The sequence below is a fragment of the Rhizobium sp. NLR10b genome (assembly GCF_019685435.1).
Lineage (GTDB): Bacteria > Pseudomonadota > Alphaproteobacteria > Rhizobiales > Rhizobiaceae > Rhizobium.
Genome location: NZ_JABDWV010000017.1, coordinates 55,420 through 170,762 on the forward strand (window position 1 = coordinate 55,420; position 115,343 = coordinate 170,762).

Here is a 115,343-nt window from a genome sequence, read left to right on the forward strand (position 1 = left end):
GCCGTCCGCGCCTTCGTCGCCTTCACGACATAGGCGATGTTCGCATCGTGGACTGGCTTGTTGACGATCTGGCCGTCGGTCTTGCTGAAAGGGATGCCGTCCCAATCCGTCTTGGCGACTGCAGGGCAATTGTCCTTGGCTGCGGCTTCCACACCGGCATCGACGAAAGGCGTGCGCGGGGTCCAGACCTCGAGAAGGCCGGAGAGAAGATGGACGGCAGCATTGGTGTCCACCGTCGAGAAGCATGCGTCACCGCGCTTATTGGTGTTTCCTGTTTCAGCATAAGGCGCTTTCGCGGCCGTGGTCTGCTCGGCGGCGGCAAGCGACGGCACGATCGAAAGGAGGCAGACAAGAGCGGTGCTCAGGCGGCAAAGTTTTGAAACAGACATGGCTGCACCCGAAATGGTTGAACGAACGGCAGGAGGGTTAGAGCGCTTATGTGACAGCGCCGTTTCAAAAATATTACTGTTCTGCGAATCCGCCAGTGCTCAGCCTCTTGCCTTTCCCGTCCATCCCGCCAAAACTGCAGTGGAAACGATGAGCCCAACGAGAGTGCCGGAAAGAGGGCATGACAGCGCGCCAACGCATCATTCCGGTGAGACGCGAATATAATCGCTGGGTCGCCAACCAGACGCTGGAAGATTACGCGCTGCGCTTCACCGCAAAGAGCGCCCGGCATTTTTCCTCCGAGCGCATCTCGCAGACGGCCATCGGTGCAATTTCCTTCCTGGCGCTCGAAGCGATCGGCGCCGCGATCACCCTCTCCTACGGCACCACCAATGCCTTTTATGCGATCATCGTCGCCTCGGTCGCCATGCTGGCGATCGGTCTGCCGATCAGCCGATACGCCATCCGGCACGGCGTCGACATTGATCTTCTGACCCGCGGCGCCGGCTTCGGCTACATCGGCTCGACCATCACCTCGCTGATCTATGCGGGCTTCACCTTCATGCTGTTTGCGATCGAGGCCTCGATCATGTCCGGGGCGCTGGAGCTCACCCTCGGCATCCCGCTCTGGATCGGCTATATCATCAGCGCCGTCATGGTGATCCCGCTGGTGACGCACGGCGTGCGGCTGATCAGCAAGTTCCAGCTGATGACCCAGCCCTTCTGGATCGTGCTGAATATCCTGCCCTTCATCTTCATCGCCTTCATGGACTGGGAAAAGTTCGATCTCTGGCGCGCCTTCGCCGGCATCCATCATGCTTCGGGTCCGGCTGGCACCGTTGCCGAATTCGATCTGGTCGAATTCGGCGCGGCCTCCGCCGTCATCCTGGCGCTGATGTCGCAGATCGGCGAACAGGCCGACTTCCTGCGCTTCCTGCCGCCGGTCTCGCAGCGCAAGTGGCGCCATCGTCTCGCCGTCTTCCTCGCCGGTCCCGGCTGGGTCATCATCGGCGCACCGAAGCTGCTTGCCGGCTCGTTCCTCGTCGTGCTGACCCTCGCCTCGGGCGTGCCTCTCGACCGTGCCGCCGATCCGGCGCAGATGTATCTGACCGCCTTCGGCTACATGGTTCCCTGGCATAACGCCACACTGCTGCTGATGGCCGCCTTCGTCGTCGTTTCGCAGCTCAAGATCAACGTGATGAACGCCTATGCCGGCTCGCTCGCCTGGTCGAACTTCTTCTCGCGGCTGACCCACAGCCATCCCGGCCGCGTCATCTGGCTTGTCTTCAACGTCGCAATCGCCCTGCTCCTGATGGAACTCGGCATCTACCGGCTGCTGGAAGAGACGCTCGGCATCTTCTCGATCATCGCCATGGCCTGGCTCTGCACGATCTCGGCCGATCTCTTCATCAACAAGCCGCTGGGACTTGCCCCTCCTGGCATCGAGTTCAAGCGCGCCCATCTCTACGACATCAACCCGGTCGGCCTCGGCGCCATGACGCTGTCGGCGACGATATCGCTGGTCGCCCATTTCGGCGCCTTCGGCGAGACAGCCGCTTCACTCGCCCCCTATATCACCCTCGTCATCGCCCTCATCGCCACGCCGGCGCTCGCCTGGGCGACAAAGGGAAAATTCTACCTCGCGCGCAAGCCGCGCCAGAGTTGGAAGAACCAGACGAATATCACCTGTTCCGTCTGCGAGCATCCATTCGAGCCAGAGGATATGGCCTGGTGTCCGGCCTACGTCGCACCGATCTGCTCGCTCTGCTGTTCGCTCGACAGCCGCTGCCACGACATGTGCAAGCCAGCCGCTCGCTTCAATGCCCAGGTCGGCACGGTCGCGAGAACGCTGCTGCCCGAGAGCATTCTGGGCAAGCTGACGACGCGCCTCGGCCGCTACGCCATCGCCGTTGCGCTGGCGCTGACCGCCATCGGCGCGATCCTGGCGATGATCGCCCATCAGGTTGCCTCCGCTTCGCCGGAAACGGCAGACGTGGTCAATCGCACGATCCTCATCGTCTTCTTCGTGTTTTCGGTGATTTCAGGCGTTGTCTGCTGGTTCTATGTGCTCGCCCATGACAGCCGTGTCGTTGCCGAGGAGGAATCCTCCCGTCAGAACACGCTGCTGCTCAAGGAAATCGCCGCCCACAAGAAAACCGATGCCGCGCTGCAGAACGCCAAGGAGACGGCCGAGGCTGCCAACCGCGCCAAGAGCCGCTATGTCGTCGGCCTCAGCCACGAGCTGCGCACGCCTTTGAACGCCGTGCTCGGTTATGCGCAGATCCTCGAACGCGACGAAACGATCCCGGCGCCGCGCCAATCCTCGATCAAGGTCATCCGCCGCAGCGCCGAACATCTCTCCGGGCTGATCGACGGCCTGCTCGATATCTCCAAGATCGAGGCCGGCCGCCTGCAGGTCTATTCCAACGAGATCAACATCCAGGATTTCCTCGACCAGATCATCGAGCTGTTTCGGCCGCAGGCGCAGGCAAAGGGGCTCGCCTTCATCCATGATCGCTCGCCCGCCTTGCCGCAATTCGTCCGCACCGACGAAAAGCGCCTGCGCCAGATTCTCGTCAACCTGCTCTCCAATGCCATCAAGTTCACCGACGAAGGCAGCGTCACCTTCGATGTCGCCTATCGCAGCCAGGTCGCGACCTTCACCGTCACCGATACCGGCCGCGGCATCGCCGAGAAGGACCTGATGCGGATCTACGAACCTTTCCAGCGGGGCGAGGCAGACAGCGTGCGGCCGATGCCGGGCCTCGGTCTCGGGCTTACCATCACCCGGCTTCTGACCAACACGCTTGGTGGCGAGATTGCGGTATCGAGCGTCAAGGACGAAGGCTCGACATTCCGTGTGCGGCTGATGCTGTCCGCCGTCATGCGCGCCGCCGCGCCGCCGCAGGAAAAACGCATCGCCGGTTACGACGGTCCGCGCCGCACCATCGTCGTCGTCGACGACAATGAGGATCACCGCGAGATGATGCGCGAAATCCTGGCGCCGCTCGATTTCATCGTGCTGACGGCCGCAGGCGGCGCCGAATGCCTGACGCTGATCGACGGCATCCTGCCCGATCTGTTCCTCGTCGATATCCTGATGCCCGGCATGAGCGGCTGGCAGCTCGTCTCGCGTCTGCGCGAGGCCGGCCAGACAGCACCGGTTGTGATGCTTTCGGCCAATATCGGTGATGCGACGGTTCTAAGTGACAGCGACGACAGCCACAATGATGCGATCGGCAAGCCCGTCGACATCCGCCGGCTGCGCGACAAGCTCGCCTTGCATCTTGGCCTGAACTGGGTCTATGCCGATGACGCCCCCGCCGCTCCTGCAAAGATCGCAGCGCCGATGCTGGGCCCGGGTGCAGCCCATGTGCAGGAATTGCTGCGGCTCGGCGAGATCGGTTACATCAGGGGCATCGAAGCCAAGCTTTCGGACCTTGCCAAGGTGGAGGCAAATCGGCCATTCACCGAGGCTCTTCGACCCTATGTGGCCGCCTTCGATCTGGCCGGCTTCATGACCTTCCTGCACGACTTCGACGAAAAGGTGGAATCCATTGGCTGAGCCGGCCCTCCCTCGCGACATCGTTCTGCTGGTCGACGACTCGCCCGAAGCGCTCGGTTTCCTCACAGACGCGCTCGAACAATCCGGCTTCTCCGTGCTGATCGCCACCTCGGGCACGGCAGCGCTTGGCATCGTCGAGCGGATCACGCCTGATCTCATCCTGCTCGACGCCGTCATGCCCGTAATGGACGGCTTCGAGACCTGCCGAAGGCTGAAAGCGAATGCCACTGTAGCGCAGGTGCCCGTCATCTTCATGACCGGTCTGACGGAGACCGAGCATGTCGTGCACGCGCTGGAATCCGGCGGCGTCGATTACCTCACCAAGCCGATCAACATCGACGAACTGCGCGCCCGCATCCGCGTCCATCTGCGCAATGCCCGCTCGGCCCAGAGCGCCCGCGTTGCACTGGACGCTGCCGGCCGTCACCTGCTGGCGGTCAAGGGCGACGGCGCGATCCACTGGTCGACGCCGCAGGCGACCCGGCTGGTCAATGCCGCCATGGGCAGTGACGATGGCATGGAGATCGTCGTCCGCCATATCGCCGGCTGGATGCGTGACCGCGGGGCAGCAGTGCGCGACGGCATCATCTCAATCACCCATGCCGGCCAGGCGGCGCTGCAGCTCGCCTTCCTAGGCGCAATTGGCCCGGATGAATATCTCTTCCGCCTCACTGCCGCCAGCCAGCGCAGCGACGACGAGATGCTGCGCCAGCGTTTTTCGCTCACCCAACGAGAATCCGAAGTGCTGCTCTGGATCGCCAAGGGCAAGGCCAACCGTGACATTGGCGAAATACTGGGTTTGTCGGCGCGCACCGTGAATAAGCACCTCGAACAGATCTACGTGAAACTCGGCGTCGAAAACCGGGCGTCGGCGGCCGTGAAGGCGACGCATGTTCTGCATGAAATGTGAGGGATATTGAAACGGAGCGCCACCCGGCGCGATGTCGGTTGCAAGCTTTCGAACGGCTCGATCCGGCACGTCCCTCGCCTCGAAAGGGCGCACCACGATTGAGATGTCCCTAAAAAGAAAGAAGCCCGGCCGAACCGGGCTTCGATCAGATCATGTTATCGACAGGCAAGCGAAGCTTACATGCCCTGCGGGACGTAGGTGTACTTGCCGTCCGCGCCCTTCTTCCATTCGTACATGATGTAGCCAGGAATCTTCGGGTCGCCCTTTTCGTCGAACGAAATGTCGCCGAGAACGGTCGGGAACGGACCCTTTTCCTTCATGGCCGTGGCAACGGCTTCAGGATCCACCGAACCGGCAGCCTTGGCTGCGCCGGCGATCGCCTGCATCGCTGCGTAGGAGTAGAGCGTATAGGCTTCTGGGTTGAAACCGGCGGCCTTGAACTTTTCGACGAGCTCCTTGTTGGCCGGGTTCAGCGTCGGATCGGGGCCGAAGGTGTTCAGAGTACCGGCGACAGCGTCACCAGCGATCGAAGCCAGTTCATTCGAAACGATGCCGTCACCGGAAACCAGCGTTGCCTTCAGGCCCTGGTCTGCGGCCTGACGGATGATGAGACCGGCTTCGGTGTGCAGACCGCCCCAATAGATGATCGAGACGCCGGCTTCCTTCATCTTGGCGATGAGCGCCGAGAAGTCCTTGTCGCCGACGTTGATGCCTTCGTACATGACTTCCGTCAGGCCGGCGGCATTCATCGCCTTCTTGGTTTCGTCTGCAAGGCCCTGACCGTAGGGGGTCTTGTCGTGAACGACGGCGATCTTGGCGTCCTTGAAGTGGTCGGCGAGATACTTGCCGGCGATGGCGCCCTGCTGGTCGTCACGGCCGCAGGTGCGGAACGTGTTCCAGAGGCCCCGTTCCGTGAACTTCGGGTTCGTGGCGGCCGGGGTGATTTCGAGGATGCCGTTTTCGGCATAGACTTCCGAAGCCGGAATCGAAACGCCCGAGTTGAAGTGGCCGATGACGAACTTGACGCCGTCGGCAACGAATTTATTGGCGACCGAAATGCCCTGCTTCGGGTCGGAAACGTCGTCACCGAGTTCGATCTTGATCTGCTCGCCGTTGATGCCGCCAGCAGCGTTGATGTCGGCGGCTGCCTGCTCGGCACCCTTCTGAAGCTGAGCGCCGAAAGCGGCGTTCGGGCCGGTCAGCGGACCAGCGACAGCGATGAGGACGTCGGCCCAAGCGTTGCCGCTGAAGGCGACCATCGCCGTCAGAGCCACTGCCGACAGAAGAGACTTCTTCATATTGTTACTCCCAATTTTTGGGCGGGTTCTGGTCCAAGGCCCGGCGCATTACCCACCATCGACTGCGCCAGGAAAGCTGTTCCACTCTGAAGGCAATTCATGCCTAGTTTCAACGGACTGTCAATGTTTGTCCTTCCACGAAAACGCGGAAGTTTTTTCGTACAGCCAGTAATAGTTGTTGACCATCTGATTGGTACGGCGAAAGCGGTAGCCGGCCGTCGAGAAGACCAGCAAGGTCACGAAGTCGATGCCATAGAAGAGACCGCTGAGCATCGGCCCATTGAACAGGGCGTGGTGCAGAAACTGCATCGCCCAGGCAAGGAGGAAAGTGTAGACGACGGCGAGCGGATAATTGTTCCAGCCGTCAGCCACCGCCTTGCCGGCTCGCCAAGCCGTCCAGAAGCCGATCAGTACGACGAGGGCGCGAATGACAACCCGGACGCCGTCGTCGCTTTCGAAGAAAAGTCCCTGCATGTCAAACTCTCCCTTCGACTAATGTCTTCCGCCTTCGAGATAGGCGGCGCGGACTTCCGGATTGGCGAGCAGTTCCTTGCCGGAGCCGCTCATGGTCACCTTGCCGTTCACCATCACGTAAGCGCGGTGCGAGAGTCTCAGCGCCGCGAATGCATTCTGCTCGACAAGGAACACGGTGAGGCCTTCCTGCTCATTGAGCTTCCGGATTGCTTCGAAAATCCCCTTGACGATCAGCGGCGCCAGGCCGAGCGAAGGTTCGTCGAGCAGCAGCAGCTTCGGGCGCGCCATCAGCGCGCGGCCGATCGACAGCATCTGCTGCTCGCCGCCCGAAAGCGTGCCGCCGCGCTGGGCGTGACGTTCCTTGAGACGCGGGAAGAGCGTGAAGATCTTCTCGACGTCTTCGGCGAAATATTTGAGATTGTCGAGACCCGCCCCCATCTGGAGGTTTTCCATGACCGTCATGCGCGGGAAGATGCGACGCCCTTCCGGCGACTGCGCGATGCGCAGGCGTGCGATTTCATGGGTCGGCATACGGGTGATCTCGCGACCCTCGAAGACGACGGAGCCCTTACGGGCCTGGGGGCTGCCGCAGATCGTCATCATCAGCGTCGACTTGCCGGCGCCATTGGCGCCGATCAGACTGACGATCTCGCCCTTGTTGACCTCGACATCGATGCCGGCCAGCGCGCGGATATTGCCGTAGTAGGTTTCGACGCCATTCACCTGAAGAAGCGGTTGACCCGTCATGACTGCATCGCCCATCAGTTTGCGCCTCCTTCGAGCTGCTCGACGGTTGCGATCACCTCTTCCACTTCTTCATCCTCGACGCCGAGATAGGCCGCAATGACCTTCGGGTCGTGCTTCACATGGTCGGGCGTGCCATCGGAAATCTTCTGGCCATATTCAAGCACGACGACGTGATCGGAGATTTCCATAACCACAGACATGTCATGCTCGATAAGGAGAATGGAGGTTCCGGTATCGGCTCGAATGCCCTGCAGAAGCTCGTTGAGCTTAGCAGATTCGCGTGGGTTGAGGCCTGCGGCCGGTTCGTCCAGGCAAAGCAATTCTGGGCCCGTGCACATTGCACGCGCGATCTCGAGACGCCGCTGGGCGCCGTAAGGCAGGTCGCCTGCCGGATCATCGGCACGGTCGATCAGATCGGCCTTCTCGAGCCAATGGCGCGCCAGCTCGATCGATGCGGCCGCTTCTCGCTTGTAGGGACCGATGCCGATGAGGCCGAGAATGGTATAACCCGACGCCTGCATCAGCTTGTTGTGCTGGGCGACGAGCAGATTTTCCAGAACCGTCAGGCCGGAAAACAGCCGGATGTTTTGGAACGTTCGCGCCACCTTGGCTTCCTTGGTGATGCGAAAGTCCGGGAGACGCTCCAGCAGGTACTGCTTGCCGCTTCTCTGATTAAGCGTGATCATCCCCATCGTCGGCTTATAGAAGCCGGTGATGCAGTTGAAGACGGTGGTCTTGCCGGCGCCGTTCGGACCGATCAACGCGGTGATGTCGCCGCGCTTGGCCTCGAAGGAAAAGTCGTTGATGGCCATCAGGCCGCCGAACTTCATCGACAGGTGCTCGACCTTGAGAAGCGTGTCGCTCGACATCGTATTGGTGACGGGGCTCATCAACCGTGGCCCTCCTTGGTGAAGCTTCCAGATACGGCCTTGCGTGTCTTGAGGAAGGCGGTTGGTTCACGCGATCCGACGAAACCGCGCGGTTTGAACAGCATGACGACCACCATGGCGAGACCGAAGAGCAGCATGCGGTAGAGTTCCGGCGTGAAGTCGGGCCCAAAGACTGCTTTCAGGAAATCCATTTCGCGCAGCGCTTCGGTACCGCCCACCATGACGATCGCGGCGATCGCAATGCCGGTCAGCGAGCCCATGCCGCCGAGAACGACGATGGCGAGAACGACGGCCGATTCCAGGAAGATGAAGGATTCCGGCGAGACGAATCCCTGGCGAGCGGCGAAGAACGAGCCCGCGAAGCCACCGAACATGGCTCCCGTCGCGAACGCCGTCAGCTTGGTCGTCACCGTGTTGATGCCGAGCGAACGGCAAGCGATCTCGTCTTCACGCAGCGCTTCCCAGGCACGCCCGATCGGCATGCGCCGCAGGCGGATGGTGACGTAGGCCGTCAGCATGCACAGCGCCAGGATCAGGTAGAAGAGGAAAATCTTGTAGTACGCGGAAGACATCGGCAGGTGAAAGAGCTTGGCAAAGCCGCCGGCCGTCGCATCGAAAGGAATGCCGAAGAGCGTCGCCTTGGGAATGCTCGAGATACCAAAGGTTCCCTTGGTCACGTCGGTCCAGTTGATCAGGACGAGGCGGATGATTTCACCGAAGGCGAGCGTGACGATGGCGAGATAGTCGCCGCGCAGGCGCAGCACCGGGAAGCCGAGAATGACGCCCCAGAGCGCTGCGAGAATGCCGGAAAGCGGCAGCAGCAACCAGAAGGACAGGCCGAAATAGCTCGACAGCAGGGCGTAGGAATAGGCGCCGACCGCATAGAAGGCGACATAGCCGAGATCGAGAAGGCCCGCGAGGCCGACGACGATGTTCAGTCCCCACGCGAGCATCACGTAGATCAGGATCTGGATGCCGAAATTGTCGACCCATTTCAACGAGCCCTGAGCGCCGACGAGCGCCACGATCACCATGGGATAAAGCAGTAGCGCGAGCAGCGCGATCTTCAGGAAATGCCGATGGAAGAAACTCTTCTCGGTCGAAATGTCGAGATCGCCTTCCCGCGCCTTGCGGAGTTTTCGGCGGTCGATATTCGGCTTGATGAAAACGACCATCGCGAAACGGCCGATCGCGGCGATAGCGACAAAAATCGCCAGCAGTCCCCAACGCTGGACGATGATCAGCTCGTTGTTGATGTTCTGATCGGTTTTCAGGCCGACATAGAGAACGAACATGCCGAGGGAGAGAACGGCGGCGAAAAGGGCTTCGATAAGACCTTTGCGGACAAGTCCGGCATCGGGCTTGCCTGCAGAATTCTCGATATTTGCCATGACGTTATACCTTCTCGACTTCCGGCCGTCCGAGGATGCCCGTCGGTTTGAAGATCAGCACGAAAGCGAGGATGGCGAAGGTCGCCACATCCTTATACGCGATGGTGAAATAGGCTGACCACAGCGATTCGATCAGGCCAATCATCAGCCCACCAAGAACGGCGCCCGGCAACGAGCCGATGCCGCCGAGAACGGCTGCGGTAAATGCCTTCACACCCGGCGTGAAACCATCGGCGAACGAAGCGACGCCATAATACATCAGATACATCGTCCCGGCGACGGCAGCCAGCGCCGCCCCCATGACGAAAGTGATCGAGATCGTCTGGTCGACATTGACGCCGAGCAGCGCCGCCATCTTGCGATCCTGCTCGGTGGCGCGCTGGGCGCGGCCGAGGGCCGTGTGATTGACGATATACCAGAAGACGGTCAGCAGCACCGCCGTGATCAGGATGATGATGATCTGCTTCAGCGACACCGAGATGTTGCCGAACTGGTAAACCGAGCTCACCATCGGCGGGATCGGCTTGTTGCGCGGCCCCTGCGTCACCTGGATGAAGTTGGACAGCACAATCGACATGCCGATCGCGGTGATCAACGGTGCAAGGCGGAAGGATCCGCGCAGCGGACGGTAGGCGACACGCTCGATCGTCCAATTCCACAGACTCGTCATCAGCATCGCGACGACAAGCATCGCCAGCAGCAAAATTGCCACCGGGAGACCTGCGAAGATGGATGTGAGGACGAGAAAGACGATAAGAGCGGCGAAACCACCGAGCATGAAGATGTCGCCATGGGCGAAATTGATCATGCCGATAATGCCATAAACCATCGTATAGCCGATAGCCACGAGGCCATAGATGGATCCGAGCGTCAGCCCATTGAAGAGCTGCTGGACGAAATACTCCATATGTCGTTTTCCCCTGGATGCGAGCCGAAGATGCTGCATCTCTTTTTGGTTATTCGGCTCCTCGTTCAAGGAACCTCATAGGCCGCATGCATAGCGGTTTCGGTGAAAATGTGAAGACAAAAAGGATTTACGCCAGCAGATTCTTATTCGAACAGGCCTAAATGGCGCATTTTGAACCAGAATCCACAGAAAATCGGCAAAGACCGACCCATTTTTAGCCAAAACCTGCTGCCGGCTTAACCATCCGGCAAGCGCGCCGTCGATTTCCTGCGCCGCTTCCCGCGTAAGCTATTCCATAAGGCTGGAAGAAAGCGCAAATTCAACCCTTGAGCCTGCAGTTTTTGCGAATGGTATTTCACAGGTAAATGCCGCCATCCTCGCCTGACAGCTGCGGGAACTTATGGTAGCATCTTCAATCTGCGTTATCGGGGGTGCGGGGCGCGGCGAGAACCACCATATCGATATCTGGTGCGACAGGGATGGTTGACGACGAGCGACAGCGGGCGCTCGCGGCGCGGCGAACGGCAAAAGGACAATGCTGACGACATTTGAAAAGGCGGCGCTCGAAGCCGGTAAGGCCATCATCGCGATCTTGCGCGAAGGCTTTCCCATCACCATGAAGGCGGACGCGAGCCCGGTTACGGTTGCCGACGAGGAGGCCGAACGCATCATCCTCGCCCATCTGTCCAGGGATTATCCCGATATACCCGTCGTGGCGGAAGAGTCGGTTGCCGCTGGAAGCGTGCCCGACATCAGCGGCCGCGGCTTCTTCCTGGTCGACCCGCTCGACGGCACCCGTGAATTCGTCGACGGACGGCAGGAATTCACCGTCAACATCGCTTATATCGAGAACGGCGCCCCGGTCGCCGGGATCGTCTACGCGCCGGCGCTCGGGCTCGCCTTCTTAGGAGAGCGCGGCCGTGCCGAAAGGCTTGATGTCACCGAGGACTTCACCATCGGGGCGCGCACCGCAATTGCCGTGCGCGAGCAGCCGGACGACCGGCTTGCACTTGCAAGCCTTCGTCACAACAGCCCGGAGACGGGAACCTTCCTCGCCGATCACGCGATCTCCAAATGCACCAATATCGGCTCCTCGCTGAAATTCTGCCTGCTGGCGGAAGGCAAGGCCGACGTCTATCCACGCTTCACCCGCACGATGGAGTGGGACACCGCGGCCGGCGATGCGGTGCTGCGCGCTGCCGGGGGATCGACGGTGACGCTCGACGGAGCGCTGCTGACCTATGGCAAGACGGGGACAGCGGCCGATTTCGACTTCGCCAACCCGAACTTCATTTCCTGGGGCGGCAGGAAACGCGTCCTCGAACCGGCGTGACCGTCCGCGGGCATTCGCAAATGCCATGATACGCGGTCCCGCTCATGATATGTTCTGCGCCTGCCGCCCGCTCCACGAACGCCTTGGCGCGTGGCGACCACTGCGGCCCCTGCTCTTAATCGTTCAAATATCGTCCTGCCGCGTTCGAGCCGCACCGCAGACACTCGTAGAAATCGGAAAGTGATTTGGCCGATGCGGCGCGCGTGATTCCCGGTGGGCTTAACGTCCATCTTCACCGGTTCGAACCCCTGCCGATTCGGCCTTGATTTTGTCATATTTTGACACAGATTGAGAACGGCCGAACATATCCGGCAAAAAAATTCACGTCGGAATTCGTTAAAAATGCCGTCGGCCAACCGTCGGTCGCGTGTCGAAACAACACGAGGACAGACCTGTGGAAGCCCTCGCCAAGAGCCTAGAAACCTTGACGAAATTCCAATTATTAACGAAATATCATGAGGTTGCCTCAACTTAACGCAAGTGCGAAAGATTTGTTGCGATGCGATATTTCTCTGGACACCATTACACAATTGTCGCATTTTTCCGTTTTAGTAGGGTTACCAACACCTGAGTGCAGCCCTGGTCACAGGGCAAACCATTGATCGCCTATTGCCGCCGCGCCCCTCGAAGACAACAGAGTACGATCCTTGAGCATCACGGAATTAAACAACACCATTTCGACTGATTCCTTCCGGCCGAGCCGCCGCCAGCAGCCGAGCCTGAAGATTCAAACCCCTGTCATCCATAGCGATGCCTCCCAGGCGCCGTGGGTGGATCTCGCCCTGAAGCGGGCGTTCGACATAGTTTCGTCGTTGAGCGCCCTCCTCGTCCTCGCCCCTTTCCTTCTCCTCGTCGCCCTGCTGATCAAGCTCGACAGCCCGGGACCGGTGCTGTTCAAGCAGACCCGCTGGGGTAAGAACTGCAAGGCCATCAAGGTCTACAAGTTCCGTTCCATGCGTACCGATCTCTGCGATGTCTCGGGCGTCGCCCAGACGGTGAAGAACGACCCCCGTATCACCCGCATCGGCGCCATTCTGCGCCGCACGAATATCGACGAGTTGCCACAGCTGTTGAACGTGCTGTTGGGCGATATGTCGGTCGTCGGTCCTCGCTGCCATGCAATCGGCATGCGCGCCGGCGGCATGCTCTATGAAGAGCTCGTGCCGGAATATCATCAGCGCCACGCCATGCGCCCCGGCATGACCGGTCTTGCCCAGATGCGTGGCCTGCGCGGTCCGACCGATCGTCCCGCCAAGGCGCGCGCCCGCATCGCTTGTGATCTTTATTATGTCGGGAATTTCTCGATCTTGATGGACATGCGCATCATCGTCGGGACCGTTGTGTCAGAAGTGACCGGCGGAAAAGGCTTTTAACAGCGGTTCAGCTTTCCACGGAAGCGCAGAACCGCTCTAACCTTTTGTATTGTGCAATTCCCGGCAAAAGCACTTTACGCTTTGCCTGGAATTGCTCTCGCCTTTTTGTGAGAAAGGACCGGCTGCCTCAGGGCGGCCGGTGCCGTTCTGGCGACCGCCTGCGTGCGGTTGACCCTGTCTGGCTTTTACATCGCGCTCTTCAGATAACCGTCGACAGCGTGCGACGAGAGATCGAGAATGATCGCGATCTCATCGCTGCTCTTGCGATTCGCCGACAGCGCAGCTCTCCGATCTGGGGCCGGCTAGACGTTGCCGGCGAGCCATCTTCAGGATTGCTGTTGCCTGAGAGCTGCTCCAGAAGCTCCCGCAGCTAAAGCGCACTGCCATAGAATGCATGGCTGCCCGAGTAGCGAAAATGTATTGTTTCAGGTCAATGCTGGCAATGCGAAGGCGCAGCCGTTTTTCAGGCCGGGCACCTGGAAGAGCGCGCAGCGGCGGCAATTTTCCTGATCGGCCGCACTTCCCGCAATCGATCCCTCCTCACGGAAGATCGGCGGAACCGTCCGCTTCATCGGCGTCACCGGTCCGATGCCGTAGAAGAGATCGACGTGCTCGTGAGAGCCGGCGGGATTTTGCTTCGCTCGTTCACCGGCCACTCCGGGCATCTAAATTTGTTATCAAAGTCTTACGTTGGGCTTAGGCAATTTTTAAATGTGGCAGGCTAGAGTGGCGCTCGTGGTCTTGCGTTGTGTAGAGAGTCCAATGACCGAAATGATACGTCCCCGAGTGAAATATGTCATCGGCCCCGATGGCAGCCCCCTGACCATCGCGGACCTTCCGCCGCCCAATACGCGGCGCTGGGTGATCCGCCGCAAGGCAGAGGTTGTCGCGGCTGTTCGCGGTGGCCTGTTGAGCTTGGAAGAGGCCTGCGAGCGTTACACACTCACGGTCGAAGAGTTCCTTTCCTGGCAGTCGTCGATCAACAGCCATGGCCTCGCCGGCCTGCGCACCACGCGCATCCAGCAATATCGCCACTGATCGCGCGCCATCGTCGACATTTATTTCGGGCCGGACGCATCTCCCATCAGGGAATGAAGAAGGCCCGAAATTATTGACGAGGCGGCGTAGCACCAGAGGCCGGGCTGCGTGAAGGCATCCGCCAACCCCGTTGTCTTCGCCGCAGCAATGACGATCGCGACCAGCAGCACGTCCATCATTGACCACTTGGACAGATGCGGCACGACGCGCCGATAGAACTGCCTCCCGGCCCCGCTGCCGGCAGCCGTCGCTTCCGCCGCAATCCCGATCATCTTCAGAAACGGAAGCACGATCGAGACCAGCGCGACGACCGCCGCCAGCAGCCCATCGCCGCCTTGCCAGAGCGAGACGACGATTTCGATGAGCGAAGGGGTCTGATCGAAGAAATACAGCGTCTCGAAACGGACCAGCGGTAAGATCAGGCCGAGCGCCAGGAGGAACGGCGCGGCCACGAGAAGAGCGGGGCGGATGATCGAAAGCGCGCTCATTGCCCCAGAGCCTCGCGTCGATCCGACATTTTTCATGAACACTGCGTCTCCCTGAGGAACTGTTCTACCGCCTTGGCACGACCGCGCCGCCGTGTCACCGTCGGCTGCGATTAATATCTGTGCACGAGGAAAGACGATGGATATCCGAAATGAGGAAGACGTATCCGGTGGCCGTTATGCCGTGGACGTCGAGGGGCACGAGGCGGAGATGACCTATTCGCGAACCTCGCCGAAGCTCGTCATCATCGATCACACGGCGGTTCCCGATGCCCTGCGCGGCAAGGGTGTCGGCCAGGCATTGGCTCTGCACGCGGTGGAAGCGGCCCGCGCTGGCGGTTGGAAGATCATCCCGCTCTGCCCGTTCTTCAAGGGGCAGGCGCAACGTCATCCGGAATGGCAGGATGTCGTGAATTGATTCGCGACGCCTGAAGCGGTCGCCGCGGGGAGCGGCGGCGTGCGGACGCAAAAGGCGGGAAACACCAAAAGCCATGTATGACGGACAGCGCGCCCATCATACATGGCCTCTCTCAGGCGATCGTCAGGCGCCGACGCCGGCGCCCGCATTTTCTCTCAGGCCCTGGCGGCGCGGACGCCGCTGTCACGTTCTTCCAGCGCCGTCGCCCTTGCATATTCCGCCTGCATTTCCTCAAGCGCCAGTTCCAGCGCCTCTTCCTGCATCTTCAGTTCCTTGATCGAAACCTGCAGGTTGTCGGCCCGCTGACGCGCGGCCTTGGCGAAGGTCGGATAAGCAAAGTGATTCGGGTCGGATATACCGGACTTCTTTTCCTCGACGACGATCTGGCTCTCCAGATCCTTCGTCATCCGTTCGAATTCGGACATCATCATCTGCAATTGCTGCAATTGACGTCGTTTTTCGTTCACCTGAAACTCTTTCAGGCGAACGAGACTTTCTCGCGACTTCATACGCATTACTCCCGTGATGCGAGACCCCGGCTCAACTTGAAACCGCCCTGCGCGCCGCTTTGACACGGTTTGCTAAAAAATTTCCTGCGATATTAACAAAAACCTACCGCTGGTAACCTTTCGTTTACGGGCATCGTTAATGATAGGCCCGATGATTTAAGGGTCGGTAAATGCCACGGCACGAAGTTCGAACCTTTTCATTGGCGAGTCGGATGAATCAGTTAGCGCTGTTTCCTAATGTTAACGTTGAGGAACGCCTTTTTGAGATTCCTATTGGAAAACAGAGAAATGGAAAAATTATTTAATAAATTCGATACTCCTTGCCAGAGTGAATTAGAATTTGTTAACCATTTCGTGGCAGCTTCCAAATCACGTAGCTTGTTCGGGTAGCGTGTAGGGGGCCAGACCACCTTTCGGCGGCGGTAAAGGGGATAATTATGCGGGTACTTCTCATCGAGGACGACAGCGCTACGGCGCAGAGCATCGAATTGATGCTCAAATCAGAGAGTTTTAATGTTTACACCACCGATCTCGGTGAAGAAGGCGTCGATCTGGGCAAGCTGTATGATTACGACATCATCCTTCTCGATCTGAACCTGCCCGACATGTCCGGATATGAAGTGCTCCGCACTCTCCGGCTGTCCAAGGTCAAGACACCGATCCTCATTCTGTCGGGCATGGCAGGCATCGAGGACAAGGTTCGCGGCCTCGGCTTCGGCGCCGACGACTACATGACCAAGCCCTTCCACAAGGACGAGCTCGTCGCCCGCATCCACGCTATCGTTCGCCGCTCCAAGGGTCACGCCCAGTCGGTCATCATGACCGGCGAGTTGATCGTCAATCTCGACGCCAAGACCGTCGAAGTCGGCGGCCAGCGCGTCCATCTGACGGGCAAGGAATATCAGATGCTGGAGCTGCTTTCGCTCCGCAAGGGCACCACTCTCACCAAGGAAATGTTCCTGAACCACCTTTACGGCGGCATGGACGAACCGGAGCTGAAGATCATCGACGTCTTCATCTGCAAGCTGCGCAAGAAGCTCGCCAACGCCGCCGGCGGCGCCAATTACATCGAAACCGTCTGGGGCCGTGGTTACGTTCTTCGCGAGCCGGATGGCACCGAATATGCGGAAACCGCTTGATCTTCCGATCCCCCTTATCGGATGACGAAATCCCGCCCTTTCGGCGGGATTTTTCGTTTGCACCGCCGGCGCTGCCGCCCCGTTAGAGGGATTCCGCCTGATCTGGCCGAACAGGTTAACATTCCGGTCAAGGAAAAGCGCAGCGTCAGCCGGAGCCCGGCGGCGCTTGCGGCACTATGCTCAGGGACGGCCGATGCGGCCGGGAAGAAAGCTGATGTCAGGCAGCAATCGCGCGGTTTCCGAAAACGGCGGTTAGGATCTTACGATCGAACGGCTTCAGCAGGAAATCGGTGGCGCCGGCTCGTTTACCCGCCATCAGCTTCTTCAGATCCGCCTCGATGACGCAGTAATAGATCTTGACCTCTTTGCCGCCGTCCATGGCGCGGATCGCCGCGATGAGGTCGAGCGCACCTTCCATGCCGGAATCGACGATGAGGTATTCCGGCAACTCTGCCTGGCAGCGCTGCAGCGCCTCGGCGGCATCGGAGGCCTCGCTGACGAGAAAGTCGAGTTCGGAGAGAATGCGCTTGCCGACCTTACGGACAATGTCCGAATTATCGGTGATCATGAACCTTTGCATGACTACTCCTTTCCCCGCATTCGTCGCAACGAGGGGTCTTCCACAACCTAAGAGAATAGGTCCATCAGGCTAAGGAATCGTTACCGGACGGGCGAGAGCATGCTGCTGCACGCCGAAAAATCAGACCGCAGCAACCGTCGCCGTGAACACCAGTTCGTCCGGACTTGCGCTGTGGTCGAGCGTCATTCCGCACTCCTCGGCCAGAAGCACGGCGTAGTACGGCTGGATCGAATGGGCGTCGATCGCTTCCTCGATCGTCCCCGTCGATATCTCGACGAATTTCGGCGGCAGACGCATCAGCTTGCCTTTCACCGAGAGGGTGAACTTGGCCTCGAATTCAGGATTTTCGAGCGTGACCTCGAGCACGCCGCCGCGCGGAATCGCCGAATAGGCGACGAGGAAGAGGTTGAGCAACAGCTTGACGCGGTTCTTGGCCACGATGGCACGCGGTCCGTTCCAGATCACCTCGGTCTTCTTCTCGGCGAGGGCAAAATCCTTGGCGGCCCGCTCGGCCTCGCCGGTATCGATCGAGGCGCCGACTGAACCCGATGCGCCGAAGGCGAGGCGCGCGAATTTCAGGCGGACGGAAGCGTTGAGCGCACTGGTGCGGATCAGATCCATTGCATCGGAATCAGCGCCGCCTTCATCCAGAAGCTCCAGGCCGTTGTTGATCGCGCCGACGGGTGAGATGACATCGTGGCAAACGCGGCTGCAGAGAAGCGCGGCCAGATCCGGGCCGGACAGGGTGAGGTTCGGGTTCTTGGACATCATCGTCTCCTGAAGGGCGGCAATCTCATCGCGCCCGCAAATATGCTTCATCAAAATTGCGCGAAGTTTGCGATCGTATTCAGTGCCATAATGACACCATATTTGGTAAACCGATTGTTAAGATCATCGGCGCAAAATGCAGCAATCGACGCGAGCGGGTGCCCGCTCCAGCCAAACGACGAACGGATGACATCATGCGCCCTCGATTTCCGCACCGATTCATTGGCTTCTGCAGGTTGCTTTCGGCCCTCGTCTTCTCCTCGCTGATAATTGCCGGGCCGGCCGCGGCCCAGAACAACGGTCAGTATACGATGCAGGAAATCATCGATGCCGGCCACTCCTTCTTCGGCTCCGCCAGCGGCGGCCTTGCCAAGGTGGTCGAGAGCGCCTTCCAGAAATACGGCCTGCCGAACGGTTATATTCTTGGGCAGGAAGGCGGCGGCGCCTTCATCGCCGGTCTCACCTACGGCGAAGGCCAACTCAACACCAAGAACGCCGGCGAGCATCCGCTCTACTGGCAGGGCCCGTCTCTCGGCATCGATTACGGCGGCCAGGGTTCGCGCGTCATGATGCTGGTCTACGACCTGCCCTCCATCGACGGCATCTATGCCCGCTTCGGCGGCGTCAGTGGCTCGGCCTATGTGATCGCCGGCTTCGGCATGACGGTGCTGAAAAACAATGACGTGCTGGTTGTGCCGATCCGCACTGGCGTCGGCGCCCGCCTCGGGGTCAATGTCGGTTATCTCAAGATCACCCAGGCGCCGACCTGGAACCCCTTCTGAGGTGGTAAAGCGGCAGGAATCGGCTGCCGCCGGCATCGGCGGCCTTGCCATGCGTGCCATGCCTGCTTAATCATCGCGGCTGACCCCGTATTAACTGTCGAATCGATGGCCGCGCCGTGATCGAATACGCTCTCTTGTTCGGATTGGGCTTCCTGACCGCGGCCTTCCTCGTCTTTCTGGTCTCGCCGGCCGTTCACCGCCGCATTGTCTGGTATACCGAAAACCGTCTCAAGGCGACGATGCCGCTGAGCCCGCAGGAGGTTCGCGCCCAGAAGGATATGGTGCGCGCGCTTCATGCCGCCGAGAATGCCCGCACCACCCAGGACCTTCTGCGTGAGCGCGAGAAATCCCTGTCGCTCCAGCTGCGCCACGATGCGCTCGCCGTCGATGCCGGCAGGCTCGCCGCCGAGATCGGCGAATTGCAGGCCCAGATCGGCGAGATGCATGTCGAGGCGGCCGAGCAGCGCTCGCACCTGCGCAAGGATGAGAACTACATCAGCCAGTTGAAAACCAATCTGCATATTGCCGAACAATCCGCCGCCGACAAGGAGAGCGAACTGGCGGCAATGCGAACGCGGCTGAGCAAACTCATCGAACAGGCCGACGGGCTGAGAATCGATCTCGCCGCGCGTGAGACCGAAGCGGAAAGCCTGAAATTCCGCGCCAACGCGCTGCGCGACGAACGCGACACATTGCGCCAGGACGTCAACCTGCTCCAGAAGCGGGCTAGGGATGCCGAACAGAAACTGACGCAGCAGCAGCATATGGTGATCCGCCTGGAGGACAAGGCTGCACGCGAAAGCGCTTCCGCCGCCGAGAAGGAAACGCAGCTCGCCCGCCGTCAGCAGGAGATCGCCAAGTTGAAGGAGCAGTTGAAAGCCGCCAATGCCGAGATCCGCAAGATCAACCGGGTGCTGCGCGATGCCGGCCTGGCCAAGATAGCGGCGGAACTACCGGCGGAACTGACGGCTGAAGACACGACCGCATCCGTGCTCGACACGGCCGCTGTGACGGCTGAGATGGGCGAGGATGTCCGCAAGCGCAGCGCCGCCCTTGCCGAGCGCCTGCTGAAGGCAAAGTCCGTCACCGGACGCGATGGCGCGATCCGCGAGGAGATCGCCTCGATCGCCGCCAATATGGTCGCGCTGACCGCACTCAACGAGGGCCCTTCCTCAGCGATCCACGCGCTGCTGCCGGATGCCGGCAACAAGAACCCGAACGATCGCCTCAGCCTTGCCGACAGGGCGGCGGCCGTCATCGCCAATCCGGTGCGTTAGCCCATCGATCCGACGCGCGTCGTTCCAAACGTCAGATCCGCCCCATGGCGGAGGCCATGGAAAACAATGCGATCCCCGTCGCAGTCGCCGCGTTGAGACTGTCGAGCTCCTCCGATTGCGGGATACGGGCGCTCTGAAAGTGCGCCAGCAGTGCCTCCGGCAAGCCCTCCCCCTCCGTGCCGATGACGAGCGCCATGCGTGCCCCGGCCGGAATGGCGCGGATGTCGGTCTTCCCATGCGGCGACAGCGTCCAGATCGCAAACCCACGTTGGGCAAGCGCCAGAAGCAGGTCCAGCGCCTTGCCGCCGCGCCGGTGCGGAACGCTCAACACCGAGCCGACCGACACGCGCAATGCCTTGCGATAGAGCGGATCGCAGCAGGTTTCGTCGAGCAGCACGGCATCCGCCCGGAAGGCGGCGGCATTGCGAAACATCGAGCCGGCATTGTCGTGGTTGGAAATGCCGCAGCCGACCAGCACCAGCGCCCGTTCCGGCAATGCGTCGAGAAGTGCTGCCTCGCCGCGGTCCTCTCGCTTGCCGAGGGCGAGAACGCCGCGATGCAGATGAAAGCCGACGACACCATCGAGCACTTCAGCCTCGGCGACATAAACCGGCACGCTAGCCGGAAACCGTTCGAGGATGGATTGCAGACCGTCGACGCGATTGCGCAGCAGCAGGATTTTCTCGGCCGAGAAGCCGCGACGTGCCGCATGCGCCTCGGCGAGCATGCGCAGCACGACAGTGCCTTCGGCGATAAAGCGGTTTTCCCGGCCCGTCAGGTCACGCTCTCTTATATCGCGAAACTCGGCAATGCGTGGGTCGTCGGCGCTGTCGATGACGATCGGGGCCATCTCGCCTCAATTCCCGGCGACGGTGACGTCGGCGACGGTGCGGCCGGTCCTCAGATCGAATACCAGCGCCTTCCTCGTGCCTTCAACCGTTTCTCCATAGAACAGGATCTGTCCCGCCGAAAACGAGGTTGACTGCACCTTGAACCCGAGCGGCAGGGAAAGGGTCGCAGCAAGCGGTGCATCCGAAGGCACACCGGAAGCTGCGGCAGTGGACGCGGTCTCCTTGGGCTCGCGCATCGTCTTGTAGACAACAGCGCCGAAGACCGCCATAAGGCTGACGAACATGATGGCGCCGGATACAATCTGCAGGCGGACCATCTTGCGCCGGACACTTTCCATCGCCGGATCAAGGGGCTTCTCTTCCTGGTCGTCTGGCTCGATTGCTGTCATCTTTGCGTTCCGTTCTAAAAATACGTCGGAGAAGAAGCGTCTTGAGCGACCCCTTTAAACAAGCAGCCGGCGTTAGAAAAGTCCTGACCGCCGATGAAACCGCCGAAGGCCGGCTCGACGCATGGCTGACCGCGCAGGTCGGTAAGGATTTTTCCCGCAGCCGCATCAAGGCGCTGATCAAGGAGGGGCTGGTTTCTTTGCGAGGCGAGCAGGTTACCGATCCGCAGCGCAAGGTGCGCGTCGGCGACAGCTTCGAAATCACCCTGCCCGAACCTGAAGACCCGACCCCAAAGGGCGAAGATATCCCGCTCGACATCCTTTATGAGGACGATGACCTTATCGTCATATCGAAACCGGCAGGTCTGGTCGTCCATCCAGGCTCCGGTAACTGGACAGGAACTCTGGTCAACGCGCTGATCCATCATTGCGGCGATACGCTCTCCGGCATCGGCGGCGTGCGCCGTCCTGGCATTGTCCATCGTCTCGACAAGGACACGACAGGCGTCATGGTCGTCGCCAAGAACGACGTCGCCCATCGCCACCTCTCGCTTCAATTTGCCGACCACGGCCGCACCATGCCGCTGGAGCGGGCTTACCGGGCAGTCGTCTGGGGCCGTCCCCGCACTCTGTCGGGAACAATCGATGCGCCTCTCGGCCGCGCCACCGGCGACCGCACCCGCCGGGCCGTCAAGCGCACCGACAGCCAGGATGCCGACGCGGCGATCACCCACTACGAAGTGATCGAGCGCTTCCAGGAGAACCCTGACGCGACCGCGCTCGCGTCGCTGGTCGAGTGCCACTTGGAAACCGGCCGCACCCATCAGATTCGCGTGCACATGGCCCATATCGGTCATCCGCTCGTTGGCGACATCGTTTACGGCGCCGGCTTCAGGACCAAGGCCAATCTGCTGCCCGAAGAGATCCGCAAGGTTGTCAATGGTTTCGGCCGTCAGGCACTGCATGCCTTCATGCTGCAATTCGAGCATCCCCGCACCGGCGAACTCAAGCATTTCGAAATACCGCTGCCGGACGATATGGTGAAACTGGTCGAGGCATTGCGACGATAAAGCGGCTTCGGGACACCGCTCTCGCCGCCTCACACCTGCGTGAGCGGCACCTTGAACCGCCGTTTCGCCATACTTATCTGTATATGGACTTAGTGCGGGCTTGGAACAAAAGCCGCACGTCCCGGTTCGCCTTTTAACGCGGGGGCGCGTTTCCATCGGGAGCCGGAATTCACTTTAGGAGGGTGCACTATGGCCCGAAATACCTTGCCGTCCATTACCGCCGGCGAAGCCGGTCTCAACCGTTATCTCGACGAAATCCGCAAATTCCCGATGCTGGAGCCGCAGCAGGAATATATGTTGGCCAAGCGTTATGCCGAGCATGGCGACCGCGACGCTGCCCATAAACTCGTCACCAGCCATCTCCGCCTCGTCGCGAAGATCGCGATGGGTTATCGCGGCTACGGCCTGCCGATCGGCGAAGTCGTCTCTGAAGGCAATGTCGGTCTGATGCAGGCCGTCAAGAAATTCGATCCCGAACGCGGCTTCCGCCTCGCCACCTACGCCATGTGGTGGATCAAGGCCTCGATCCAGGAATATATCCTACGGTCGTGGTCGCTGGTGAAAATGGGCACGACCGCAAACCAGAAGCGCCTGTTCTTCAATCTGCGCCGGCTGAAGGGCCGCATCCAGGCGATCGACGACGGCGACCTGAAGCCGGAGCACGTCTCGGAAATCGCCACCAAGCTGAACGTCTCGGAGGAGGAGGTCATCTCGATGAACCGCCGTCTCTCCGGCGACGCCTCGCTGAACGCGCCGATCAAGGCGGCCGAAGGCGACAGCGGTCAATGGCAGGATTGGCTTGTGGACGACCATGAGAGCCAGGAAGACGTGCTGATCGAACAGGATGAGCTCGAAACCCGCCGGCGCATGCTGGCCAAAGCAATGAGTGTTCTGAACGAACGCGAGCGCCGCATCTTCGAGGCCCGCCGCCTTGCCGAGGATCCGGTGACGCTGGAAGATCTCTCGGCCGAGTTCGACATCAGCCGCGAACGCGTCCGTCAGATCGAAGTCCGCGCCTTTGAAAAGGTGCAGGATGCTGTTCGCAAGGAAGCCCTGGAACGCGCCAAGGCCATTCGCGTCGTCGAAGCCACGGCCTGATCGGCTGAGCTCGAGAATTGCAAACGCCACCTCCTAGACGGGAGGTGGCGTTTTTGTTTTGTAGCGGGCGACGCCTGCGGGAAGGACGTCAAAGGGGTGCCGTGCAGCCGCCCTCATCCGACCCTTCGGGCCACCGTCTGCTGGGGAGAAGAGGAGGAGCAAGCTGCTCGCCCTCATTTCCAAAAAGAATGCTTTATGAAAGACAGGAGCTTGCCACGATTCTCTTCTCCCCAGCGGGGGTCCGAAGGACGGGTCGAGACCTGTGGCTCGACGCCAGCGGGAGCCAGCCGGCGAATGAGGAGGCCGGTGGCACAAGGCATCGAGAACCCACTCACTGGCTCGTGGAGACATCCCCGAGTGCAGTCCACTCCTTGATGGCTGTATTGAAGGCGTTCGTTCCCGTGCCCCCCTTCTCCATTGTCAGCAGCGCACGGCGGCCGTTGCGGTAGGTGATCGGAATATCGATCCAGTTGCGGGTCGACAACAGATCGAGATTGGCCTTGCGCGCATCGGGATAGTCGTTGAGCGCAATCATGTGGAAATCATCGGTGATCTTGGCCGGAACCGCGATCAGCGCGTCGCCGCGATCCTGTTCCGTGCGCTTCATCGAAATGCGCTGGACGCTCTCGATGCTGCCGCCTTCGAAATTCGGCGGCACCGAGAAGACGATCTCGACGAGATGACTTGCCGGCAGGGACGGATCGGAGTTGCGCTTGAAGGTAACGAGAGCGGAGAGGTTGCGCTCGGGAACGCTGACGTTGCCCTGCACCGTCGCCTCCTGCCGGCCGTCCTGGCCGGCCTCGTGCTGGACGCTCCAGACGACCGTTCCCTCGATGGCCGTCGGCGAGCTCTGGCCGATACGCTCCTCATAGAGGAACATTTTTTCCGACGAACCGACCGGCGCAGCCTGCTGCGGCGATGCCGTGGGACCGTTCGGCGTCAGCGTTTCGGGCGGGGCCGCATCGCCTTGCGCGCTGGCGGGCGGCGTATCCGCTGCCGCAACATTCTGTTCGGCCACCGATTTTCCTTCGGCAGTCGGCGTTCCCGGCACCGTCGCCGGACCGCTATCGACTTCAGTTCCGTCGGAAAGCAGTCGTTGCGTAAATTTGGAATTGGCCGCCGCGCCGTCATTGTTCAATGACGCCACTTGCTGGTTCGGCTGTGCCGCGGCCGGCGGCGGATTCTGCGCTTCCGGCGCAACTGGCTGGGCTGGAGTCGGCGTGGCCTGAGTCGACGTCTCGGACCCCGCCGGCGTCATTGCCGCCTCGTTTCTCGTAGCCTGCGATGGCGCCGAGCTGACAAGCCCATCGACCATCGCCACCAGCGCTTCTCTGTTCATCCAGCCGGCATAGGCGCCGCCACCGATCAGGATAAGCGCGAAGAGGAGAGTGATTATCGTGCCGATGCCGAAGCGGCGGCGCTTCGGTTCCATGCGGAAATTCTTGCCCTGCAGCTTCGAGGCGACGATCTGATCGATATCCATCGCCGGATTGGCGTCGTCATCGTCGGCGGCGATCGGACCGCGGCGGTCATAGCCACGCAGGGCCTTCGCTTCGCGCCACTCCTCGCTCGGCGCGCCGGCGGGGGGTGTAGGCTTGCCGTCGTGCACCTCCGCGAAGATATCAACGTCGTCGAAATGCGATGAAACGGGCGTCTTCTTGTCGGTGCCTGCCTCGATCGGCGGCAGGTCGTCAAAGGCAGCCTTCTCCCAGGAGAAAGCTTCCTTGGCGGCCGGCATGACAGCGGCGGGCGCCATTTTCTCGAGACTCGATATCACGTCTTCGAAGGCACGCGCCGAAGCGTCGCCGGTGACCGGCGCCGTTTCCGAATATTGCCGGAGCTCCTCTTCGGCCCATTCGGTCTCAGCATCCTTGGGCGCCGGAGCCGGCGTCTCGACGGCAGGCTCGGCCCAGACAGGATCGAAATGTCCCGCAGCATCCGCCTTCAGCGGCTCCTCGCGGCTATGTTCGACGAATTCCGCCCGATCGAAATCGGCGACCGGCTCCACGAGCCGGTTGGATGCATGCTCCATGCCGCGTGTGATCGGCTGAAACGACTCGATGGGCTCGTAAGCTGCCTCGGCCTTCGGCTCATGGCTTTCCGCCATCGCCGGTTCGGCCGCGATCTCCTGGGGATGCTGCTCATCGGCACGATGCTCGTCGGCTTCCTCGTAGGAATGATCGGCAGATGGCGTTTCGAAGCCGTGATGTTCCGGCTGCATTTCTTCGGCGGCGACGTCACGCGCCTCGCCGGCATGCCATTCCTCGGCCGGCGCCTCCTCCTCATGCGAGGGATGCCAATAGGCCTCGACGGGTGCAGCTGTCTCAGCGGAAACAGGTGCTTGTTCGGGCTCAGGTTCCGCGGAAAGGGGCTCCTCAGCCGCGACCTCTTCCTCAGTTTCCTGCCGTGCGTCGGCTTCCAGGTGATCCGGCTCGTGGGCTGCGTCGGTTGTCGGCGATCCCGCATCGGCTTCACCGGCCGGCTCGTCGACAGCCGTCTGGGGCGCAGGCGGCGACGTGCTTTCGTCAGGAACCGCTTGTTCTTCCAAGATTTCCGGCGCGGCGCCGGCGCCAGCCGCCTCATCGAGGGGCAGCGCTTCGGAGTGTTCAGCCTCCACTTCGCGGATGGCGGCCTCGAGCTTTTCGAGCTGGCGTTGCAGCATGGCTTCCGGCGGACGCGGCTTCATATTCTCGAGCTGCCGCTGCACTGCGCCGCGAGCACGCTCGTAGACTTTCACCCGCATCTCGGGGGTATTTTCAGCCAGGCCATCGACGGCCCGCCGAATAACTGCAATAAAATCCGCCATTCTTACTTTCTCAAGAAGTCCGGCCTTCTGCCGAACTGTCCTCCACAGTGGGCCGTGACCTTAATCCTCAAACGGATCGGTCACAAGTATCGTGTCGTCCCGTTCCGGACTGGTGGAAAGGAGCGCGACCGGCGCTCCGATCAGTTCTTCGACCTGGCGAACATACTTGATCGCCTGCGCCGGAAGATCCGCCCAACTGCGGGCGCCGACGGTCGATTCTTTCCATCCCTCCAGCGTGACATAGATCGGTTCGACCCGAGCTTGCGCTCCCTGGCTTGCGGGAAGATGATCAATCTGTTCGCCGTCGAGCATATAACCGACGCAGATCTTCAATTCCTCGAGACCGTCGAGCACGTCGAGCTTGGTGAGCGCGATGCCGGTGATGCCGTTGGTGGCGACCGACTGGCGCACCAATGCTGCGTCGAACCAGCCGCAGCGACGCTTGCGCCCCGTCACGGTACCGAACTCATGCCCCTTCTCACCCAGGAACTGGCCGATTTCGTCGGTTAGCTCCGTCGGGAACGGACCTTCGCCGACGCGTGTCGTATAGGCCTTGGTGATGCCGAGGATATAGCCGAGTGAGCCAGGTCCCATGCCGGAACCGGCCGCCGCCTGGCCGGCCACGGTGTTGGAGGAGGTTACGAAAGGATAGGTGCCGTGATCGATGTCGAGCAAACTGCCCTGCGCGCCTTCGAACAGGATGCGGGCGCCCTTGCGACGCTCCTTATCAAGCAACAGCCAGACCGTGTCGCGGAACGGCAGCACCCGATCGGCGATCGAGGTCAGTTCGTCCATGATCGCCTGGTGGCTGACCTCGGCGACGCCGAGGCCGCGGCGAAGCGCATTGTGATGCGTCAGGATGCGGTCGACCTTGCCGGAAAGGCTGTCGAGATCGGCAAGATCCATGACCCGGATGGCGCGGCGGCCGACCTTGTCCTCATAGGCCGGGCCGATGCCGCGGCGCGTCGTGCCGATCTTCGTGCCGCTGTTGGACGCCGCATCCTCGCGCATCGCGTCGAGCTCGCGGTGCAGCGACAGGATGAGCGTCGCATTGTCGGCGATCCGCAGATTATCAGGCGTCACCTTCACGCCCTGCGCCTCCAGCCGGCCGATCTCGGCGATCAGGGCATGCGGATCGACGACGACGCCGTTGCCGATCACAGCCATCTTGCCGGGACGCACGACGCCGGAAGGCAACAGCGAGAGCTTATAGCTCGTGCCGTCGATGACGAGCGTATGGCCGGCATTGTGGCCGCCCTGATAGCGCACGACAATATCCGCACGTTCCGAAAGCCAATCGACAATTTTGCCTTTGCCTTCGTCACCCCATTGCGAACCGACCACGACTACGTTCGTCATCCAACTCTTCCTGTTACCGGCGGAGAACCGCGCACCTGCTCAAACCCGCGCATCTATAAAGCTTTGTTTTTGGGAAAGCGACCCTGTTGTCACAGCCGATTGGGCTTTTTACGTGACAAATCAGCAGCCGGCAGTCTATTTCCCCTGGGAAAAAGCCGATTATCTCTAGCAAAGTGACGAGGAAGCACGCTCTTGCAAGCCACAGCCTATATCTGCCTCGTCATCGCCACCCTCTGCTGGGGCGGCAACTCCGTCGCCGGCAAACTTGCGGTCGGTCATATCAGCCCGATGATGCTGACCTTTCTGCGTTGGTTCCTCGCCGTCGCGCTCATCGCCTTGATATCCGTGCCGCAACTGAAGAAGGATTGGCCCGTGGCGAGGAAAAACCTGCCACTGCTCCTTTGCTACGGCGCCATCGGCTATACACTCTTCAACGCCATGCTCTACTCGGCGGTAAAATATACGACGGCGATCAACGTCGCCATCGAGCAAGCCGGCATTCCGATGCTGATCTTCCTGTTGAATTTCTTCTTTTTCCGCACTGGTATCTCGCTGGCGCAATGTTTCGGCTTCGGCATGACGCTGCTGGGCGTGGCGCTGACGGCTTCCCATGGCGACCTCGCCACGCTGCTGCAATTGCAGCTCAACCGGGGCGACGGGCTGATGCTGATCGCGATTGCCGCCTATGCGCTCTACACCATCTTCCTGCGCTGGAAACCGGCGGTGGATTGGCGCACGCTGATGGCCTTCCCCGCCCTCGCCGCCATGCTGACCTCGCTGCCGCTGCTTCTTTGGGAGATCGCCCGCGGCGTTGCGCAGTGGCCGGACCAGGCCGGTTGGAGCATCACCTTCTATACGGCGATCTTCCCCTCATTGCTGGCGCAGATCCTATATATCAAGGGTGTCGAGGCTATCGGCGCCAACCGCGCCGGTCTCTTCATCAATCTCGTGCCGGTGTTCGGAACACTGCTCTCAGTCGTTCTGATTGGAGAACGGCTTCAGTCCTTCCATATGATAGCGCTGATGCTGACGCTCGGCGGCATCGCGATCGCCGAAAAGGGCCGACCGAAAGCGTCCGCTCCCACCGTGCCCGCCTCGCCCGTGGACTAGCTAACCAAGCTCCAGCGTCGTCACTCCGAAGACATGCTTCAACGGGATGGCTGGCGCTGGTCCCCGATACATCCGCATGGTCTCGAACACCGGCTGGAGGCCTATGCTTTCGGCAAGCGCGATAGCCTCGCGGTTTTCGACGGGGATGTCGATGAAGATCTGAGCGCCCTTTGCTTCGGGGATTAATTCGACAAGCAGCGCCGCGGCGCTGTCTGCATCGTTGGCGAAAAGCGGGCCGATCTTGTAGCCTTCATAGCAGCGGCGGATCGTGCCGTAGCCGCGGATCTTGTGGCTTTTGCGGACCACAGCCGTACGCCGCCCCTTACGGCTGCTGCACCACGTGGCGAGGAAGGCATCCCGCGGCTGCGGAAAGATCGCCGCATCATAACGCTGCAGCCCTTCCAGGCGTGAATCCAGCGCCGGCTGCGCGACAAGCGTCGAGCCCGGCAAAGAGGAGGCAACGCCGCCGTAACGAATGGTGGAATAGGCGGGCTCAAAGCCAGCCTTGCGATAATTCCCCTGCTGCGCGGCAACGGCGTCGAGACCGATCGTCCGACCTTCCGCCGTGGCGATCCCCGCTTCCCAAATCGCCTTGCCATAGCCCTTGCCGCGGAAATCCGGGTGAACGATGTAGAGGCCGAGAAAGGCGAAGCTGTCGCCATATTTGACGACTGAGAGCGAGCCGACGGGGACTTCACCGACGGAGCCGACGAAAAATCCCGACGGATCGGCTTCGAGGAATGCAAACGAATCGTCGAGACCCGGGTTCCACCCCTCCTGACGCGCCCATTCGAGCACGAGTTCCAATTCGCCGGGCCGCATCGAACGAACGGCAAATTCCGAATTCATGCGCCCTTCCCAGATTGAATGTCCCGCAAGTCCATCCCGCCAACGGCAAAGCAATTGTCAGGTCACCGCCACCGCACCTGCGAATGATGGAGAAGCAGCGCCGATGGTCTTGACCACGCCTATAGTCGTTTTCAGTAAGCTTCGTTTCCGCATTACCATGAAACAATGCCGTTGCAAGCTCAAGAAAATTACTTGGCGCCCAATAATCGTCCTGCCGGCGCGAATAAATGTCGCGCCGAAACCTCTCGCTTACTCAACCCCGAAGACCAAGAAGCATTTCAGCGGAAATCAGCCACCTATCGCTGCCCTTTGCTTTTCCACTCCGCCCGCGAGCGAAGGGAACAGCCGGTCTGTCTGGGCTGCCGGCGCGGGATAGCCGAACGCATAACCCTGCAGACCGTCGCAACCCAACTGCGCCAGCACCGCGGCGTGTGCCTCGGTCTCTATGCCCTCGGCGATCACCTCGACATCGAGCGCCTTGGCGATCTCGACGATTGATCCTACGACGCGCCGCTGCTCGTCCGAGCTGACGACCTCAGCAACGAGTTGCCGGTCGATCTTCAGCCGCTTCGGCCGCAGCTTGACGAGACCGATGAGCGAGGCATGGCCCGATCCGAAATCGTCGATTTCGATGTCGATGCCCAGCTGTTTGATGTCATCGATATGATCGAGCAGCTTTTCGTCGCTGTCGTCCAGGAAAATCGTCTCGACCAGCTCGAACACGACTGCGCCCGGCGGAATATCGAGCTTCTTCAATTTGCCGAGCAGCGCCGGATCGGCAAGGCGCGACGCCGAAATGTTGACGGCGATGCGCGGAACCGCAACGCCCCGCAACTGCCAGGACAACCGGTCTTCGAGAACGCTCTTCAAAATCGCGGCGTCGATCTCGGCCGCAAGCCCGTGCTCGTCGGCGACCTTGAGGAACACCCCCGGCGCAAGCACGCCCTTCTCGGGATGTTTCCAGCGGGCCAGCGCCTCGAAGCCGATCACCTCGCGCGTTTGGGCGTCGAGCTGCACCTGATAATAGGGAACAATCTCGCCGCGATCCAGACCGAGCTTGAGCTCTTCAGCCAGGCGGCGTTTCGATCGCAGATCTTCCTGCAGTTGCCTCGTAAAGAATTCGATGCGGTTGCGCCCAAGCTTCTTGGCTTGATAGAGCGCCAGGTCGGATTCGGCCAGGAGGTTGCGTGCCCGCCGATCGCCGCTCCATGAAACGCCGATCGATGCACCGGATTGCAGCATCTCTTGACCGAAACGGATCTTCTTCCGCAGCCGCCGCTGAACATCCTCTGTGATCAATCTCAATTCCGCGAGATCGGCGAAATTGACGAGCACGATAACGAACTCGTCGCCGCCAACGCGGGCAACCATACCGTTCGCGGGAATGGCAGCGGTGATGCGAAGGGCCGCGGCCCGCAGCACCGCATCGCCGGCCGCATGGCCGTGGCTGTCGTTGATCTGCTTGAACTGGTCGAGATCGAGATGCAGGACGCCAAGCGTCGTGACGCTCCGGTCCGCCGGCAGCTCTGCGAGCCGTTTGTCGAGCAGGCGGCGGTTCGGCAGACCGGTAAGGTAATCATGATCGGCAACATGCTCGATGCGCGCATTGCTTTCCTCAAGCGCCAGCGCTCTCGCCTCGGCCACCATCTTCTGTCGCTCGAGTTCCGCGTTGAGCTGCACGTCGGCCGTCACATCCCATTCGGCGCCGATGAAGGAGGGCGCCCCCTCCGCATCCACATAGAAATGCGCCCGCGAGCGAAGGTGGCGGATCTCGCCGCTCGGCAGCACGATCCGGAATTGCGAGTCGTATGCGCCTCGCGCCGTGATCGCCTGTTCGAAATCGCGTTCGGCCCGCTCGCGGTCATCAGGGTGGATCGCATTCGACCAGAACCATGCCGGCACATGTCGGCATGTCTCGCCGGTTTCGTAGAGCCGGTGCATCTGCGCATCCCACAAGATCCCGCCCTTGGCGATGCTGTACTCCCAGACTCCGATCCGGGATGCATCGAGGGCGAGTTCGAGCCGGCGCAGAAGATCCTGGAACTCTTGTTCGGATCGTGTGGCTTTGTTTTCTGACAACGCGGTCTCAGCCTTGGAAGCTTCCTTAATTGCAATATGGTCTCAAGCCGGCATTAAAGAAGCCTTGTGCGGACGCCCGAACTGGTCACTAGGTGAACTGTTCGTTACGACGTTCCTTTTTGGATCATGAGATTGCAATCTGCGTTCAAACCACATCAATGGTTGTGCCGTGGCGTGTTTTTCGCGATCTGGCGGAACTCCGAAGCCCCCTCTAAAACCGCGCCGTCAGACAGTTGCGTGACCGAGCGGCGGTAGATCCGCTGCCACGGCGTCGCATCCGCCGGCACCGCCGGAATGCCGTCGGCCTTGCGCCGCTCGATCTCGGCGTCATCCACCAGCATGTCGCAGCGCCCCACATTGAAATCGATGCGGATGACATCGCCGGTCCGAAGCCAGGCGAGGCCGCCACCGGCTGCACTTTCCGGCGAGGCGTTGAGAATCGATGGACTGTCGGCGGTGCCCGACTGACGGCCGTCGCCGATCGTCGGCAGACTCCGGATGCCGCGTTTCAGGAGATGATCCGGCGGCTGCATGTTGACGACCTCAGCCGATCCAGGCCAGCCGAGCGGCCCCGCTCCGCGGATGACGAGGATGGTATCCTCGTCGACGCCGAGTTCAGGGTCGTTGATGCGCCTGTGATAATCCTCGGAACCATCGAAAACCACCGCCCTGCCCTCGAAAACACCTTCCCGCCCGGGCTCCAGAAGATAGCGCTGGCGGAAATCTTCCGAGACTACGCTCATCTTCATGATCGCGAAATCGAAGAGATTGCCCTTGAGGACGAGGAAGCCCGCCCGCTCCTTCAGCGGTTCGTCGAAAGGCCGGATGACCTCGCGGTCGCTGGCCTGGTGGCCTTTCAGGTTCTCGGCCATCGTCCTCCCCGTCACCGTGCGACAGTCGCCGTCGAGCTTTCCGGCCTGCAGCAGCTCCCACATGATCGCCGGCGTGCCGCCCGCGCGGTGATAGCGCTCGCCGAGATAGGCGCCCGCCGGCTGGACATTGGCCAGAAGCGGGATATCGAAGCCGTGCACCTGCCAGTCATCGGGATAAAGTTCGACGCCGGCGTGCTTGGCCATGGCAGCCAGATGCGGCTGCGCATTGGTCGAGCCGCCGATCGCCGAATTGGTGCGGATCGCATTGAGGAACGCGGCCCGCGTCAGGATATCCGATGGCTTCAGATCCTCGAACACGATCTCGACGGCGCGCCGTCCGGTGCGGTAGGCCATCTGCCCCCGCTCCCGGTAGGCGGCCGGAATGGCGCCGCAGCCGGTGAGCGATAGGCCGAGTGCTTCCGCCAGCGCATTCATCGTCGAGGCGGTGCCCATCGTATTGCAGTGACCGACGGATGGAGCCGAATCGAGCGCCGCCTGCAGAAACTCCTCCCGATCGATTTCACCGGCCGCATATTTCCGCCGCATCCGCCAGATGACGGTGCCGGAGCCGGCCAGTTCCCCCTCGTGCCAGCCATCGAGCATCGGCCCGCCGGAGAGCACGATGGCCGGAATATCGACTGTCGAAGCAGCCATGATTGCCGAAGGCGTGGTCTTGTCGCAGCCGGTGGTCAACACGACCCCGTCGAGCGGATAGCCGTAGAGGATCTCGACAAGGCCGAGATAGGCTAGATTGCGGTCGAGGGCGGCGGTCGGACGCTTGCAGTTCTCGAAGATCGGATGCGTCGGAAATTCGATGGGGATGCCGCCAGCGTCGCGAATACCGTCACGCACGCGCTTGGCGAGCTCGACATGCACCCTGTTGCAGGGCGTCAGATCGCTACCGCTCTGGGCAATTCCGATGATCGGCCTGCCGGACCGCAGTTCTTCCGGCGTGATGCCGTAATTCATGAAACGCTCGAGATAGAGCGCCGCCATGTCAATATGATCGGGATTGTCGAACCAATCCTGCGAACGCAGGCGGCGCTTCTTCGGTTGGCTGTCCGTCATCATCATCCTCCCGATCGGCTATTCTTCTCTTTGAAGTCGAGAAGCGAAGCACTGCATTCCGTCACCATTTCCGCAACCGCGCCGGCTTGCCCGCATCGACTACCCGGATGGTGGAGATGGAGCCGCGCCGATCCTCCCATCTGCTATCCGTCTTTGATAGTCCCCTCGTCCACGGTTGCAACCGTTTTGATGAACGTAACGCATTTTCGTCGGGTGTCGGAAATCGATACGGGCGAGAACCGAAGTTCCCGCCCGATTTACTCGACAAAGGAAGATTGAATTCCGTTTATTCCGCTGCGAGCCGGATGACCTCGGCCTCTTCCTCCTTGTGCTCGTCCGGCTTGTGCTGGATGAGCGGACGGTTGCCCGTCAGCCGTCGCAGCAGCACGTAGAACACCGGCGTCATGAAGATGCCGAAGAAGGTCACGCCGATCATGCCGGAGAACACCGCGACACCCATGGCGGCACGCATTTCCGCGCCGGCGCCCGTGGAGGCGACCAGCGGCACGACGCCCATGATGAAGGCCATGGAGGTCATGAGGATCGGGCGAAGGCGAAGGCGACTGGCCTCGACCGCCGCCTCCCGCGGCGTCCTGCCCTCGAACTCCAGTTCGCGGGCGAATTCCACGATCAGGATCGCGTTCTTCGCCGAGAGGCCGACTAGCACCACGAGACCGATCTGGGTGAAGATATTATTGTCTCCACCGGTGAGCCAGACACCCGTCAGCGCGGCCAGCACGCCCATCGGCACGATCATGATGATCGCCAGCGGCAGGGTCAGGCTCTCGTACTGGGCAGCCAGCACCAGGAAGACCAGCAGCAGCGCCAGCGGGAAAACGACGACGCTCGAATTACCGGCCAGAATCTGCTGATAGGTCAGATCCGTCCATTCGAAGTCGATGCCGGCAGGCAGTGTCTCGCGAAGGATCTTCTCGATTGCCGCCTGCGCCTGGCCGGACGAAAAGCCCGGTGCCGGACCGCCGTTGATATCGGCGGCGAGGAAGCCGTTGTAACGGTTGGCGCGTTCGGGACCGGTGCTCGGCTCCACCTTCAGCAGCGCCGAAAGCGGGATCATCTCGCCCGATGCCGAACGGACCTTCAGCTGCCCGATATCTTCCGGCTGGGCGCGGAATTTCGCATCGGCCTGCACCCGGACGCTGTAGGTGCGGCCGAACGCATTGAAATCGTTCACATAGAGCGAGCCGAGATAGATCTGCAGCGTCTGGAAGACGTCGGTGACGGAAACCCCGAGCTGCTCGGCCTTGGCGCGATCGAGATCGGCATAGAGCTGCGGCACGTTGATCTGGAAGCTGGAGAACAGCCCGGCAAGTTCAGGCGTCTGGTAGGCCTTGGCAAGCACTGCCTTGGTCGCCTCATCGAGCGCCTGGTTGCCCAAGCCTGCGCGATCCTCGATCTGCAGCTTGAAACCGCCGGTCGTGCCGAGACCGTTGACCGGCGGCGGCGGGAACATGGCGATGAAGGCATCCTGGATGGCACCGAATTTCTGGTTCAACGCCATGGCGATGGCGCCGCCAGAAAGATCCGGCGTCTTACGCTCCTCGAAATCCTTCAGCGTCACGAAGACGATGCCGGCATTCGAAGAGTTGGTGAAGCCGTTGATCGACAGGCCGGGGAAGGCGATTGCATTGGCGACGCCGGGCTGCGCGAGCGCGATATCGGTCATGCGCTTGATGACGTCTTCCGTGCGGTCGAGGCTTGCGGCATCCGGCAGCTGAGCGAAGCCGATCAGATACTGCTTGTCCTGCGACGGCACGAAGCCACCGGGAACCGTGGTGAACATGCTGTAGGTCGCGCCGACCAGCGCCAGGTAGACCACCATGACGATGCTCTTGCGCGACACCAGGCCGCCAACACCTTTGCCATAGGCATTCGAGCCTGCGCCGAAGAGGCGGTTGAAGCCACGGAAGAACCAACCGAAGATCGCGTCCATGAACCGCGTCAGCCAGTCCTTGGGCGCGTCGTGGCCCTTCAGCAGAAGGGCGGCGAGGGCCGGCGACAGGGTCAGTGAGTTGAAGGCCGAGATGACGGTCGAGATCGCGATCGTCAGCGCGAACTGACGATAGAACTGACCCGACAGGCCGGAGATGAAGGCGAGCGGCACGAATACCGCGACGAGCACCAGCGCGATCGCGATGATCGGACCGGACACTTCCTTCATCGCCTTATAGGTGGCCGCGCGCGGCGACAGGCCATGCTCGATATTGCGCTCGACGTTTTCGACGACGACGATCGCGTCGTCCACCACGATACCGATGGCAAGCACCAATCCGAACAGACTGAGCGCGTTGATCGAGAAGCCGAAGACATACATGACCGCGAAAGTGCCGATGATGGAGACCGGAACCGCGATCAGCGGAATGATCGAAGCGCGCCACGTCTGCAGGAAGACGATGACGACGAGGACGACGAGCGCGATGGCTTCAAGCAGCGTGTCGATGACCTTCTCGATCGAGGAGCGGACGAATTTCGTCGTATCGTAGACGATCTCGTATTTGACGCCCTCAGGCATGGCCAATTGCAGTTGATCCATGGTTGCGCGCACGTTGTCGGCGATTTCGATCGCATTCGACCCGGGCGCCTGAAGGGCGGCCACGGCGACGGCCGGCTTGCCGTCGAGCAGCGACCGCAACGTATAGTCGGCGGCGCCAAGCTCGATGCGGGCGACGTCGCGAAGGCGGGTGATCTCGCCATTGGCGCCCGTCTTGACGATGATGTTGCCGAACTCCTCGGGCGTACGCAGGCGGCCCTGGGCATTCACGTTGAGCTGCAGGTCGACGCCCGGCTGGCTCGGCGAGGCGCCGATAATGCCGGCGGCCGCCTGGACGTTCTGCGAGCTGATCGCGTTGCTGATGTCGCTGGCGGCGAGTTCATGCTCGGCGGCCTTCTGCGGGTCGATCCATACACGCATCGAATAATCGCCGGCGCCGAACACCTGCACCTGGCCGACGCCGGGGATGCGGGCAAGCCGATCCTTGATGTTCAAGGTCGCGTAGTTGCGAAGATAGGTGATGTCGTGGCTGTTCCCGTCGGAGACGAGGTTGACGACCATGATGAAGTCGGGCGAGCTCTTGACTGTCGTGATCCCGAGGGCGCGCACCTCCGCCGGCAGGCGCGGTTCGGCCTGCGAAACGCGGTTCTGCACGAGCTGCTGTGCCTTGTCAGGGTCGGTGCCGAGCTTGAAGGTGACGGTGACATTGAGCACGCCATCCGACGTCGCCTGGCTCGACATGTAGAGCATGTCCTCGACGCCGTTGATCTGCTCTTCGAGCGGTGTCGCCACGGTTTCGGCAATGACGCTCGGATTTGCGCCGGGATAGGTGGCGCGCACGACGACCGACGGCGGCACGACGTTGGGATACTCGGAAATCGGCAGCGCCCGCAGGCCGATCAGGCCGGCAACGACGATGAGGACCGAAAGAACGCCGGCAAAGACCGGCCGGTCGACAAAGAATCTGGAGATGTTCATTTCAAAGCCCTCTCCGGGGTGAACATGGATGCAAAGTCCCTCTCCGGCGGGTGAGGCGCCGCCGGCGGGTCATATTATTTCGGGTATCGGCCTTCCCCCGCAGGAGAAGGCGGGATCTTACTGAGCGGTCGCGACCTTCTCTTCCATCTGCGGAACGACGACGGCACCGGGACGGATGCGCTGCAGGCCGTTGACGACGATCTTCTCGCCGGCCTTCAGGCCACTTTCGACCACCCGCTGCCCCTCAGTCAAAGCGCCGAGCTGCACCTGCCGGTAGGCGACCCTGTTCTCACCGTCGACGACGAAGACGAATTTCTTGTCCTGGTCGGTGCCGACGGCGCGGTCGCTGATGACGATCTTGTTCTCGGCCTTCGGCTGGCCCATGCGCACGCGCACGAACTGGCCGGGGATGAGACGTCCGCCCGGATTATCGAAGACGGCGCGCACACCGATGGTGCCGCTCGATGCGTCGACCTCGTTGTCGATCAACTGCAGCTTGCCCTTGATCGGCGTGCCTTCGTCGGCGAGCGTGCCGACCTCGACCGGAATCTCTTCGACGGGCGGCAGGGCGCCGTCCGTCTGCGGCAGCTGGGCGAGAGCGCGGGTCACCATCTCTTCGCTGGCGTTGAAGCTCGCATAGATCGGATCGACCGAAACGAGCGTCGTCAGCGCAGGCGAGGCCGATCCGGCCGCAACCAGGTTGCCTGTCGTCACCTCGATCTTGCCGACGCGGCCGGCAACCGGCGCCCGTACCTGAGTATAATCGAGATTGAGCTGGGCAGACTGCAACGCGGCTTGTGCCGAACGCAAGCCTGCCTGCGCCTCGGCCAGCGCGCTCTGGCGCTGATCGAGATCGCTCTGGGAGATGGTGCGGTTATCGGAAAGCCTGCGGCCGCGGTCAAGCTCGGTCTGCGCCAGACTGACCTTGGCTTCGGCCGAAGCCACCTGGCCTTGGGCCTGCGCCACGCTCGCCTGGTAGGGAGCCGGATCGATGGTGAAGAGCAGGTCGCCCTGCTTCACCAGCGCGCCCTCACGGAAAGCCACCGAAAGGATCGCGCCTTCGACACGGGGACGGACCTGGACACGATCGACCGCTTCGAGACGGCCGGAGAAGGTCTCCCAGGCCGTCACGTCGCGGGCTTCGACCACGGCCACCGTCACCGGTACGGCGGGAGGCTGCGCGGGAGCGGAAGCTGCCGTAGCCGTCGTGCTCATCGGCAGCTCGAAAAACAATGCAGCGCCTGAAACGGACGCAATAAGTCCTATGCCGGCGCCCACGAGGGCCCAGCGCTTGCTTCTGGACGTCATCAGTACTCTCCTTGCGGCCCCAGGCCGCCAAAATATCAGATCTTCTTCAATGCAATTGCGGTTGGACGCTTACGTCCTGTAGGAAACGTCCGAAATGGCGGCTGACGTGTTCCTGCCAGTCGGGTGCCTCCCCAGATTTCCCACCATAAATCGAGGGCCAGCCCGTCCCGGCGGGAAGGACATGCTGGCGCACACCGACGCCGGCCTTTTTCAGGCGGGCACCGTAACCGAGTGTTTCGTCGTGCAGAGGATCGTCCTCTGCGGTGAATATCAGCGCTGGCGCGACGCCTGAAAGACGCGAACAGAGACAGGGGGCCGCGTAGGGGTGGCAGCCGCCACCGCTCAGATAATGGCTCCAGCCGTCCGCCCAGCGCTGTCGCATGCCGATCGCTTCGGCCTTGCGGATCGACGACGTGCCCATGAAGGGATCGAGCAGCGGTGAAATCAGTACCTGGCCGTCGAGCGCATCCGGCATCTCATCGCGCGCCTTGAGCGCCACTCCGGCAGCGACGTTGCCGCCCGCCTCCTCGCCGGCGACGAATAGCAGCGACTTGCGGTCGCCGAGACCAGCGGCGCGCTTGTTGGCGAGATAGGTGAAAACGGAGAAGGAGACTTCCAACGCCTTCGGAAAGAGGTTGCCGGACAGTGTGCTGTAGTCGACGGCGGCGACGATGGCGCCGGCTTTGGCGAGACTGACGGCAACCGGCCGGTCGACATTCGTTTCGCTGTCGAGAAATGCCCCCCCATGCAGGTAAAGCACGATCGGCGGACCCTTGCCGTAATCGGCGCCTTGGTAGACACGCGCGGAAACGGGGCCGATGGCCACCTTATCCAGCATCATGTCCTTCCATTCTACCGTCATCGATCCTGTCTCTTTTGCACGCAACCGCCGGGCACACAGCACCTGCCGCTTGCATTTCGTATAAAAAAGATATTGTTATTCAGAACAGGGAATAAGAAGCAATATCGCGATAACACTGTTCCGATTCTCGAATAATGGTGCAACGCAAACTGCGGACTTGAAACCGATGGATCAACTTTCGGCAATGCGCGTCTTCATCCGCGTCGTGGAGACGGGCAATTTCACCCGCGCCGCCGACATGCTCGCAATGCCCAAGGCGACGGTGACCAATCTCATCCAGGGCCTGGAAGCGCATCTGCGCACCAAGCTTCTGAACCGCACCACGCGACGGGTCATGGTGACCACGGACGGCGCGCTTTATTACGAACGCGCCGCCCAGATCATCTCCGAGCTAGAGGAACTCGACGGCAGCCTCTCCAACTCGCAAAGCTTGCCGAGCGGGCGGCTGCGCATCGAGATGAGCGGCGCCTTTGCTGACGCCATCGTCGTTCCGGCACTTTGCGATTTCTACCAACGCTATCCCGACATCCGTCTGGATCTGGGGGTCAGCGACCGCACGGTGGATTACCTGGTCGAAAACGTCGATTGCGCGCTGCGGGCGGGCACGCCCACCGATCAGTCGCTGATAGCCCGGCGCGTTTCGGAGATGGAGCTCGTCACCTGCGCTTCGCCGAGCTACATTCAGAAATTCGGCATGCCCGAACGGCCGGAGGATTTGGAGGCCACGCACTACTCCGTCAGTTATTTCCGCGCCCAGAACAACCGGACCCTGCCCTTCGAATTTCGCAGGGGCAACGAAATGGTCGAGACTACCCCGCGCTGCATCGCCTCGGTCAATGACAGCCGCACCTATCTGACCGCGGCCCTGACGGGCCTCGGCGTCGCGCAGGTGCCGACCTTCATGGCGCGTGAACCGATGCGGCGGGGCGAACTCGTCCGCGTGCTGCCGGACTGGCGCCGCGATCCGGTGCCGCTTTATGTGGTGTATCCACCGAACCGCCACCTCAGCAACAAGGTCCGCGTCTTCGTCGATTGGCTGGTCAAGCTCCTGGTCGAGGCCAAGCTGAACGATTTCTAGAGCATGTCGCGCGGCGGCAAAACAGAGACGGCCCGGAAGGCAAGAGAAACCTTCGACGGGCCGCAAATTTTGAACATCGGACCTGTCGCGCCGCAGACTGGGCGCGGCAGGCTCTGGAGGTTCGGGAGAGAGCGTCAGGGAACTCCACTCTCTCGCGATAAAGTAACTATAGCCACTCCCGACAAGATTGTAAGGGGGAAGACCTACAATCTTCGTTCACATGATTGCGATGACGGCGCCTTCGTCAGATCACGCCGCCATTGGCGCGCAGCGTCTGGCCATTGATCCAGCCGCCGTCCGGGCCGGCGAGAAAGGCGACCACGCAGGCAATGTCCTCAGGCGAGCCGAGCCGCTCCAGCGGGTTCATCTTCGCCATGCGGGCAATGAGTTCCTCCGTTTTGCAGTTGAGGAAAAGATCAGTAGCCACCGGCCCGGGCGCGATGGCATTGACCGTGATGTTACGGCCGCGCATCTCCTTGGCCATGATCGCCGTCAGCGTTTCGACGGCGGCCTTGGTGGCGGCGTAAACCCCGTAGGTTTCGAGCTTCAGCCCGACGACCGAAGTCGAAAAGTTGATGACCCTGCCGCCATCGCGCAGGCGCCGGGCCGCTTCCCTGAGCGTATTGAAAGTGCCCTTGAGATTGACGCCGATCTGGCGATCGAAGTTTTCGTCGTCAGCCTCGGCAAGCGACGACAGCATCATGATGCCGGCATTGTTGACGAGCACATCGACGCCGCCAAAGGCGTCTTCCGCAGCGTCGAACATCCGCCGGACGGCTTCAGCATCGCTGACATCCGCCTTGGCCGCCAGCGCCCTGCCGCCAGCCTGCTCGATCTCTCGGGCGAGGTCTTCGGCCGCGGCCGCACTGCCGGAATAGTTGACGACGACGGTGAAACCGTCTCTGGCGAGGCGTCTGGCAACGGCCGCGCCGATACCACGGGAAGCGCCGGTGACCAGTGCGATCTTGCTGTCTTTGTTGGAAGCCATTGTTCTTCTCCTTCTGCGCCGCAGCGCGTTTTCGATGAGAAGAAGATGAGCCTTTTCCTGCGGCGGATAATCGTGCATTCTCCGCCATCACTATCCGGGAAATACGAACAAAGAAGATGGACAGGTTCGATGCCATGCGTGTGTTCTGCCGCGTTGTAGAGCGCCGCAGCTTCACCCTCGCTGCGGGAGACACCGGCCTGCCGCGCTCGACCGTTACTGACGCTGTCAAGCAGCTCGAGGCCCGCCTCGGCGTGCGCCTGCTCCAGCGCACGACGCGCCATGTCAGCCCGACGCTCGACGGCGAGGCCTATTATCAGAGCTGCCTGTCGATCCTCGCCGACATCGAGAACGCGGAAGGGGCCTTTGCCGGCGCCAGACCGAAAGGCCTGCTGCGCGTCGATGTGCACGGCACGCTCGCGCGCTATTTCGTGCTGCCGAGCTTGCCGTCCTTTCTGGAGAGCTATCCCGAGATCGAGTTCTATATGAGCGAAGGCGATCGGCTGGTCGATCTGGTGCACGAAGGCATCGATTGCGTGCTGCGCGTCGGTACGCCTGCGGACAGCGACATGATCATCAGGCGTGTCGCCATGCTTGATGAGGTCACGCTCGCCTCTCCCGCCTATGTCGCCGCGCGCGGCCTGCCGCAGCATCCGGACCGGCTTGCCGGCCATCGCATGGTCGGCTTCCGCTCCAGCAGCGCGGACGGTCTGCTGCCGCTCGAATTCATCGTCGATGGCACGGTACACAAGCTAAGTATTCCCGCGGCCGTCACCGTCAACGCCGCCGAAAGCTATGTTGCTGCAGCGAGGATGGGCCTCGGCCTGATCCAGATCCCGCGCTACCACGCCGAAAAAGACCTGTCCGACGGCACGCTGGTCCACGTGCTCCCGGATTTTCCGCTGACCCCGACGCCGGTCTCCCTGCTCTATCCCCGCAACCGCCAGCTTTCGCCGCGCGTGCGCGTCTTCGTCGATTGGCTGGTGAAGGTCTTCGCTCGACAAAATTCCAAAAACACGCTTTGCTAATATGAGCGCTTGCGGGGAAGGGCCATGGCACTCAGCGATATCACCGTCTATCAGACGGAAGACGGTTTCGTCGTCGAATTCGGCGGTGAAGGCGAAGACAGCATTGCCGTAACGCTGCGAAGCGCAGCCCAACTGACTTCGGAAAATGCGGTCGCGCGCGCCAGGGCCCTGCTTGCGGCAGCAACCGAACCAGCCCATGGCGACGGCGCACGCAGCAAGGATCCGGCCTTGCTCGAAGAGGAGCTGGAGGAAGGTCTGGAAGATTCCTTCCCTGCCAGTGATCCGGTCTCGGTTACATCATCCTCGATCCCGATGCGTGATCCGAATGCCGGCCGCTGACGCGGCCGGCCTCATCAAATGGTTTTGGGATGACGGCGGCGGCAGCGAATGTTATCTGCCTCGGTTATGACCGATGGTGGAATGACAAAGAGCTCGATCGGCGCCGGCGCGCTTGCCGGCGAAGGCCTCAGGGCGTTTTTCGAGCGCGACGCGATCACTGTGGCCCGCGACCTGCTCGGCTGCCATCTCACAGTTCATGGCGCCGGCGGCCGCATCACCGAGACCGAAGCCTATTTCCCCGATGACGAAGCCTCGCACAGTTTTCGCGGCCCGACCAGGCGCAACGGCGCCATGTTCGGCCGGCCCGGCAATGTCTACATCTACCGCATCTACGGCATGTACTGGTGCCTGAACTTCGTCTGTCATCCGGGCTCGGCCGTGCTGATCCGGGCGCTCGAGCCGGAAACGGGAATTGCCGCCATGACGGAGCGGCGCGGCACCGATATGCTGACGGCGCTCTGCAGCGGCCCGGGCAAGCTCTGCCAGGCGCTCGGCATCGATATCGAAATCAACGACAGGCCGCTCGACCGCCCGCCCTATGCGCTGACACCGTCTGCGCCGGTGCCTGTCGTCTCGGGAAAACGCATCGGCATCACTAGAAATGCCGAAGCACCGTGGCGCTTCGGCATTCAGGGATCGCGATATCTCAGCAAACCGTTTCGCTAAGCAATTCCAGCAAAAGTGTGAAGCGGTTTTGCCAGGAAAAACCGGAAGCCGGCTTTCCCAGGGATTGCGTAAACGCTTGAAGTCTATTCCATGACCGCGCTGTGGTCGACGGCGGGCGCCGCCTTCGGCTTGCGCAGCAGCAGCGCCAGCGGGATGACCGCGAGCGACATCAGCATCAAGAGCTTGAAATCGTCCATATAGGCGATGATCGTCGATTGCAGGGTGATGATCTCGTTGAGCGAAGCACGGCCAGTGGCCGTCAGGGGGCTCAACCCTTGCGCCGCCATGGCGTTGAAGGCGTGGTTGAAAGGCGTCACATAGGCCGCGATCGACTCGTGATTGCTCTGCGTGTTCTCGACGATCAGTGCCGAGACGATCGAGATGCCGACCGCCGAACCGATGTTTCGCGACAGATTGTAGAGGCCGGTGCCGTCGCCACGCATTTGGGCGGGCAGCGTCGCGAAGGCAATCGTCGTCAGCGGCACGAAGAGAAAGCCGAGGCCGGCGCCCTGGATGAAGCCGACCGAGACGATCGTCCATTGCGAAACATCGGGCGTCCAGCCCGTCATGTCGTACATCGCCCAGGCGGTCAAGCCGAGGCCGAGCACCAGCAGCAAGCGCGTATCGACCTTGCCGATCAGCCGTCCGACAATGAACATGCAGAGCATGGTGCCGAGCCCGCGCGGACCCATGACGATGCCGGCGGTGATGACGGGATAGCCCATAAGCGTCTGCAGATAGGGGGTCATCAGCGCCAACGAGGCGAGATAGGTGACGCCAACAACGAAGATGAAGATCATGCTGACCGTGAAGTTCTGGTCGAGAAACAGCTTCGGATTAACGAAGGATTTCTCTGCCGTCAGCGTGTGCACCAGAAGCAGATAGAATGCCGCGGCGCAGACAATCGCTTCGACCATGATCTCGCCCGAGGAGAACCAGTCGAGCTGTTCGCCGCGATCGAGGAAGAGCTGCAGCGCGGCGATGAACAGGCTCATCATTCCGAAACCGAACCAGTCCAGCTTGGCGAGCAGATCCCGCTTGGTCTCGGTGACGAAGACGACGATGCCCATGAAGGCGAGCGCGCCGATCGGCACGTTGATGTAGAACACCCAACGCCAGCTGATATTGTCGGTCAGCCAGCCGCCGATGACCGGGCCGAGCACCGGCCCGACCATGACCGAGACGCCGAAAAGCGCCATGGCCGAACCGCGTTCCTCGACAGAATAGATGTCGAGAAGGATGCCCTGGGAAAGCGGCACCAGCGATGCGCCGAACAGGCCCTGCAACAGGCGGAAGGCGACGATCTGGTTCAGCGATTGCGCAAGGCCGCAGAGAACGGAGGCGGCCACGAAGCCGGCGATGGCGACGAGCAGCACGCGCTTGCGGCCGAATTTCGCGGCGAGGAAACCGGAGGGCGGCGTCATGATCGCCGCCGCGACGATATAGGAAGTGAGCACCCAATTGATCTGGTCGGCGGAGGCAGACACGCTGCCCTGGATATAGGGCAGCGCCACGTTGGCGATCGTCGTGTCCAGCGCCTGCATGATGACGGCGAGGATGACGCAGGCCGTGATCGCGCCGCGATTGGCGACCGAGGTCGCCGGAGATGCCAGAGCCTCACTCATGGTCCTCGCCCTGAGGCCGGCCCAGAAGCGTGTTGACGAAGTCGGGCAGGCCTCTGATATGGCCGGTATCGATGTCGACGACCGTGCTCATGCCGACGCGCAGCGGCGGCTTGCCTGCGGCATCCTCGATGCTGACGCGCATCGGAATGCGCTGCACGACCTTCACCCAGTTGCCGGTGGTGTTCTGCGCCGGCAGCAGCGAGAAGCTGGAGCCGGAGGCCGGGCTGATGCTCTCGACCTTACCCTTCCACGTCACGCCGGGATAGGTGTCGACGTAGATCTCGGCGGTCTGACCTGCTTTGACATAGGTCAGCTCGGTTTCCTTCGGGCTGGCGGCGATCCACACATGATCGGTGGCGACAAGCGAGAAGGCCTGCTGCGAGGCCTGCAGGTAGGAGCCGACCTGAAGCGCGTTGACATTGGTGACGATGCCGTCGAACGGCGCCTTGACAACACTGTGGTCGAGTTCGCGCTGGGCGTTGTCGACCTGCGATTTGGCCTGCAGATAGAGCGGGTTTTCCTCGACCGGCTGGTCGGCGCTGCCGCCGAGCTGGGCGAGCGTCGTTGCTGCTTCCGCCTTGGCGACGGCAACCTTCTGCTGAGCGGCCTCCAGATTGTGCTTGGCCTCGTCGTAGGCCGACTGCGTCGCGCTGCCGTTGTTGACGAGGGCCTGCTGCCGGTCGAACTGATCCTGGTAATAGGGCAGATCGGCCTGCGCCTGGGTGATCTCGGCGAGAGACTGCTGATAGCTCGCCTTGAGGTTCATGATCTGGTTGCGCTGCGCGCCGAGCTGCGCCTTGGCGCCGTCGAGCGCGATTTTGAAGGAATCGGCCCTCAGGCTGAACAGCACCTGCCCCGCCTTGACCGCCTCGTTCTCATGCACGTCGATCTGATCGACGATGCCGGAGACATCGGTGGTGACCCCGACCATGTCGGCCTGGATGTAGGCGTTGTCGGTCGACATCACCTGGCCGCCATTGACGTAATAATAGCCGCCGACGACGAGCGCCACCGGCAGGAGCGCGAACAGGATCGGCCGCGTGAGACTGCGCCGGCGGCGGACCTTGCTACCGCCAGGCGCAGCCACGGCAGCAGCCGGCGCTGAATTGGATGAAGGCGCTTCGGCTACCGTTTCCTGCTGTTTCGCTTCATTTTCTTCAACAGGTGACTTGGCATTGGCATCGGCAACGACGCGGAGGGGAGATTGATCAGCCATCGTTCATCTCATTCTCGTCAACCGGGGTCCTGCATGCCTGGACCAGGTTGGTCTTCATTACGGACAGGATGTGGAAAAGCTGCTCGCGCTGCTCGGCTGAGACCCCGTCCAGTGCCTCTGCGCGGGTGACATCGCCAAGTTCGCGCATTTCGGCGAGCAGGGGATGCGCCTCGTCGCGCATGTAGAGCAGCCAGATCCGCCGGTCGGTCGGATGCTGGCGGCGTTCGATGAGCCCACGTTCGGCGAGCTTGTCGAGAATGCGCACCAGCGTGATCGGCTCGACTTCGAGAATCTCGGCAAGGCCGCTCTGGTGGATGCCCTCGTTGTTCGAGAGATAGGCGAGCGTCTGCCATTGCGACCGCGTCAGGCCGAGGCATTTCGCGCGTTGCTCGAACCGCTTGCGCAGCAGCCGTGCGACGTCGTGCAGAAGGAAACCGAGTGTGGGCGTGGCGTTCATGGAAACCTATGCCGGATATTTATAAGCATACTTATGATATGGCCACATATATTGAGCACAGATGCCTGCACAAGAGCGCAAGCCGGCGATTCCGCAACCCCGGCCAAAATGCCGCAGGCCGCGGCCGGGCGCTTGCCGTCCCTCACAGCTTTAGGCTCGAACGGTAGCCGTGGCATCGCCCGGCCCTAGTTTCAGGCAAAGAACCACCCGCTGAAATGGCCTGGAGGGCCCATGGCGTTCTTCGAAAGCATGCTGACGCTGCTCTTGGTGGCGATCATCTTCCTGCAATTCTCCAGGAAGTTCCGTGTTCCTTATCCGACCATGCTGGCGATCGCCGGCATCATTGTCGCTGCCTTCCCATGGGCTCCGGAGGTGGCGATCGATCCCAGGCTGGCGCTGGCGCTTTTCATCGCACCCGTACTTTTCGATGCCGCGTACGATTTGCCGCCGAGGACGTTGAGGCGCAACTGGCTGCCACTCTTTTCGCTCGCCGCAATCGCCGTCATTTTGACGGCCGCGGCCGTCACAGCCGTCGGCGTCGCAATGGCCGGCCTGCCGCTTGCCGTGGCCGTCGCACTCGGCGCTATCGTCGCCCCACCGGACGCGGTTGCGGCGACCGTCATGCTCGACCGTTTCAATCTGCCGCGCCAGACCTATGTAATCCTCAAGGGCGAGAGCCTGCTCAATGACGCAGTCGCCCTCCTCATCTTCAGCGCCGCAGTGGCGGCCGCCACCAATCCCGCCTTCTTCACCGGCATTCTGGCAGAATTGACGCTGGCAGCGCCGGGCGGTCTCATCCTCGGCTATCTTCTCGGCCGTCTCTACATGATCGTTGGTCTGAAGCTCGCCGGCACGCTCGGCGGCACGCTGCTCGAGTTCGTCGCCACCTTCGGCACGTGGATCATTGCCGAGCGACTGCACCTTTCGGCGATCCTGGCGATCGTCGCATATGCCATGGTGATCGCCCGCTACATGCCGGAGCGGCAGACGGCCCGGCATCGCATTCATTCCTATTCGGTTTGGGAAGCCGCGGTTTTCCTGCTTAACGTGCTCGCCTTCCTACTGATGGGCTTGCAGGTCCGCCAGATCGTCCTCGATCTCGATCCCGGCCGCCTGAATTTTGCCATGACCTTGGCAGCCGCGGTCTTCGTCACTGTCATTGTCGTGCGCCTGGCCTGGGTGCTCGTCTATAACCGCGCCATCACCTTTCTTGCCGAGCGCGGTCTCACGACACAAGCCGCTCCCACGTTTGCCGCGAGCCTACTTGCCGGCTGGTGCGGCATGCGCGGTCTCGTAACATTGGCAACTGCGCTCGCCCTGCCGATCGACTTCCATGATCGCGATATCATCCTGCTCAGCGCGCTGGCCGTCGTTCTCGGCACGCTCATCGTCCAGGGATTGACGCTCGGGCCGCTGATCCGCTTCCTGAAATTCGATCCGGACACATCCCTGAACCGCGACATCACCAAAGCCCGCGTGGCATTGATCGACGCGGCGCTTGCCGAGCTTGAAGGTCAAGACAAATCGACCCGCATTCTGCGTGACGTCTATACCTCCGAGCGCGAGATCGCCGCCGACGGCAAACACCCGCGCGAGGTCAGCAGGCTCGACAAACAGCGCCGCAATGTCATCGGTGCGAAACGCCGCAAACTGGCCGCGATGCGCCGCGCCGGCGAGATCGACGACGACGTCTTTCATATGCTGGAACAGGAGCTTGATTGGGCTGAGCTTGCCGTTCTGCCGCCCGGTCGAGATGAGATCGTCGAAAGCTGATGCCGTTCCATGAAGTTCACGGATTCCGGAAAAGCGAATAATTGGCATTTGCTATTTTTTGTCGCTGCCGCTTATATCCCGTTCCATAGCGTTTCGATTTTCCATTGTGCATCGCATACCGGCTTTCCCTTCCAACGATTGAACGCCGGGGAAATCACGGGAGCCCGAGGCTTTCGTTCAAAGCAACAAGACATGAATAGCATCACTTCATCTTAAGTTCGGTGGCAGTCGATCGGCCGCCGCGATTGGAGGGACCGATATGACTTTCGCGCTTCGACGGAAATTGTTGCTCGCCTGCATCGCCACGTTCATGCCTATGGTCGCGATGGCGCAGGGCGCACCGTCCGCCCCTCCCCCTGTCACGGTCGCGAAGCCGGTGGTGCGCGATGTCATCGACAATGACGAATTCATCGGCCGTTTCCAGCCGGTCGACGAAGTCTCCGTGCGTTCGCGCGTCGGCGGCTACCTGCAGGAAGTTCATTTCGAAGATGGCGCCCTGGTCAAGCAGGGCGACCTGCTCTTCGTCATCGACCAGCGGCCGTTCGTCACCGCGCTCAGCCAAGCGAAGGCCGCGCTCGAAGCGTCGCAGTCCACCCTTGTTTTCGCCGACGCTCAGTACAAGCGCGCCCAGTCGCTCGCTTCGAGTGGCAGCCAATCCGCACAGACGCTGGACGATCGCCGCCGTGAATTCGATTCCGCCCAGGCCAATGTCCGCGGCGCTCAGGCCGCCGCCGACCGCGCGGCGCTCGACCTCGAATATACCGAGATCAGGGCGCCACTGAGCGGCCGCATCGACCGCCGCCTGCTCTCGACCGGCAATCTCGTGCAGGCCGACCAGACGGTGCTCACCACGATCGTCTCGCTCGACCCGATCGACTTCTATTTCGACGTCGACGAGCGCCGCCTGCTGAATTTCGCCGACACCGCACGCAAGCAGGGCAAGGATCTGCAGCTCGGCGGCGGCGGCGTCGATGTATCCGTCACGATCTCCGACCCCACCGCCAAACCTTTCATGGGAAAGCTCGATTTCGCCGAGAACCGGGTCGACAATGAGAGCGGCACCATCCGCATCCGCGCCCGCCTTGCAAATCCCGACCTCGTCCTGCAGCCGGGCCTGTTCGGCCGTGTGCAGGTCGCAGCCTCCAATACCTACAAGGCCATTCTCGTTCCCGATGAGGCGATCGGCTCGGACCAGAACGAACGCGTCGTCTATGTCGTCGACGCGCAAGGCAAGGTTTCGACCAAGCCGGTGCGGCCCGGACCTCGGCTCTACGGCTATCGCGTCATCCGCGAAGGTCTCGACGGCACCGAGACGATCATCGTCAACGGCCTGATGCGGGCGCGGCCGGGTTCGACCATCACGCCGCAGATGAGCGAACTGCCGCAGGAGCGGCAGGACACGCCCCCCGAATCCGCAAACGCGGAGAGCGGACAATGAGATTCGCCCATTTCTTCGTGGACCGGCCGATTTTTGCGGCCGTCATCTCGATCCTCTTTCTCGTCGTCGGCGGCATCGCCTATACGCAGCTGCCGGTCTCTCAATATCCGGAGATCGCGCCGCCGACCATCGTCGTGCGCACCTCCTATCCTGGTGCCGACCCGCAGACCATCGCCGATACCGTTTCGACCCCGCTCGAACAGCAGATCAACGGCGTCGAAGACATGCTGTACATGTCGTCCTATTCCAGCGCCGACGGCGCCATGTCGCTGACGATCACCTTCAAGCTCGGCACCGATCTCGACAAGGTGCAGGTGCTGGTCCAGAACCGCGTTTCCATCGCGCTGCCCCGTCTTCCCGAGGAGGTTCAGCGGCTCGGCGTGACCACCGACAAGAGCTCGCCCGACCTGATGATGGTGGTGCACCTCCTGTCGCCGTCGCATCGTTATGACCAGCTTTACGTCTCGAACTATGCCCGCAACCGCATCCGTGACGTGCTCGTGCGCCTCGACGGCGTCGGCGATGTGCAGATCTTCGGCGAACGGCAGTATTCGATGCGCATCTGGCTGGATCCGGAAAAACTCTCCGCCTATGGCATGACCTCGGATGACGTCGTCTCCGCCCTGAGGGACCAGAACGTACAGGTCTCCGGCGGCAAGATCGGCGCGCCGCCGGTGACCGGCAGGAACGCCTTCGAATATACGGTGCGAACGGATGGGCGTTTCTCCGATGTGCGCGAGTTCCGCTATGTCATCGTCAAATCGACGGGGGCGGGCCGGCTCGTACAGTTGCAGGATGTCGCCCGCATCGAACTCGGCGCGCAGGACTACGTCACCAACAGCTACCTCAACAACGACCCTGCGGTCGCTCTCGGCATTTTCGCCCGGCCGGGAACCAACGCTCTCGATACGGCCCACCAGGTCCAGACGCTGATGAAGGATATCTCCCAGAGTTTCCCGGAGGGCCTGGAATATCGCATCGTCTACGACACGACCGAATTCATCTCGGATTCGATCGATGAGGTCTACAGAACCATCGCCGAAGCGGCCATCCTGGTGGCGATCGTCGTTCTCGTCTTCCTGCAATCCTGGCGGACCGCGATCATCCCGATCGTCGCCATCCCAGTGTCGCTGATCGGCACCTTCGCTATCCTGCTCGCCTTCGGTTTCTCGCTCAATATGCTGACGCTGTTCGGCCTGGTGCTCGCCATCGGCATCGTCGTCGACGACGCGATCGTGGTGGTGGAAAACGTCGAGCGCAATCTGGCGCGCGGCATGACGCCGAAGCAGGCGTCACACGTGACGATGGACGAAGTCGGCACCGCTGTGGTGGCGATCTCGCTGGTGCTGATCGCGGTCTTCGTGCCGACGGCCTTCATTCCGGGCATATCAGGTCAGTTCTACAGGCAGTTCGCCGTGACGATCTCGGTCACCACTGCGATATCGGCCTTGAACTCCCTGACGCTTTCGCCCGCCCTTGCCGGCATATTGCTGAAAGCCCACGATCACGAGACGAAGCGCAAAAGCATTGCCTCACGCCTGGGCACCGGTCTTGCAAACGGCTTCAATCGCGGCTTCGACCGGATGAGCTCCGGCTATTCGTGGACCGTCCGGCACCTGGTCGGCAGCTGGATAGGCTTGACCTGCTCGATGCTCGCCTTCGCCGGCCTGCTCGGCGCGACCTGGTACATGACCACCCGGGTGCCCTCGGGTTTCATCCCGACCATGGACCAGGGTTACGCGATCGTTGTGGTGCAGCTTCCGGACGGCGCCTCACTGGCGCGGACTGATGCCGTCGTCAAACAGGTGGGCGACATCGCCCGAACCGTGCCCGGCGTCGGCAATGCCGTGCAGTTTGCCGGTTTCAGCGGAGCGACCTTCACCAATGCCTCGAATGCGGGGGTCGTCTTCGTTCCGTTCAAATCCTTCGCCGAACGCGAGGAAGGCGGAGAAAACGCCAACAAGATCATCGGCGAGCTCTTCGGCAAGCTGCAGAGCATCCAGGAAGCCTTCATCATCGCAATCCCGCCGCCATCCGTGCGCGGCGTCGGAAACTCCGGCGGCTTCAAGATGCAGATTTCCGATCTCGAAAATCCCGACATGACGCGCGTGCTGGGCCTTGCCCGCCAGATGATGGGGGCGGCGGCAACGACCGAAGGGCTGACCGGCGTCTTTACGACCTTCTCCGATGCCAGCCCGCAATATTTCCTGTCGATCGACCGCGACAAGGCGCGCTTCCTGAACGTGCCGATCCCCAATATCTTCAACGCGCTTTCGATCAACCTCGGCGTCGCCTACGTGAACGATTTCAACGCGTTCGGCCGCGTCTACCAGGTTCGCGCCCAGGCCGACCGGCAATACCGCATGGACAGGGAGGATATTCTCGCCCTGAAAGTACGCTCGGCGACTGGCGCACTGGTTCCTCTCGGAACCCTGATGGACATTCAGGATTCCAGCGGCCCGGCGCTCGTCCAGCGCTACAACATGTATGTCTCGGTGCCGCTTCAGGGCAATCCGACGCCCGGCACCTCGACGGGCGACGCGCTGAAGAAGATGGAGGAGCTGGCGGCCAAGATCCTTCCGCCGGGGACGACCTTCGAATGGACGGAACTCGCCTATCAGGAAACACATACCGGCAACACCGCCGTCTACATCTTCGCCCTCTCCGTCATTTTCGTCTTCCTGGCGCTGGCGGCCCAATATGAAAGCTGGGTTCTGCCACTCGCGATCATTCTCATCGTCCCGCTTGCCGTGCTCGCCGCACTGATCGGGGTCTCGCTGAGAGGAATGGACAACAACGTCCTGACGCAGATCGGCCTGATCGTCCTGATCGGCCTTGCGGCCAAGAACGCCATTCTGATCGTCGAGTTCGCCAGGCAGGCGGAAGAGGAAGGAAAAACGCCAGTGGAGGCCGCCATCGAGGCGAGCCACCTTCGCCTGCGCCCAATCCTGATGACGGCATTCGCCTTCATCTTCGGCGTTCTGCCGCTCGCCATCGCCACCGGCCCCGGCGCCGAGATGCGCCAGTCGCTCGGCACCGCCGTCTTTTCGGGCATGCTCGGGGTGACGCTCTTCGGCCTGTTCCTGACGCCGGTCTTCTATGTCGTTCTGCGCGGCTGGCGCCGCAGCCGGCCGGCTGAAAGGCCGGTCGAAGCCGCCCCGGCCCAAAGCGAGACGGTCTGATCACGGTGTCATACAGCCTCCCGGTGGGATGATGTCAGGTGGAAAACAGATGCACCCGGCCCTGCCAGAACCGGGCAACGGTCAGCCTACCGCTGCGAAAGGCGCGCGTATCGAGATTGAGCCGCCTCGGGCGAATGTCGGGCTCGTCGCTGGGCGTGTGGCCGTGGACGACGAGTTTCGGCAAGGGAACCCTGCTTTCAAGAAAGCGGTGGCGGATGAGGACCAGGTCCTCATCCGTCTGTGCGGAGAGCGGCAGCATCGGGTCGATGCCGGCGTGCACGAACACCACGCTCGGTGTGTCCAGCATGATGGGCAGCGCTCGCATGAAATCGAGATGCGTATGCGGCAGAGACTGCCGCAGAAAGGCGTCGAGCTGCACGCCGGAGGGAAAGACGAGCGGCAGATGCTCCGGATCGAGGCCATAGGATTTAAGCGATTCCGCTGACCCCATCCGCATCCAGTCGTCATAAGGGAGCCAGCCGTCGACATAGTCGAGCATGGCGATCTCGTGATTGCCGGCAAGGCATATGCGGTCGAAACCATCAGGCGGCGGCTCGATGAGGTGAGCGATGACCTGCGCCGATTCCAGACCCCGGTCGATATAGTCACCCAGTGTCACGATCAGCTTTTGCCCGGGCAATCGCGCGCCATCTTGCAGGATCGCCTCCTCAGCTTTTAAAAGCAGATCGTAGCGGCCGTGAATGTCGCCGATCGCATAAGTTGGAATCTCGGCGATATCCAGCGTCAGACGCGGTCTCGGCTGGCGCCCCATTTTCCAAACCTCGCTATGGCGAGCAAGTGCTTCACCCATCATGTTCCTCAATTGGATAGCCCCGGTTAACCATAAGTAGAGTGGAGGGCGAGGCGATCAAGTTGGTGAGAAAATTCGAAGCGTCCGGTTTTTCTGGAAAAACCGTTCTTATCATTCGAAGGAAAATCCCTCAATCCTGTCATCCTTCGACGAAAGAGTGAGCGATGGGAACGTTATCGCAGTTTCAAGACCGTCTGAGGCCGCCGGCCCGCCGCATCGAAAACGAAGAGGAGGCCGTATCCACGGCTCGCAACCTCGCCGACACATTCCGTCATCAGGCAAACGAGCGCGATATCAACCGCATCCTGCCTTTTGCCGAGCTCGACGCGCTGTCGATATCGGGACTGACGGCAATCTCTGTTCCGCCCGAACATGAAGGGCTCGACGTGTCGAACGCCCTGCTTGCCGAAATCATCGCGATCATTGCCGAGGCCGACGCCTCGATTGGCGAGACACTGGAAAATCACTTTTCCGTACTGGAAACCCTCCGTACCCAGGCGGCCGAGGATCTGAAAGCATCGCTGTTTGCCCGTGTGCTGCTCGGCGACCGCTTCGCCGGCGCAACCGTCGCCGACGGCAGCGAGCTGTCGGTCGACGGACCGGGGTACCGTTTGAGCGGGCGGATGCGGCCGGCGCCCGGTATTCTCTATGCCGATTGGATTGCCGCTGCCCTCACACTTCCGCCCGGCCGCCCTGTGACGCTCTACCTCAGCCGCAACAGCGGGGACGTGCAAGTGGTCGATGATTGGGACGGTTTCGGCCAGCGCACCAATGGATCGGCAACGACGCTCGCCGGCGCAGTGCATGTCGATGCCGGCACGATCGCGCCGGCCCCGTCGTCCGGTTCGACGGGCGTTTCGCTCGGCCTGCTGCTCAAGGCTGGAGTGGCCCTCGGCATCGCGCGGGCCGCCTGGGCCGACCTGATGACAGCCATTGGCGATCATACCGTCTCCCGCTCCCGGCTCGGCGAACACGCCGTCGGCATCGAAATCACAGCGGCAGCTCTGGAGCGAGCGGGCCGCAAACTCGATATCGCCCAGGTCAATCCTGTAGAGGCTGCGATGGCGGATGCCTATTTTTCCGCCTCGGCGGCCGCGATCACTGCCGGAGAGACGGCCCTCAACGCCGCAAACGCACTGTTTGAGCTCGCGGGCGAAGCGTCAACCGGCATAGGCCTTAATCTCGACCGCCATTGGCGCAATGCACGCATCCACGCGCTGTCGCTGCCTCGCGATCGATTGCTGGACCGCGCCGGCGACCATATGTCGAGATGAGCCCTGAACGACACAGCATGGCGCTTTAGACCGTATGAAATCGAAACGTCTCAGCTGGCGGCGGAGATCGGCAATTCGTCCCCGGTGTCTTCAATGCGGCCGCCGGCTGCGACGAATTGGTCGAGGGTCATATTGTCCAGAATGGCGGCGATCGCATCCCGAACATCGGTCATCGAACGCCGCACCTGACAGGTTTCCGGGTCGGCGCAGTCGTCGCAGGCCTCGTAAGCCGTCCGGCTGGCGCAGCGGATCGGCGCCAGCGGCCCATCGAGCGTGCGGATGACATGGCCGATGCGGATCTCGGAAGCCGGCCGCGAGAGAGAATACCCGCCGCCAGGCCCCTTTTTTGAACGCAGGATACCGACATTGCGCAGCTCGAGCAGGATCGTGTCGAGAAACTTCTTCGGAATATTGTTGCGCGCCGCGACGTCATTGATGAAGGCAGTCTCGCCCGGCGCCAGGCGCGCCAGATCGACCAGTGCCTTCAGGCCGTATTTTCCCTTCTTCGTCAGCATTGTCGTCGCCTTTTGAAAACCGCAATATTTGCCCGTCAATAGCAGGCAAATAACGTCGAAAGCGTGAAGATACAACAAAATAGCTAATTTTTATAGCTTGTATCGGCAACGTCCACGGCCGGCTGGCAGTCATGCGAAGAACAGGCTTGCCGTGCTGCTCATTGCGCCAGCTTCGATCAAATCGTCTTCAGCATGCCGCCATCGACGAAATAGGTCGATCCGATGCAGTAACTCGCCCTCTCCGAACTCAGAAAGACGAAGACGTTCGCCAGTTCCTCCGGCGTGCCGAAGCGTTTGGAGGCAGCATGCTCATTGGCAACGCTTTGCAGGTACCCTTCCCAGTTTCCGCCGCTTTCGGCCGTCAGCTGCTTGGCGGTCTTGATCCAGTCGGGCGTCAGGATCAGGCCGGCATTGATGCAGTTGACGCGGATATTGTCCTGGATGAGCTCGGTCGAGAGCGTCTTTGAAAACATCATCAGCGCCGATTTGCTGACATTGTAGATCGGTTCGTACCAGAGCGGCTGGACGGCGCAGATCGAGGCATTGTGCAGGATCACCCCGCCGCCTCGCTTCTTCATCTGCGGTGCGATGCCGCGCGCAAGCCTCACGGCGGCCATCACGTGCAGGTCCCAATAGGCCTGCCATTTCTCATCAGGCGCCTCCATGACGGTCTCGTTCGATCCGGTGCCGGCATTATTGATGAGGATATCGGCGCCACCCTTTTCGGCAGCCGCGGCAATGATCGCCTCCGTTCCCGCAGCCGTCGCGACGTCGGCGGCGACGGCGGTGGCGCTGACGCCGAATTTCTCGGCAATGCGGGCGCCCTCCGCCTCCAGCCGTTCGCCGCCACGCGCAGCCAGCACGAGGTCCACGCCCTCAGCCGCCAGCCCTTCGGCGATCGCCAGTCCGATGCCGACCGACGCACCCGTTATGACGGCGATCTTACCCTTCAATCCCAGATCCATGTCTTCCTCCGAAGCGCCGGCGATCCCGGCTCGTGGAAGCAAGTGTTCCGCCAATGAATCCGGGCGTCAAGCACCCAAACGCCTCTTGCGGCGGTCTCTGTTCTGTCGCAGCCTGCATCCGCACCGGGAGGAGTTTTCATGCGACGTTATTCAGCCTGTATAGAGTGGCTGTTTGCCGAGGACGGCGACAGCTTTCCCGACCGCATCCGTCGCGCCCATGCTGGCGGCCTGACGGCGGTCGAATTCTGGCGCTGGACCGACAAGGATCTGGACGCGATCGAGGCGGCGTTGAAGGAAACCCGGCCTTGCCGTCACCAGCCTCGTCGCCGAGCCGATGATCGCGCTGACCGATGCCGCCAACCGGAAGGCCTGGCTGAAAGGCCTTGCCGATTCCGTCACAGTCGCCAAACGCCTCGGCGCGCCGGTGCTGATCGCCCAGGCAGGCGACGATCTCGCCGGCTTCAGCCGTGAAGAACAGCGCCGGGCCCTCAGCGAAACCTTGAAACCAGGTGCCGATATCCTGAAAGGCAGCGGCGTGCGGCTCGGCGTAGAACCTCTCAACATCCGTATCGATCATATCGGCTACTTCCTCGATTCAACCCGCGAAGGCCTCGACGTCGTCGATGACGTCGCCCGCCCCGAGATCGGCATCGTCTACGACATCTACCATTCCGCCGTGATGGGCGAACGCACCGAAGACGTGCTGGACGGCCGCCTGCACCGTGTTTTCCACGTCCATGTCGCCGATCATCCCGGCCGCAACGAACCGGGTTCCGGCGGGATAGACCTCGCTCATCGCCTCGACTGGATCTTCGCCAACGGCTATGCCGGCGCCGTCGGTCTGGAATACCGGCCGACCAAGCCCGGCGCGGACGCAGTCAAGGCTGCCATTGCTGCGCTCGGTGGTTAAACCCCGGGGACATCGACGCTCGCCGCCGCCTTGCAAGGTCCGGCCGAGCGGCGCTCGATAATGCGCGAGGCGATCATGATGCGCCTCGCCGGCATGCCCGGCAGGCGTGGATTCTCGATCCGTTCAAGCAATAGCCGCAGCCCCACGGCCCCGCATTCCTGCCCCTCCATCCTCACCGTCGTCAGCGCCGGCGAGATCAGTGACGCCGGCGAGTAGTCGCCGAAACCGACAACCGAAATATCGTCCGGAATGCGGTACCCCTGCCCAAGCAGTTCGGAGACCACGGTCAGCGCTAACCCGTCATGGGCGCAGAAAAAAGCCGTCGGGCGAATGCCTTTGTCCACGAGCGCCCGGAACGCCGTGCCGAAGCCATTCTCTTCGTCGAATTGCATAACATGGAGCGCAACATCAGGATAACGTTCGGCGATTTCGCGAGCGCCGTAATGGCGCTCCTGACGTCCCCGCAGGCCCGGCATGCCATAGACGTACACGATGGACCGGTGGCCGAGTCCGACTAGATACTCCACCACCGCCTGCCCTGCCTCATGGTCGGTGCCGCCGACATGGTCGACCTGCTCGAGCGCATCGACCCAGCCGAAACGCACGATCGGAACGCCGGTGGCGCTCGCCGCTGCCACGGCCTCACGGGCATGCGGACCAACGAGCATCAGGCCATCACAGCTGCGCGCCAACTCTTCCAACTGGCCGACATCATGGGTCCAGCGCACGCGCAGCGTCATGCCAAGCCGATGAGCCTCTCGCTGCACACCGTTCTGCACCTGCATATAGAGCTCGCTGTTGACGGCATCGAGATCGTGAAAGACCACCGCAACCTCGCCGGCAGCACCATGCCCGGCGGGCTTGGTGTAGCCTAGGCGCTGCGCCGTGTCGCGGATCAGCGCGCGCGTTTCCTCGCTGACACCGCTCTTGCCGGCGAGCGACCGCGAGACCGCAAATTTCGACAGCCCGACCTCTCGCGCGATCGTCTGCAAAGTAACCCGGCCCCTGCTTCCCACGTGGCACCTCGCCCTTCGATTGATAGGCGCTGGTTATACCAACTGCGCCTGTATGCCAAATTTTCTCACTAACGTGAACATAACGCTTTACCTAACAATATCCAAATGTAATCTTTCCCTCATCCCGGCCCCACAGCAAAAATAATGATAATGGCACGGGTTTTTGGAGGAGATCCCTATGATCAAGCTGAAACGACGTGCGTTTCTGGCCGGGACGTCGGCCGCCCTGATAATGCCGGCCCTGCCGGTTTTCGCCGCTGACTTCAAGGAAGCGGATGTCCTGAAAGCGAAAGTGTCGAGCGGCGCCCTGCCGGGTCTCCAGGAGAGGCTTCCCGAAAATCCGCTCGTCGTCAAACCGGTTGAAAGCATCGGCAAATACGGCGGCGACTGGAACATGGCGCTAGTCGGCGGCGGGTCGCTGTCGATGCTGTTCCGCTACCAGGCCTATGAGCCGCTGCTACGCTATACGCGCGATTGGTCTGGCGTGACGCTGAATGTCGCCGAGTCCTTTGAGGGCGATGCCGACTCCAAGGTCTATACGATCCGCCTGCGCAAGGGCATGAAATGGTCGGATGGCCATCCCTACACCACCGCCGACATCAAGTTCTGGTACGATACTGTTTTCACCGACAAGCGCGTCGCCTTTGTCGGTCAGGATCATTGGAAATCCGGCGGTAAGCCGGCCAAGCTGGAGATCGTGGACGAGCAGACCTTCAAGGTCATCTTCGACAAGCCGAACGGCCTGTTCCCGCTGCAGGTCGCCTGGGCAAACAACGATCAGACGACGCGCACGCCGAAGCATTATCTCGAGCAATTCCACATCGATTACAATCCGAAGGCCGATGAACTCGCCAAGCAACGCGGCTTCGAAAGTTGGATCGCGTCGTTCCAGGCGGCCGCCGGCTTCCAGGACGACAACGCCTTCTTCCTCAACTCCTCGAAGAAGCCCTGCGTGCATGCCTGGGTGTTCACGATCGCGCCAGGCGAAAACACCGAACGGGCTGTTGCCGAGCGCAATCCATACTATTGGAAGGTTGATAGCGAGGGCAACCAGCTGCCCTATATGGACCGCATCGTTTACCAGATGGTCGCCGACCCGCAGGTTCTGCTGCTGAAGGCCATGCAGGGCGAGGTCGACCTGATGGACCAGTACATTGCCACGCCGAACAACAAATCGGTTCTCTACGATGCGCGTGAGCAGGGCGGCTATGATTTCTACACGCTGACTTCGACCGAAGCCAATGTCATGAATTTCATCTTCAACCTGAACCACAATGACGAGACCAAGCGGAAGCTCTTCCGGAACAAGGATTTCCGTGCCGCACTCTCGACCGCACTCGACCGGCAGTCGCTGATCGATGCGGTGCTCGTCGGCCAGGGGGCGCCTGCCCAGCCGTCGATCAAGAAGGAAGATCCGCTTTACAACGAGCAACTCGCCACGCAGTTCACGGCCTATGACGTCGACAAGGCGAATGCCATGCTCGATCAGATCGTGCCGAAGCGCGACGACCAGAACTTCCGCCTCGACGAAAAGGGCCGCCGCCTGACGATCATCTTCGAGATCGACCAGGCGCGCGCCGTCTTCCTCGATCTCTTCCAGCTGGTGATCCCGATGTTCCAGGCGGTCGGCATCGATGCGCAGATGCGCACGATGGACCGTTCGCTCTGGGAGACGCGCGTCCGCCAGGGCCGTGATTTCGATGCGACCGCCCATCAGTTCGGCGCAAATGGCGGCGTCGCCGCCATGCTCGACCCGCGCTACTACGTGCCGACCGATGCCAACGCCATGTACGCCCCGGCCTGGCAACTCTGGTATCGCGACCGCACCAATGCCAATGCCGAGGAACCGCCGGAAAGCACGAAGAACCAGCTTGCGCTCTACGACAAGCTGAAGACGACTTCCGACCCATCGGGCCAGCGCGAGGTCATGAAGCAGATCCTTCAAGGCGCCGCCGACAATTTCTATGTCTTCGGCATCTCGCTGCCGCCCGACGGCTACGGCATCGTCAAAAACAACATGAAGAACATCACGAAAACCATGCCGAACTCCTTCGGCTGGCCGACGCCCGCTCCGACCATGCCGGAGCAGTTCTACAAGGTCTAGAGCAGTTCCAGGAAAATGCGAAGCGGTTTTCCTGGAACTGCGTTAAGACAAAAACTCAGAGCGATTACACGACTGGTAAGATTGAACCGCTCTGATGACCTTTTTCCATGATGCCTTCTCAGGCGCCGGCCCCTCCGGTTGGCGCTGAGGCGCTCTCTTTTGCCAATGATTGGATGAAGACGATGCTCGACGCCAGGAGACAGAACACCCACACGCTGAGGACGCCGGACTGGTTTAAGACCGCGACCCGCTGGACCCAGCTGACCTTCGTGGAAGACGACCCGGAGAAATACGACCCGGCCTTCTGGATCGATGTCTTCAAACGCACGAAATCGAACGCGGTCTGCCTCAGTGCCGGCGGCTATATCGCCTATTATCCGAGCGAAGTGCCTTACCACTATGTCAGCAAATATCTCGGCGACAAGGATATCTTCGGCGCGCTCGTCGATGCCGCCCGCAAGCTCGACATGCACGTCATGGCCCGCGTCGACCCGCATGCGGTCCATGACGATGCCGCCAAAGCCAATCCGGAATGGGTGATGATCAATGCCGACGGCACGCCGCGCCGCCACTGGGCCTATCCCGATGTCTGGGTCACCAATGCTTATGGCGACTACAACACCGTCTTCATGCCTGAGGTGGTCAAGGAGATCGTCCGCAAATACGATATCGACGCGGTCTTCGCCAATCGCTGGCAGGGCCACGGCGTCGATTACAGCGAAGACAGCGCCCGCCGCTTCAAGGACATGTTCGGCTATGCCCTTCCTGCAAGACCCGATGCCGAGGATCCCGCCTGGCAGGCCTGGGTGCAGTGGCGCCGCCGCGTGCTCACCGACATGATCGCGCAGTGGGACGATGCCGTCAAAGCGATCCGCCCGCATGCGAGCTTCATTCCGAACATGGGTGGCGCTTCGCTGATGGAATTCGATCTCTCGGTCATCGCCAAACACTGCCCCTTCCTCGTCGTCGACCATCAGGGCCGCAAGGGCCTTGAGCTCGGCTGGTCGGCAGGCCGCAATGGCAAGCGCATCCGAGCCACCTTCCCCGACCGCCCGGTCGTGCTGATCACCTCGATCGGCCCCGAGGAGGAATATCGCTGGAAGGATGCCGTCACCTCGGGCGAGGAGATGCAGCTCTGGATCAATGACGGCACCGCCCACGGCCTCTACGCCTGGTTCACCAAGTTCAACGGCGTCGTGCCTGACAAACGCTGGGTCGAGCCGGTGGCCGACGCATTCGCCCTGCAGGCAGCCATCGAGCCGGTGCTGGAAAGCATGAAGCCGACCGCCGAAATCGCCGTCATCGATCCCTCGACGACGCTGCGCCACTGGGCGCCGGAAGAACGGCATTCCGCCGAGAAGCACGACCTCGGTTTCTACCATGCCCTCGTCGAGGCCCGCCTGCCCTTCGAGCTGCTTTCGGACCAGGTGTTGACCGACGAGAGCCTCGATCGGTTCAAGCTCATCATCCTTGCCAACGCTTCCTGCCTTTCGGATGCGCAGAACGCGGCGATCCGCGCCTATGTCGATCGCGGTGGCAGCATGATTGCCTCTTACGAGACGTCGCTGCGCGACGAATTCGGCAAGAAGCGCCCCGACTTCGGCCTCGCCGACGTGCTGGGTGCCAGCTACGTCTCCGGCCCGCGCGGCATCGTCAAGAACACCTATGTCGCACTTTCCGGCGATCACGCGATCAACCGGGGCTTCGACGGTGCCGAGCGCATCATGGGCGGCACTCGCCTGATCCACGCCGTACCGTCGGCCGATGCGAAGGCGCCCTTCCTCTACGTTCCCGACTTTCCCGATCTGCCGATGGAAGAGGTCTATCCGCGAGAAGAACCAAAAGGTGCTGCCGTCATCGCCCGCGAGACTGGCAAGGGTGGCCGCACAGTCTATATTCCCTGGAATATCGGTGAGATCTTCTGGGAGGTCTATGCCGTCGATCATGCGCGGCTCCTCGCCAACGCCGTCCATTGGGCACTCGGCAAGACACCACGCGTCACCATCGAGGGCAAGGGCGTCATCGATCTGGCGCTACGCGAAAACGGTGAGGGCATGGCAGTCAGCCTCTTCAACCTCACCAACCCGATGATGATGAAAGGCCCGATCCGCGACAATTACCCTCTGGCAGCGCAGACCATTTCGGTGGAGATTCCGGAGGGCCGATCGGTGGCGAAGGCATGGCTCGTCGTTGCCGACCGCGCCGCAAGCTTCAGCCTTGCGAACGGCCGTGCGCAGGTGGAGGTGCCCGGTATCGACCGGCTGGAAGTCCTGCATCTCACCTGGAAATGAAGTGACAGGCGACGGAGGAGCGCTTTCGGCCTGAAGGGCCGACGGCGCGTGAAGATCCGGGGGAGGCGCGTCACAGCGTTCCCGACGGGAGGAGAAACGTTTCGATGCTTGGCTATATCTTCAAGCGCGTACTCTACATGATCCCGACCTTGTTCGGCATGTCGCTGATCTCGTTCCTGATCATCCAGCTGCCGCCAGGTGATTACCTGACCTCGATGATCGCCACCATGAGCGACAGCGGCCAAACCGTCGATCCCGCTCAGATCGAGCGGCTGAAGGAAATCTACGGCTTCGATGACCCCTTCTATGTCCAATACCTCAAATGGATCTGGGGCATCGTCAGCCGCGGCGACTTCGGCTACTCCTTCGAGTGGGGTCAGCCAGTCTCCGGGCTGATCTGGGCGCGTATGGGCTCGACGCTGGTTATCTCGCTCTTGAGCCTGCTCTTCGTCTGGATCGTGGCTTTGCCGATCGGCGTCTATTCCGCCGTCCGCCGCCACTCCGTCGGCGACCATGTCTTCACCTTTCTCGGCTTCATCGGCCTTGCGGTGCCGAACTTCATCCTGGCGCTGACGTTGATGTACATCGCCTATAAATTTCTTGGCCAGAGCGTCGGCGGGCTGGTCTCGCCGGCATATGCCGAAGCGCCCTGGAGCTTTGCCAAGGTCGGCGATTTCCTCGCCCATCTCTGGATCCCGATCATCATCATTGGCGCGTCTGGAACGGCAGCGATGATCCGGATCCTGCGCGCCAACCTGACCGACGAACTGCACAAGCCCTATGTCGTTACGGCCCGCGCCAAGGGACTGCCGGAATACAAGGTGATCCTCAAGTATCCGGTCAGAATCGCGCTCAATCCCTTCGTCTCGGCGATCGGCTGGGTGCTGCCGCATCTCGTTTCGGGCGTGACGATCACTGCCATCGTGCTGAACCTGCCGACCGCTGGTCCCCTGCTTTTCCGCGCGCTGATCTCGCAGGACATGTACCTCGCCGGCAGCTTCATTCTGCTTTTGAGCGCGCTGACCCTTGTCGGCATGCTGCTGTCGGATCTGCTGCTGGCCCTGCTCGATCCACGCATCCGGTTCAATTGAGGGCGAACGCGATGAGCACGCACGAGACCTTCGGAAATCATGCTGGTCCGCTTCACACTGTTGCCGATGGCCCCTCGATCAGCCCATTGAAACAGGGCAAGACCGTCTCGACCGCAGCGATCGGTCCCTGGCGGCTGGTCGCTGGCAAGCTGATCCGCCAGAAGGTGGCGATGGTGGCCGGCGTCATTATCCTCTGCCTCTATCTGGTCGGTCTGTTCGCCGAATTCCTGGCGCCCGCTTTGCCGATGACCTCGCGGCCGCAATACACCTATGCCCCGCCGCAGGGCTTCAGCTTCTTCGTCGAAAAGCCGGACGGCAGCTCTGAGTTCAATATCCATGTGAAGGGCTACAAGGTCGAGATCGACAAGGTGGCGCTACGCCGCACCTTCGTCGTCGACGACACCAAGGTCGTCCCGATCGGCTTCTTCGTCAAAGGCGCGGCCTACGATCTCTGGGGCGTGATCCCGATGAACCGGCACCTGATCGGCCCGCTCAACCAAAACGACCCGATGTACCTGCTCGGCGCCGACCGGCTCGGCCGCGATGTCTTCTCTCGGCTCGTCTACGGCACCCGCGTATCCATGTCGATCGGCCTCGTCGGCGTCGCCATGTCGCTGATCCTCGGCGTCGTGCTCGGCTCGATCTCCGGTTTCTACGGCGGCTGGGTCGATACGCTGATCCAGCGCGTCATCGAGGTCGTCAGTGCAATGCCGACCATCCCGCTGTGGCTCGGCCTGGCGGCGGCGATCCCGCTGACATGGTCGCCGGTCAATGTCTATTTCGTCATAACGATCATCGTCTCGCTGCTCGGCTGGACCAGCCTGGCGCGTGAAGTGCGCGGCCGGTTCCTGGCGCTGCGCAGTGAGGATTTCGTCGTTGCCGCCAGGCTCGACGGATCCAGCGAGACCAGGCTGATCTTTCGGCATATCCTGCCGTCACTGACAAGCCATATCCTTGCGGTCGTCACACTGGCCGTACCGACCATGATCGTCGCCGAGACCTCTCTTTCCTTCCTCGGCATCGGCCTTAAGCCGCCGGTCGTCAGTTGGGGCGTGCTGCTGCAGGACGCCCAGAACATCCGCACCGTCGCCACCGCGCCGTGGCTCTTGATCTGGCCGTCGCTCGCAGTCGTCATCGCCGTCCTGTCCTTCAATTTCTTCGGCGACGGCCTGCGCGATGCCGCCGACCCCTACGACAATTGAGGAGGAAACCATGGCCGACCTTTCAAAAGACGTCGTTCTCTCCGTCGAAAACCTCTCGATCGATTTCAGGCTGCGCACCCACATCCTGCACGCCGTCGAAAATGTCAGTTTCGAGCTGAAACGCGGGCAAACGCTGTGCCTCGTCGGTGAAAGCGGCTCCGGCAAGAGCGTCACCGCCCGTTCGCTGCTGCAGATCGTCGACAGCCCCGGCAGTATTGTTTCCGGCCGCATCCTGCTCAGGGACGGCGACGGGGCCACCGGAAGTCACGGCATCACCGATATTGCCGTCTTGAAGCCGTCCGATCGGGCGATGCGGGCCATCCGCGGTCGCCGCATCGGCCTGATCTTCCAGGAGCCGATGAGTTCGCTGTCGCCGGTTCACACCATCGGTTCGCAGATCATTGAGGCGGTGCGCCTGCACAGTGATCTCGATCATCGCGCCGCCCGCGAAAGGACCGTCGAACTGCTGCGACAGGTCGAGATCCCGAACCCGGACAAGATGGCTGACCGCTACACCTTCGAATTCTCCGGCGGCATGCGCCAACGCGCCATGATCGCCATGGCGCTTGCCGGCAATCCCGACATTCTCATCGCCGACGAGCCGACGACAGCCCTCGACGTCACCACCCAGGCCGAAATCCTCGATCTGATCAAGCGCCTGCAGGTCGAACGCGGCATGGCCATGCTGCTCATCACCCATGACATGGGGATCGTCGCCGAAGTGGCCGACGATGTCGCCGTCATGCGCTTCGGCCGCATCGTCGAGCGCGGACCCGTCGATGCAATCTACCATGCCGCCGAACATCCCTATACCCGCCAACTGCTTGCCTCGACAGTCAAGCTCACGCATCATGTCGATGGCAAGCTGCCCGCCATAGCACTGTCGCCGGCGGCACCGCAGCCGATCCTGTCCGTCCGCCACCTCAGCAAGATCTATGGTTGGCACGGCAAGGCCAACACGTTGCGCGCCGTCGACGACGCCAGCTTCGATCTCTATCCCGGCGAAAACCTCGGTATTGTCGGCGAAAGCGGCTCCGGCAAGACGACACTCGGTCGGCTCATCCTGCGCACCGTCGAGCCGACCTCGGGCAGCATCAGCTATTGCGGCAAGGACGGCGGCGAGATCGACGTCACCAAACTCACCAAGCGCGAACTCCGCACATTCCATCGCGAAGTCCGCTTGGTTTTTCAGGATCCCTTCGCCTCGCTCAATCCGCGCATGACTGTCAAGGAGGTGATCGGCGATCCGCTTGTTGTCAACGGGCTGGCAAGGGGCAAGGCGCTGGCGGACCGTGTCGCCGAACTGATGCGCCTTGTCGGCCTCGACCCGATGGGGATGGAGCGTTATCCACATGCCTTCTCCGGCGGCCAGCGCCAGCGCATCGGCATCGCTCGCGCGCTTGCGCTAGACCCACGCATCATCATCGCCGATGAGGCGACGTCCGCTCTCGATGTCTCGATCCGCAGCCAGATTCTCGACCTGCTGCTCGATATCCGTCAACGGCTGAACCTAAGCTTCATCTTCATTTCGCACGACATTTCGGTGGTGCGTTATTTCTGCGATCGTGTCGCCGTCATGCATCGCGGCAAGATCGTCGAACTCGGCGAGGCCGAACAAATCTGCACCGCTCCTGAGGGGGCCTATACGAAGAGCCTCATCTCCGCCGTTCCCAATCCCGACCCTCGCGACAAGCGCATGCTGCACCGGCATCGTTTCGTCGCGTCTGCCGATATCTAAGGACGATCCCGTGCCGAAATTTTCCGCCAACCTTTCCTTCCTCTACCAAGACCTGCCCTTTCTCGACCGCTTCGCCGCTGCTGCAAAGGACGGCTTCGGTGCCCTCGAATATCTGGGCCCCTATGCCGAACCCAGGGAGAAGGTTGCCGAGGCGCTGAAGGCAAGCGGCCTGAAACAGGCGCTCTTCAACGTGCCGTCCGGCGACTGGGCCGGCGGCGAGCGCGGCATCGCCTGCCTGCCGGAGCGTGCAGAGGAGTTCCGCGATGGACTCGAGCAGGCGCTCGACTATGCCGCAGCGCTTGATTGCCGGCAGGTGAATGTCATCTCCGGCCTGGTGCCAAAAGGTGCGGACCTTCAAACGCTGGAAACGGTGCTGGTCGGCAATCTGAAATATGCTGCGAAACGTTGTGCCGACGCCGGCGTCACCCTGCTGATCGAGCCGATCAACCTGCGGGATATTCCGGGTTTCTTTCTGTCGACCACCACCCATGCGGAGCGCATCCTCGACAGGGTCGGTTCCGACAACCTCTATATCCAGTATGATTTCTACCACATGCAGGTCATGCAGGGCGATCTGATCCCCACCTTCACCCGACTTAAGGAGAAAATCGCCCATGTGCAGATCGCCGACCATCCTGGGCGCAACGAGCCCGGCACCGGCGAGATCAACTACAATTTCATCCTCTCCGAACTCGACCGCCTCGGCTACGACGGCTGGGTCGGCTGCGAGTACAAGCCGAAATCCGGCACCAAGGATGGCCTCGGCTGGATGAGATCCTATCTGAAGTCAGCGAGGGCAGCATGAGCATCGGATTTATCGGACTGGGCGTCATGGGCCGCCCGATGGCGGAGCATCTGATCGATGCCGGCCACACGCTGCATCTGAACCGGGTGAAAGAGACCTCGCAGCATCTTGTCGACAAGGGCGCCATAGCCGCCGCGAGCGCCAGGGTGGTGGCGCATGCTTCGGACATCGTCATCCTGATGCTGCCGGATACATCAGATGTCGAGGCGGTCCTCTTCGGCGAACACGGCGTTGCCTCCGGCCTTTCTCAGAGCAAGCTCGTTATCGACATGAGCTCGATCTCCCCGGTCGCCACCAAAACTTTCGCCAAACGCATCGAGGCCCTCGGCTGCGATTATCTCGATGCTCCCGTTTCCGGCGGAGAGGTGGGTGCCAAGGCTGCCTCTTTGACGATTATGGTCGGTGGCAAGGAGCAAGCATTCGAACGTGCCCGGTCGATTTTCGAAAAGTTGGGCAAGAACATCACCCATGTCGGAGGTAACGGCGACGGGCAGACGGCCAAGGTCGCCAACCAGATCATCGTCGGCCTGACGATAGAGGCAGTTGCCGAAGCGCTGCTCTTTGCCAGGAAGGCCGGCGCCGACCCGGCCAAGGTGCGCTCGGCGCTGATGGGTGGCTTTGCCGCTTCCCGCATCCTCGAAATGCATGGGGAGCGCATGATCAATCAGACCTTCGAGCCCGGCTTCCGTATCCGCCTGCACCGCAAGGACATGACGCTTGCCGTCGATGCCGCCCGCGCACTCGATCTGTCGCTGCCGAACACTGCCGCCACGCAACAACTGATGAACGCCGCGGTCGCCAATGGCGACGGCGAACGCGATCATTCCGCCCTCATCCGCACCCTGGAACTCCTCGCCGGAGGACCGCGCTAGATCAACGCTTTTTAGTATAGCCGGCCATCTTCGACTGCCTACTGCCGGAGCCTTCTTTCCGGACGGCGAAGCCATGTCCGGACATCGATAGAGAAGGACAGGACAATGCTGAACAAAGATATCCAACTGCCCTACGGCGCCGTCTACTTCCGCAAATCCAATCCGCCCCGTGAAGATTGGGAGCGCGACTACGCCACGGCCGGGCAAGACGGCCTCAACATCTTCCGCCACTGGTTCATGTGGAGCGCAATCGAAACCGCCCCCGGCGTCTACGACTGGGAAGAATATGACCGTCAGATGGACCTTGCGGCGGCACACGGCATCAAGACCGTTATCGCCGAGTTGATTCATGCCGTGCCCGACTGGGCGGTGCGCAAATACGCTCATGCATTGCAGGTCAATGCCGACGGCACCAAACTCGGTTCCTATATGGGTGTGTCGTCGGCGACCGGCGGCTTCTCCAACAATGGTGGCGGCGCCGGCGCCCTGACGCTGAACTGCCCGGAAGTGAGGGAAGCAGCGGGCAGATTCCTGACCGCGCTCGCCACCCGCTACAAGGATCATCCGGCGATCTATGGTTACGACGTCTGGAACGAGTGCAACTATTCCGCGGACGTCGATTACAGCCCCTATGCAAAGGCTGTTTTTCGCAAATGGCTCGAAAAGAAATACGGCAGCCTGAAGGTCCTGGCCAAGGCCTGGTACCGCTACAGCTATGCCGAATGGGATGACATCGAGCCGCCGGCGCACATGGCACCCTATCCTGAATGTATCGACTGGCTGCAGTTCAAACGCGACAACTTCTACGATCAGATGCAATGGCGCATCGACACGATCCGCGCCGTCGACCAGAAGAACACCGTCCTTGCCCACGGCATATCCGGCGCAATTCCCAACATGGCTGCCAACGGCTGCGACGACTGGCTTGCAGCCTCCAAGGTCGAGGTCTACGGCTTTACCTGGATCCAGGCGCGCAAGGGGTCGGAAGCCTGGAAGAACTGGTACGGCGTCGACATCAACCGCGCCGCCGCGCGCGGCAAACCCTTTTGGCACGCCGAGCGCCAGGGCGGCCCGCTCTGGCTGCAGCCGCAGGTGATCGGCCGTGACAAGGAGGATGGCCGCGTCGCCGAGCCCGAGGATATTCGCCTCTGGAGCATGACCTCACTTGCCGGCGGCGCCCGCGGCGTGATCAATCTGCGCTGGCGCCCGCTGCTCGACGGTCCGCTCTTCGGCGCTTTCGGCTCCTACGGCATGGACGGCTCGCGCACGCCGCGCTCCGACATGGCAAGCGCCATGGCGAGATGGGCCAATGACAAGGCGCAGGCTCCCCTCTGGGAGGCAAAGCCCGTGCGCGGAGAGGTCGGCATCCTCGTCGTGCGCGAAACGCAGGAGTTCGATTACCTCCTGAACCACGACCGCACGGAAAAGCCCTATCCCGAAGCGATGTGGGGCGCTTATCGCGCCTTCCTCGAAACCGGTACGCAACCGGATTGGGTGCATATCGACGACCTCGCGGACTATGATTTCCTCTATTTCCCTTATCCGATCATGTTCACTTCAGAGCAGGCGAAACGCCTGAAAGCTTGGGTCGAAAACGGCGGCACACTGATTGCCGAGGCATGCCCCGGCTATTTCGGCGATCGCGGCCATGTCGGCACCGTGCAACCGAACATGGGCCTCGACGAGGTCTTCGGCGCACGCGAGGAGGAGGTCGAATTCATGCCCGATATCGGAGACCGCACCCATTTTGATCTCGACGGCGCGGCGGTCCACGGTGGCGGCTTCCTACAGTCTTATCGGCTGACCGACGGAACGGGACGTGGCCACTTCACCGACGGTCGTCTTGCCGTCGTGGAAAATGCTTATGGCAAGGGTCGCACGCTGCTGATCGGCACCAATCCTTCCGTTGCCTATTACCGCACACAGGGGAAGGCGAACGGCGCTTTCTTCGCTGAGCTATTGAGATGGAGTGGGAAGAAGCGCCACGTGACGCTGTCGAATGCCGCACTCTTCGCCCGTATCCACGAGGGTGAAAAAGGCAGCTTCCTCTGGCTCGTCAATCCGACGAGAACCACGCAGAAGACGGAGTTGACGCTCGCCCGAGGGACCCTTGCGCAAGGCCGGGCCGTCTGGCCCGTCGGCCATATCGGCCACGGTGGCATCGATGTGCCGGCACGCGATGTGCTGATCCTTCCGCTCGATGGTTAGAACCGGACCATTTTAGGCACGCTCGGCCTACAAACCTCAATCCTGTTCTAAATTAATAGTCAGAGCGTGATGTCGTCGGAAACCGCTTACCCTTTTCGGCATCATTCTCTGAGATTTCAGGATGCGGATGAACTGGCTCCCTCGGCAAAGGCTTCAAGCTCGGGGTCCAAGTCGACCTCGACGATATTGTTGAAGACGGCGGTGGCCAGCATGATGCCGGCAAAGGCGACGAGATCGACGAGCACCTTGGTCTCGTAGCGCAATTTCAGCTTCGCCCAAAGTTCGGTCGGAACGGCATTGGAATCGGTGACAATCGCCTTGCCGAAATCGTCGAGGAGTGCCTCTTCGTCGGAAAACTCCAGCGCGTCGGGGTTGAAGCCCTTGTTGATCAGTGCCCTGCGGAAGAAGGTGACGGCAATCTTCGATCTGGCTGCCTTCGAGATCGCATGCGAGAAAATCCAGATCGCCCGGTCGCTGATCGCAGGATCGAGTTCGGCGCGCAGCGTGAACCACTCGGCATAGATGCGATGAGCCGCTGGCGAATGCAGCAGCGTCCGCTTCATGTTGGTCATGCGCCCGCGCAGCCTGACTTCCTCGTCATGCGCCGCACGAACCTCTGGTGAAGCGGTGTCGTAGTCGATCTGCGGGAGGTGGCTCATCGGGTCCGTTCTTTCCTTGTGCACAGAAGCTACAGAGTGCAGAAGATATCTGCGGCGGTACCGCGGCGATCCACTTGGCCGCCGCCGGGCTCCCGCCTAGACTGGCGAAATCGAAAGTGGAGGCAAGGCGTGAGCGACGACCACGAGCATCATCATGTCAACTGGCGCGAACACGGCGTCAAGGTCATTCCCGGCAATTCGCTCGACCCGAACACCGCGCAGACGCCGGGCATGAACCGTGCGACCGCAATCAACCATGCGCGCGCCGGCGCCGAGAAGATCTGGGCGGGCACGGTGACAATCCATGCCAATGCCAAGACCGGCGCCCACCATCACGGCGATCTCGAAAGCATCATTTACGTCGTCAAGGGCAAGGCCCGCATGCGCTGGGGCGAGCATCTCGAATACACCGCCGAGGCCGGCCCGGGCGACTTTATCTATGTCCCGCCCTATGTGCCGCACCAGGAGATCAACGCCAGCCGCGACGAGACGCTGGAATGCGTGCTCGTCCGCTCAGGCCAGGAACCGGTCGTCGTCAATCTGGATATCGAACCGGTCGAGAGACCGGAAGACGTTCGCTGGATTGATCCCATTCACCGCTGACGCCGGTCAGGCGTGAACGGCGCCGGCGCTGTTCATGGCAGGGTTCTCGATAATCCGGCCGGTATCGGCGGCATAGAGATGGATCGCATTGTGGTCGATCGCGATGCCGATCGGATCACCCGATTTCACCGTCACGGCCTCGGTCAGCGCCACAGCAAAGGGCAGCCCGTCGAAATCGGCATGAACGACGCGGCTTGCGCCGAGCTCTTCGATGAAATCGGCCGTTGCCACCAATGCGCCGGGCGCATCCGGGGCTACCAACCGGGCCGCCTCGGCGCGCATGCCGAGCACGACGCGCTTGCCTTTCAGCAGCGCGGCCCGTTCGCGTGGCAGCGCGATTCTGCGGCTCTGTTCGTAGACGAAGACGCTATCATCGTTGATCGTGCCTTCGAGCAGGTTCATCGCCGGCGTGCCGACAAAACCGGCGACGAAGCGCGACACCGGATGATGATAGACCTCTTCCGGCGTGCCGACCTGCTCCACCCTGCCGCCGTTCATCACCACCAGCCGGTCAGCCAGCGTCATCGCCTCGGTCTGGTCGTGCGTGACGAAGATCGAGGTGGCACCGAGGCGCCGGTGCAGGCGGCGGATTTCGGCACGCATGGCGATGCGCAGCTTGGCGTCGAGGTTCGACAAGGGTTCGTCGAAGAGGAACACCTTCGGCTCGCGGATCATCGCACGGCCCATGGCGACGCGCTGGCGCTGGCCGCCGGAAAGGGCGGCAGGGCGGCGGTCGAGGAAGGGTTCGAGGCTGAGCGCCTTGGCGACCTCGGCAATGCGACGGCTGCGCTCCGCCTTCGCAACACCGGCCACCTTCAAGGCGTAGCCGATGTTCTCGGCGACCGTCATGTGCGGATAGAGCGCATAGTTCTGGAACACCATGGCGCAGCCGCGCTCGCGCGGCTCCAGCTGGTTGACGACGCGGCCGTCGATGGCGATTTCGCCGCCGCTGATTTCCTCAAGCCCGGCGATCATGCGCAAGAGCGTGGACTTGCCGCAGCCGGAGGGGCCGAGAATGACGATGAATTCGCCGGACTGGATCTCCAGATCGACGCCATGAACGACGGGATGCTTGCCGTAGCTCTTCTTCACATCACGGATTGAGATCGGTGCCACAGGACTGTTCCTTCACTTCTCGGTGGAGATGAGGCCACGCACGAACCAGCGCTGCATCAGGATGACGAGCACCAGCGGCGGCGACATGATGATAAGTGTGCCTGCCATGGCGACGTTCCAGTCGGGCAGGCCGAATTCGGACGGGATGAGGGTCTTGAGCTGCGTCACCGCAATGCCGAAATTCGGATCGGTGGTGACAAGCAGCGGCCAGAGATACTGGTTCCAGGCCCAGACGAACATGATGGTGAACAGCGCTATCATGTTCGACCGCGACAGCGGCAGCAGTATGTCGACGAAAAAGCGGACGGCACCGGCGCCGTCCATCTTCGTGGCCTCGGCGAGCTCGTCGGGGACGGTCAGATAGAACTGGCGATAGAGGAAGGTGCCGGTCGCGGTGGCCACCAGCGGCGCCACCAGTCCCGTATAGGAATTCAGCAGGCCCCATTCGAGCTTGATCTGGATGCCAGACACCCAGGCGACGAGCCCGGTAATTCCCGTGATGTCGAGGATCGCCTGGAACGGCGCCAATGCATTCGCCGCAATCGAATAGGTCGGCACGATGCGGACTTCGAGCGGCAGCATCAGCGTGATGAAGATGATCCAGAAAATCAGATACCGGCCACGGAAACGGAAATAGACGATCGAAAAGGCAGCCAGCGCGGAAAGGATGACCTTGCCGGCGGCGACCGACGTGGCGAAGATGATGCTGTGAAGCAGCTTGTTGCCGAGATCGGCGCGCACCCAGGCTTCGTGCGCGTTTTCCCAGAAATGCGAGCTCGGCATCAGCGGCAACGGCACATGATTGACCGTCTCCAGATCGAGTGTCGATGCGATGATGACGATGGCGAAAGGCAGAAGCGCGATCACCATGCCGAGCGCCAGAACCGTGTAGCAGACGAAGTTGAATATCGGCGTGCGTTCGATCATGTCAGCGACCTCACTTGTAGTGCACGCGCCGCTCGATGAAGCGGAACTGGAAAATGGTGAGAAGGACGACGAGCGCCATGAGGATGATCGACTGGGCGGCGGCCCCCGAATAATCGAGCCCCCTGAAGCCGTCGAAATAGATCTTGTAGACCATCAGTTCCGTCGCCCGCGCCGGACCGCCCTGAGTCATGACGTCGACGATACCGAAGGAATCCTGGAAGCTTTCGGTGATGTTGATGACGAGCAGGAAAAACAGGGTCGGCGTGAGCAGCGGCAGCTGGAGATCCCACATGCGGCGCAGCGGCCCGGAGCCATCCATGGCCGCGGCCTCGATCAGCGAACGCGGAATGCCCTGAAGCGCCGAAAGGAAGAAGATGAAATTATAGCCGATATATTTCCACGAAAAGGCGACGATGACGGCGATCATCGCGTCTTTGCCGTCGAGCGCCGGGTTCCAGAGACCGGGCCACACTTGGTTGATAACAGACAGGAGGCCTGCCTCCGGCGCCAGAATGAAGCGGAAGGCGAGCCCGAGAGCGGGAGCAGCGATCGCATAAGGCCAGATGAAGACCGACCGATAGATTTTGTGGCCGCGCAGTTCACGATCCGTCAAAAGCGCCAGGATGAGCGCAAACCCCATTGCAATGATCGTCGAGCTAAAGGCGAAAACCATGCTGCGGCTGATCGATTCCCAGTAGATCGGGTCGCTGAGCAATTGCTTGAAATTGTCGAAACCGACCCAGGCATTGCCGCCGCCCCATGGCTGCTCGAGCGTGAACGCCCAATAAAGCGCCTGCGCGCTCGGCCAATAGAAGAAGACGAAGATCAGCAGCAGCATCGGAAACGCGAAGAGCAGTCCGATCGTCGTCGAGGAGAAGGTGACGCGCTTTTCCATGGGGTGGTCGTTTTCGGCCTGGTTTGGTTTAGGCGCGGGCGGCGACTTCGCCTCCGCAGCCGGTATGAATGTATAAGGACGCCCCCAGTCCGCAAGTGGACCGGGGGCGGCTCATATCGGTTGATCAGGGAAGCTGAACGTTCTTGTAGGTCTGCTGGAAGCGGCGCAGCAGTTGATTCCCGCGATCGGCAGCGCCGTCGAGCGAAGCCTGGATATCGGCGTTGTTGACGAAGATTGCCTGCAGACCGTTGGCGATCTCGGTGCGGACCTGCAGCAGGCCGCCGAGGCGGATGCCATGCGGAACCGTATCGTCAGCAGGCGATGCGGTCAGGCTCTGAATGGCGAGCTCGCGGCCGGCATAAGGAGCCTTGTCGTAGAAACCCTGCTTCTTCAGATATTCAAAGCCGGAGTTACGAACCGGAATATAACCGGTGACGGTCGACCAGGTCAGCGCTTCTTCCGGCTTGGCGATGAAGTTGAAGAAGGCAGCGGCAGCCTTGTATTCGGCATCGGTATGCCCCTTCAAGACCCAGAGCGAAGCGCCGCCGACGAAGGAACTGTGACGGGTTGCATTGCCGTAGGTCGGGAGCATTGCCACGCCCCAGTTCATGCCCTGCTTGGCGGTACGGCCGATATTGCCATGGTCACCGACGGAGGTCAGGATGACTTGGCAGTCGCCGGCAGCAAAGGCTTCGACGAAGGTCTGGCCGACGGCCTTGTTCTTGATGACAGCGAGCTTGTTGTCGTACCAGGACTTGAGGTCCTTGACGTAGCTGACGAGAAGCGGGTTCTTGTTGAACACCAGCTCGGCGTCGAGACCTTCGAAGCCGTTCTTCTTCGTCGCGATCGCTTCGCCGTTGACGGCTTCAAATTGCTCGATGTACTGCCAGACTTCGTTGTTGGAGATGTCAAAACCGAGAGGGCAGGCATAACCTGCGTCCTTCAGAGCTTTGAAGTCTTCACCGGCTTCCTGCCAGGTGGTCGGAGCATGGTCCTTGCCGATCTTGGCGAAGGCGTCCTTGTTCCAGTAGAGCAGAGCAGTCGATGAGTTGAAGGGGAAGGAATACATCTCGCCCTTCGACGTCGCATAATAGTTGGCGATCCCGGAGAAGTAGTCTTTCCAGTCGACCGTGTAGCCCATGTCGGTCATCAGCTGGTTTGCCGGGTAGAAGGCGCCGGAAAGCATGATGTCGAGCGTGCCGGCGTCGGAAACCTGGGCGATTGTCGGCTGCTTGCCGGCGCGGAAAGCGGCAATCGTGTTCTGCAGGGAAGCGTCGTAGCTGCCCTGGCTGGTGCAGACGACTTCATAATCGGTCTGCGACTGGTTGAAGCGATCGCACTGTTCCTGGACACGCTTTGCGATATCACCGGAATTGCCGAACCAGAAATCAATCTTGGTCTTTTCGGCGGCGGCAGCGGGCCCAGCAAGAACCGCTGTGGCGAGAAGGGCGCGAACGGCGCCGAGAAGCTTGGCTTGCATGAGAACCTCCAACGTAGAAAGGGGCGCGCTTTAAGCGCACGCCCATTTAGCTGGTTCAAATTGCCGCCGCCAATGAATATTACATGACATGAAATGTTAAAAATCTAGTCGTCACAAAAGTGACATGCAATCGTTATTCACAGCTCCAAGAGAAATATTTCGAGAATATTTGGAAAGACATTAAATATATTTCAAGCTTTCCGCATCTGCTTTCGAAGAGTTGTAATTTTTCAACGCCTTCAATATCTATCTGTATTGCGAAAGAGCACCCCTATTCCAGCAGCCTTTGATAACGAAACTTGCGAAAAACATGGGCATTTTTGCCGTTGCACTGCTGTGCAACGCCCGGTTTTGGCCCAAAATCACAGGGAATCCTTCAAGATTGCAGCAAACTGCGGATCGAATGCACGGCTGATGGGTCCGGCTGCCGCCCCGAGCGCCACCGACCAGGGATCTGCCATGCCGGGCTGCAGCCGTGGCAGCATCCGGCCGCGCCTCTCGGCGATCGAAGGCAGCAGCGGGCCGATCGCCGCGATCAGCCTGTTCACCAGCGCTTCCGGTGCGCTGCCGCAGAGGATCACCGTCTGCGGATCGAAGACCGTTTCGATGAGATGGATGCTCCAGCGCAGGTCCGCCGCCGCCGCCTCGATCCAGCCTTCGATGCTTGGATCCCCGCTGGAGGCGAGTTCATTGATGCGCCCATGGAGATCGGGATCGGCGGGATCGGCCGAGAGATGCTGGTAGAGCGAGGCGAGCGAGGCACGGTGTTCGAGCGGTGTCGTTTTACCGTCGGCAAAGAGCAGCGCCATGCCGATCTCGCCGGCATTGCCGTTGGCGCCGCGATAGAGCTCGCCGTTTAGGATCAAACCGGCGCCGATGCCGTAGCCGACGAACAGGCAGACGGCATGGTCGATGCCGTGGGCGGCTCCCACCATGCGCTCGGCGGTCGCAGCCGCTGCCGCATCGTTCTGAAGACCGACATCGAGGCCAGTGCCGTCGCTCAGCGTTTCAAGGAGCGGAAACTTCTGCCAAGCCTCCATCATCCAGGGATCGTCGCCGCTGCCTTCCATGCCGAACGGGCCAGGCATTGCGGCGCCGAGCCCGACCAGCCGTTTTTCCGACTGCTGGACGATACCGGCAAGCCTGGAACGCACGCCGGCGACGAGATCGAGAATGACCTTCGTTCCCGTCGACGGACCTCCGGGCGGCAGCCCGGCTTCTGCGCGTACGAGAACGCTGCCGACGAGGTCGACGGCGACCGCCCGCGTCACGTGCCGGTCGATCTGGAGGCCGATCGCGAAAGCACCTTCGGGCACCAGGCCATAAGGCGTCGAGGGCTGGCCCCTGCCCTTGCGCACAGCCTCCTGCGAACTGACGAGGCCATCGCGCGCGAGTTCCTCGATGATATTCGACACCGTCTGCTTGGTCAGCCGCGTCGCCCGCGCCAGATCGGCGCGCGAGAGCGCACCGTTGATCCTCAAGGCATCGATCATCACGCGCCGGTTATGAGCGCTGGTGCCTTCGTGATTGGTGCCGCTCTTGGCTCGGATCGGCCTGATGTCGTTCATGTGTCAATTGCCTCTTGACTCCAGTAGAATGTTGGCGAAGTAATAAGTCAAGACATTTGACTTAATAAGGGACCGGAGAGTTCCAGGGAACGCAGGAGGCCGCGAAGGGCCTCCACCGACGCTCCGAGATGATGACCAGGCGCGCTTTTTTTCACGCGTGCCCTCTCGAAAACCGATGGCGGCGAAACCGCCCTCGGCCATGCGTAAATTTCAAAAACTGGAGGCTGCAATGCTGAAATCTCTCAACAAGACGCTTCTGGGTGCGGCCTTGATCGGCGCATCCTTTGCTCCGCATGCTTTCGCCGAAACGACGCTGAACGCGCTCTTCATGGCGCAGGCCGCTTACAGTGAGGCCGACGTGCGCGCCATGACCGATGCCTTCGGCAAGGCGAACCCCGATATCAAGGTCAATCTCGAATTCGTCCCCTATGAGGGCCTGCACGATAAGACGGTGCTGGCCCAAGGTTCCGGCGGCGGATACGACGTCGTCCTCTTCGACGTCATCTGGCCTGCCGAATACGCCACCAACAAGGTGCTGGTCGACGTCTCATCCCGTATCACCGACGAGATGAAGAAAGGCGTGCTGCCGGGCGCCTGGACCACCGTGCAGTATGACGGCAAATATTACGGTATGCCGTGGATTCTCGACACCAAATACCTCTTCTACAACAAGGAAATCCTGGAGAAGGCGGGCATCAAGGCGCCACCGAAGACTTGGGACGAACTGGCCGAGCAGGCAAAGACCATCAAGGGCAAGGGTCTGCTCGCCACGCCGATCGCCTGGAGCTGGTCGCAGGCCGAGGCCGCCATCTGCGACTACACCACGCTCGTCAGCGCCTATGGCGGCGATTTTCTGAAGGACGGCAAGCCAGCCTTCCAGAGCGGCGGCGGTCTCGATGCGCTGAAATACATGGTCGCGAGCTATACATCGGGCCTGACCAACCCGAACTCCAAGGAATTTCTGGAAGAAGACGTCCGTAAGGTCTTCCAGAACGGCGACGCCGCCTTCGCGCTGAACTGGACCTACATGTACAACATGGCCAACGATCCGAAGGACAGCAAGGTCGCGGGCAAGGTCGGCGTCGTGCCGGCTCCGGGCGTGGCCGGCAAGAGCGAGGCTTCGGCCGTCAACGGCTCGATGGGCCTCGGCATCACCTCCGCCAGCAAACACCCCGACGAAGCCTGGAAATACATTACCTTCATGACCTCGCAGGCGACGCAAAACGCCTATGCCAAGCTCAGCCTGCCGATCTGGGCCTCTTCCTATGAGGACCCTGCAGTCACCAAGGGCCAGGAAGAGCTGATTTCCGCCGCCAAGGTCGGCCTCGCAGCCATGTATCCGCGCCCGACGACGCCGAAATATCAGGAGCTGTCGACCGCGCTGCAGCAGGCGATCCAGGAATCCCTGCTCGGCCAGTCCTCTCCCGAGGATGCGCTGAAATCGGCGGCCGAAAACAGCGGCCTCTGAGCCCGGCATGACCCGGGCGGCGCCCGCCGTCGCCCGGTCTCCAGAACCTGTGAATGAAAAGGGTTGCCTCGATGTCGGGCACTTGGCTGACAACCCGCGCGTGGCTTTTGATGCTGCCGCTTCTCGTGGTAATGATCTCGGTGATCGGCTGGCCTCTGGTCGATACCGTCAGCCTCTCCTTCACCGATGCCAAACTGGTCGGCACCGAGGGCAGCTTCGTCGGCATCGACAATTACGCCAAGATGCTCTCCGGCTCGAATTTCCAGCGCACACTCATCACCACAGCCTGGTTCGCGATTGTCTCGGTCGCAGCCGAAATGGTGATTGGCGTCCTTGCGGCCCTGCTGCTGAACCAGCAGTTTCGCGGCCGCACCGCGCTGCGCGCCCTGATGATCCTGCCCTGGGCGCTGCCGACCGTCGTCAACGCCACGCTCTGGCGGCTGATTTACAATCCTGAATATGGCGCGCTGAACGCCGCGCTGACCCAGCTCGGCCTGCTCGACGCCTACCGCTCCTGGCTCGGCGAACCCGGCACGGCGCTCGCTGCCCTCATCGCCGCCGACTGCTGGAAGAACTTCCCCCTGGTGGCGCTGATCGCGCTCGCCGCACTCCAGGCCGTGCCGCGCGACATCACCGCCGCCTCGCTCGTCGACGGCGCCGGCCCCTTCGCCCGCTTCCGCTTCGTCATCCTGCCCTATCTCGCCGGCCCGCTGATGGTGGCGCTGGTGCTGCGCACGATCGAAGCCTTCAAGGTGTTCGATATCATCTGGGTCATGACCCGCGGCGGACCGGCCAACAGCACCCGCACGCTGTCGATCCTGGTCTATCAGGAAGCTTTCTCCTTCCAGCGCGCGGGCTCGGGCGCTTCGCTCGCCCTGATCGTCACGCTGCTGGTGACGCTGCTCGCTGCCGGCTACGCGGCCCTGGTGCGCAAGACCGCCGGGAGTGCCAGCTGATGGAACGCCAAAGCCCGCTCTTCTCAGTCTTCATTCATCTCTCAGCGCTGCTGCTTGCCGCCGTCATCCTGGCGCCGATCCTATGGCTGTTCATCATGAGCATCTCGCCGGCCGCCGACCTTGCGGCAAAGCCGCTGCGCTGGTGGCCGCAAGCCGTCGATTTCTCGCGATACCAAGTGCTGCTGTCGACGCTCGAAAACAGCGCCGGCGCCGCCTTCACCTCGTCGCTGCGCAACAGCGTCGAGGTGGCCGGCATGGCGACGATCGCCGCCATCGCGCTCGCCATTCCGGCCGGCTGGGCCGTGTCACGTACGCCTTCCGTCGGCTGGTCGCTGTCGATGGTAATCGCCACCTACATGCTGCCGCCGGTAGCGCTCGCAGTTCCCCTCTATATGGGCCTCTCCCATCTCGGCATGCTGAACAACGTCTTCGGCCTCGCCCTCGTCTATCTCACCATTCTCGCGCCCTTCACCACCTGGCTGATGAAGTCGGGCTTCGATTCCATTCCGCGCGAGATCGAATCCGCCGCGATGATCGACGGTGCCGGCCTGTTCCAGACGCTCCGGATCATCACCTTGCCGCTCGCCGCCCCCGTGGTCGCGACCTCGAGCCTTTTTGCATTCCTGCTTGCCTGGGATGAATTCTTCTATGCGCTGCTCTTCACCTCGGACCAGCGCGCCAAGACGCTGACCGTCGCCATTGCCGATCTCGCCGGCGGCCGCGTTTCCGATTACGGGCTGATCGCGACGGCAGGCGTGCTCGCCGCCCTGCCCCCGGTGCTGATCGGTCTCGTCATGCAACGCGCCCTGATTTCGGGGCTCACCAGCGGCGGCGTCAAGGGATGAAGATGACAACAAAAAGAAACCGGCCCGCCGGGCTTGCGGCGATCGACCGCGAAATGGCCCACCAGCACGCCGATGCGATCGCCTCCTATGAAACGGCCGGGCCGATGGCAGCAAAGGCCGCCGCCTCGCTTGAGAAAACCGGCCGGCTGCTCCTGATCGGCATGGGCGGCTCACATGCCGTCAATCGCGCCGTCGAGCCGCTCTATCGTGGTCTTGGCATCGATGCCGTTGCCCTGCCACTGTCCGAGCAGCTCGGCCAACCGCTTCCGATCGCCGGCAGAACGATCTTCGTCACCTCGCAATCGGGCGAAAGCGCTGAGATTGTGCGTTGGTTCAGCGAGACCGGAGGCACGTTGGAAACTTTCGGCCTGACGCTGGAAGCCGGCTCGTTCCTGGCAAGAACCGCCCCGTCGCTCCTTGGCAGCGGCGGCACCGAGCTTGCCTTCGCAGCCACCCGCAGTCTGACGGTGACTTTTGCTCTGCATCTGGCAATCCTTTCCGCGCTCGGCGAAGATCCCGCAGCCGCGCTTGCTGTCCTTGAAGCGCCTGAAGACCACGAGATCGCCGCCGCCCTCGCCGCACTCGAAAACGTCGCGACCATCGTCACCTCGGGCCGCCGCCTGCAAGGTGTTGCCGAAGCATTGGCGCTCGGATTGACCGAGCTGTCGCGCCGTCCGTGCTTTTCTTTGGAGGGCGGTCAGCTCCGCCACGGTCCGATGGAGATGCTCGGGCCGGAGATCGGCGTTGTGCTGTTCCGCGGTCAGGATGAAACCGCCGGCCTGGTTACAGCAATGGCACAGTCCGCCGTCGAGACCGGCGCCCCCGTCATCCTGTTCGATGCCTCCACAGAAGCTGCGGTCACCGGAGCAGTGACGATCCGCTTTGCTCCAGCAACAGGTCTTGCCGCGATCTTGGCCATGCTGCCGACGGCCCAGCGACTGATGATCGGCTTTGCCGAAACCCGCGTTGAGAATGCCGGAACACCGATCCGTTCAACCAAGATTACCCGGAGCGAATGAATGCGGCCGCTTGCAGTCATCGGCAACGTCAATGTCGACCTGATCCTCGGGCCGGCTGCCCCTTGGCCGAAAGCCGGGACGGAGATCATCGTCGACCATGACGAGCTCAGGGTCGGCGGCTCCGCCGGCAACAGTGCGCTCGCCTGGCAGGCGCTCGGCATCGAATTCGAGATCGCCGCCAATATCGGTAGTGATCAGTTCGGCCGCTGGCTGGCCGAAGCCTTCGGCCACCGTTCCGAGAAGTGGCCGGTGCGCCCTGAACAAACGACCCTCTCCGTCGGCATCACCCATCCTGGCGGCGAGCGCACCTTCTTCACGACGCGGGGCCACCTGCCGCGCTTCACCCTGGCCGATGTCTTCGCCGTCATCGACGGCGCAAGGCTTCGCGGCGGCTACGCACTTCTCTGCGGCGGCTTCCTGACCGACGATCTGACGCGCCAATATGACGCCTTCTTCGACTGGGCCGAGAGCCATGACATCGCCGTCGCCCTCGACACCGGCTGGCCGCTCGACGGCTGGACCGAGCAGAATTGCGCTGCGACACGCGTTTGGCTGTCCCGCAGCCGCATCGCGCTGCTCAATGAGGTCGAGACGACGACGCTTGCCGGCATCGCCGATCCGATCGAAGCCGCACGGCACATTAGCTCGCATATGCCGCAAGGTGCGATCGTCGTCGTCAAACGCGGCCCCGATGGCGCAATCGCGATCGGGTCTGACGGCCAACTGGTTTCGGTGACTGCGCCTATTGTGACGGTGGTCGATACCATCGGCGCCGGCGATGTCTTCAACGCCGCCTTTCTCGCAGCACTGGCAAAGGACGAGCCTTTGATATCTTGCCTGAGGGCGGGAACCGAGGTCGCCTCGCGCGCCGTCTCCACCCTTCCCCGCAGCTATGGCGACACGAACTCTCGTCAGGAGCCACAGTCATGAGCGCCCTCGATATCGAAAATATCTGCAAGACCTATGGCGACGTCGAGACGCTGAAAGGCATCGATATTTCCCTGGAAAGCGGCGAATTCCTCGTGCTGCTCGGTTCCTCCGGCTGCGGCAAGTCAACGCTCTTGAACATCATCGCCGGCCTGGCCGAGGCGACGAGCGGTGATGTCAGGATCGGCGGCCGCTCGGTGCTCCGCGTGCATCCGAAGGACCGCGACATCGCCATGGTCTTTCAGTCCTATGCGCTCTATCCCAATCTGACGGTGCATAGGAACATCGGCTTCGGCCTGGAAATGCGTAAAGTTCCGGCGCCGGAGCGCGACAGGGCCGTGCGCGATGCGGCATCGCTCCTGCAGATCGAAAATCTGCTCGATCGCAAGCCGAGCCAGCTCTCCGGCGGCCAGCGGCAACGCGTCGCGATCGGCCGTGCCCTGGTGCGCAAGCCGGAGGTGTTCCTCTTCGACGAGCCGCTCTCCAATCTCGACGCCAAGCTGCGCATGGAAATGCGCACCGAGATCAAGCGCCTTCACCAGATGCTGAAGACGACAGTGGTCTATGTCACCCATGACCAGATCGAGGCGATGACGCTAGCGAGCCGCATTGCCGTCATGCGCGACGGCCGCATCGAACAACTCGGCACGCCTGAAGAGATCTACAACAGTCCGGCGACGCTCTATGTCGCCACCTTCGTCGGCGCGCCGCCGATGAACCTGCTCAAGACAACCGTCCGGGATGGTCGACTGGTGCTCTCTGGTTCCGGTACCAGCCTGCCTTTGCCCGTCCGCTTCGGTAAGGCGGCGGCCGATGGCCGCGACCTGATCCTCGGCATCCGCCCCGAGTCCCTTCGCACGGCTGGATCCGGGGCTTCGCTCGAGGCAACTGTGGAGGTTGCGGAGTTAACCGGCCCGGAGCTCGTCGTCACCGCCCTGGCGGAGAACCAACGGCTGATGGCCTGCCTGCCGCCGCGCACGCTGGTCCCCGGCGACGAAAAACTCACCCTCTTCGTCGACGAGGAGGCGATGCATCTCTTCGATGCACAAACCGGTCTCAGTTGCCTCCGCGAGCAATAGAGGGGTCAAACGGTCGTTCGCTCAATTCGCCGCGTCGGCCGGCTTGCGCTTGTAGACGTGGATATAGTCGACGAGCAGGATGGAAGGGTTCGGCGTTTCATCGATCGGCCAACCCGAGCCGAGCGCCAGGTTCACCAGCGGGTAGAACGGCATGTGGAACTCCTTCGGCGTATCGAAGCTCCAGAGGTATTGGCGATCGAGATAAAAGGTCGTCTTGTCGGCCTGGATATCGACGCCGTAGGTATGATACTCGCTGTTCAAAATTCCGTCCTGGACGGTCTTCCAATAGCCGCCATTGGAATTCTCACCGCCATGGGCCTGGCGCCAGATATGAAAACCCATGCTGAACTCGTAGGGCGCGCGTCCATAATATTCCAGCACGTCGATCTCGGCGGTGTATTTTGACCGGTCGAGCCCGATGAGCCAGAAGGCCGGCCACACACCCTTGCCCGGCGGCAGCTTCATCCGCGCTTCGAAATAGCCGAATTGCTGCGAGAAGCCTTCGCCTTTCGGGTTGACCGCCGAGAGCAGGCCCGACCGCCAAGTTCCATCCTCCCCCTTGCGCGCTTCGATCTTCAGGATTCCCTGATCGTTCGCAAACGGGAAATCGGGCGCCGGATCCGTGAAGCGGGCGTCGCCGAAGTCGCCGTTCCAGGGCGTGTGAGCGATCCAGCGGGAGCTTCTCTCTCCCCACGCCGAGACATCGAGGCCGTCGAAATTCTCCTCGAAGGTCAGCTGATAGGCGTCCATGTTGATCGGCTCCTGGGCGACACTAGGCCGGCTCGGCAACGCCCCCAGTCCGAGAACAACGAGCAACCCAAAACTCTTAGAAGATATGCCGTAACGCATTGCGCTCCTCCGAAACCACTAAAACAATCGTTGGGCTGCACGGGTCTTTTTCATGAAATGACAACTCTGCTCCGTCGCAGCACGAGCCTGTGAACGACGATGGTCTCGATGCCGTCGGGCCTTCCCAGAACCTGCCAGAGCAATAGCGCGAAGACCCAGAAGATTGTCGCCGCCGCCGCGCCGCAAAGCGCCAGGCTGACGATCAGGCTGAAGCCGGTTGGCATGGCGGCGAGATTCGGCTCCATCCAGAGCAGGAAAGCGATCATCGGCAGGCTCGCGGCCAGAGGCCTGCAAAAGGAATTCAGCTGCGCAGCAAAACTCGCCCCGATCAACCGCCGAGTGATGATGAGCGTCACGGCATAAGCGACGAGAACCGCCACAACACGCGCGCCAAGCGCACCCGCCACCTGAAAATAAACGATACCCAGGATGGTGACCGGGACTCTGACTGCGAACTCGGCAAACATCCGCAAGGCGAGGGAACGGGTCTTGTCCATGACCATCGCCAATGCCGGCACTATGTTCGTCGGAAGACCGAGCAGGCTCAGCAGGCACAGCCATTGCAGAATTGGTGCGGCGGATGCCCATTTCTCGCCGACGAGGATACGCACCGTCGGCTCGGCCAGAAAGGCAAGTGCAATGAGAATGGGCGCCGCGACGAAGGTGATTGCACCCGTTGCCTTCAAATAGGCGGCAACCAGGTTGCGACGGTCCTCGACAGTGGAGAACGCCGCCATCAGCGGACGCAGCAACGGGCCGACAAAGGTCTGATAGGGAATGCCGGCGATATTGTCGGCGACGCTGAAGGCGCCAAATGTCGACAGCCCGGCAAAACGCGGCAAAAGCAGTCGGTCGAGCTGCCAATTAATCGCGCTCAGCACCTGCGACACGGTATTCCAGCTGATCATGTCCTGGAAACGCTTCCACTCCGACAGGCTGAACTTCGGCCGCATCGGCGCAAAGACATAGGAGGTGATCATCGCCGCCGTCGGGCCGGCGACCGCCCCGGCCGCGAGCCCCCAATAGCTGCCCGTCGCCACCGCCACCCCTGCCCCGAACAGCAGCGTCGATCCCTTGGTGATGAGGTCGAGCGCGAATTCGCGTTTGAAATCGAAACGCTGCATGAAAAGGACCATGCGCGGACTGATCATGCTGCGCATGGCCGGCGCGATCGAAAGCACCGCGACAAGCGCAAAAAGTCGGGAATCGTCGTAGATCACGGCCATCGGCCAGGAAATGATCATCATCAGCAGGGTGATGGCCAACCCTCTCAGCAGGCTCAACGTGAAAGCCGTCGCAAACATCTCGTCGGAAGGGGACGGCTGACGCATCAGGGCCTGCGTCAACGGCAGATCCAGGATCGCCTCGATGATGACCAGAACCGATGTCGCAATGGCGACCAATCCGAAATCCGCGGGACTCAACAACCTTGCAAGGACGAGAAGACTGACGAAATCCAGCAGTCGCGCGAGGAATTTTCCGCTGATCGTCCAGATGCTCGCCGTCGCCGTCCTCTGAGATAGGCTTGACATGATCTGTCTATTCCTCGTCGGCAGATTGAGACGGTTTCGATCGCGGCAGCAAGATAGGCAGCTCCAGTCTTGTCCTCAAACCGGTCGTCTATTGAAGACGTCGACCGATCGGTCGGCATGGGTGGAGAGCTGTTGCTCGATGAGCCCGGCCATCCGATCGCGGAAAACCGCCGAGGAAAACTTCAGCGAATGCGCGCGGATCGCTTGCGGATCGATATCGTCCTCCACCTCTTCGAACGCCGCGATGGTTTCCAGCAGGGCTTCAGTGGTTTGCTGAGCGAAGCGAAAACCGACCTGCGGCGAAGATACCGTTTCCCTTGCGCCGCCGGCGTCGAAAGCAAGCACCGGCCGGCCCGATGCCATGGCTTCTACCGGCAGGATGCCGAAATCCTCCGTGCCTGGAAACAACAGGGCACGGCATCGCGAGAGGTGATCACGCAGAACATTGAACGGCTGGTGGCCGAGGAATTGGACAGTCGGGCCGGCGATCGATTTCAGATGAGGCAACTGTTCTCCCTCTCCGATCACGATGAGCTTACGCCCGGTCTCGGTACAGGCGCGAACGGCGATATCCGGCCGCTTATAGGCCGTCAGCTGGCCGGCATAGAGATAGAATTCGCCCTTCCCCTTCCCGACCGAAAAATCATCGGTGGCAACCGGGGGGTGGATGACGATGGAATCCCGATCGTAGAAGCGGCGAATGCGGTTTGCGACATAGTCGGAATTGGCGACGAACACGTCGACGCGAGAAGACGTCGTCACGTCCCAGGCACGCAGCATCGGCGCGGTGACCGACATCAAGGCCCGTCCCATCCACGGCAGGCCATGGCGGTAGACGTGGAACTGATCCCAGATGTAGCGCATCGGCGAATGGCAGTAACAGACATGGAGAGCGTCGGCGCGTGTAATGATGCCCTTGGCGGGCCCTGATTCGCTCGACAGTACGAGATCGTAGTCTTGCAGATCGAATTGCTCGAGCGCGAAGGGCATCAGCGGCAGCATTTTGGTGTAGTGCCGCTGCGCCCCGGGTATCTTCTGCAGAAAGGACGTGTGGATGTTCCGCGTCTTGAGAGAATCGCTGATGCGATCCCGGTTGCAGACGAGGGTGAAAATATCAGCCTGCGGAAACATGCGGCACAATTCTTCAACAACCTTTTCGCCGCCGCGCATTGAGACGAGCCAGTAATGCACGATGGCGACGCGCAGTTGCCTGGTTTCCTTGACGCTTCCCGCCTCGGCCACGCGTCTTTTCGCCATCACGGGCGCGTCGCCGAGAAATGCCCTTGCGTCGGAAAGAGAGGTTGTTGCTTTAAAGGTCAACGGAATACTCCTTGTGTCGCCACACCATCTGTCAGTTCGCGAACTGCATTCGTCGAAAGCAGGCTGCAATATTCGGCAAGGAGAGCGTCGCGCCATTCCTCATGCGTCGAGGCGAGATCTGGCGACATCAGGAAGGCCCGCTCGCTCATGGCGCGGATTTCGTGCCTCGGCATTTGGCTAAATCGCGTCAATGTGTCGGCAAAGGCAGCTTCATCAGCCGTGTCGCAGGCAAACGCCATACCGGCTCGTTCCATTTCCTCGGCGAGAAAGGCGCTGCGCGACATGATGACCGGCAGACCGCTCCTGGCCGCTTCGATCGCCACCAGGCCGAAAGGCTCGGGATAACGCGATGGCATCAACAGGGCGCGCGCCTTGCGGATGGTGGTGCCGATCTCCGCATGCGATTGCCAGCCGACGGCCCTGACGTGATCGCCGGAAGCGGCGACCAACGGCATCAGCGGGCCGTCCCCGATCACGCAGAGCCTGGCGCCGGCTCTGCGTGTGGCGGCCACGGCATCCTCCACGCCCTTTTCCGCGTCGAGCCGCCCGATGAAGACAAATTCGTCGTTCGCCTCCGCCTCGACACGCTCTATCGACAAGGGGGCGACGGGATTGCGGATCGTCGTCAACCGCTCGGGCCGATAGCCGGCGCCGACGAGAAACCCAGCCATCTTCTCATGCAGCAAGATGATCCGGCCGAAATCGGCCTCAGCCCTCAGCAGCCGGAGGATATTCGAGCCGCGGGCGAGCCGCCACAATTTGTGCGAATAACTTCTCTTGTCGCAAGCCGTCGCAATGCAGCCGGCACCGAGCGGACGCCGAAGGCAGATCTCTTGCGCCTGGTAATCGAAAAAGGCGCCATTGGGACAGGCAGTGAAGAAGTCATGCGCGTGAATCACGCATCGTCCTGCGACCGGAGCCAGTGCCCTGAAAAGCGCGGGGGACAGGATCTGATGCCAGCCATGGACGTGATAGACGGTATTCGCCGTATCCTTCGCGGCAATCCAGTTCGCGACCATGCGGGCAGCCGCACCATTGTGAATGCCGGTCACGAAAGCCTTCGCACGCTCGGCGCTAAGCAGGTCGCGGCTGTTCAATCCGACCATGGCGACCCCGAGAGCAGCAAGTTCCGCATTGGCGGCGTCATCCCCACAAATATAAGTCACGGGAATATCCAGGCCGCGAAAAAGCTTGGCCGAGAGCACCGCCAGCCCCGTCGCGCCGCCCCTGGCCACCGAGTAGTCGTCGATGACGACCACGCGATCAATCCTCGTCGTGCCGCGGCCGGCAAAGCGGCTGACATTTGCGGCGGATCGGAGGGCCCCAGGAAACGACAGGCTCATCACTTCGCCGAAAACGCGCCATTCGCACAGGCCTCGAGCGCCTTGCGGTTAAGTATTCGGATCTTGCCCTGCCCTCCGTCGACAATCTTGCATTCCCGCAGGCGCCGCAGGCATTGATTGACCTTCTCGCGGGACGCCGGCAGCGTTGCGGCCAGATCGTTTTGCGAGATGATCACTTCGTTGCCACTGTTTGCGGCATCTTTTCCGTAAACAGCCGAGAGCCGCAGCAACGTGCTCGCCAGTCTTGCCTGAAGGGTCGACGCCGCGTTGGCGATGATCCTATCTTCAAGCTCCGAGACACGCGCCAAGGCCCTTGAGAAGACTTTTTCGCGGAAGCACGAATCGCTAGCATACATGTCGCGCAGCAGCCGGCCTTCGAAGAAATGCAGCTCGCAATTGGAACTGGCTCGGTATTCGAGGTTCAGTGTCTGCCGGCGCAAGACTTCAAGCTCGCCGATCAGACCTGTTTTCGGAATGATTTCGACGATGAATTCCCTGCCGTCGGGCAGCATCGTACTTGCACTGACCAACCCCGAATGCACGCGCGCGAACATATCGACAAGGACCCCGGCCCCGGCAATGATCTCGCCACGACGGAAACGCCGTACGCTCGAGCGGCAGGAGAGGAATTCGTCATCGATGACGATGCGACTGTTGAGGTGAATTCCGCCGCTGGCCGAGATCGCGCCTTTGCTGATGCCGATCCTGCGATCTGATGCATGTGTGATCCCGTCCATGCAATTCACTCCTGATACTAGAATGGTCTCTCACTAATGCTGCACTGCATCAATTATATTGGATTATTACGTTAGTCAAATAACATCCGCGCAAATCTAACGTAAAATTTAAGTCTACTTCAGAAAAAATCATAATAGCCACCGGTATAAAATCAAACTTTCTAAAATACACGAGTACCATTGGCCACATCGAACAAAACTGCATATAAAAAGGACTTATTGAATTAAAAACAAGCAGATATTGAAGTACCGATATAAAAATAATGATTGAATTCACACAGAACGACCGACAAAAGCAGATTATAGAACAAATTAAAAGAATTGATGACACGGATCTGTACTCTGAAATCTGTCTGAGATTTCCTAGCATGAAGAATTAATTAAGGATTATGACCTTGGTAACAGACAATCTGGGTGCGGCGCAGCAAGCTTTCAACGGTTGTTGACGGGCAATGTTTTGGAGACCGCGATGGCATGGGAAGCACATAGTTTTGAGGCTTGGTCACGCGTCGAACGGGCCGCGAAGGGTGACGATTCCCCCGATTCCCGGCCTCGTGCAGCGAGCAGGTCGTCGAAGCGTGCGATAGATATTCTTGTCGCGATCACCGCTCTGATCCTGCTCTCTCCGCTTCTGCTGATCGTCGCGATGATCGTGAAACTCTCCGACCGCGGCCCTGTCTTCTATTCCCATACGCGCATTGGCTTCGGCGGAGCGCCGTTCGGATGCCTCAAATTTCGCACGATGAAGCCCGATGCGAGCGCTCAGCTCGCGGAATTGCTGCAAAACAACCCGGCCGCCCGCAGCGAATGGGAAGCGACGCGCAAGTTGAAGAACGATCCGAGGATCACCGCCGTCGGCGATATTCTCAGGCGCTCGAGCATCGACGAGCTTCCCCAGCTGATCAATATCGTGCGTGGCGAAATGAGCCTCGTCGGACCCCGCCCGGTCACAGCCGAGGAACTGCCGCGCTACGGCGAACACATGTGGGCCTATATGGCAGTCCGTCCGGGACTGACCGGTCAATGGCAAACCAGCGGGCGCAACGACGTCAGTTACGAGTACAGGGTTTCTCTCGATGTCCACTATCTCAACAACTGGTCGCTCGCTCGAGACTTCTTGATCATCGCCAAGACCATTCCTGCGCTGTTTTCGCAGCGCGGATCGTACTGAGCCTTCAAAGGGGAGACAGCCAACCGTGCCGGGATCGGAAAATGCGCCGCTCCCACGTCCCCTCCAAGCTACCATCACCTGGTTATTCCTTGATTTCCCATTCCGGATTAGGACGACATGACCTCCAGCACGATCTTCAGCGGTGTCTCTCCCATATCCCTGGCAGCAGCAGCCACAGGCGGCGGGAATTCACCGCTGACCATACGGGATATGCTCTTCTTTTTGAGAATGCGCTGGCACTGGATCGTCGTGACCACCATCGCTTTCCTGGCGATCGCCGGAAGCTACATGCTGACCGCCGAACCGACTTTCGTTGCCAGCACGCAGCTTGTGATCTTCCCCCAGGTGAGCGGCTCTGAAGCACAGAGGGCTTTCGCCGAAGATGCCTTCATCGAAGGACAGCTGGAGATCGCCAGATCGAGCGATGTCGTCGGCGGAACCGTGGCGGCGCTTGATCTCGTTCATGATCCGGAGTTTGTCGATCAGACGCCTTCGCTGCAGGACAGAGCGAAGAATTGGCTGATGGGGTTTTCTTCACAACCGGACACGCCATCGCAGGATACGGCGGGCAAGGGAGCGAGCGAAGCGCGGCCGCAGGCGGAGGAGGAGCGGCTCCACGACTGGGCAACCGCCAAACTGCTGAACATGATGGACATCCGCCGGATCGGAAGCTCGACGATCATCGAGATATCGGCTGCGGCATCGACCCCTCAGAAGGCCGTCGATATCGCCGACACGCTCGCCGGACAATATATCCAGAAGAATATCGCGATGAAGGCCAACGCCGCCCGCCAATACAGCGACTGGCTGGCGAAATTCATAGCCGAGCAACAGCGAGGGCTGGCGGAAGCCGCCAGCGCCTTGGCCAGTTTCACGAGCAATCCGCGCGACCAGTTCAAGCTTGCGGAGTTGCAGAGCGCAACGGACGCGCGCCGCTCTCTCTATGAAAACACCTTGAACCAGCTAACCGAAGCAAAGCAGCGCATTACCTATCCGATGTCCGATGCCACGATCGTCTCGCGAGCCACACTGCCTCTTTCGAAGGCGAGACCGCGCAGCACGCTCATCGCCGCCTTTGCGGCGGCCATCGGCCTTGGCGCCGGTTTCGCACTCGCGATGATAAGACATGCCAGCGACCGCCGGCTCGTCCGCCCGCATCAGATCGCCGAAACCTGTGGCCTGCCCTTCGTCACTGTGCTGGCGACATCAAAGAGGACACGCAACGGCCAGCCGGCATCTTTTCTCGCCACCGGCACGGGCAGCAGTTCACCCGCCTATTCGGTTATTCCAGGCATGACGGAATTGAGCGCAACAGTCGTCGGGCTTCGGCGCAAGCGCCGGATCGTCATCGGAGTGGTCGCCGTCGATCCCGGCAACGGCGCATCGACCATCGCAAGCGAACTTGCCGTGCTGTCGTCGGTATCTGGAGCGAAGACGCTTCTGATTGATGCGGCCGCGCAGAAATCATCGCTCAGCAGGGCGATCGCGCCTCATAGTGCCAGCGGCCTCGTCGACGTCCTCGACAACGGCGACCTCATCCAGACGGCGGCCCTGCCGCTCACCCCGACGCTGAAGTTCCTGCCGCTCGGCAAGGTGGATGCGGTAACACCGGCCATTCGCCTGAGTTCCCGCCGCACGCAATTGAGCTTTGCCGAGCTGAAAAAAGAGTTCGACACCATATTCGTCGACATTTCCGCATTCTCCGCGTCACCGGATGCCAACGCCATCGCGCCGGAGCTGGACGGCGTTCTCGTGGTCGCCTCGCACGGACGCACATCGATCGACGACGCCATGCGCGTCATCGAGACGATGCGGAACGTCGGCGCGGAGATCCTCGGCGCGATTATCAATCACGCTCCGAGGAGCATGCAGCCATGATCGCGCATTCGGCAAAAACGACCAGGCAGGACAGCTTGAGTTCGGCGCCTGTTTCTTGCGACACCGAAGCGACGGCGCGGCGCGCGAGCCGGCCATTGCGGATCGCCGTCGGAATTGCTTCGGCGGGCCGCCCTTCGATCCTGCTGGAAACGGTTGATTATCTCGCCGGCCTGCCCGACCAGCCGCCGCGATTGATCGTCTGCGTACCAGGGATCGACGATGCCGCCGGGCTCGCCGACCGTCTCGACGTGGAAGTCATTATCGGCAGCCGTGGCCTCACCTCCCAGCGCAACAGCATTATCCGGGCGGCCGCGGCCGATACCGATGTTCTGATCTTCCTGGACGACGATTTCATTCCGGCCCCAACCTTCCTGGCACGGATGACAGCCGTCTTTGCAGCCAATCCTGCCATCGCGATTGCCACCGGTGAGGTCCTGGCCGACGGCGTCCTCATTGGGGGGCTCGACATGTCGAAGGCGCTGCAGGTTCTTCACACTGCCGGCGAAGTGTCCGAGCGGGTGACGGATGTCTATAATGCATATGGGTGCAATATGGCAGTTCGCCTCGCCCCCGTCCTCAAACACGCACTGACGTTTGACGAGCAACTGCCGCTCTATGGCTGGCTTGAGGATGTCGATTTCAGCAGGTCCATCGCCCGCTACGGCAGATCCGTGCGCGTTGAAGGCGCCCGTGGAGTACATCTCGGCGTCAGATCCGGGCGACAGCCTGGCCGCAGACTCGGATATTCGCAGGTTGCCAATCCTGTCTACCTGATCCGCAAGGGCACGATCTCGAAAGGCCGGGCGATAGCGCAGATCGGCCGCAACATTCTGGCCAACGCATCGGGCATAGTGTTCAACGACCGCTTGATCGACCGATGGGGACGTTTGAGCGGCAATTTGCTGGCGCTCACCGATCTCCTTGCCGGCCGCGCCGCACCGTCCCGCATTCTCGAATTCGGCAATCCGCCGTCCCGCGCAATGCCCTCGCCGTCGATCGAAACGAAACGGAGATAGATCAATGCAGCGCACATTCTTGCCCGATCGCGTCATCTCCGCGGCCCTCGCCCTGCTGGTTTTCTGCTGCCTCGCCGGCTGGAGCGTCGCCCACGCGCAAACATTCACCCTCGTGCCGGAAGACAAGGTAAGACTGCGCGTCGTTGAATGGCGTTCAGCGGATTCCCGCTATGCCAGCTGGGAAGCTCTCGATGGTGTCTACACCATCGACGATACCGGCGACTTGTCGATCCCGATCGCTGGCCATGTACAGGCGGCCGGAAGAACAACCGAAGAACTCGCCGCTGCCATCGCCAGCGCGCTCGCGGAAAAGGCGGCACTTCCTGGCAAGCCATACATCGCCCTGGAGGTTGCCGAGCATGCGCCGATTTTTGTGACCGGCACCGTTCAAACCCCGGGACGCTATCCTTTTGAACCGCGGATGACGGTCATGAAGGCCATCAGCATCGCTGGCGGCTTTCTGCGGGAACGCGAAGACAATACTTTCGAGCGCGACCGGATTCAGGCAGCCGGGGCCTATCGAACCGCCGTCCTCAACCGGCGCGACCTCCTGATGCGGCAGGCGCGGCTGCGGGCGGAAATCGCCGGTGAGCAGAGTTTCGAGGTTCCCGCCGAACTCGTCGGAACGCCCGATATGGACAAGCTGAAGGCACAGGAATTGAACCTGATGCGGCTGCGCCGCGTCGATATCGATAGCCAGATCGAAGCGGCGAATGACCTCACCCGCCTCTATGGCCAGCAGGTCGAGTCACTCGAGGCCAAGATCAGCTCGCAAAAGCGGCAGATTGACCTTGCCCAGAAGGAACTGGACAACGTCAACAGCCTGGTAAGCAAGGGATTGGTCAGCAATTCCCGCCAGGTGTCTGTCGACCGCTGGGTTGCGGATGCACAGGGTACCCTGATCGATCTCGAAGTTGCCCTGACCACGGCTCGCCAGGGCCTCAGTGAGGCCGACCGTTCCAAGATCAATATCGTCAACAGGCAGAATAGCGAAAACCAGGAGCTGCTCAACCAGGTCAATCTGGCGATCGGCAGGGCGGCAATCGATATCCAGGTAGCCCAGCTTCTGGGCGAACAGGCCGGCTACGACGCTCAGCTTGCTCAGATGAACGCGGACGCGCCGGGACTTGGCAGAACGCAGAAGAACTACAGGATTGTGCGCCGCAATAACGACGGAACCTCCAGCAACATCGTGGCCGACGAGCAAACCGCATTGCTGCCGCATGATCTCATCGAGGTCGGTTTGGACACCAACCTTCAGGCGTCAACGTCGCCGCTGCAGCCCTCACCCCGGACGCAGAGCTCGACACTCTCGTCATCTGATGTGGCCAGGGATAATCCAACGGGCCGCAGCTGGATATCCCAGACGGGATCGAATTAGGAGGCGATGATGATCAGCGACGACAGCTGGCGGCCTTCGGCTCGTCCATCATATCGGCTTGTCGATGCCGCATTCGGCCAAAGCGCTATTTCAGCTGTTTGCCCGGTTCAGGATTAGAAGCATGTCAATAGAGCCGCTCGGTTTCATCGTTCTCCTGCTTGGCCTGATCACCACAGTCAAAGGAGCGCGCTTTGCCGTGACAACCCTCTGCCTGTTGACGCTGCTGGGAGCCGCGGCGGCTCTGCAATTGCCTGCGCTCGGCGGCAGCAGTATTCAGCCAAGCCATCTTCTGCTCCTGTTTATCGTCGCCGCCACCTTGTTGCGTCCGGTCCAGACGCAAGCGGCGCTGGTTAGCATCGCCTATCCGGGTCCCGGCTTCTGGTTTGCCGCCTACGTCCTGTTTTCCGTCGTGTCGTCGTTTTTCCTGCCGCGCATTTTTGCAGGCGCGACCCTCGTCTACTCCTCTGCGAGAGATGCGACGGGCATGATGTCGACTGTCGCCGCGCCCCTGTCGCCAGGCTCATCCAATCTTAGTCAATCTGTCTATCTGCTTGGCGACCTCGCCTGCTTTGCCGTGGTCGCGGGACTTGCGAGGCTCGGATATGCGAGTTTCATCGCACAGCAGTTGATCCTCGCGTCCATCGCATGTTTTGCTCTGGCTTTACTTGATATCGGAACGTTCCTGACCGGCCAGTCCTATCTGCTCGATGTCATCAGAAACGCGAATTATACCATGCATACGGCCGAGACGATCAGCGGCTTCAAACGCATCGTCGGCGCCTTTCCCGAAGCAAGCATTTATGGGACGGTCGCACTGGCCTATTTTTCGTTCACGCTTCTGCTCTGGCTGGAGCGTGTTCGAAGCCGTATGGCCGGTATGGCAACGCTTCTCATCGGCCTGACGATCCTGCTCTGCACATCGACAACCGCTTATATCGCCGGGCTTTTCGTTGTCTGCATGCTCGTGCTGTTCTGCTGCAAACGTATGATCGCAGGATCGGCCAAGACCTCGCACGTGACTTTCCTGGCGATAACTCTCTTCCTGATCCCTTGCGCCATCATCGCTCTCAGCCTTGTCCCCGATGCGTGGAATTCCATCACCAGCCTCGTCAACACCACCGTGTCGGACAAACTCCAATCGCAATCCGGCGAAGAGCGCACCGCCTGGAACACGCTGGCATTGATCGCATTCGTCGATACGGCCACTTTCGGCGCCGGCCTCGGAACGGTTCGGGCTTCAAGTTTCCTCGCCGCATTGCTGTCCAACGTCGGATTGACCGGCACGCTTCTCTTCGTCGCCTTCCTGCACAGCCTTGTCAGAGCCTCCGGCCGGCGCGTCTCCGGCAATCGGGAGACGCATGCCATCGGAAATGCCGCCATTGTGGCATCGATCTCACAGATCGCCTCTGCTGCGATTTCAGGAAGCGGCACCGATCTCGGTCTGCTGTTCAGCACCACGGCGGGTTTGGCTGCCGGTTGTCTGGCCGCCCCCTGTGTCTCGCAGCATCGGGTGGCCCGATCTGGCGCAAATCAACTTGCCCCGGAGGCATCGGCATCTCTCAGGAGAGCGCCGGTGTTTGCAACATGATGACCTCAGTCGTGAGTTTCGTTCGAGGCCAAGGGCGGGACGCCGTTGCGGCCATGCGCCTGCCCGGGTGGCTTCGCAGCCAATCGCCCGCGCCGCATCCGTGGAAAGGACGGGCGACCGATCCTGTTTCGCCGTCAGCCCTGCTGGCGCTCGCTGGTGGCTGCGACGTTATCGGCGGCGGAATTGTTCTGTCGCGATCTGGCGCTACGGCGCGCAAAACCGGACAGGAACACGCCCGCCAGATACCCGATCTCCATGAGCATCAGGAAAGCGATACCGGAAACGATCGCCCCGATCAGCGAAGACCCGTCGGCGAAAGCCACACTGCCGAAGCCGATTGCCACAAGTATTCCGAAAATCGCGAAGGCCCAGGCGCGGATCGAAGCGCCGGCAGCTATCGAAATCACGGCCGCCACCAAGGTGGTGATCAGCATGACGATCCTCCCTCCCTCTGCATTTCGATAAGGCTTCCGGAATCCATCGTCCTGCCGCGGATCAAAATGTCGAAAGGGGGCCCTGTGACAGGCACGGCATTCTTCATGATGAGCGTCTCAACAATGGAACACACAAAAACCGCCGGCGGCCGGATGCTGTTTCAACAAACGAGCGGTCCAGCGATCCGAAATATATACCGGACCAGCCTGTCATACGACAGGTCTGCCGGATCGATCAACAACTGTTCCCTCTGTCCTGAAGGGAGCAGTCACTCACTCGCATTGAAGAGTACCGGAAGGGTGAAGACATGAACAATCAATGCGTCGTCTACGTCACGGATGTCGAATATTCATTTCCAACTATCCTTTCCGCGCTTCAGGCTCGCAAATTCGCGAGCCCCGCAAGCGACGTTTGCGTGCTCATGTCTGAACGTCTCGACAATTTCAATGAGTTGAGAGCCCTCCTCACCGCGAGCGGAGTCGAATTGGTCGATGCGACCGACGCGCTGCAAGATTCGCTCGGCAAGCTCGACCCTTCGCATTTTAGGGGGCGCATCAGCGTCAGCACGATGGCCAAACTTGTCCTTTGCGAGATCCTGCCTGCCCATTACAGCCAGATCATCTATCTCGATGGCGATACCCAGATCGTCAGCGATCTCGGCAAACTCGAAAACGCCACCGTGCCTGAGGGCCGGTTTTTCGCCGCCCGCGATTACACGGCAGTCCAGGACTTCCTCAACACTGGAAAGGACAACCACTACTTCAATGCAGGGGTCCTGAAGTTCCATCGCAACGGCTGGATCGGGCAGGAAGCGCTTGAGCTTTTTGCCAGCAATCCCGGGGCTTGCGAGGGCAAACATGATCAGGGCGCATTGAACTACGTTTGCGGTTCATCGCTCATCCTCGTGTCCAACCGCTGGAACTTTCCCAAGCAGTTTCTGCATCTGGTGAACATGTCGTCGCTGGCGATCGTCCACTACATGGCGCATCCGAAGCCATGGCATGGAACCTTCTTTCCATGGACTGATCGGGAAAGCCAAGTCTATATCGATCTGCGCAAAGCCCATCCGATCTACAACGCGCTCTATCGCGGAATAAGCTTCGATCGGAAGATGCTCTATAAATATCGGTCGATGCGGGCACGTATCGAACACGCGATCGAGAGGAACGGCCCCCACCCGCGGGTCCAGAGCCTGCTGGTTGGCGATTACGCCGTATGATGACCGCACATTGTTCCCACCAGCCGAAATTGCTCTGCGCTCCGTCTGTCGGGCTTCTCGAAGCAAGCCTAATGAATCCGGGAACGGATAATGTTCAGGATGGAATATGAGTTATCGGGTTTCCGTGGCCAGTATCTCGCATTACGCAAAAGCTCGCCTGCGCCGGTCGCTCAAGGCTCGGCAGGTTCGTTACGACCGGTTGCGCAGCGGCCTCAGGCAGGCGCGTCACGTGGTCATCTGCGTCATCCGTGACGAAGGCCATCGGCTGGCATTTTTCCTGCAATATTATCGTGATCTCGGCTTCGAGCATTTCATCTGCATCGACAACGGCTCGACGGACGGAACGGCCGAATTGCTGTCCGGCTTCGACGATGTCTCGCTCCTTTCGGCGCATGGCTCCTACAAGGCGGCAAGGTTCGGAAACGACTGGATCAACGAGGTCATCAACCGGCACTGCCGGGAGAAATGGGTCCTTTATGTCGATGCAGACGAGTTCCTGGTCTATCCGCATTGCGACACCCGCCCGATCGATCAGCTGACCGCCTACATGGAAGCCACTGGCGGCCATTCCCTCCGCTCGGTCATGATCGACATGTACAGCCCGCGTCCGGTTCTCGAAAACATATGTGAACCCGGCCGCAACCCGCTCGAAGTCTGCAACCTTTTCGACCGATCCGGCTATGTCGCACATTTCGACGAACGCAACTGGACAATATGGATCAAAGGCGGCGTTCGCGGACGCATCTATTTTCACGATCGGCTGTGGGACGGGCCGGCGCTCAACAAGATCCCTCTCGTCTATGTGACAGGTGAACGGCTGTTTCTCAAATCATCGCACCAGGTCTGGCCGCTTTCCCTGAATCTGGGCGAGATGCGCGGCGCACTTTGCGTATCCGGCGCCCTTCTCCACTTCAAGTTCCTATCGACCTTCGTGCATAAGGTTTCCGATGCCGCGCATCGTTCTCAGCATACTGATGAATACACCGTTTACTCCTCCGGCAAGGACATGACTGACTTCGTCCATGACGATACGGGCACTTACACGAACTGGAAGGACTTGTCCGATCACGGGCTCATTCAGGGTGAAGGCTGGAAAGATTGGAAGAATATCTCCAGTAGCGAAATCTGAACGGTTCCAGCGCTGACATGCAGCGCACTCGGTGCAGCAACATCCGAAAAGTCATGTTGCGGTCGGCATAAGCCTTTCATCTGGAATAGTCGCCGCGCATCAACAAGGCTCGCGGCGACCGCAAACCCCGATGATCTCTCTGCTGGTCACGCACACTCCCGGATGGGCGGTCGAGAAGCCTATTTCAAAACCGCGCCGGCCAATTCCCGTCTTGTGCCGCGCTGCAGGTAGAGGTTCTCGAGCCAAGTCACCTGTTTCCTCAATTCCAACGCCGGCCTTTCGATGAATCGCCATGAGAAGGCGGCAAAACAAGTGACAATGATGCTGCAGACGATCCCATTCAGCCACCAGTTATGCGCCCAGGGTCCGAGCGCGACGAAGGCCTGCTGGATGGGATAGCCATAGAGGAATACGCCGTAGGAGTAGTCGGCCCCCTGAAGCACTCCGAGCTTGCGGGGCGAGGTCAGGCCGAGAAAGACCGTTACATATCCAATAGCCGGAATGGCAACGAAGTCCCCAAAGGAGCTGAACCAATAAGCCCACAATATGACGGCCACAGCAGCGATGAAGATGCGGACATCCCACAGAATCTTGTCCCTATAGAGATAGATGGTCACGCCCACGAGGAAGGCGCCGATCAGCAGATTCCCCGACGCGGTCGTAGGCATGGATGCCCAGTTGCTTTCATGCTTCCAATATCTCGCAAGCCCAAAACCCACGATCAACGCCGTCGTTGCGATGAGCGCGAGCACGCGCCGCCTGACCACGCCGAGCAGGAAAAGCGCGGCAATCGCGACGTAGCATTCAAGTTCGAAGGGCACGGTCCAGAGCTGCCCGTTCACCATCGCGGCGTCAGGATTGCTCGGGAACACCCCCGGAAGATTGAAGTGAATGTGCCCGGTGACATTCAGCAGATATGCAAAAAACTGGGGGTCGGTAAAGTAGTTACTGAGGTCATACTCGGTATAGATCGCTCCAAGTATAAAAGCAGCCAGAAACACTTCCACTGCGAGGGCGGGGTAAATCCGGATAAATCGATTGCCAAGAAAGGAGATCAACGTCTTCGACCGCCCGAGACTGCCGGCGACCAGGAACCCGCTCAAGGCAAAGAACATGGGCAGCACCGACTTGATAAAAGGACGCAGGGGCGTTTCCCACAAAAACAGATCATCGCCATAGGTGACGCGAGCCGTATGTATCCAAAGCACCGAAAAGGCCAACAGCAATCGCATGTAGTCAAATCCTGTCGGCCGCCCCTTCGCCAGATCAAGCTTTTCGCCGAGAACCATCAGTGACCCTTTCAGAAGTTTTGACGCAATCGCAAGCATCATTGCCGGCTCGGGGACACGTGTCAGTGACCAGAGCTACATCAGGAAAAATTTGAGGGACTGCCCGCTTCGGGACGAATAGCTGACCATCGGTCCAATGGCGCTGTGCTGCCCGAGGCGCCGTTTCATGGTCGGAGACGAATACGGGCGATCGCGCAGCGAATTGGATGAGGAACGAATGAAATTTCTGGCCGCTCTGTTCTGTATCGTTCTCGCCTTTATCGGACTGGGCTTGATGGGAGGCGGCGCCTTGCTGCTCAGCCTCGGCGGCTCGCCCTATTACGCAATCACAGGGCTTGCCTACCTCATTGCGGCCGTTCTGCTATGGCGCCGCAAGCGACTGGGCGCACTCATCATCCTGCTTATCGCCGTTTTCACCCTTCCCTGGGCATTATGGGAGTCCGGCACCAATTTCTGGGGGCTCTTCGCACGCTTGATGTCCCCGATCGCGCTGGCGGGATTTGCGCTTCTTTTTGCACCAGCGCGTTTGCCGACCGCCAGCCGGAAGCTCTTCCACGGCGGCGCCCTGCTTGCCGCCATTCTGTTTGCCGCGGGCTTTGCCCTTGCTTTCACGCCGCATCAGGTGATCCGCCCCTCCGGCGATATTCCTGCCTACAAGACGGTCAGAGGCGACAACTCCCCCTCCGATTGGACATCCTACGGCCGCAGCACGGCCGGAGATCGCTATTCCCCATTCGACCAGATCAATCGCGGCAACATTGCCAAGCTTGACCTTGCCTGGACATATCGCACCGGAAGAGGCGACGGCGTCGACCAGAACACGCCTTTGCAGATCGGCGATACGGTCTACACCTGCACGCCGACGGATGTGATCGCCGCCCTTGATGCCGATACCGGAAAACCCCGCTGGACCTTCGATCCGAAGGCGTCGGCGCCTTATTGGCAGCGTTGCCGCGGCCTCGGCTATTACAAGATGCCGGAGGAGAGCCGATCGCCCGATGGCCTCTGCAACGAGCGCCTGATACAGACGACCATCGATGCCCGCCTCCTCGAGATCGACAGCAAGACCGGCGCGCCATGCACGGGCTTCGGCGACAACGGCACCGTGCAGCTCTCTCAGGGCATGGGTGAAATCAAGACCGGCTACTATTTCCAGACATCGGCTCCGCTGATTGCCCGCAACCTGATTGTCATCGGAGGCTGGGTCACCGACAATCAGGAGGTCGGCGAGCCGTCAGGCGTGATCCGCGCATTCAACGTGGTGACCGGTGAGCTCGAATGGGCCTGGGATCTCGGCAATCCTGCGATCACCAAGCTTCCGCCAGCAGGCGAGACCTACACCCGCGCCACGCCCAATATGTGGACGACAGCCGCCTTCGACGACAAACTCGGCCTCATCTATGCCCCGCTCGGCAATACCACGCCGGATTATTACGGCGCCAGTCGTCCGGCTTTCGCCGATCAGTACAACGCGACATTGGTGGCGCTCGATGTGACGACCGGCAGGGAGAGATGGAAATTCCAGACCGTGCATCACGATATCTGGGACTTTGATCTGCCGGCCCAACCGCTGTTGATCGACCTGCCCGATGGCAATGGCGCCACCGTGCCGGCCATCTTGCAGACCACCAAACGTGGGCAGCTTTTCCTGCTCAATCGCCAGACCGGCCTTCCCCTCGCCGAAGTTCAGGAAAAGCCGGTGCCGCAAACGGGCGGCGCGCCGGAGGAGAAACTGTCACCGACACAGCCTTATTCCGTCGGCATGCCGACGATCGGTGCGGAACGTGTCACGGAGCAGCGGGCCTGGGGCCTGACGATGTTCGATCAACTGGCCTGCCGCATCGCCTTTCGCAAGATGCGCTACGACGGCGATTTCACCCCGATCGGCACGCATCCCGCACTTCAGCAGCCGGGAAATCTGGGCGGTCTCAACTGGGGAAGCGTCTCGGTCGACCTGGCCAACAACCGCGTCTTCATGAACGACATTCGCGTTCCCAGCATCTTCGCCCTCGTTCCGCGGGCCGATTACGTCGATTTCGCCCTCGTCACGACCGCGCACGGCCCCTCCGCCCCACAGCGCGGCACACCTTATGGTATGACGACCGAGAAATGGACGTCGAGACTGCGCATTCCCTGTACGCAACCACCATGGGGCACGCTGACGGCCGTGGATCTGAACACACGCCAAATCGCATGGCAGGTGCCGGCCGGGACTGCTGAACAGCTCGGACCGTTCAAGATCAAGATGAATTTACCCATGTCGATGGGCCTGCCGACCTATGCTGGCACATCTACGACCGCCGGCGGCGTCGTCTTCTTTGCCGGCTTCCAGGACTACTACATCCGCGCCTATGACGCCGAGAACGGCAACGAACTCTGGAAATTTCCTCTGCCGGTCGGCTCGAGTGCGACGCCGATGACCTACGTCTCACCGAAGACAGGCAAGCAATATGTTCTGGTCTCGATTGGCGGAGCAGCAAATTCGACTGATGTCGGCGACTATGTACTCGCCTTCTCCCTGAAAGACGGGAACTAGCGAGGCAATCACACGAAGCCACCTGGCACCGCTCGATACCGTCAATCCCGGCCGTTGGCCGCTGCACTGCCACCACCTGGACCACATGGCGACGGGGATGATGACGTAGATCGCTTATGACGGCGCGATCTGATCAGCAAGCTCGGGCTCCCGCATCCGGCAAGCTCTGGTAACCCGGGAACCAACCCGCCCATGCAAGGTTAAGGCGATATGCCTCCGAGTTGTTGCCTCGGAAATATCTGGAGCGGTTCAGCTTTTCACGGAAGCGCAGAACCGCTCTAACCTTTTGGATTGACGCGATTCCGGAGGGAAAACGGCTTCGCACTTTTCCTGGAATTGCTTTAACCGCCTTCCGACTCGGTCCGGAGGCCGGAAGGAAGTTAGCGATGCGCGACCACCATAATTCCCGACATGAGGAGATGAGCAGGCATCCCTATTCCATGTTCGCTGTCAACATGATCCTCAGCCTCATCGTCATGTACTTCGTGATGTTTTCGATGATCGATGGCTGGAGCGATTTCCGGAACAATCTCAACATGCTCTACATGGCGCTGACGATGGTGGCCCCGATGGGCATCATCATGCTCGCCACCATGGGCGGCATGTACCGGAACAGGAAGCTGAACGCCGCCATCCATGTCGGCCTTGTGATCCTGTTCGTCGCGGCCTTTGCAGGCACTCGCACACAGGCTCTCATAGGCGACCGCCAATTCATCGCCTCCATGGTGCCTCATCATTCAGGTGCAATCCTCATGTGCCGGGAAGCCGCCCTCAACGATCCTGAACTGGTCGCGCTCTGCGCCAATATCTCGCGCGGCCAGCGTGCGGAGATCGAGCAGATGAACGCGATCCGCACGCGCCTGGATCAGGGTGCGCGGTAAGCGCCCACGGATGTCAAGAAGGCAATCGAGACAGCCGCTCCAGCCTCGTCGACCACCATTCAACCGGGAGACGAAGATGGCCTGCAAGTGGAATTTCTCGCCCGTCCATGCTCTACCTTCTCGGCCCCGAGCTTATACCAATGCGCCTATTGGCGGCTTGGCGAATGTTGATTTGGGAAGCAGGATTTGTTGTTTTCTGTCCCGCGTCGTCGGCTTCGCCTGCTTGCAGGCCCCATCGAAAGCGCGCGCTTGGCAAGCGACCTTCGCCACATCCGGACGGACTCGATCTTGCTCCCCCGATGACAATAATCTTGTGAAAAATCCGATACTAGGGCACAATTTGCGAAGGCATCTGAAGTTGCGGCGCAGTCTCGAACCCGGCCGTCTCGCGCCGAGTGGCAGTTCGCGTCGGAGGGTCGGCGTCGATGGATCAGGGGTTCTTTCTTCTGTTCGCTGCGGTATCCGTGATCACGGCCCTGACGGTGGTCCTGGCGCGCAATCCGGTTCACAGCGCATTGGCGCTGATGGCGTGTTTTCTGCAGATCTCGGCAATCTTCGTCTTGCTCGAGGCGCCGTTGCTCGCGGTCATCCAGATCTTCGTCTATATCGGCGCGATCATGGTCCTGTTCCTGTTCGTGATCATGATGATCGATGTGCGCGAAGCGGTGTTGCAGCGGTTCTTGCCGGGCGGCAACCTCCCGGCTCTGATACTGCTCGTCCTGCTCGGGGTCGAGATGCTCGTGCTGGTGCTCTGGAGCGACCGCTTTTCGGTCGTGGAGCCCGTCGCGATGGGCGGCGGCGATGAGGTCAGGCAGCTTGGCACAGCACTTTTCGCCGACTATCTCCTGCCGTTTGAAACCGCCTCCGTAATCCTGCTGGCGGCCTTGGTCGGCGCCATCATGCTGGCGCGGAAGGAGCAGGGGTGATGGTTCCGCTCTGGTGGTATATTGTGCTCGGAGTGGTCCTGTTCGTGATCGGAGCGGCGGGCGTGCTGCTCAGGCGCAATATTCTTGTCGTACTGATGTCGCTGGAGCTGCTGCTCAACTCGGTCAACATCAATTTCACCGCTTTCGGGCGTTACCACGCCGATTTCCGCGGGCAGATCTTCGCGATCTTCGTCATCGCAATCACCGCGGCGGAAGTTGCCGTCGCCCTCGGTATCCTGGTTGCCCTCGTGAGGAACAAATCCACCCTCAAGATCGACGACGTGACGGTGATGAAAGGATAGCGGCTTTGGACCCGGTTGTATCGATCCGGCCGTTGCTTGCCATCGCCGTCGCCGGTCTGGCCGCCCTTGCAGTTCTCCTTTTGAATAACCGCGAGAGACTTCGCAATCTGGTCTCGCCATTGGCCGCGATCGCCATGTTCGCGATTGTCTTGTCGATGGCGCCCACGGTGCTGGCGGGCGGGACGGTCGAATTGCGCCTGTTCGAGACTCTGCCGGGGATCGACTTTGCTTTCCGGGTCGATGCGCTCGGAATGGTGTTTGCCACCGTCTCGTCGCTGCTATGGATCGTGGCGGCGATCTATTCCATTGGCTACATGCGGCATTTGAACGAGCATGCGCAGACCCGGTTCTTCGCCTGCTTCGCCAGCAGTCTTGCGGCCGCCGCCGGGGGCGCCTTCGCCGCCAATCTGTTTACGCTGGTGATCTTCTACGAGGTGCTCAGCCTCGTCACCTATCCGCTCGTCTACCACCACGAGGACGAGGAGGGATGGAGGGGTGGCCGCAAGTACCTCGTTTATCTGATGGGCGCCTCGAAAAGCGCGCTGCTCGCCGCACTGGCGCTGACTTACCATATTGCGGGGTCGCTCGACTTTGTCGCGGGGGGACTGCTGGCGGGGAGCGATGCCTCGGCGGCGCTGCTGACGGTCGTCTATTTCTGCTATCTTTTCGGCTTCGCCAAGGCCGCCGTGATGCCGATGCACGCCTGGCTGCCCGCCGCGATGGTCGCGCCGACACCGGTCAGCGCGCTTTTGCATGCAGTGGCAGTGGTCAAGATGGGCGTGTTCTGCGTTCTGCGGGTGGTGTTCCATGTCTTCGGCACCGGACTAGTGGGTGGGCTGGGTCTCGGCATCGCCACGGCCTATCTGGCTTCGTTCACGATCCTGATGGCGTCGGTTTACGCCCTGACGCGGGACGACCTGAAGGCCAGGCTCGCCTATTCGACGGTCAGCCAGCTCTCCTACATCGTCCTGGGCGCGGTTCTGTTGTCGCCGCTCGCGATGGTCGGCGGGATCATCCACATCGCGGCGCACGCATTCTCCAAGATCACGCTCTTTTTCTGCGCCGGGTCGATCTATTGCGCGTCGGGCAAGCGCAACATCAGCGACATGGCCGGTATCGGCCGCAGGCTGCCCTGGACGATGGGGGCATTTTTCGTCGCCTCGCTCAGCATGATCGGGATACCGCCGACCGCGGGCTTCGTCAGCAAGTGGTATCTGGCGAAGGGGGCCGTGGCGGCGGGAGAGACCGCGTTCCTGGTCGTGCTCCTGGTGAGCTCAATCCTGAACGCCGCCTATTTCCTGCCGGTCAGCTATGCCGCCTTCTTCCAGGCGGAGACGCAGGAGAGCCGCACGACGGTCCGTGAAATTCCACTGGTGACGATTCCGCTGGTCGCAACGGCGATCCTGTCGGTGCTGATGGGCATTTTCCCGAGCTATTTTCTTACCCTGGCAGACGGAGTGATCCGATGATCAAGCGTGTCGTCGACTTCTTTGGTGCCGAGCAATATGCGAGGCGGCGGCGCCGACTGTTCTACCTCGTGCTCGTCCTGATCGTCGTCGCCGACTTTCTGGTCTTCCGCGAGCACGCCGAATATCTGTGGGACAGTCTGCCGGGCTGGTCCGCCGTCTACGGATTCGTCTCCTGTGTCCTGCTTATCTTCGTTTCCAAGTTTCTCGGCCATCGGGTCGGGCTGATGCGGCGCGAGGACTATTATGACTGACTTCATCCATCCGGCTCTGCTCTTTATTCTTGGCGCCCTGCCGATCCCTTTCCTCGGCGGGTGGGTCCGCAAGGCCTATCTGCTTCTGATCCCTGCGCTGGCGATCCTTGCCGTGCTTGCGATGGAGCCGGGCAGCTATGGCGAAGCGCGGTTCATCGGGCAGGAGATCCTGATCGCGAAAGTGGACAAGCTCAGCATCGTCTTTGCCACCGTTTTCACCATCATGGCGCTGATCGGCATGGTCTACGCGCTGCACCTGACGGATGCCGGCCAGCACGTGGCGGCATTCGTCTATGTCGGCAGCGCACTTGGCGTGGTGTTTGCCGGTGACTACCTGACCCTCTACCTGTTCTGGGAGGGCATGGCATTCGCCTCCGCCTATCTGGTCTTCGCGCAGCGTGGTGGGCCGGCGATCCGGGCCGGGTTCCGTTACCTCATGGTCCATATCACCGGCGGCGTCGTCCTGCTCGGCGGCATCATTTCCCACGGGCTCGCCACCGGTTCACTGCTTTTCGGCCCGATCGCGGGGGCCCTCACCAACGGAGGAATGGAGGTCGGCGACTACCTGATCCTCGCCGGCTTCATCCTCAACGCGGCCGTGCCGCCGCTCAATGCCTGGCTGACCGATGCCTATCCGGAGGCGACCGTCACCGGGGCGGTGTTCATGAGCGCGTTTACCACCAAGACCGCCGTCTATGTGCTGGCGCGGGCGTTTCCGGGGACCGAGCTTCTTGTCTGGCTCGGCACCATCATGGCGCTCTACGGCGTCATCTACGCCGTGCTGGAGAACGATTGCCGGCGGCTTCTCGCCTATCACATCGTCAGCCAGGTGGGCTACATGATCGCGGGTATCGGCATCGGGACCGAGATGGCGGTGAACGGAGCCACCAGCCACGCCTTCGCGCATATCCTCTACAAGGCGCTGCTGTTCATGGGTGCCGGCGCCGTCATCTACGTTACCGGCCGACGCAAGCTCACCGAGCTTGGCGGGCTTTACAAAACCATGCCGCTGACCGTGGCGCTTTACATGGTCGGCGCCTTCGCGATCTCGGCCTTCCCGTTCTTCTCGGGGTTCGTCACCAAATCGATGGTGATAGCGGCTGCAGGAGCGGATCACCGCGCACTGGTGGTGCTGGCGCTGACCATGGCATCGTCCGGGACGTTCCTGCACACTGGCCTCAAGCTTCCCTATTACATGTTCTTCGGGACGGACCGAAAACTGGAGGCGCGGGAGCCGCCGCGCAACATGCTGATTGCCATGGGCATGGCGGCGGTGCTCTGCATTGCGATCGGGGTGTTCCCCCAGCCGCTTTATGCGCTTCTGCCCTATCCGGTTGATTTCGAACCCTATACGGGTTCGCATGTGATGGAGAGCCTCGGGCTGCTGATGTTCACCGCCCTGGGGTTCGTGCTGTTCCTCTGGGCGCTCGATCCCGAGAACACGATCAGCCTCGACACTGACTGGTTTTACCGCAAGGGTGCGCGGGCCTTCATGTGGCTCGCCGAAAGACCGCTGGCGCGCTATGAGCAGGCGGTGAGCAATGTCTCCGAGACCGCGGCGCTGCCCTTGCTGCGCGGCGCGGCGCGGGCAGGACTCCGGCTCGATCTTGCCGGCGTGGATGCCGTCGTGAATGGCATTGCGCATTCGATCCTGAACGGCGGCGGGCGGCTCAGGCGGCTCCAGACGGGTGTCGTGACCCATTACGTGCTAGCGATGATCGTCGGTCTTATCGCAGCCACCGCCGTCTTCGTCGTGGCGTGGCGATAGGGGGTGCCATGGGCTTCCCGCTGCTCAGCCTCATCATATTCACACCCGTTGTCGGGGCCGCGATTCTGATGTTCCTGCGCGGTGCCGATGCGGTGCGGTGGACTGCGCTCTCTTTCACCGTCCTCGACCTTGCGCTCTGCATCGCCATGCTGGTCAGCTTCGACACCACGACCCATGCCATGCAGTTCACCGAGACGCACCCGTGGGTACCCGCGCTCGGGATCAATTATGCCCTTGGCATCGACGGAATCAGCGCGCTCTTCGTGTTCCTGACCGCACTGTTGGGGTCGATCTGCGTGCTCGCCTCCTGGGTCGCGATCGACAGCAAGGTGAAGGAATTCATGATCTGCCTGCTCTTCATGCAAGCGCTGATGCTCGGCGTCTTCTGTGCGCTCGATCTGTTCCTTTTCTACGTCTTTTGGGAGGCGATGCTGATCCCGATGTACCTCATCATCGGCGTGTGGGGCGGCGAGGGTCGGGTCTATGCGGCGATCAAGTTTTTCCTCTACACGCTGGCGGGCAGCCTCCTGTTCCTGATCGGTGTCATCGTGCTCTATTTCTACGGTGGCAGGACCTTCGATATCCTCGCCTTGACAGAGCAGGACTTGCCGTTCCGGATCCAGTCCTGGCTGTTCTTCGCCTTCCTGATCGCTTTTGCGGTCAAGGTGCCGATGGTGCCGCTCCATACCTGGCTGCCGGACGCCCATGTGCAGGCGCCGACGGCGGGCAGCATTATCCTCGCCGGCGTGCTCCTGAAGATGGGCGCCTACGGATTCCTGCGGTTCTCGCTGCCGATGCTGCCGGAGGCATCGATGTATTATTCGACGCTGATGCTCGCGCTTTCGGTGCTTGCGATCGTCTATGGCGGGTTGCTCGCGCTGGCGCAGGACGATCTGAAGAAGCTGGTGGCCTATTCCAGCATCAGCCACATGGGCTTCGTAACACTGGGGATTTTTGCGCTGAACCTCCGCGGGCTCGAGGGCGGCATCCTGCAGATGTTCAATCATGGCGTGACGACAGGCGCCCTCTTCCTGTTCGTCGGGCTGATTTACGAGCGGACCCATACCCGCAGCATCGCCGACTATGGCGGGTTGATGAAGGTGGCGCCGGTCTACACCACGTTTCTGGCACTGTTTACCCTGTCGTCGATGGCGTTGCCGGGAACGAATTCGTTCGTGGGCGAATTGCTGGTGCTGTCAGGGGGATTTGCGGCCAACCTGGTCTTTGGCTCGGCCGCCGTTCTGGGCGCATTGCTGGGGGCTGCCTATCTGCTCGGCATGTATGGGAAGGTCGCGCTGGGCCCGGTCAGCGCAAGCGCCAGGTTAACGATACGCGACGTGAACGCCCGTGAGATGGCTGCGATCCTGCCGCTGGCCGTCTTCGTGCTCTGGGTCGGGCTCTATCCGAAACCCTTTCTCAACGTCATCGATGCCTCGGTGAAGCATCTGGTGACACATGTGCACAGTAGGGGGAGCGGCCAATGACCGCCGCCGCGCTTTTCCAGTCGGCCCTAGCGAGCCTGCCCGAGATCGTGGTGATCACCGGCGCCTGCATCCTGCTGATCCTGGGACAGTTTGTGCGAAGGGGACAGGAAGATTTCCTTGTCTGGGCGTCGGTCGCGATCATATTGATTGCCGCCTTGGCGACGCTCATGCTGGCGAGCGAGGTACGGCCGGCCTACACGGGCATGTTCGTCGCCGACCGCTTCGCGGTCTTCTTCAAGTTCGTTTTCTACCTAGCCACCGTTCTGACATTCCTCCTTTCGCGAAGATATGCCGATATCGAAGGGATCGGGAGCAGCGAATACTATGTCCTGCTGCTCTTTGCGCTTTCGGGCATGATGATCATGGCCTCGGCGACCGATCTCCTGTCGATCTATGCAGGCCTCGAACTGATGGTGATTTGCACCTATGTGCTGACCGGCTTCCTGCGGCGTGAGCGGCGGTCGAACGAAGCAGCGCTGAAATATGTCATCCTCGGCGCGGTCTCGACCGGGATTTTCCTTTACGGCGTTTCGCTGGTCTACGGGCTCACCGGCACAACGCAACTGGACGGGATGGCTGCAGCCGTGACTGGCGATCCGCTCGATCCAGGATTGTTGCTGGCGGTGGTCTTCATCGTCGCCGGGCTGGTCTTCAAGGTCGGCGCGGTTCCCTTCCACATGTGGCTGCCGGACGTCTATGAAGGCGCGCCGACAACGATCACCGCCTTCATGTCGGTAGGCCCCAAGGCGGCGGGGTTCGCGGTGATTCTGCGGGTGTTCCTCAACCCTCTGGTCGCAGCCTCGGACGTCTGGATCATCGTTGCCGTCATCGCGGTGGTGACGATGGCGCTTGGCAGCTTCGTGGCGCTGGTGCAGGATAATTTCAAGCGTCTCCTGGCCTATTCCAGTATCGCCCATGCCGGCTTCGCCATTTTCGGCGTGGCCGCTGGCGGCGCCGATGGGATCGCCAGCGTGATGCTCTATCTGCTGATCTACGCCTTCATGAATCTCGGCATTTTCGGCGCCGTCATCATGATGCGGAACGGCGATTTCTCGGGCGAGGTCATCGAAGACTATGCGGGTTTCGCCAAGTCACATCCGGGGCTGGCGCTTCTGATGCTGCTCTATCTCTTCTCATTGGCCGGCATTCCGCCGACCGCCGGGTTCTTCGCCAAGTTTTACGTGCTGGTCGCCCTCGTCGAGCATGGTTTCGTCATGCTGGCGGTCATCGCAGTGCTGTTCAGCGCGGTCGCCGCCTATTTCTACATCCGCATCGTCATGGTGATCTATATGCACGAGCCGAAGAGGGCGTTCGCCCCGGCGCTGACGCCTCTGGTGGGCGCGACACTCGCCGTCACCGCTGCCGGCACCATCGGCATCGGCCTATTTCCGTCGTGGTTTCTGAAGCTTGCCCAAGACTCGGTCTTTGGCGGGTGAGCGATTGGATTTGCAATGATCACACCGACGGAATAGACTTGAAAGAGAAGGAAGGATTGCCCAAGTCGGGATGAGGTCGGTGGGCAACCGGTGCAGTGATATGACTGCAATGGAATTCTTGCCGGTTCTTTTCATGATCGCCGGAGTCGTTCTGGTGGCGGGGGTGACGTTGTTGGTTTCCTCGCTGCTGCGCCCATCCAATCCCTATCCCGCCAAGAACATGCCTTATGAATGCGGCATGGACGCAGCGGGCGAGGCGGCGGCGGGCCGCTTCAGGGTGCCGTTCTTTATCCTCGCGATCCTGCTGGTCGTTTTCGATGTCGAAGCGATGTTCCTCTTTCCCTGGGCCGTCGTCCTGAAAGAGATCGGGCTGGTCGGCTATATCGAGATGATCGTCTTCATATTGCTGCTTCTCGTGGGCTTCGCCTACGCCTGGCTGAAAGGAGCGCTGGAATGGGAGGCGTAAACAACGCGATCCGCGACAGCGTGCTGTTCACCACGGCCGACAGCATCATCAGTTGGAGCCGGAGATCGGCGCTGTGGCCGGAGACCTTCGGCATTGCCTGCTGCGCCATCGAGATGATCTCGGCCGGTTGTGCCCGCTACGATCTCGACCGGTTCGGCGTGGTGTTCCGCCCTTCGCCGAGACAATCCGACGTCATGATCATCGCCGGCACCGTGACCCGGAAATTCGCGCCCGTCGTGCGGCGACTCTACGACCAGATGCCGGAACCGCGCTGGGTGATCGCCATGGGCACCTGCGCTATTTCGGGCGGGGTCTACAACACCTATGCCGTGGTGCAGGGGTCGGAAACCTTCGTGCCCGTCGATGTGCATGTGCCTGGCTGTCCGCCCCGGCCCGAGGCGCTGATGCACGGCTTCCTTCTGCTTCAAGAAAAGATCAAGAGGTCCCGGGCGCTCGCCGGCACACCTCTGGATCGGGTTATAGCGTCATGAATGCGGAGCCGTCCCTCAATCGCGCTCCGATCCTGGAGCGCTTCGGAGAAACAATCGAGGACCTCGGCACTGCGCACGGTATCGAAGCCTTTGCCGTTGCGCCCGAGAGGATCGTTGAGTTCTGCCGGCTCCTGAAAGAGCATCCGGCGCTGCAGTTCAATTTCCTCTCGGACATTTGCGGCGTCGATCATTATCCCGAAATGCCGCGGTTCGAGGCGGTCTACCATCTTTACTCGCTGCCCAACAGGTGGCGGGTCCGCATCAAGTGCCGACTTGGCGATCCTCCTGAAGTGCCTTCGGTCACGGGCGTCTGGCGTACCGCCAACTGGCATGAGCGTGAGGCCTGGGACATGTATGGTATCCGGTTCGAGGGACATCCCGATCTGCGCCGGATCTACATGTGGGAAGGCTTCGAGGGCTTTCCGCAACGCAAGGATTTCCCCCTCAGGGGCTATAAGGACAAGTTGAACCCCTTCGGTGCCGAGGGTCCGCCGCCAACACAGCCCGACCTTGCCACCAGGGACATTCCGTAAGGGAGGCCGTTCTACGCCGGAACGTTGAGATGACTGAAGTCACCGAGCTCAGCAGGCCTGAGGGTGAAGCGCTCAATACCAGAGAAGTGCTTCTCAACCTCGGTCCGCAGCACCCCAGCACCCATGGGGTTCTTCGGCTCGTCCTCGAACTGGACGGCGAGTTCGTCGAGCGCGTCGATCCGCATATCGGCTATCTCCATCGTGGCACTGAAAAACTGGCGGAGAGCTTCACCTATACCCAGATTTTCCCGCTGACGGATCGGCTCGACTATCTCTGTCCGCCCTCGAACAACCTCGCCTTCGCGCTGGCGGTCGAGAAACTCCTCGGCATAGAAGCCCCAATCCGAGCGCAATATATCCGCGTGATGATGGCCGAGCTAGCACGGATCTCCGGTCACCTCCTGATCACCGGCGCGCTGCCGATGGATCTCGGCGCCATGACCGCGCTGCTTTACGTCATGCGCGAGCGTGAAATGATCATGGACCTCCTGGAAATGATCACCGGTGCGCGCATGCACACGTCCTTCTGCCGGGTTGGCGGGGTGCGCGAGGATCTGCCTGATGGGTTCTTCCCCAGGATCCGGGAGTTTTGCGACATCTTTCCGAACCGTATCCGCGACTATGAGCGACTGCTCGAAGATAACCGGGTGTTTCTCAATCGCACGAAGGGGATCGGCGTGATCTCCGCAGAGGATGCTGTCGATCTCGGCCTCAGCGGCCCGAACCTGCGAGCTTCCGGTGTCGACTGGGACATCCGGCGCGACGAGCCCTACGAGATCTACGACCGGCTCGATTTCAACGTCATCACCCGTGACGAGGGCGATTGCTATGCACGCTGGCGATGCCGCGTCGATGAGATGCGCGAGAGCATAGGGATCATCGAACAATGCATCAACCAGATGCCTGAGGGGCCGTTCCAGATCGACATACCGACAATCGCCTTCCCGCTGGACAAGGATCGGGTGCACTGCTCGATGGAGGCGCTGATCCAGCATTTCGACCTGTCGGCTTACGGCTTCAAGGTGCCGAGGGGCGAGGTCTATTCGGCAATCGAGGCGCCAAAGGGCGAGCTTGGCTTTTACATCATCAGCGACGGGTCTCCAAAACCGTTCCGCATGAAGGTGCGGGCCCCCTCGTTCGTCAATCTTCAGGCCCTCTTCGGGGTCACGAACGCCCGCTATCTGGCGGACATGATCGCCGTGCTCGGCAGCCTTGATCCCGTGATGGCGGAGGTGGACAAGTAGCAAGGATTTGAATGCGATGACCATGCGCGAAAAGATCGAAGAGGCGGCGGCGCGGTATCCCG

At 61.1% G+C, this 115,343-nt stretch carries 100 protein-coding genes and 1 pseudogene (2 of these 101 only partly in view); 58 read left to right on the plus strand and 43 right to left on the minus strand.

Annotated elements, in window-relative coordinates; all coding sequences use genetic code 11:
* Positions 1-389, minus strand: the start of a protein-coding gene (locus HJB91_RS25055; RefSeq protein ID WP_221156054.1) for a phosphatase PAP2 family protein. 1,516 nt of this gene lie to the left of the window's left edge; only the first 389 of its 1,905 coding nucleotides appear in the window; its start codon is at positions 387-389; the stop codon falls past the left edge of the window.
* Positions 390-568: 179 nt separating this feature from the next.
* Here HJB91_RS25055 and HJB91_RS25060 point away from each other — a divergent pair, with 179 nt between their 5' ends.
* Both HJB91_RS25060 and HJB91_RS25065 read left to right on the plus strand, forming a co-directional pair.
* On the plus strand, positions 569-3,952 hold the full coding sequence (locus HJB91_RS25060; RefSeq protein WP_210630099.1) for an ATP-binding protein: 3,384 nt from the start codon (positions 569-571) through the stop codon (positions 3,950-3,952).
* Positions 3,945-4,862 carry a response regulator transcription factor gene (locus HJB91_RS25065; protein WP_210630097.1) on the plus strand — a complete coding sequence of 306 codons (918 nt, stop codon included), beginning with the start codon at positions 3,945-3,947 and terminating at the stop codon, positions 4,860-4,862. Before HJB91_RS25060 ends, HJB91_RS25065 begins: the two co-directional genes overlap by 8 nt.
* 176 nt (positions 4,863-5,038) lie before the next feature.
* Here the strand turns inward: HJB91_RS25065 and HJB91_RS25070 are convergent, their stop codons facing one another.
* The 6 genes from HJB91_RS25070 to HJB91_RS25095 all read right to left on the minus strand — a co-directional run bounded on the left by HJB91_RS25070 (position 5,039) and on the right by HJB91_RS25095 (position 10,569).
* Complete coding sequence (locus tag HJB91_RS25070; RefSeq protein ID WP_020922104.1) at positions 5,039-6,160, minus strand: branched-chain amino acid ABC transporter substrate-binding protein; 1,122 nt, start codon at positions 6,158-6,160, stop codon at positions 5,039-5,041.
* A 120-nt stretch (positions 6,161-6,280) separates the two neighbouring features.
* Positions 6,281-6,634 carry a DUF6867 family protein gene (locus tag HJB91_RS25075; RefSeq protein WP_184453684.1) on the minus strand — a complete coding sequence of 118 codons (354 nt, stop codon included), beginning with the start codon at positions 6,632-6,634 and terminating at the stop codon, positions 6,281-6,283.
* 18 nt (positions 6,635-6,652) lie between these two features.
* Complete coding sequence (locus HJB91_RS25080) at positions 6,653-7,396, minus strand: ABC transporter ATP-binding protein (RefSeq protein WP_176536353.1); 744 nt, start codon at positions 7,394-7,396, stop codon at positions 6,653-6,655.
* The gene (locus HJB91_RS25085) at positions 7,396-8,271 is read right to left on the minus strand and encodes an ABC transporter ATP-binding protein (protein ID WP_210630096.1); all 876 of its coding nucleotides are present in this window, start codon (positions 8,269-8,271) and stop codon (positions 7,396-7,398) included. Before HJB91_RS25085 ends, HJB91_RS25080 begins: the two co-directional genes overlap by 1 nt.
* Positions 8,271-9,662, minus strand: coding sequence for a high-affinity branched-chain amino acid ABC transporter permease LivM (gene livM / locus HJB91_RS25090; protein WP_210630095.1), 1,392 nt, complete (start codon positions 9,660-9,662; stop codon positions 8,271-8,273). The genes HJB91_RS25085 and livM overlap by 1 nt, the downstream gene beginning before the upstream one ends.
* A gap of 4 nt (positions 9,663-9,666) precedes the next feature.
* The gene (locus tag HJB91_RS25095) at positions 9,667-10,569 is read right to left on the minus strand and encodes a branched-chain amino acid ABC transporter permease (protein ID WP_064811172.1); all 903 of its coding nucleotides are present in this window, start codon (positions 10,567-10,569) and stop codon (positions 9,667-9,669) included.
* 535 nt (positions 10,570-11,104) lie between these two features.
* Here HJB91_RS25095 and cysQ point away from each other — a divergent pair.
* Both cysQ and HJB91_RS25105 read left to right on the plus strand, forming a co-directional pair.
* Positions 11,105-11,902, plus strand: a complete 798-nt coding sequence (gene cysQ, locus HJB91_RS25100; RefSeq protein ID WP_221144674.1) for a 3'(2'),5'-bisphosphate nucleotidase CysQ — start codon at positions 11,105-11,107, stop codon at positions 11,900-11,902.
* A gap of 647 nt (positions 11,903-12,549) precedes the next feature.
* Complete coding sequence (locus tag HJB91_RS25105; RefSeq protein WP_210630091.1) at positions 12,550-13,275, plus strand: sugar transferase; 726 nt, start codon at positions 12,550-12,552, stop codon at positions 13,273-13,275.
* Between the two features lie 425 nt (positions 13,276-13,700).
* Here HJB91_RS25105 and HJB91_RS25110 read toward each other — a convergent pair whose 3' ends face one another.
* On the minus strand, positions 13,701-13,931 hold the full coding sequence (locus HJB91_RS25110; protein ID WP_221156055.1) for a hypothetical protein: 231 nt from the start codon (positions 13,929-13,931) through the stop codon (positions 13,701-13,703).
* Positions 13,932-14,037: 106 nt separating this feature from the next.
* Between HJB91_RS25110 and HJB91_RS25115 the strand changes: the two genes are divergently transcribed.
* Positions 14,038-14,313 (plus strand): DUF1153 domain-containing protein, encoded by a 276-nt coding sequence (locus tag HJB91_RS25115; RefSeq protein WP_007533628.1) that lies wholly within the window; start codon positions 14,038-14,040, stop codon positions 14,311-14,313.
* Between the two features lie 20 nt (positions 14,314-14,333).
* Here the strand turns inward: HJB91_RS25115 and HJB91_RS25120 are convergent, their stop codons facing one another.
* Positions 14,334-14,801: a paraquat-inducible protein A gene (locus HJB91_RS25120; protein ID WP_210630088.1), complete on the minus strand. Its 468-nt coding sequence runs from the start codon at positions 14,799-14,801 to the stop codon at positions 14,334-14,336.
* Between the two features lie 136 nt (positions 14,802-14,937).
* On the opposite strand from HJB91_RS25120, the gene HJB91_RS25125 reads away from it, so the two are divergent.
* Complete coding sequence (locus tag HJB91_RS25125; protein WP_221144671.1) at positions 14,938-15,216, plus strand: GNAT family N-acetyltransferase; 279 nt, start codon at positions 14,938-14,940, stop codon at positions 15,214-15,216.
* Between the two features lie 155 nt (positions 15,217-15,371).
* Here the strand turns inward: HJB91_RS25125 and HJB91_RS25130 are convergent, their stop codons facing one another.
* Complete coding sequence (locus HJB91_RS25130) at positions 15,372-15,725, minus strand: flagellar export protein FliJ (RefSeq protein ID WP_210630084.1); 354 nt, start codon at positions 15,723-15,725, stop codon at positions 15,372-15,374.
* A gap of 437 nt (positions 15,726-16,162) precedes the next feature.
* On the opposite strand from HJB91_RS25130, the gene ctrA reads away from it, so the two are divergent.
* The gene (ctrA, locus tag HJB91_RS25135) at positions 16,163-16,864 is read left to right on the plus strand and encodes a response regulator transcription factor CtrA (RefSeq protein ID WP_007533606.1); all 702 of its coding nucleotides are present in this window, start codon (positions 16,163-16,165) and stop codon (positions 16,862-16,864) included.
* 217 nt (positions 16,865-17,081) lie between these two features.
* Here the strand turns inward: ctrA and HJB91_RS25140 are convergent, their stop codons facing one another.
* Together HJB91_RS25140 and chpT are read right to left on the minus strand one after the other, a co-directional pair.
* Positions 17,082-17,444, minus strand: coding sequence for a response regulator (locus HJB91_RS25140; protein ID WP_210630083.1), 363 nt, complete (start codon positions 17,442-17,444; stop codon positions 17,082-17,084).
* 120 nt (positions 17,445-17,564) lie between these two features.
* Positions 17,565-18,212: a histidine phosphotransferase ChpT gene (chpT, locus tag HJB91_RS25145; RefSeq protein WP_210630081.1), complete on the minus strand. Its 648-nt coding sequence runs from the start codon at positions 18,210-18,212 to the stop codon at positions 17,565-17,567.
* Positions 18,213-18,406: 194 nt separating this feature from the next.
* Here chpT and HJB91_RS25150 point away from each other — a divergent pair, with 194 nt between their 5' ends.
* Positions 18,407-18,994: a DUF1134 domain-containing protein gene (locus HJB91_RS25150; protein WP_221156056.1), complete on the plus strand. Its 588-nt coding sequence runs from the start codon at positions 18,407-18,409 to the stop codon at positions 18,992-18,994.
* A gap of 116 nt (positions 18,995-19,110) precedes the next feature.
* Entirely contained in the window at positions 19,111-20,271 is a 1,161-nt protein-coding gene (locus HJB91_RS25155; protein ID WP_221156057.1) for a hypothetical protein, read from the plus strand.
* 31 nt (positions 20,272-20,302) lie between these two features.
* Here the strand turns inward: HJB91_RS25155 and HJB91_RS25160 are convergent, their stop codons facing one another.
* Entirely contained in the window at positions 20,303-21,121 is an 819-nt protein-coding gene (locus HJB91_RS25160; protein WP_210630076.1) for an RNA methyltransferase, read from the minus strand.
* Positions 21,122-21,127: 6 nt separating this feature from the next.
* The gene (locus tag HJB91_RS25165) at positions 21,128-21,511 is read right to left on the minus strand and encodes a hypothetical protein (protein ID WP_064804557.1); all 384 of its coding nucleotides are present in this window, start codon (positions 21,509-21,511) and stop codon (positions 21,128-21,130) included.
* A 41-nt stretch (positions 21,512-21,552) separates the two neighbouring features.
* On the opposite strand from HJB91_RS25165, the gene HJB91_RS25170 reads away from it, so the two are divergent.
* Positions 21,553-22,578, plus strand: coding sequence for an RluA family pseudouridine synthase (locus HJB91_RS25170; RefSeq protein WP_221156058.1), 1,026 nt, complete (start codon positions 21,553-21,555; stop codon positions 22,576-22,578).
* A gap of 189 nt (positions 22,579-22,767) precedes the next feature.
* Entirely contained in the window at positions 22,768-23,676 is a 909-nt protein-coding gene (rpoH, locus tag HJB91_RS25175) for an RNA polymerase sigma factor RpoH (protein WP_020922112.1), read from the plus strand.
* A gap of 331 nt (positions 23,677-24,007) precedes the next feature.
* Here the strand turns inward: rpoH and HJB91_RS25180 are convergent, their stop codons facing one another.
* Together HJB91_RS25180 and HJB91_RS25185 are read right to left on the minus strand one after the other, a co-directional pair.
* A complete protein-coding gene (locus tag HJB91_RS25180) occupies positions 24,008-26,482 on the minus strand; it encodes a hypothetical protein (protein WP_221144659.1) in 2,475 nt (824 codons plus the stop codon).
* A gap of 60 nt (positions 26,483-26,542) precedes the next feature.
* Positions 26,543-27,841, minus strand: a complete 1,299-nt coding sequence (locus HJB91_RS25185; protein WP_210630071.1) for an adenylosuccinate synthase — start codon at positions 27,839-27,841, stop codon at positions 26,543-26,545.
* A gap of 192 nt (positions 27,842-28,033) precedes the next feature.
* Here HJB91_RS25185 and HJB91_RS25190 point away from each other — a divergent pair, with 192 nt between their 5' ends.
* Positions 28,034-28,951: a DMT family transporter gene (locus tag HJB91_RS25190; protein ID WP_221144657.1), complete on the plus strand. Its 918-nt coding sequence runs from the start codon at positions 28,034-28,036 to the stop codon at positions 28,949-28,951.
* Here HJB91_RS25190 and HJB91_RS25195 read toward each other — a convergent pair whose 3' ends face one another.
* From HJB91_RS25195 to HJB91_RS25220, 6 genes are all read right to left on the minus strand, one after another.
* Complete coding sequence (locus HJB91_RS25195; protein ID WP_221144655.1) at positions 28,952-29,800, minus strand: GNAT family N-acetyltransferase; 849 nt, start codon at positions 29,798-29,800, stop codon at positions 28,952-28,954.
* 288 nt (positions 29,801-30,088) lie between these two features.
* A complete protein-coding gene (locus tag HJB91_RS25200) occupies positions 30,089-31,879 on the minus strand; it encodes a bifunctional diguanylate cyclase/phosphodiesterase (RefSeq protein ID WP_210630066.1) in 1,791 nt (596 codons plus the stop codon).
* A 155-nt stretch (positions 31,880-32,034) separates the two neighbouring features.
* Positions 32,035-33,819 carry an IlvD/Edd family dehydratase gene (locus tag HJB91_RS25205; RefSeq protein ID WP_221156059.1) on the minus strand — a complete coding sequence of 595 codons (1,785 nt, stop codon included), beginning with the start codon at positions 33,817-33,819 and terminating at the stop codon, positions 32,035-32,037.
* A 286-nt stretch (positions 33,820-34,105) separates the two neighbouring features.
* Entirely contained in the window at positions 34,106-37,306 is a 3,201-nt protein-coding gene (locus HJB91_RS25210) for an efflux RND transporter permease subunit (protein WP_183699072.1), read from the minus strand.
* Positions 37,307-37,423: 117 nt separating this feature from the next.
* A complete protein-coding gene (locus HJB91_RS25215) occupies positions 37,424-38,614 on the minus strand; it encodes an efflux RND transporter periplasmic adaptor subunit (protein WP_221156060.1) in 1,191 nt (396 codons plus the stop codon).
* A gap of 46 nt (positions 38,615-38,660) precedes the next feature.
* Positions 38,661-39,476, minus strand: a complete 816-nt coding sequence (locus HJB91_RS25220) for an alpha/beta hydrolase fold domain-containing protein (RefSeq protein WP_183699068.1) — start codon at positions 39,474-39,476, stop codon at positions 38,661-38,663.
* Positions 39,477-39,642: 166 nt separating this feature from the next.
* Between HJB91_RS25220 and HJB91_RS25225 the strand changes: the two genes are divergently transcribed.
* The gene (locus HJB91_RS25225) at positions 39,643-40,554 is read left to right on the plus strand and encodes a LysR family transcriptional regulator (protein ID WP_183699066.1); all 912 of its coding nucleotides are present in this window, start codon (positions 39,643-39,645) and stop codon (positions 40,552-40,554) included.
* Between the two features lie 244 nt (positions 40,555-40,798).
* Here the strand turns inward: HJB91_RS25225 and HJB91_RS25230 are convergent, their stop codons facing one another.
* Positions 40,799-41,542 carry an SDR family oxidoreductase gene (locus tag HJB91_RS25230; RefSeq protein ID WP_221156061.1) on the minus strand — a complete coding sequence of 248 codons (744 nt, stop codon included), beginning with the start codon at positions 41,540-41,542 and terminating at the stop codon, positions 40,799-40,801.
* Positions 41,543-41,658: 116 nt separating this feature from the next.
* On the opposite strand from HJB91_RS25230, the gene HJB91_RS25235 reads away from it, so the two are divergent.
* Genes HJB91_RS25235 through HJB91_RS25245 form a run of 3 tightly spaced genes read left to right on the plus strand, consistent with a single transcriptional unit; the run spans position 41,659 to position 43,572 of the window.
* Positions 41,659-42,567, plus strand: coding sequence for a LysR family transcriptional regulator (locus HJB91_RS25235; RefSeq protein WP_221156062.1), 909 nt, complete (start codon positions 41,659-41,661; stop codon positions 42,565-42,567).
* 24 nt (positions 42,568-42,591) lie between these two features.
* On the plus strand, positions 42,592-42,906 hold the full coding sequence (locus tag HJB91_RS25240) for a hypothetical protein (protein ID WP_210630058.1): 315 nt from the start codon (positions 42,592-42,594) through the stop codon (positions 42,904-42,906).
* Between the two features lie 48 nt (positions 42,907-42,954).
* Positions 42,955-43,572 (plus strand): DNA-3-methyladenine glycosylase, encoded by a 618-nt coding sequence (locus HJB91_RS25245; protein WP_210630056.1) that lies wholly within the window; start codon positions 42,955-42,957, stop codon positions 43,570-43,572.
* A gap of 83 nt (positions 43,573-43,655) precedes the next feature.
* Here HJB91_RS25245 and HJB91_RS25250 read toward each other — a convergent pair whose 3' ends face one another.
* The 3 genes from HJB91_RS25250 to HJB91_RS25260 are packed head-to-tail and all read right to left on the minus strand — an operon-like array spanning position 43,656 to position 46,870.
* The gene (locus HJB91_RS25250) at positions 43,656-45,197 is read right to left on the minus strand and encodes a DHA2 family efflux MFS transporter permease subunit (protein WP_221156063.1); all 1,542 of its coding nucleotides are present in this window, start codon (positions 45,195-45,197) and stop codon (positions 43,656-43,658) included.
* Positions 45,190-46,413 (minus strand): HlyD family secretion protein, encoded by a 1,224-nt coding sequence (locus HJB91_RS25255; protein ID WP_221156064.1) that lies wholly within the window; start codon positions 46,411-46,413, stop codon positions 45,190-45,192. The genes HJB91_RS25250 and HJB91_RS25255 overlap by 8 nt, the downstream gene beginning before the upstream one ends.
* Positions 46,406-46,870 (minus strand): MarR family winged helix-turn-helix transcriptional regulator, encoded by a 465-nt coding sequence (locus HJB91_RS25260; protein WP_210630051.1) that lies wholly within the window; start codon positions 46,868-46,870, stop codon positions 46,406-46,408. The genes HJB91_RS25255 and HJB91_RS25260 overlap by 8 nt, the downstream gene beginning before the upstream one ends.
* A 231-nt stretch (positions 46,871-47,101) precedes the next feature.
* On the opposite strand from HJB91_RS25260, the gene HJB91_RS25265 reads away from it, so the two are divergent.
* The 3 genes from HJB91_RS25265 to HJB91_RS25275 all read left to right on the plus strand — a co-directional run bounded on the left by HJB91_RS25265 (position 47,102) and on the right by HJB91_RS25275 (position 53,263).
* A complete protein-coding gene (locus HJB91_RS25265) occupies positions 47,102-48,643 on the plus strand; it encodes a sodium:proton antiporter (protein ID WP_210630049.1) in 1,542 nt (513 codons plus the stop codon).
* 259 nt (positions 48,644-48,902) lie between these two features.
* Positions 48,903-50,081, plus strand: coding sequence for an efflux RND transporter periplasmic adaptor subunit (locus HJB91_RS25270; RefSeq protein ID WP_210630048.1), 1,179 nt, complete (start codon positions 48,903-48,905; stop codon positions 50,079-50,081).
* Positions 50,078-53,263 carry an efflux RND transporter permease subunit gene (locus HJB91_RS25275; protein ID WP_210630046.1) on the plus strand — a complete coding sequence of 1,062 codons (3,186 nt, stop codon included), beginning with the start codon at positions 50,078-50,080 and terminating at the stop codon, positions 53,261-53,263. Before HJB91_RS25270 ends, HJB91_RS25275 begins: the two co-directional genes overlap by 4 nt.
* Before the next feature lie 34 nt (positions 53,264-53,297).
* Here the strand turns inward: HJB91_RS25275 and HJB91_RS25280 are convergent, their stop codons facing one another.
* Positions 53,298-54,035, minus strand: coding sequence for a metallophosphoesterase (locus tag HJB91_RS25280; protein ID WP_409079594.1), 738 nt, complete (start codon positions 54,033-54,035; stop codon positions 53,298-53,300).
* 203 nt (positions 54,036-54,238) lie between these two features.
* On the opposite strand from HJB91_RS25280, the gene HJB91_RS25285 reads away from it, so the two are divergent.
* Positions 54,239-55,348, plus strand: coding sequence for an acyl-CoA dehydrogenase family protein (locus tag HJB91_RS25285; protein WP_221156066.1), 1,110 nt, complete (start codon positions 54,239-54,241; stop codon positions 55,346-55,348).
* A gap of 50 nt (positions 55,349-55,398) precedes the next feature.
* Here HJB91_RS25285 and HJB91_RS25290 read toward each other — a convergent pair whose 3' ends face one another.
* Entirely contained in the window at positions 55,399-55,863 is a 465-nt protein-coding gene (locus HJB91_RS25290; RefSeq protein ID WP_085780172.1) for an Rrf2 family transcriptional regulator, read from the minus strand.
* Between the two features lie 176 nt (positions 55,864-56,039).
* Entirely contained in the window at positions 56,040-56,828 is a 789-nt protein-coding gene (locus tag HJB91_RS25295) for an SDR family NAD(P)-dependent oxidoreductase (RefSeq protein ID WP_210630041.1), read from the minus strand.
* A gap of 138 nt (positions 56,829-56,966) precedes the next feature.
* Here HJB91_RS25295 and HJB91_RS25300 point away from each other — a divergent pair.
* A pseudogene (locus tag HJB91_RS25300) lies at positions 56,967-57,738 on the plus strand (TIM barrel protein).
* Here the strand turns inward: HJB91_RS25300 and HJB91_RS25305 are convergent.
* A complete protein-coding gene (locus HJB91_RS25305; RefSeq protein ID WP_168297274.1) occupies positions 57,735-58,754 on the minus strand; it encodes a LacI family DNA-binding transcriptional regulator in 1,020 nt (339 codons plus the stop codon). The pseudogene HJB91_RS25300 and the gene HJB91_RS25305 sit on opposite strands and share 4 nt — an antisense overlap.
* A gap of 178 nt (positions 58,755-58,932) precedes the next feature.
* Here HJB91_RS25305 and HJB91_RS25310 point away from each other — a divergent pair, with 178 nt between their 5' ends.
* The 8 genes from HJB91_RS25310 (at position 58,933) to HJB91_RS25345 (ending at position 71,065) form a co-directional block, all read left to right on the plus strand.
* Positions 58,933-60,858: an ABC transporter substrate-binding protein gene (locus HJB91_RS25310; RefSeq protein ID WP_168297273.1), complete on the plus strand. Its 1,926-nt coding sequence runs from the start codon at positions 58,933-58,935 to the stop codon at positions 60,856-60,858.
* A 182-nt stretch (positions 60,859-61,040) separates the two neighbouring features.
* Positions 61,041-63,149 (plus strand): family 10 glycosylhydrolase, encoded by a 2,109-nt coding sequence (locus HJB91_RS25315; RefSeq protein ID WP_221156084.1) that lies wholly within the window; start codon positions 61,041-61,043, stop codon positions 63,147-63,149.
* A gap of 104 nt (positions 63,150-63,253) precedes the next feature.
* The gene (locus tag HJB91_RS25320; protein WP_210630037.1) at positions 63,254-64,240 is read left to right on the plus strand and encodes an ABC transporter permease; all 987 of its coding nucleotides are present in this window, start codon (positions 63,254-63,256) and stop codon (positions 64,238-64,240) included.
* An 11-nt stretch (positions 64,241-64,251) separates the two neighbouring features.
* Positions 64,252-65,442, plus strand: a complete 1,191-nt coding sequence (locus HJB91_RS25325) for an ABC transporter permease (protein WP_210630035.1) — start codon at positions 64,252-64,254, stop codon at positions 65,440-65,442.
* A gap of 10 nt (positions 65,443-65,452) precedes the next feature.
* Positions 65,453-67,180 carry an ABC transporter ATP-binding protein gene (locus tag HJB91_RS25330; protein WP_168297270.1) on the plus strand — a complete coding sequence of 576 codons (1,728 nt, stop codon included), beginning with the start codon at positions 65,453-65,455 and terminating at the stop codon, positions 67,178-67,180.
* Between the two features lie 10 nt (positions 67,181-67,190).
* Positions 67,191-67,985, plus strand: a complete 795-nt coding sequence (gene otnI, locus HJB91_RS25335; RefSeq protein WP_210630033.1) for a 2-oxo-tetronate isomerase — start codon at positions 67,191-67,193, stop codon at positions 67,983-67,985.
* Complete coding sequence (locus HJB91_RS25340) at positions 67,982-68,857, plus strand: 2-hydroxy-3-oxopropionate reductase (RefSeq protein ID WP_168297268.1); 876 nt, start codon at positions 67,982-67,984, stop codon at positions 68,855-68,857. The genes otnI and HJB91_RS25340 overlap by 4 nt, the downstream gene beginning before the upstream one ends.
* A 105-nt stretch (positions 68,858-68,962) precedes the next feature.
* Positions 68,963-71,065: a beta-galactosidase gene (locus tag HJB91_RS25345; protein ID WP_221156067.1), complete on the plus strand. Its 2,103-nt coding sequence runs from the start codon at positions 68,963-68,965 to the stop codon at positions 71,063-71,065.
* A gap of 116 nt (positions 71,066-71,181) precedes the next feature.
* Here the strand turns inward: HJB91_RS25345 and HJB91_RS25350 are convergent, their stop codons facing one another.
* Positions 71,182-71,724 (minus strand): hypothetical protein, encoded by a 543-nt coding sequence (locus tag HJB91_RS25350; protein WP_210630031.1) that lies wholly within the window; start codon positions 71,722-71,724, stop codon positions 71,182-71,184.
* A gap of 129 nt (positions 71,725-71,853) precedes the next feature.
* Between HJB91_RS25350 and HJB91_RS25355 the strand changes: the two genes are divergently transcribed.
* Complete coding sequence (locus tag HJB91_RS25355) at positions 71,854-72,327, plus strand: cupin domain-containing protein (protein WP_210630030.1); 474 nt, start codon at positions 71,854-71,856, stop codon at positions 72,325-72,327.
* 6 nt (positions 72,328-72,333) lie between these two features.
* On the opposite strand, the gene HJB91_RS25360 is transcribed toward HJB91_RS25355, so the two are convergent.
* The 5 genes from HJB91_RS25360 to HJB91_RS25380 form a co-directional block, all read right to left on the minus strand.
* Positions 72,334-73,443: a sn-glycerol-3-phosphate import ATP-binding protein UgpC gene (locus HJB91_RS25360; protein WP_221156068.1), complete on the minus strand. Its 1,110-nt coding sequence runs from the start codon at positions 73,441-73,443 to the stop codon at positions 72,334-72,336.
* A 12-nt stretch (positions 73,444-73,455) separates the two neighbouring features.
* Positions 73,456-74,370: an ABC transporter permease subunit gene (locus HJB91_RS25365; RefSeq protein WP_221156069.1), complete on the minus strand. Its 915-nt coding sequence runs from the start codon at positions 74,368-74,370 to the stop codon at positions 73,456-73,458.
* Between the two features lie 10 nt (positions 74,371-74,380).
* Positions 74,381-75,265, minus strand: coding sequence for a carbohydrate ABC transporter permease (locus HJB91_RS25370; protein WP_210630027.1), 885 nt, complete (start codon positions 75,263-75,265; stop codon positions 74,381-74,383).
* Positions 75,266-75,389: 124 nt separating this feature from the next.
* Positions 75,390-76,745 carry an extracellular solute-binding protein gene (locus tag HJB91_RS25375; protein ID WP_210630026.1) on the minus strand — a complete coding sequence of 452 codons (1,356 nt, stop codon included), beginning with the start codon at positions 76,743-76,745 and terminating at the stop codon, positions 75,390-75,392.
* Between the two features lie 362 nt (positions 76,746-77,107).
* Entirely contained in the window at positions 77,108-78,313 is a 1,206-nt protein-coding gene (locus HJB91_RS25380) for an ROK family transcriptional regulator (protein ID WP_210630025.1), read from the minus strand.
* A 229-nt stretch (positions 78,314-78,542) separates the two neighbouring features.
* On the opposite strand from HJB91_RS25380, the gene HJB91_RS25385 reads away from it, so the two are divergent.
* From HJB91_RS25385 to HJB91_RS25410, 6 genes are all read left to right on the plus strand, one after another.
* Positions 78,543-79,781: an extracellular solute-binding protein gene (locus HJB91_RS25385; RefSeq protein WP_210630024.1), complete on the plus strand. Its 1,239-nt coding sequence runs from the start codon at positions 78,543-78,545 to the stop codon at positions 79,779-79,781.
* Between the two features lie 71 nt (positions 79,782-79,852).
* Positions 79,853-80,737: a carbohydrate ABC transporter permease gene (locus HJB91_RS25390; protein WP_221156070.1), complete on the plus strand. Its 885-nt coding sequence runs from the start codon at positions 79,853-79,855 to the stop codon at positions 80,735-80,737.
* On the plus strand, positions 80,737-81,582 hold the full coding sequence (locus tag HJB91_RS25395; protein ID WP_210630023.1) for a carbohydrate ABC transporter permease: 846 nt from the start codon (positions 80,737-80,739) through the stop codon (positions 81,580-81,582). Before HJB91_RS25390 ends, HJB91_RS25395 begins: the two co-directional genes overlap by 1 nt.
* Positions 81,579-82,601 carry an SIS domain-containing protein gene (locus HJB91_RS25400; RefSeq protein WP_221156071.1) on the plus strand — a complete coding sequence of 341 codons (1,023 nt, stop codon included), beginning with the start codon at positions 81,579-81,581 and terminating at the stop codon, positions 82,599-82,601. Before HJB91_RS25395 ends, HJB91_RS25400 begins: the two co-directional genes overlap by 4 nt.
* Positions 82,602-83,531 carry a PfkB family carbohydrate kinase gene (locus HJB91_RS25405; RefSeq protein ID WP_221156072.1) on the plus strand — a complete coding sequence of 310 codons (930 nt, stop codon included), beginning with the start codon at positions 82,602-82,604 and terminating at the stop codon, positions 83,529-83,531.
* Positions 83,528-84,607: an ABC transporter ATP-binding protein gene (locus HJB91_RS25410; RefSeq protein WP_210630020.1), complete on the plus strand. Its 1,080-nt coding sequence runs from the start codon at positions 83,528-83,530 to the stop codon at positions 84,605-84,607. The genes HJB91_RS25405 and HJB91_RS25410 overlap by 4 nt, the downstream gene beginning before the upstream one ends.
* 21 nt (positions 84,608-84,628) lie before the next feature.
* Here HJB91_RS25410 and HJB91_RS25415 read toward each other — a convergent pair whose 3' ends face one another.
* The 5 genes from HJB91_RS25415 to HJB91_RS25435 all read right to left on the minus strand — a co-directional run bounded on the left by HJB91_RS25415 (position 84,629) and on the right by HJB91_RS25435 (position 90,388).
* Positions 84,629-85,456: a glycoside hydrolase family 16 protein gene (locus HJB91_RS25415; RefSeq protein WP_221156073.1), complete on the minus strand. Its 828-nt coding sequence runs from the start codon at positions 85,454-85,456 to the stop codon at positions 84,629-84,631.
* A gap of 50 nt (positions 85,457-85,506) precedes the next feature.
* Complete coding sequence (locus tag HJB91_RS25420; protein ID WP_221156074.1) at positions 85,507-86,988, minus strand: oligosaccharide flippase family protein; 1,482 nt, start codon at positions 86,986-86,988, stop codon at positions 85,507-85,509.
* 75 nt (positions 86,989-87,063) lie between these two features.
* Positions 87,064-88,308 carry a glycosyltransferase family 4 protein gene (locus HJB91_RS25425; RefSeq protein WP_221156075.1) on the minus strand — a complete coding sequence of 415 codons (1,245 nt, stop codon included), beginning with the start codon at positions 88,306-88,308 and terminating at the stop codon, positions 87,064-87,066.
* A complete protein-coding gene (locus HJB91_RS25430) occupies positions 88,305-89,651 on the minus strand; it encodes a glycosyltransferase family 4 protein (RefSeq protein ID WP_221156076.1) in 1,347 nt (448 codons plus the stop codon). Before HJB91_RS25430 ends, HJB91_RS25425 begins: the two co-directional genes overlap by 4 nt.
* The gene (locus HJB91_RS25435) at positions 89,651-90,388 is read right to left on the minus strand and encodes a Crp/Fnr family transcriptional regulator (RefSeq protein WP_210630015.1); all 738 of its coding nucleotides are present in this window, start codon (positions 90,386-90,388) and stop codon (positions 89,651-89,653) included. Before HJB91_RS25435 ends, HJB91_RS25430 begins: the two co-directional genes overlap by 1 nt.
* Before the next feature lie 469 nt (positions 90,389-90,857).
* Here HJB91_RS25435 and HJB91_RS25440 point away from each other — a divergent pair, with 469 nt between their 5' ends.
* The 5 genes from HJB91_RS25440 to HJB91_RS25460 all read left to right on the plus strand — a co-directional run bounded on the left by HJB91_RS25440 (position 90,858) and on the right by HJB91_RS25460 (position 97,422).
* Entirely contained in the window at positions 90,858-91,559 is a 702-nt protein-coding gene (locus HJB91_RS25440; RefSeq protein ID WP_210630014.1) for a sugar transferase, read from the plus strand.
* 117 nt (positions 91,560-91,676) lie between these two features.
* Entirely contained in the window at positions 91,677-93,437 is a 1,761-nt protein-coding gene (locus HJB91_RS25445; RefSeq protein ID WP_221144582.1) for a polysaccharide biosynthesis tyrosine autokinase, read from the plus strand.
* Complete coding sequence (locus HJB91_RS25450) at positions 93,434-94,453, plus strand: glycosyltransferase family 2 protein (protein WP_221144579.1); 1,020 nt, start codon at positions 93,434-93,436, stop codon at positions 94,451-94,453. The genes HJB91_RS25445 and HJB91_RS25450 overlap by 4 nt, the downstream gene beginning before the upstream one ends.
* Before the next feature lie 4 nt (positions 94,454-94,457).
* Positions 94,458-95,834: a polysaccharide biosynthesis/export family protein gene (locus HJB91_RS25455; protein ID WP_210630011.1), complete on the plus strand. Its 1,377-nt coding sequence runs from the start codon at positions 94,458-94,460 to the stop codon at positions 95,832-95,834.
* A 121-nt stretch (positions 95,835-95,955) separates the two neighbouring features.
* The gene (locus HJB91_RS25460; RefSeq protein WP_221156077.1) at positions 95,956-97,422 is read left to right on the plus strand and encodes a hypothetical protein; all 1,467 of its coding nucleotides are present in this window, start codon (positions 95,956-95,958) and stop codon (positions 97,420-97,422) included.
* 134 nt (positions 97,423-97,556) lie between these two features.
* Here the strand turns inward: HJB91_RS25460 and HJB91_RS25465 are convergent, their stop codons facing one another.
* Positions 97,557-97,856 (minus strand): hypothetical protein, encoded by a 300-nt coding sequence (locus HJB91_RS25465; protein WP_210630009.1) that lies wholly within the window; start codon positions 97,854-97,856, stop codon positions 97,557-97,559.
* 308 nt (positions 97,857-98,164) lie between these two features.
* Between HJB91_RS25465 and HJB91_RS25470 the strand changes: the two genes are divergently transcribed.
* Both HJB91_RS25470 and HJB91_RS25475 read left to right on the plus strand, forming a co-directional pair.
* Entirely contained in the window at positions 98,165-99,076 is a 912-nt protein-coding gene (locus tag HJB91_RS25470) for a glycosyltransferase (protein WP_221156078.1), read from the plus strand.
* Positions 99,077-99,182: 106 nt separating this feature from the next.
* Positions 99,183-100,205, plus strand: a complete 1,023-nt coding sequence (locus HJB91_RS25475; protein ID WP_210630007.1) for a glycosyltransferase family 2 protein — start codon at positions 99,183-99,185, stop codon at positions 100,203-100,205.
* A 179-nt stretch (positions 100,206-100,384) separates the two neighbouring features.
* On the opposite strand, the gene HJB91_RS25480 is transcribed toward HJB91_RS25475, so the two are convergent.
* Complete coding sequence (locus tag HJB91_RS25480; protein WP_210631571.1) at positions 100,385-101,494, minus strand: acyltransferase; 1,110 nt, start codon at positions 101,492-101,494, stop codon at positions 100,385-100,387.
* Positions 101,495-101,711: 217 nt separating this feature from the next.
* On the opposite strand from HJB91_RS25480, the gene HJB91_RS25485 reads away from it, so the two are divergent.
* From HJB91_RS25485 to nuoE, 15 genes are all read left to right on the plus strand, one after another.
* Entirely contained in the window at positions 101,712-104,030 is a 2,319-nt protein-coding gene (locus HJB91_RS25485) for a membrane-bound PQQ-dependent dehydrogenase, glucose/quinate/shikimate family (RefSeq protein ID WP_221156079.1), read from the plus strand.
* Positions 104,031-104,052: 22 nt separating this feature from the next.
* Entirely contained in the window at positions 104,053-104,139 is an 87-nt protein-coding gene (locus HJB91_RS25490) for a multicopper oxidase domain-containing protein (RefSeq protein ID WP_259669948.1), read from the plus strand.
* Positions 104,140-104,416: 277 nt separating this feature from the next.
* Positions 104,417-104,911: a DUF305 domain-containing protein gene (locus HJB91_RS25495; protein ID WP_210630005.1), complete on the plus strand. Its 495-nt coding sequence runs from the start codon at positions 104,417-104,419 to the stop codon at positions 104,909-104,911.
* Between the two features lie 425 nt (positions 104,912-105,336).
* A complete protein-coding gene (locus HJB91_RS25500; protein WP_210630004.1) occupies positions 105,337-105,837 on the plus strand; it encodes an NADH-quinone oxidoreductase subunit J in 501 nt (166 codons plus the stop codon).
* Positions 105,837-106,139, plus strand: coding sequence for an NADH-quinone oxidoreductase subunit NuoK (gene nuoK / locus HJB91_RS25505; RefSeq protein WP_210630003.1), 303 nt, complete (start codon positions 105,837-105,839; stop codon positions 106,137-106,139). Before HJB91_RS25500 ends, nuoK begins: the two co-directional genes overlap by 1 nt.
* Before the next feature lie 5 nt (positions 106,140-106,144).
* The gene (locus HJB91_RS25510; protein ID WP_221156080.1) at positions 106,145-107,608 is read left to right on the plus strand and encodes a monovalent cation/H+ antiporter subunit D family protein; all 1,464 of its coding nucleotides are present in this window, start codon (positions 106,145-106,147) and stop codon (positions 107,606-107,608) included.
* The gene (locus HJB91_RS25515) at positions 107,605-107,859 is read left to right on the plus strand and encodes a hypothetical protein (protein WP_210630001.1); all 255 of its coding nucleotides are present in this window, start codon (positions 107,605-107,607) and stop codon (positions 107,857-107,859) included. Before HJB91_RS25510 ends, HJB91_RS25515 begins: the two co-directional genes overlap by 4 nt.
* Positions 107,852-109,627 (plus strand): Na(+)/H(+) antiporter subunit D, encoded by a 1,776-nt coding sequence (locus HJB91_RS25520; RefSeq protein ID WP_221156081.1) that lies wholly within the window; start codon positions 107,852-107,854, stop codon positions 109,625-109,627. The genes HJB91_RS25515 and HJB91_RS25520 overlap by 8 nt, the downstream gene beginning before the upstream one ends.
* A gap of 8 nt (positions 109,628-109,635) precedes the next feature.
* A complete protein-coding gene (locus HJB91_RS25525) occupies positions 109,636-111,111 on the plus strand; it encodes an NADH-quinone oxidoreductase subunit M (RefSeq protein ID WP_221156082.1) in 1,476 nt (491 codons plus the stop codon).
* Complete coding sequence (locus tag HJB91_RS25530; protein ID WP_221144566.1) at positions 111,108-112,547, plus strand: NADH-quinone oxidoreductase subunit N; 1,440 nt, start codon at positions 111,108-111,110, stop codon at positions 112,545-112,547. Before HJB91_RS25525 ends, HJB91_RS25530 begins: the two co-directional genes overlap by 4 nt.
* A 100-nt stretch (positions 112,548-112,647) precedes the next feature.
* The gene (locus HJB91_RS25535; RefSeq protein ID WP_210629997.1) at positions 112,648-113,013 is read left to right on the plus strand and encodes an NADH-quinone oxidoreductase subunit A; all 366 of its coding nucleotides are present in this window, start codon (positions 112,648-112,650) and stop codon (positions 113,011-113,013) included.
* On the plus strand, positions 113,001-113,504 hold the full coding sequence (locus HJB91_RS25540; protein ID WP_003582024.1) for an NADH-quinone oxidoreductase subunit B family protein: 504 nt from the start codon (positions 113,001-113,003) through the stop codon (positions 113,502-113,504). The genes HJB91_RS25535 and HJB91_RS25540 overlap by 13 nt, the downstream gene beginning before the upstream one ends.
* Positions 113,501-114,037, plus strand: a complete 537-nt coding sequence (locus HJB91_RS25545; protein WP_210629996.1) for an NADH-quinone oxidoreductase subunit C — start codon at positions 113,501-113,503, stop codon at positions 114,035-114,037. The genes HJB91_RS25540 and HJB91_RS25545 overlap by 4 nt, the downstream gene beginning before the upstream one ends.
* Positions 114,038-114,066: 29 nt before the next feature.
* Positions 114,067-115,281, plus strand: coding sequence for an NADH dehydrogenase (quinone) subunit D (nuoD, locus tag HJB91_RS25550; protein ID WP_210629995.1), 1,215 nt, complete (start codon positions 114,067-114,069; stop codon positions 115,279-115,281).
* 16 nt (positions 115,282-115,297) lie between these two features.
* Positions 115,298-115,343 carry the start of an NADH-quinone oxidoreductase subunit NuoE gene (gene nuoE, locus HJB91_RS25555; protein WP_210629994.1) on the plus strand. It continues 464 nt past the right edge of the window, so the window shows 46 of its 510 coding nt (coding positions 1-46); its start codon is at positions 115,298-115,300; its stop codon lies beyond the right edge, outside the window.

Coding starts and splice junctions, on each gene's coding strand:
- HJB91_RS25430 (WP_221156076.1), bottom strand. CDS start 89,651: ATGAGCCTGTCGTTTCCTGGGGCCCTCCGATCCGCCGCAAATGTCAGC.
- HJB91_RS25440 (WP_210630014.1), top strand. CDS start 90,858: ATGGCATGGGAAGCACATAGTTTTGAGGCTTGGTCACGCGTCGAACGG.
- HJB91_RS25320 (WP_210630037.1), top strand. CDS start 63,254: ATGCTTGGCTATATCTTCAAGCGCGTACTCTACATGATCCCGACCTTG.
- HJB91_RS25280 (WP_409079594.1), bottom strand. CDS start 54,035: ATGGGGCGCCAGCCGAGACCGCGTCTGACGCTGGATATCGCCGAGATT.
- HJB91_RS25235 (WP_221156062.1), top strand. CDS start 41,659: ATGGACAGGTTCGATGCCATGCGTGTGTTCTGCCGCGTTGTAGAGCGC.
- livM (WP_210630095.1), bottom strand. CDS start 9,662: ATGGCAAATATCGAGAATTCTGCAGGCAAGCCCGATGCCGGACTTGTC.
- HJB91_RS25095 (WP_064811172.1), bottom strand. CDS start 10,569: ATGGAGTATTTCGTCCAGCAGCTCTTCAATGGGCTGACGCTCGGATCC.
- HJB91_RS25540 (WP_003582024.1), top strand. CDS start 113,001: ATGGGAGGCGTAAACAACGCGATCCGCGACAGCGTGCTGTTCACCACG.
- HJB91_RS25410 (WP_210630020.1), top strand. CDS start 83,528: ATGAGCGCCCTCGATATCGAAAATATCTGCAAGACCTATGGCGACGTC.
- HJB91_RS25140 (WP_210630083.1), bottom strand. CDS start 17,444: ATGCAAAGGTTCATGATCACCGATAATTCGGACATTGTCCGTAAGGTC.
- HJB91_RS25345 (WP_221156067.1), top strand. CDS start 68,963: ATGCTGAACAAAGATATCCAACTGCCCTACGGCGCCGTCTACTTCCGC.
- HJB91_RS25220 (WP_183699068.1), bottom strand. CDS start 39,476: ATGACGGTAGAATGGAAGGACATGATGCTGGATAAGGTGGCCATCGGC.
- HJB91_RS25270 (WP_210630048.1), top strand. CDS start 48,903: ATGACTTTCGCGCTTCGACGGAAATTGTTGCTCGCCTGCATCGCCACG.
- cysQ (WP_221144674.1), top strand. CDS start 11,105: ATGCTGACGACATTTGAAAAGGCGGCGCTCGAAGCCGGTAAGGCCATC.
- HJB91_RS25285 (WP_221156066.1), top strand. CDS start 54,239: ATGGGAACGTTATCGCAGTTTCAAGACCGTCTGAGGCCGCCGGCCCGC.
- HJB91_RS25405 (WP_221156072.1), top strand. CDS start 82,602: ATGCGGCCGCTTGCAGTCATCGGCAACGTCAATGTCGACCTGATCCTC.
- HJB91_RS25460 (WP_221156077.1), top strand. CDS start 95,956: ATGTCAATAGAGCCGCTCGGTTTCATCGTTCTCCTGCTTGGCCTGATC.
- HJB91_RS25465 (WP_210630009.1), bottom strand. CDS start 97,856: ATGCTGATCACCACCTTGGTGGCGGCCGTGATTTCGATAGCTGCCGGC.
- HJB91_RS25380 (WP_210630025.1), bottom strand. CDS start 78,313: ATGAACGACATCAGGCCGATCCGAGCCAAGAGCGGCACCAATCACGAA.
- HJB91_RS25525 (WP_221156082.1), top strand. CDS start 109,636: ATGGGCTTCCCGCTGCTCAGCCTCATCATATTCACACCCGTTGTCGGG.
- HJB91_RS25215 (WP_221156060.1), bottom strand. CDS start 38,614: ATGACGTCCAGAAGCAAGCGCTGGGCCCTCGTGGGCGCCGGCATAGGA.
- HJB91_RS25195 (WP_221144655.1), bottom strand. CDS start 29,800: ATGAATTCGGAATTTGCCGTTCGTTCGATGCGGCCCGGCGAATTGGAA.
- HJB91_RS25230 (WP_221156061.1), bottom strand. CDS start 41,542: ATGGCTTCCAACAAAGACAGCAAGATCGCACTGGTCACCGGCGCTTCC.
- HJB91_RS25180 (WP_221144659.1), bottom strand. CDS start 26,482: ATGGCGGATTTTATTGCAGTTATTCGGCGGGCCGTCGATGGCCTGGCT.
- HJB91_RS25330 (WP_168297270.1), top strand. CDS start 65,453: ATGGCCGACCTTTCAAAAGACGTCGTTCTCTCCGTCGAAAACCTCTCG.
- HJB91_RS25070 (WP_020922104.1), bottom strand. CDS start 6,160: ATGAAGAAGTCTCTTCTGTCGGCAGTGGCTCTGACGGCGATGGTCGCC.
- HJB91_RS25075 (WP_184453684.1), bottom strand. CDS start 6,634: ATGCAGGGACTTTTCTTCGAAAGCGACGACGGCGTCCGGGTTGTCATT.
- HJB91_RS25085 (WP_210630096.1), bottom strand. CDS start 8,271: ATGAGCCCCGTCACCAATACGATGTCGAGCGACACGCTTCTCAAGGTC.
- HJB91_RS25495 (WP_210630005.1), top strand. CDS start 104,417: ATGCGCGACCACCATAATTCCCGACATGAGGAGATGAGCAGGCATCCC.
- HJB91_RS25120 (WP_210630088.1), bottom strand. CDS start 14,801: ATGAGCGCGCTTTCGATCATCCGCCCCGCTCTTCTCGTGGCCGCGCCG.
- chpT (WP_210630081.1), bottom strand. CDS start 18,212: ATGTCCAAGAACCCGAACCTCACCCTGTCCGGCCCGGATCTGGCCGCG.
- HJB91_RS25515 (WP_210630001.1), top strand. CDS start 107,605: ATGATCAAGCGTGTCGTCGACTTCTTTGGTGCCGAGCAATATGCGAGG.
- HJB91_RS25240 (WP_210630058.1), top strand. CDS start 42,592: ATGGCACTCAGCGATATCACCGTCTATCAGACGGAAGACGGTTTCGTC.
- HJB91_RS25245 (WP_210630056.1), top strand. CDS start 42,955: ATGTTATCTGCCTCGGTTATGACCGATGGTGGAATGACAAAGAGCTCG.
- HJB91_RS25165 (WP_064804557.1), bottom strand. CDS start 21,511: ATGACAGCAATCGAGCCAGACGACCAGGAAGAGAAGCCCCTTGATCCG.
- HJB91_RS25160 (WP_210630076.1), bottom strand. CDS start 21,121: ATGGCCCCGATCGTCATCGACAGCGCCGACGACCCACGCATTGCCGAG.
- HJB91_RS25350 (WP_210630031.1), bottom strand. CDS start 71,724: ATGAGCCACCTCCCGCAGATCGACTACGACACCGCTTCACCAGAGGTT.
- nuoK (WP_210630003.1), top strand. CDS start 105,837: ATGGTTCCGCTCTGGTGGTATATTGTGCTCGGAGTGGTCCTGTTCGTG.
- HJB91_RS25290 (WP_085780172.1), bottom strand. CDS start 55,863: ATGCTGACGAAGAAGGGAAAATACGGCCTGAAGGCACTGGTCGATCTG.
- HJB91_RS25365 (WP_221156069.1), bottom strand. CDS start 74,370: ATGATCGAACGCACGCCGATATTCAACTTCGTCTGCTACACGGTTCTG.
- HJB91_RS25370 (WP_210630027.1), bottom strand. CDS start 75,265: ATGGAAAAGCGCGTCACCTTCTCCTCGACGACGATCGGACTGCTCTTC.
- HJB91_RS25325 (WP_210630035.1), top strand. CDS start 64,252: ATGAGCACGCACGAGACCTTCGGAAATCATGCTGGTCCGCTTCACACT.
- HJB91_RS25530 (WP_221144566.1), top strand. CDS start 111,108: ATGACCGCCGCCGCGCTTTTCCAGTCGGCCCTAGCGAGCCTGCCCGAG.
- HJB91_RS25260 (WP_210630051.1), bottom strand. CDS start 46,870: ATGAACGCCACGCCCACACTCGGTTTCCTTCTGCACGACGTCGCACGG.
- HJB91_RS25470 (WP_221156078.1), top strand. CDS start 98,165: ATGAACAATCAATGCGTCGTCTACGTCACGGATGTCGAATATTCATTT.
- HJB91_RS25545 (WP_210629996.1), top strand. CDS start 113,501: ATGAATGCGGAGCCGTCCCTCAATCGCGCTCCGATCCTGGAGCGCTTC.
- HJB91_RS25395 (WP_210630023.1), top strand. CDS start 80,737: ATGGAACGCCAAAGCCCGCTCTTCTCAGTCTTCATTCATCTCTCAGCG.
- rpoH (WP_020922112.1), top strand. CDS start 22,768: ATGGCCCGAAATACCTTGCCGTCCATTACCGCCGGCGAAGCCGGTCTC.
- HJB91_RS25115 (WP_007533628.1), top strand. CDS start 14,038: ATGACCGAAATGATACGTCCCCGAGTGAAATATGTCATCGGCCCCGAT.
- HJB91_RS25315 (WP_221156084.1), top strand. CDS start 61,041: ATGCTCGACGCCAGGAGACAGAACACCCACACGCTGAGGACGCCGGAC.
- HJB91_RS25385 (WP_210630024.1), top strand. CDS start 78,543: ATGCTGAAATCTCTCAACAAGACGCTTCTGGGTGCGGCCTTGATCGGC.
- HJB91_RS25185 (WP_210630071.1), bottom strand. CDS start 27,841: ATGACGAACGTAGTCGTGGTCGGTTCGCAATGGGGTGACGAAGGCAAA.
- HJB91_RS25310 (WP_168297273.1), top strand. CDS start 58,933: ATGATCAAGCTGAAACGACGTGCGTTTCTGGCCGGGACGTCGGCCGCC.
- ctrA (WP_007533606.1), top strand. CDS start 16,163: ATGCGGGTACTTCTCATCGAGGACGACAGCGCTACGGCGCAGAGCATC.
- HJB91_RS25415 (WP_221156073.1), bottom strand. CDS start 85,456: ATGCGTTACGGCATATCTTCTAAGAGTTTTGGGTTGCTCGTTGTTCTC.
- HJB91_RS25255 (WP_221156064.1), bottom strand. CDS start 46,413: ATGGCTGATCAATCTCCCCTCCGCGTCGTTGCCGATGCCAATGCCAAG.
- HJB91_RS25400 (WP_221156071.1), top strand. CDS start 81,579: ATGAAGATGACAACAAAAAGAAACCGGCCCGCCGGGCTTGCGGCGATC.
- HJB91_RS25500 (WP_210630004.1), top strand. CDS start 105,337: ATGGATCAGGGGTTCTTTCTTCTGTTCGCTGCGGTATCCGTGATCACG.
- HJB91_RS25130 (WP_210630084.1), bottom strand. CDS start 15,725: ATGAAGTCGCGAGAAAGTCTCGTTCGCCTGAAAGAGTTTCAGGTGAAC.
- HJB91_RS25125 (WP_221144671.1), top strand. CDS start 14,938: ATGGATATCCGAAATGAGGAAGACGTATCCGGTGGCCGTTATGCCGTG.
- HJB91_RS25225 (WP_183699066.1), top strand. CDS start 39,643: ATGGATCAACTTTCGGCAATGCGCGTCTTCATCCGCGTCGTGGAGACG.
- HJB91_RS25445 (WP_221144582.1), top strand. CDS start 91,677: ATGACCTCCAGCACGATCTTCAGCGGTGTCTCTCCCATATCCCTGGCA.
- HJB91_RS25150 (WP_221156056.1), top strand. CDS start 18,407: ATGCGCCCTCGATTTCCGCACCGATTCATTGGCTTCTGCAGGTTGCTT.
- HJB91_RS25420 (WP_221156074.1), bottom strand. CDS start 86,988: ATGTCAAGCCTATCTCAGAGGACGGCGACGGCGAGCATCTGGACGATC.
- HJB91_RS25080 (WP_176536353.1), bottom strand. CDS start 7,396: ATGGGCGATGCAGTCATGACGGGTCAACCGCTTCTTCAGGTGAATGGC.
- HJB91_RS25475 (WP_210630007.1), top strand. CDS start 99,183: ATGAGTTATCGGGTTTCCGTGGCCAGTATCTCGCATTACGCAAAAGCT.
- HJB91_RS25480 (WP_210631571.1), bottom strand. CDS start 101,494: ATGGTTCTCGGCGAAAAGCTTGATCTGGCGAAGGGGCGGCCGACAGGA.
- HJB91_RS25535 (WP_210629997.1), top strand. CDS start 112,648: ATGACTGCAATGGAATTCTTGCCGGTTCTTTTCATGATCGCCGGAGTC.
- HJB91_RS25485 (WP_221156079.1), top strand. CDS start 101,712: ATGAAATTTCTGGCCGCTCTGTTCTGTATCGTTCTCGCCTTTATCGGA.
- HJB91_RS25340 (WP_168297268.1), top strand. CDS start 67,982: ATGAGCATCGGATTTATCGGACTGGGCGTCATGGGCCGCCCGATGGCG.
- HJB91_RS25205 (WP_221156059.1), bottom strand. CDS start 33,819: ATGACGGACAGCCAACCGAAGAAGCGCCGCCTGCGTTCGCAGGATTGG.
- HJB91_RS25390 (WP_221156070.1), top strand. CDS start 79,853: ATGTCGGGCACTTGGCTGACAACCCGCGCGTGGCTTTTGATGCTGCCG.
- HJB91_RS25520 (WP_221156081.1), top strand. CDS start 107,852: ATGACTGACTTCATCCATCCGGCTCTGCTCTTTATTCTTGGCGCCCTG.
- HJB91_RS25275 (WP_210630046.1), top strand. CDS start 50,078: ATGAGATTCGCCCATTTCTTCGTGGACCGGCCGATTTTTGCGGCCGTC.
- HJB91_RS25295 (WP_210630041.1), bottom strand. CDS start 56,828: ATGGATCTGGGATTGAAGGGTAAGATCGCCGTCATAACGGGTGCGTCG.
- HJB91_RS25265 (WP_210630049.1), top strand. CDS start 47,102: ATGGCGTTCTTCGAAAGCATGCTGACGCTGCTCTTGGTGGCGATCATC.
- HJB91_RS25375 (WP_210630026.1), bottom strand. CDS start 76,745: ATGCAAGCCAAGCTTCTCGGCGCCGTTCGCGCCCTTCTCGCCACAGCG.
- HJB91_RS25435 (WP_210630015.1), bottom strand. CDS start 90,388: ATGGACGGGATCACACATGCATCAGATCGCAGGATCGGCATCAGCAAA.
- nuoD (WP_210629995.1), top strand. CDS start 114,067: ATGACTGAAGTCACCGAGCTCAGCAGGCCTGAGGGTGAAGCGCTCAAT.
- HJB91_RS25060 (WP_210630099.1), top strand. CDS start 569: ATGACAGCGCGCCAACGCATCATTCCGGTGAGACGCGAATATAATCGC.
- HJB91_RS25250 (WP_221156063.1), bottom strand. CDS start 45,197: ATGAGTGAGGCTCTGGCATCTCCGGCGACCTCGGTCGCCAATCGCGGC.
- HJB91_RS25455 (WP_210630011.1), top strand. CDS start 94,458: ATGCAGCGCACATTCTTGCCCGATCGCGTCATCTCCGCGGCCCTCGCC.
- HJB91_RS25450 (WP_221144579.1), top strand. CDS start 93,434: ATGATCGCGCATTCGGCAAAAACGACCAGGCAGGACAGCTTGAGTTCG.
- HJB91_RS25210 (WP_183699072.1), bottom strand. CDS start 37,306: ATGAACATCTCCAGATTCTTTGTCGACCGGCCGGTCTTTGCCGGCGTT.